The organism is Amycolatopsis sp. cg9, from assembly GCF_041346945.1.
Lineage (GTDB): Bacteria > Actinomycetota > Actinomycetes > Mycobacteriales > Pseudonocardiaceae > Amycolatopsis.
On the sequence record NZ_CP166850.1, the window covers coordinates 10,038,707 to 10,153,486 of the forward strand.

General features: G+C 71.7%; 96 protein-coding genes (2 of these 96 only partly in view). 32 read left to right on the plus strand and 64 right to left on the minus strand.

Going from position 1 to position 114,780, the window contains the following annotated elements; all coding sequences use genetic code 11:
- Nucleotides 1-214, minus strand: the 5' end (the start) of a protein-coding gene (locus AB5J73_RS46250; protein WP_370966248.1) for a TetR/AcrR family transcriptional regulator. 386 nt of this gene lie to the left of the window's left edge; the window shows 214 of its 600 coding nt (coding positions 1-214); it begins with the start codon at nt 212-214; its stop codon lies beyond the left edge, outside the window.
- 62 nt (nt 215-276) lie between these two features.
- Here AB5J73_RS46250 and AB5J73_RS46255 point away from each other — a divergent pair, with 62 nt between their 5' ends.
- Entirely contained in the window at nt 277-990 is a 714-nt protein-coding gene (locus AB5J73_RS46255; RefSeq protein WP_370966251.1) for an SDR family oxidoreductase, read from the plus strand.
- Between the two features lie 135 nt (nt 991-1,125).
- Here the strand turns inward: AB5J73_RS46255 and proB are convergent, their stop codons facing one another.
- The 5 genes from proB to AB5J73_RS46280 form a co-directional block, all read right to left on the minus strand.
- Nucleotides 1,126-2,235, minus strand: coding sequence for a glutamate 5-kinase (gene proB / locus AB5J73_RS46260; RefSeq protein ID WP_370966254.1), 1,110 nt, complete (start codon nt 2,233-2,235; stop codon nt 1,126-1,128).
- Nucleotides 2,232-3,689, minus strand: coding sequence for a GTPase ObgE (gene obgE / locus AB5J73_RS46265; protein ID WP_370966257.1), 1,458 nt, complete (start codon nt 3,687-3,689; stop codon nt 2,232-2,234). Before obgE ends, proB begins: the two co-directional genes overlap by 4 nt.
- 158 nt (nt 3,690-3,847) lie before the next feature.
- Complete coding sequence (rpmA, locus tag AB5J73_RS46270) at nt 3,848-4,108, minus strand: 50S ribosomal protein L27 (RefSeq protein ID WP_020645663.1); 261 nt, start codon at nt 4,106-4,108, stop codon at nt 3,848-3,850.
- 39 nt (nt 4,109-4,147) lie between these two features.
- Complete coding sequence (rplU, locus tag AB5J73_RS46275; RefSeq protein WP_086858022.1) at nt 4,148-4,462, minus strand: 50S ribosomal protein L21; 315 nt, start codon at nt 4,460-4,462, stop codon at nt 4,148-4,150.
- 164 nt (nt 4,463-4,626) lie between these two features.
- Nucleotides 4,627-7,812, minus strand: coding sequence for a translation initiation factor IF-2 N-terminal domain-containing protein (locus AB5J73_RS46280; protein WP_370966260.1), 3,186 nt, complete (start codon nt 7,810-7,812; stop codon nt 4,627-4,629).
- A gap of 541 nt (nt 7,813-8,353) precedes the next feature.
- On the opposite strand from AB5J73_RS46280, the gene AB5J73_RS46285 reads away from it, so the two are divergent.
- A complete protein-coding gene (locus tag AB5J73_RS46285) occupies nt 8,354-9,781 on the plus strand; it encodes a S8 family serine peptidase (protein ID WP_370966263.1) in 1,428 nt (475 codons plus the stop codon).
- A 116-nt stretch (nt 9,782-9,897) separates the two neighbouring features.
- Here AB5J73_RS46285 and AB5J73_RS46290 read toward each other — a convergent pair whose 3' ends face one another.
- The 7 genes from AB5J73_RS46290 to AB5J73_RS46320 form a co-directional block, all read right to left on the minus strand.
- On the minus strand, nt 9,898-10,728 hold the full coding sequence (locus AB5J73_RS46290) for an ABC transporter permease (protein WP_370966265.1): 831 nt from the start codon (nt 10,726-10,728) through the stop codon (nt 9,898-9,900).
- The gene (locus AB5J73_RS46295) at nt 10,728-11,534 is read right to left on the minus strand and encodes an ABC transporter permease (RefSeq protein WP_370966267.1); all 807 of its coding nucleotides are present in this window, start codon (nt 11,532-11,534) and stop codon (nt 10,728-10,730) included. Before AB5J73_RS46295 ends, AB5J73_RS46290 begins: the two co-directional genes overlap by 1 nt.
- A 73-nt stretch (nt 11,535-11,607) precedes the next feature.
- Nucleotides 11,608-12,552 carry an ABC transporter ATP-binding protein gene (locus AB5J73_RS46300; RefSeq protein WP_370966270.1) on the minus strand — a complete coding sequence of 315 codons (945 nt, stop codon included), beginning with the start codon at nt 12,550-12,552 and terminating at the stop codon, nt 11,608-11,610.
- A gap of 41 nt (nt 12,553-12,593) precedes the next feature.
- Nucleotides 12,594-15,893: a phosphodiester glycosidase family protein gene (locus AB5J73_RS46305; RefSeq protein ID WP_370966272.1), complete on the minus strand. Its 3,300-nt coding sequence runs from the start codon at nt 15,891-15,893 to the stop codon at nt 12,594-12,596.
- A 105-nt stretch (nt 15,894-15,998) separates the two neighbouring features.
- Complete coding sequence (locus AB5J73_RS46310) at nt 15,999-16,712, minus strand: maleylpyruvate isomerase family mycothiol-dependent enzyme (RefSeq protein ID WP_370966275.1); 714 nt, start codon at nt 16,710-16,712, stop codon at nt 15,999-16,001.
- Between the two features lie 52 nt (nt 16,713-16,764).
- The gene (gene ndk / locus AB5J73_RS46315) at nt 16,765-17,175 is read right to left on the minus strand and encodes a nucleoside-diphosphate kinase (protein WP_086858017.1); all 411 of its coding nucleotides are present in this window, start codon (nt 17,173-17,175) and stop codon (nt 16,765-16,767) included.
- Between the two features lie 58 nt (nt 17,176-17,233).
- Nucleotides 17,234-18,781, minus strand: coding sequence for an alkaline phosphatase (locus AB5J73_RS46320; RefSeq protein ID WP_370966280.1), 1,548 nt, complete (start codon nt 18,779-18,781; stop codon nt 17,234-17,236).
- Nucleotides 18,782-18,904: 123 nt separating this feature from the next.
- Between AB5J73_RS46320 and AB5J73_RS46325 the strand changes: the two genes are divergently transcribed.
- Entirely contained in the window at nt 18,905-21,256 is a 2,352-nt protein-coding gene (locus AB5J73_RS46325) for a penicillin acylase family protein (protein WP_370966283.1), read from the plus strand.
- A gap of 21 nt (nt 21,257-21,277) precedes the next feature.
- Here the strand turns inward: AB5J73_RS46325 and AB5J73_RS46330 are convergent, their stop codons facing one another.
- On the minus strand, nt 21,278-21,847 hold the full coding sequence (locus AB5J73_RS46330; protein WP_370966285.1) for a TetR family transcriptional regulator: 570 nt from the start codon (nt 21,845-21,847) through the stop codon (nt 21,278-21,280).
- Nucleotides 21,848-21,935: 88 nt separating this feature from the next.
- Here AB5J73_RS46330 and AB5J73_RS46335 point away from each other — a divergent pair, with 88 nt between their 5' ends.
- Nucleotides 21,936-22,829, plus strand: coding sequence for an SDR family oxidoreductase (locus tag AB5J73_RS46335; protein ID WP_370966287.1), 894 nt, complete (start codon nt 21,936-21,938; stop codon nt 22,827-22,829).
- A 4-nt stretch (nt 22,830-22,833) separates the two neighbouring features.
- On the opposite strand, the gene AB5J73_RS46340 is transcribed toward AB5J73_RS46335, so the two are convergent.
- Nucleotides 22,834-23,193, minus strand: a complete 360-nt coding sequence (locus AB5J73_RS46340; RefSeq protein ID WP_370973548.1) for a DUF4233 domain-containing protein — start codon at nt 23,191-23,193, stop codon at nt 22,834-22,836.
- A 35-nt stretch (nt 23,194-23,228) separates the two neighbouring features.
- Entirely contained in the window at nt 23,229-24,884 is a 1,656-nt protein-coding gene (locus AB5J73_RS46345; RefSeq protein ID WP_370966289.1) for a folylpolyglutamate synthase/dihydrofolate synthase family protein, read from the minus strand.
- 73 nt (nt 24,885-24,957) lie between these two features.
- On the opposite strand from AB5J73_RS46345, the gene AB5J73_RS46350 reads away from it, so the two are divergent.
- The gene (locus AB5J73_RS46350) at nt 24,958-25,593 is read left to right on the plus strand and encodes a class I SAM-dependent methyltransferase (RefSeq protein WP_370966292.1); all 636 of its coding nucleotides are present in this window, start codon (nt 24,958-24,960) and stop codon (nt 25,591-25,593) included.
- Nucleotides 25,594-25,665: 72 nt separating this feature from the next.
- Nucleotides 25,666-26,526 carry an SGNH/GDSL hydrolase family protein gene (locus tag AB5J73_RS46355; RefSeq protein WP_370966295.1) on the plus strand — a complete coding sequence of 287 codons (861 nt, stop codon included), beginning with the start codon at nt 25,666-25,668 and terminating at the stop codon, nt 26,524-26,526.
- Here the strand turns inward: AB5J73_RS46355 and AB5J73_RS46360 are convergent.
- Together AB5J73_RS46360 and AB5J73_RS46365 are read right to left on the minus strand one after the other, a co-directional pair.
- On the minus strand, nt 26,510-27,286 hold the full coding sequence (locus tag AB5J73_RS46360; RefSeq protein WP_370966299.1) for an alpha/beta fold hydrolase: 777 nt from the start codon (nt 27,284-27,286) through the stop codon (nt 26,510-26,512). The genes AB5J73_RS46355 and AB5J73_RS46360 overlap by 17 nt on opposite strands.
- A 13-nt stretch (nt 27,287-27,299) precedes the next feature.
- Nucleotides 27,300-28,058 (minus strand): alpha/beta fold hydrolase, encoded by a 759-nt coding sequence (locus tag AB5J73_RS46365; RefSeq protein WP_370966302.1) that lies wholly within the window; start codon nt 28,056-28,058, stop codon nt 27,300-27,302.
- Nucleotides 28,059-28,144: 86 nt separating this feature from the next.
- Between AB5J73_RS46365 and AB5J73_RS46370 the strand changes: the two genes are divergently transcribed.
- Nucleotides 28,145-29,026: a LysR family transcriptional regulator gene (locus AB5J73_RS46370; RefSeq protein ID WP_370966304.1), complete on the plus strand. Its 882-nt coding sequence runs from the start codon at nt 28,145-28,147 to the stop codon at nt 29,024-29,026.
- Nucleotides 29,027-29,033: 7 nt separating this feature from the next.
- Here AB5J73_RS46370 and AB5J73_RS46375 read toward each other — a convergent pair whose 3' ends face one another.
- Complete coding sequence (locus tag AB5J73_RS46375; RefSeq protein ID WP_370966306.1) at nt 29,034-33,293, minus strand: HEAT repeat domain-containing protein; 4,260 nt, start codon at nt 33,291-33,293, stop codon at nt 29,034-29,036.
- A gap of 81 nt (nt 33,294-33,374) precedes the next feature.
- Here AB5J73_RS46375 and AB5J73_RS46380 point away from each other — a divergent pair, with 81 nt between their 5' ends.
- Nucleotides 33,375-33,962, plus strand: a complete 588-nt coding sequence (locus tag AB5J73_RS46380; RefSeq protein ID WP_370966308.1) for a hypothetical protein — start codon at nt 33,375-33,377, stop codon at nt 33,960-33,962.
- Nucleotides 33,963-34,036: 74 nt separating this feature from the next.
- Here the strand turns inward: AB5J73_RS46380 and AB5J73_RS46385 are convergent, their stop codons facing one another.
- The gene (locus tag AB5J73_RS46385) at nt 34,037-36,658 is read right to left on the minus strand and encodes a valine--tRNA ligase (RefSeq protein WP_370966310.1); all 2,622 of its coding nucleotides are present in this window, start codon (nt 36,656-36,658) and stop codon (nt 34,037-34,039) included.
- A 56-nt stretch (nt 36,659-36,714) separates the two neighbouring features.
- On the opposite strand from AB5J73_RS46385, the gene AB5J73_RS46390 reads away from it, so the two are divergent.
- The 4 genes from AB5J73_RS46390 (at nt 36,715) to AB5J73_RS46405 (ending at nt 41,240) form a co-directional block, all read left to right on the plus strand.
- Nucleotides 36,715-37,023: a hypothetical protein gene (locus tag AB5J73_RS46390; protein WP_370966312.1), complete on the plus strand. Its 309-nt coding sequence runs from the start codon at nt 36,715-36,717 to the stop codon at nt 37,021-37,023.
- 74 nt (nt 37,024-37,097) lie between these two features.
- Nucleotides 37,098-37,535 carry a MarR family winged helix-turn-helix transcriptional regulator gene (locus AB5J73_RS46395; RefSeq protein ID WP_370966314.1) on the plus strand — a complete coding sequence of 146 codons (438 nt, stop codon included), beginning with the start codon at nt 37,098-37,100 and terminating at the stop codon, nt 37,533-37,535.
- Between the two features lie 64 nt (nt 37,536-37,599).
- Entirely contained in the window at nt 37,600-38,901 is a 1,302-nt protein-coding gene (locus AB5J73_RS46400; RefSeq protein ID WP_370966317.1) for an MFS transporter, read from the plus strand.
- A 32-nt stretch (nt 38,902-38,933) separates the two neighbouring features.
- Nucleotides 38,934-41,240, plus strand: coding sequence for an FdhF/YdeP family oxidoreductase (locus tag AB5J73_RS46405; RefSeq protein WP_370966321.1), 2,307 nt, complete (start codon nt 38,934-38,936; stop codon nt 41,238-41,240).
- A gap of 266 nt (nt 41,241-41,506) precedes the next feature.
- On the opposite strand, the gene AB5J73_RS46410 is transcribed toward AB5J73_RS46405, so the two are convergent.
- From AB5J73_RS46410 to AB5J73_RS46430, 5 genes are all read right to left on the minus strand, one after another.
- Nucleotides 41,507-42,121: a hypothetical protein gene (locus AB5J73_RS46410; RefSeq protein ID WP_370966323.1), complete on the minus strand. Its 615-nt coding sequence runs from the start codon at nt 42,119-42,121 to the stop codon at nt 41,507-41,509.
- A 241-nt stretch (nt 42,122-42,362) separates the two neighbouring features.
- The gene (locus AB5J73_RS46415; protein WP_370966326.1) at nt 42,363-43,775 is read right to left on the minus strand and encodes an LCP family protein; all 1,413 of its coding nucleotides are present in this window, start codon (nt 43,773-43,775) and stop codon (nt 42,363-42,365) included.
- A gap of 48 nt (nt 43,776-43,823) precedes the next feature.
- Nucleotides 43,824-44,576 (minus strand): SDR family NAD(P)-dependent oxidoreductase, encoded by a 753-nt coding sequence (locus AB5J73_RS46420; RefSeq protein ID WP_370966328.1) that lies wholly within the window; start codon nt 44,574-44,576, stop codon nt 43,824-43,826.
- On the minus strand, nt 44,573-44,701 hold the full coding sequence (locus AB5J73_RS46425; protein WP_370966331.1) for a hypothetical protein: 129 nt from the start codon (nt 44,699-44,701) through the stop codon (nt 44,573-44,575). The genes AB5J73_RS46420 and AB5J73_RS46425 overlap by 4 nt, the downstream gene beginning before the upstream one ends.
- Nucleotides 44,698-46,050, minus strand: a complete 1,353-nt coding sequence (locus tag AB5J73_RS46430; protein ID WP_370966334.1) for an OFA family MFS transporter — start codon at nt 46,048-46,050, stop codon at nt 44,698-44,700. The genes AB5J73_RS46425 and AB5J73_RS46430 overlap by 4 nt, the downstream gene beginning before the upstream one ends.
- A gap of 102 nt (nt 46,051-46,152) precedes the next feature.
- Here AB5J73_RS46430 and fdhD point away from each other — a divergent pair, with 102 nt between their 5' ends.
- Nucleotides 46,153-46,977, plus strand: a complete 825-nt coding sequence (fdhD, locus tag AB5J73_RS46435) for a formate dehydrogenase accessory sulfurtransferase FdhD (RefSeq protein WP_370966336.1) — start codon at nt 46,153-46,155, stop codon at nt 46,975-46,977.
- 11 nt (nt 46,978-46,988) lie between these two features.
- Here the strand turns inward: fdhD and AB5J73_RS46440 are convergent, their stop codons facing one another.
- Nucleotides 46,989-48,428: a carotenoid oxygenase family protein gene (locus AB5J73_RS46440; RefSeq protein ID WP_370966338.1), complete on the minus strand. Its 1,440-nt coding sequence runs from the start codon at nt 48,426-48,428 to the stop codon at nt 46,989-46,991.
- 74 nt (nt 48,429-48,502) lie between these two features.
- Here AB5J73_RS46440 and AB5J73_RS46445 point away from each other — a divergent pair, with 74 nt between their 5' ends.
- On the plus strand, nt 48,503-49,210 hold the full coding sequence (locus AB5J73_RS46445) for a TetR/AcrR family transcriptional regulator (protein ID WP_370966340.1): 708 nt from the start codon (nt 48,503-48,505) through the stop codon (nt 49,208-49,210).
- Between the two features lie 178 nt (nt 49,211-49,388).
- Entirely contained in the window at nt 49,389-50,270 is an 882-nt protein-coding gene (locus AB5J73_RS46450) for an alpha/beta hydrolase (protein ID WP_370973550.1), read from the plus strand.
- 18 nt (nt 50,271-50,288) lie between these two features.
- Here the strand turns inward: AB5J73_RS46450 and AB5J73_RS46455 are convergent, their stop codons facing one another.
- The 7 genes from AB5J73_RS46455 to AB5J73_RS46485 all read right to left on the minus strand — a co-directional run bounded on the left by AB5J73_RS46455 (nt 50,289) and on the right by AB5J73_RS46485 (nt 56,778).
- Nucleotides 50,289-51,203 carry an anti-sigma factor RsbA family regulatory protein gene (locus AB5J73_RS46455; RefSeq protein ID WP_370966342.1) on the minus strand — a complete coding sequence of 305 codons (915 nt, stop codon included), beginning with the start codon at nt 51,201-51,203 and terminating at the stop codon, nt 50,289-50,291.
- A gap of 54 nt (nt 51,204-51,257) precedes the next feature.
- A complete protein-coding gene (locus AB5J73_RS46460) occupies nt 51,258-51,668 on the minus strand; it encodes a hypothetical protein (protein WP_370966344.1) in 411 nt (136 codons plus the stop codon).
- A 52-nt stretch (nt 51,669-51,720) separates the two neighbouring features.
- A complete protein-coding gene (gene clpX / locus AB5J73_RS46465; protein ID WP_004562779.1) occupies nt 51,721-53,016 on the minus strand; it encodes an ATP-dependent Clp protease ATP-binding subunit ClpX in 1,296 nt (431 codons plus the stop codon).
- 230 nt (nt 53,017-53,246) lie between these two features.
- On the minus strand, nt 53,247-53,900 hold the full coding sequence (locus AB5J73_RS46470) for an ATP-dependent Clp protease proteolytic subunit (RefSeq protein ID WP_370966348.1): 654 nt from the start codon (nt 53,898-53,900) through the stop codon (nt 53,247-53,249).
- A 23-nt stretch (nt 53,901-53,923) separates the two neighbouring features.
- A complete protein-coding gene (locus tag AB5J73_RS46475; protein ID WP_206795316.1) occupies nt 53,924-54,529 on the minus strand; it encodes a ClpP family protease in 606 nt (201 codons plus the stop codon).
- A 138-nt stretch (nt 54,530-54,667) separates the two neighbouring features.
- On the minus strand, nt 54,668-56,059 hold the full coding sequence (gene tig / locus AB5J73_RS46480; protein WP_370966350.1) for a trigger factor: 1,392 nt from the start codon (nt 56,057-56,059) through the stop codon (nt 54,668-54,670).
- Between the two features lie 128 nt (nt 56,060-56,187).
- Nucleotides 56,188-56,778, minus strand: a complete 591-nt coding sequence (locus AB5J73_RS46485; RefSeq protein WP_370966353.1) for a TetR family transcriptional regulator — start codon at nt 56,776-56,778, stop codon at nt 56,188-56,190.
- A 138-nt stretch (nt 56,779-56,916) separates the two neighbouring features.
- On the opposite strand from AB5J73_RS46485, the gene AB5J73_RS46490 reads away from it, so the two are divergent.
- On the plus strand, nt 56,917-58,998 hold the full coding sequence (locus tag AB5J73_RS46490) for a fatty acid desaturase (protein WP_370966355.1): 2,082 nt from the start codon (nt 56,917-56,919) through the stop codon (nt 58,996-58,998).
- A 110-nt stretch (nt 58,999-59,108) separates the two neighbouring features.
- Here the strand turns inward: AB5J73_RS46490 and AB5J73_RS46495 are convergent, their stop codons facing one another.
- Nucleotides 59,109-59,663, minus strand: coding sequence for a hypothetical protein (locus AB5J73_RS46495; protein ID WP_370966357.1), 555 nt, complete (start codon nt 59,661-59,663; stop codon nt 59,109-59,111).
- Between the two features lie 177 nt (nt 59,664-59,840).
- Between AB5J73_RS46495 and AB5J73_RS46500 the strand changes: the two genes are divergently transcribed.
- From AB5J73_RS46500 to AB5J73_RS46510, 3 genes are all read left to right on the plus strand, one after another.
- Complete coding sequence (locus AB5J73_RS46500) at nt 59,841-61,379, plus strand: sensor histidine kinase (protein WP_370966359.1); 1,539 nt, start codon at nt 59,841-59,843, stop codon at nt 61,377-61,379.
- 100 nt (nt 61,380-61,479) lie between these two features.
- Complete coding sequence (locus AB5J73_RS46505) at nt 61,480-63,321, plus strand: ArnT family glycosyltransferase (RefSeq protein WP_370966361.1); 1,842 nt, start codon at nt 61,480-61,482, stop codon at nt 63,319-63,321.
- A gap of 15 nt (nt 63,322-63,336) precedes the next feature.
- Nucleotides 63,337-63,987, plus strand: coding sequence for a GNAT family N-acetyltransferase (locus AB5J73_RS46510; RefSeq protein WP_370966363.1), 651 nt, complete (start codon nt 63,337-63,339; stop codon nt 63,985-63,987).
- Here AB5J73_RS46510 and AB5J73_RS46515 read toward each other — a convergent pair.
- Together AB5J73_RS46515 and AB5J73_RS46520 are read right to left on the minus strand one after the other, a co-directional pair.
- Nucleotides 63,974-65,152: a hypothetical protein gene (locus tag AB5J73_RS46515; RefSeq protein WP_370966365.1), complete on the minus strand. Its 1,179-nt coding sequence runs from the start codon at nt 65,150-65,152 to the stop codon at nt 63,974-63,976. The genes AB5J73_RS46510 and AB5J73_RS46515 overlap by 14 nt on opposite strands.
- Entirely contained in the window at nt 65,149-66,207 is a 1,059-nt protein-coding gene (locus AB5J73_RS46520; protein WP_370966367.1) for a helix-turn-helix domain-containing protein, read from the minus strand. The genes AB5J73_RS46515 and AB5J73_RS46520 overlap by 4 nt, the downstream gene beginning before the upstream one ends.
- Before the next feature lie 235 nt (nt 66,208-66,442).
- Here AB5J73_RS46520 and AB5J73_RS46525 point away from each other — a divergent pair, with 235 nt between their 5' ends.
- The 4 genes from AB5J73_RS46525 to AB5J73_RS46540 all read left to right on the plus strand — a co-directional run bounded on the left by AB5J73_RS46525 (nt 66,443) and on the right by AB5J73_RS46540 (nt 68,711).
- A complete protein-coding gene (locus AB5J73_RS46525; RefSeq protein ID WP_370966369.1) occupies nt 66,443-67,060 on the plus strand; it encodes a hypothetical protein in 618 nt (205 codons plus the stop codon).
- A gap of 19 nt (nt 67,061-67,079) precedes the next feature.
- Complete coding sequence (locus tag AB5J73_RS46530) at nt 67,080-67,745, plus strand: Crp/Fnr family transcriptional regulator (RefSeq protein WP_370966371.1); 666 nt, start codon at nt 67,080-67,082, stop codon at nt 67,743-67,745.
- A 79-nt stretch (nt 67,746-67,824) separates the two neighbouring features.
- Nucleotides 67,825-68,094: a hypothetical protein gene (locus tag AB5J73_RS46535; protein WP_370966373.1), complete on the plus strand. Its 270-nt coding sequence runs from the start codon at nt 67,825-67,827 to the stop codon at nt 68,092-68,094.
- Nucleotides 68,091-68,711: a hypothetical protein gene (locus tag AB5J73_RS46540; RefSeq protein WP_370966375.1), complete on the plus strand. Its 621-nt coding sequence runs from the start codon at nt 68,091-68,093 to the stop codon at nt 68,709-68,711. The genes AB5J73_RS46535 and AB5J73_RS46540 overlap by 4 nt, the downstream gene beginning before the upstream one ends.
- A 9-nt stretch (nt 68,712-68,720) precedes the next feature.
- Here AB5J73_RS46540 and AB5J73_RS46545 read toward each other — a convergent pair whose 3' ends face one another.
- From AB5J73_RS46545 to AB5J73_RS46560, 4 genes are all read right to left on the minus strand, one after another.
- Nucleotides 68,721-69,782, minus strand: a complete 1,062-nt coding sequence (locus AB5J73_RS46545) for a thiamine-monophosphate kinase (protein ID WP_370966377.1) — start codon at nt 69,780-69,782, stop codon at nt 68,721-68,723.
- Nucleotides 69,766-70,377: a dCTP deaminase gene (gene dcd, locus AB5J73_RS46550; protein ID WP_370966379.1), complete on the minus strand. Its 612-nt coding sequence runs from the start codon at nt 70,375-70,377 to the stop codon at nt 69,766-69,768. Before dcd ends, AB5J73_RS46545 begins: the two co-directional genes overlap by 17 nt.
- Nucleotides 70,359-71,102 carry a hypothetical protein gene (locus tag AB5J73_RS46555; protein ID WP_370966381.1) on the minus strand — a complete coding sequence of 248 codons (744 nt, stop codon included), beginning with the start codon at nt 71,100-71,102 and terminating at the stop codon, nt 70,359-70,361. The genes dcd and AB5J73_RS46555 overlap by 19 nt, the downstream gene beginning before the upstream one ends.
- Before the next feature lie 622 nt (nt 71,103-71,724).
- Entirely contained in the window at nt 71,725-73,794 is a 2,070-nt protein-coding gene (locus tag AB5J73_RS46560) for a helix-turn-helix domain-containing protein (RefSeq protein ID WP_370966383.1), read from the minus strand.
- A 246-nt stretch (nt 73,795-74,040) separates the two neighbouring features.
- Between AB5J73_RS46560 and AB5J73_RS46565 the strand changes: the two genes are divergently transcribed.
- Nucleotides 74,041-75,297 (plus strand): glycosyltransferase, encoded by a 1,257-nt coding sequence (locus AB5J73_RS46565; RefSeq protein ID WP_370966385.1) that lies wholly within the window; start codon nt 74,041-74,043, stop codon nt 75,295-75,297.
- Nucleotides 75,297-77,138, plus strand: a complete 1,842-nt coding sequence (locus tag AB5J73_RS46570) for an ArnT family glycosyltransferase (RefSeq protein ID WP_370966387.1) — start codon at nt 75,297-75,299, stop codon at nt 77,136-77,138. Before AB5J73_RS46565 ends, AB5J73_RS46570 begins: the two co-directional genes overlap by 1 nt.
- A 59-nt stretch (nt 77,139-77,197) precedes the next feature.
- Here AB5J73_RS46570 and AB5J73_RS46575 read toward each other — a convergent pair whose 3' ends face one another.
- The gene (locus AB5J73_RS46575) at nt 77,198-77,971 is read right to left on the minus strand and encodes a hypothetical protein (protein ID WP_370966389.1); all 774 of its coding nucleotides are present in this window, start codon (nt 77,969-77,971) and stop codon (nt 77,198-77,200) included.
- Between the two features lie 133 nt (nt 77,972-78,104).
- Nucleotides 78,105-78,530 (minus strand): nuclear transport factor 2 family protein, encoded by a 426-nt coding sequence (locus AB5J73_RS46580; RefSeq protein WP_370966391.1) that lies wholly within the window; start codon nt 78,528-78,530, stop codon nt 78,105-78,107.
- A gap of 86 nt (nt 78,531-78,616) precedes the next feature.
- Between AB5J73_RS46580 and AB5J73_RS46585 the strand changes: the two genes are divergently transcribed.
- Entirely contained in the window at nt 78,617-79,348 is a 732-nt protein-coding gene (locus AB5J73_RS46585) for a hypothetical protein (protein WP_370966393.1), read from the plus strand.
- On the opposite strand, the gene AB5J73_RS46590 is transcribed toward AB5J73_RS46585, so the two are convergent.
- Complete coding sequence (locus AB5J73_RS46590) at nt 79,336-80,070, minus strand: BTAD domain-containing putative transcriptional regulator (protein ID WP_370966395.1); 735 nt, start codon at nt 80,068-80,070, stop codon at nt 79,336-79,338. The genes AB5J73_RS46585 and AB5J73_RS46590 overlap by 13 nt on opposite strands.
- Before the next feature lie 102 nt (nt 80,071-80,172).
- Here AB5J73_RS46590 and AB5J73_RS46595 point away from each other — a divergent pair, with 102 nt between their 5' ends.
- Nucleotides 80,173-80,883 carry a PP2C family serine/threonine-protein phosphatase gene (locus AB5J73_RS46595; RefSeq protein ID WP_370966397.1) on the plus strand — a complete coding sequence of 237 codons (711 nt, stop codon included), beginning with the start codon at nt 80,173-80,175 and terminating at the stop codon, nt 80,881-80,883.
- 28 nt (nt 80,884-80,911) lie between these two features.
- Here AB5J73_RS46595 and AB5J73_RS46600 read toward each other — a convergent pair.
- The 8 genes from AB5J73_RS46600 to AB5J73_RS46635 form a co-directional block, all read right to left on the minus strand.
- Nucleotides 80,912-81,789, minus strand: a protein-coding gene (locus AB5J73_RS46600; RefSeq protein WP_370973552.1) for an IS5 family transposase whose coding sequence is annotated in 2 segments (ribosomal slippage) — nt 80,912-81,396 and nt 81,396-81,789 — 879 coding nt in all. Because the reading frame shifts where the segments join, the coding sequence is not laid out codon by codon here.
- A 145-nt stretch (nt 81,790-81,934) separates the two neighbouring features.
- Complete coding sequence (locus AB5J73_RS46605; protein ID WP_370966399.1) at nt 81,935-82,411, minus strand: DUF2127 domain-containing protein; 477 nt, start codon at nt 82,409-82,411, stop codon at nt 81,935-81,937.
- Between the two features lie 26 nt (nt 82,412-82,437).
- Nucleotides 82,438-84,783 (minus strand): GH92 family glycosyl hydrolase, encoded by a 2,346-nt coding sequence (locus tag AB5J73_RS46610; RefSeq protein WP_370966401.1) that lies wholly within the window; start codon nt 84,781-84,783, stop codon nt 82,438-82,440.
- An 84-nt stretch (nt 84,784-84,867) separates the two neighbouring features.
- Nucleotides 84,868-85,578, minus strand: a complete 711-nt coding sequence (locus AB5J73_RS46615; protein WP_370966403.1) for a hypothetical protein — start codon at nt 85,576-85,578, stop codon at nt 84,868-84,870.
- A gap of 193 nt (nt 85,579-85,771) precedes the next feature.
- A complete protein-coding gene (locus AB5J73_RS46620) occupies nt 85,772-87,220 on the minus strand; it encodes an amidohydrolase (protein WP_370966406.1) in 1,449 nt (482 codons plus the stop codon).
- A 190-nt stretch (nt 87,221-87,410) separates the two neighbouring features.
- A complete protein-coding gene (locus AB5J73_RS46625) occupies nt 87,411-88,973 on the minus strand; it encodes an ABC transporter permease (RefSeq protein ID WP_370966408.1) in 1,563 nt (520 codons plus the stop codon).
- Nucleotides 88,970-89,869: an ATP-binding cassette domain-containing protein gene (locus tag AB5J73_RS46630; protein WP_370966410.1), complete on the minus strand. Its 900-nt coding sequence runs from the start codon at nt 89,867-89,869 to the stop codon at nt 88,970-88,972. Before AB5J73_RS46630 ends, AB5J73_RS46625 begins: the two co-directional genes overlap by 4 nt.
- A gap of 2 nt (nt 89,870-89,871) precedes the next feature.
- The gene (locus AB5J73_RS46635) at nt 89,872-90,486 is read right to left on the minus strand and encodes a TetR/AcrR family transcriptional regulator (RefSeq protein WP_370966412.1); all 615 of its coding nucleotides are present in this window, start codon (nt 90,484-90,486) and stop codon (nt 89,872-89,874) included.
- Nucleotides 90,487-90,721: 235 nt separating this feature from the next.
- Between AB5J73_RS46635 and AB5J73_RS46640 the strand changes: the two genes are divergently transcribed.
- Together AB5J73_RS46640 and AB5J73_RS46645 are read left to right on the plus strand one after the other, a co-directional pair.
- Entirely contained in the window at nt 90,722-93,955 is a 3,234-nt protein-coding gene (locus AB5J73_RS46640) for a S8 family serine peptidase (RefSeq protein WP_370966414.1), read from the plus strand.
- A 158-nt stretch (nt 93,956-94,113) separates the two neighbouring features.
- Nucleotides 94,114-95,508, plus strand: a complete 1,395-nt coding sequence (locus tag AB5J73_RS46645) for a discoidin domain-containing protein (RefSeq protein ID WP_370966416.1) — start codon at nt 94,114-94,116, stop codon at nt 95,506-95,508.
- Here AB5J73_RS46645 and AB5J73_RS46650 read toward each other — a convergent pair.
- Complete coding sequence (locus AB5J73_RS46650; protein WP_370966418.1) at nt 95,496-96,659, minus strand: ROK family protein; 1,164 nt, start codon at nt 96,657-96,659, stop codon at nt 95,496-95,498. The genes AB5J73_RS46645 and AB5J73_RS46650 overlap by 13 nt on opposite strands.
- Before the next feature lie 100 nt (nt 96,660-96,759).
- Between AB5J73_RS46650 and xylA the strand changes: the two genes are divergently transcribed.
- The gene (xylA, locus tag AB5J73_RS46655) at nt 96,760-97,908 is read left to right on the plus strand and encodes a xylose isomerase (RefSeq protein ID WP_370966420.1); all 1,149 of its coding nucleotides are present in this window, start codon (nt 96,760-96,762) and stop codon (nt 97,906-97,908) included.
- 58 nt (nt 97,909-97,966) lie between these two features.
- Here the strand turns inward: xylA and AB5J73_RS46660 are convergent, their stop codons facing one another.
- From AB5J73_RS46660 to AB5J73_RS46710, 11 genes are all read right to left on the minus strand, one after another.
- The gene (locus AB5J73_RS46660) at nt 97,967-101,839 is read right to left on the minus strand and encodes a carbohydrate-binding protein (RefSeq protein WP_370966422.1); all 3,873 of its coding nucleotides are present in this window, start codon (nt 101,837-101,839) and stop codon (nt 97,967-97,969) included.
- 103 nt (nt 101,840-101,942) lie between these two features.
- The gene (locus AB5J73_RS46665) at nt 101,943-102,944 is read right to left on the minus strand and encodes a sugar phosphate isomerase/epimerase family protein (RefSeq protein ID WP_370966424.1); all 1,002 of its coding nucleotides are present in this window, start codon (nt 102,942-102,944) and stop codon (nt 101,943-101,945) included.
- Nucleotides 102,945-102,964: 20 nt separating this feature from the next.
- Nucleotides 102,965-104,332: an alkaline phosphatase family protein gene (locus AB5J73_RS46670; protein WP_370966426.1), complete on the minus strand. Its 1,368-nt coding sequence runs from the start codon at nt 104,330-104,332 to the stop codon at nt 102,965-102,967.
- Entirely contained in the window at nt 104,329-105,456 is a 1,128-nt protein-coding gene (gene eboE, locus AB5J73_RS46675; RefSeq protein ID WP_370966428.1) for a metabolite traffic protein EboE, read from the minus strand. The genes AB5J73_RS46670 and eboE overlap by 4 nt, the downstream gene beginning before the upstream one ends.
- Nucleotides 105,453-106,304: a TatD family hydrolase gene (locus AB5J73_RS46680; protein WP_370966430.1), complete on the minus strand. Its 852-nt coding sequence runs from the start codon at nt 106,302-106,304 to the stop codon at nt 105,453-105,455. The genes eboE and AB5J73_RS46680 overlap by 4 nt, the downstream gene beginning before the upstream one ends.
- Nucleotides 106,304-106,858 (minus strand): EboA domain-containing protein, encoded by a 555-nt coding sequence (locus AB5J73_RS46685; RefSeq protein ID WP_370966432.1) that lies wholly within the window; start codon nt 106,856-106,858, stop codon nt 106,304-106,306. Before AB5J73_RS46685 ends, AB5J73_RS46680 begins: the two co-directional genes overlap by 1 nt.
- Nucleotides 106,855-107,676, minus strand: a complete 822-nt coding sequence (locus AB5J73_RS46690; RefSeq protein ID WP_370966434.1) for a sugar phosphate isomerase/epimerase family protein — start codon at nt 107,674-107,676, stop codon at nt 106,855-106,857. The genes AB5J73_RS46685 and AB5J73_RS46690 overlap by 4 nt, the downstream gene beginning before the upstream one ends.
- Complete coding sequence (locus AB5J73_RS46695) at nt 107,673-108,512, minus strand: SCO3242 family prenyltransferase (RefSeq protein ID WP_370966436.1); 840 nt, start codon at nt 108,510-108,512, stop codon at nt 107,673-107,675. The genes AB5J73_RS46690 and AB5J73_RS46695 overlap by 4 nt, the downstream gene beginning before the upstream one ends.
- Complete coding sequence (locus AB5J73_RS46700; RefSeq protein ID WP_370966438.1) at nt 108,497-109,606, minus strand: inositol-3-phosphate synthase; 1,110 nt, start codon at nt 109,604-109,606, stop codon at nt 108,497-108,499. Before AB5J73_RS46700 ends, AB5J73_RS46695 begins: the two co-directional genes overlap by 16 nt.
- 126 nt (nt 109,607-109,732) lie before the next feature.
- Entirely contained in the window at nt 109,733-111,004 is a 1,272-nt protein-coding gene (locus AB5J73_RS46705; RefSeq protein ID WP_370966440.1) for an ROK family protein, read from the minus strand.
- Between the two features lie 244 nt (nt 111,005-111,248).
- The gene (locus AB5J73_RS46710) at nt 111,249-111,710 is read right to left on the minus strand and encodes a MarR family winged helix-turn-helix transcriptional regulator (RefSeq protein WP_370966442.1); all 462 of its coding nucleotides are present in this window, start codon (nt 111,708-111,710) and stop codon (nt 111,249-111,251) included.
- 140 nt (nt 111,711-111,850) lie between these two features.
- Between AB5J73_RS46710 and AB5J73_RS46715 the strand changes: the two genes are divergently transcribed.
- Together AB5J73_RS46715 and AB5J73_RS46720 are read left to right on the plus strand one after the other, a co-directional pair.
- A complete protein-coding gene (locus AB5J73_RS46715) occupies nt 111,851-113,035 on the plus strand; it encodes an MFS transporter (RefSeq protein ID WP_370966444.1) in 1,185 nt (394 codons plus the stop codon).
- 23 nt (nt 113,036-113,058) lie between these two features.
- Nucleotides 113,059-113,892: an aldo/keto reductase gene (locus tag AB5J73_RS46720; protein WP_370966446.1), complete on the plus strand. Its 834-nt coding sequence runs from the start codon at nt 113,059-113,061 to the stop codon at nt 113,890-113,892.
- A gap of 52 nt (nt 113,893-113,944) precedes the next feature.
- On the opposite strand, the gene AB5J73_RS46725 is transcribed toward AB5J73_RS46720, so the two are convergent.
- Nucleotides 113,945-114,780, minus strand: the 3' portion of a protein-coding gene (locus AB5J73_RS46725) for an SAM-dependent methyltransferase (RefSeq protein WP_370966448.1). The gene runs 4 nt beyond the window's last position; only the last 836 of its 840 coding nucleotides appear in the window; its start codon lies beyond the right edge, outside the window — the gene reads right to left on this strand; the stop codon is at nt 113,945-113,947.

Sequence of the window (114,780 nt, forward strand, 5' to 3'; positions counted from 1 at the left end):
GGTCGGCCTTCGTCGCGAGCGCGTCGAGCAGGACGTCGGCCTTCGACGGCCACCAGCGGTAGATCGTCTGCTTGCCGACGCCCGAGCGCGCGGCGATGCCCTCGATGGTCAGCGTGCCGTAGCCCGCTTCGGCGACCAGGTCGAGCGTGGCGGCGAGGATCGCGAGCCGGCTCTGCTCGCTGCGCTTGCGGCCGGGACGGGACTGGTCGGTCATGGGATCCGATGGTACCGTCGATTTCGAAACGAGACGTACCGGTTCGAAATGAGGAACAACGCATGAGCATCGCTCTCGTCGCCGGCGGCACCTCGGGCATCGGCCTGGCGACCGCGCGGCGGCTGCACCGGCAGGGCTACGAAGTCCACCTCACCGGCCGCGGCAAGGAACGCCTGGACGACGTCGCGGCGAGCGACCCGCAGCTGACCGGCCACCAAGCCGACGGCGGCGACGCCACGGCGATGGCCGCGCTGGCGTCGTCGCTGGGGACGGTCGACGTGCTGGTGGTGAGCCTCTCCGGCGCCGAAGGCATGGGGCCGATCGATTCACTGGACCTCGACGTGCTGCGGCGGGCGTTCGACGCGAAGTTCTGGGCGCACCTGACGACGATCCAGGCCGTCCTGCCGCACCTGGCCGCGGACGGCTCGATCACGCTGCTCAGCGCGATCACGGCCCGGGCCGCGATGCCGGGGACGGCGGGGATCGGCGCCCTGAACGCGGCCATCGAAGCACTGGTCAAGCCGCTGGCGGTGGAGCTGGCGCCCCGACGGGTCAACGCGGTCTCGCCGGGCGTCGTCGACACGGCCTGGTGGAGCGGCTTCCCGGCGGAGGTGCGGGAGGGGTTCTTCGCCCAGACAGCGGCTTCGATCCCGGCACGGCGAGTCGCTACGGCCGACGACGTGGCCGAGGTGGTGGCTTTGGCGGCGACGAACGCCAACCTGACAGGCACGGTCCTGGAGGCCGACGGCGGCGCACGGCTGGTGTCGATGGGGTGAAGACCGGCACTTTCACGTGAAAGTGCCGGTCGGCGGCCGGGGGTTGGCGGCGCTCGGCGCGGGCCGGCGACGAGGCCGGGCGCGCCGACCGGGCCGGGGCTGGTGAGAGCGGCCTGTGTGGGTGGTGGAGCGGGGTCAGCGGCGCAGTGGGACCAGGTCGTCCGCGTGGACCACCTCGCGGCGCTGTTCCTCCGGCAGTTCCGGGGTGGAGCGGCCGATCAGGTCCGGGAGTTCCGTCGCGTCGAACGCCACCACTCCGCGGGCCACCGCGCGGTCCTTCGCGTCCACCAGGTCGACCACGTCGCCGGCCTGGAAGTCGCCCTCCACGCCGGTTATGCCTGCTGCCAGCAAGGACCTGCGGCGGCGGACCACCGCTGTCACCGCGCCGTCGTCCAGGCGGAGTTTGCCCGTGGTGTCGGCCGCGTAGCCCAGCCAGAAACGGCGGGCCGACAGGCGGGTGTCCGCCGGGGCGAACGCGGTGCCCGGGGAAGCCGTGGTCAGGGCGGCGGACGCTTCCGAGGCCGCGGCCAGGAGGACCGGGATGCCCGCGCCCGCCGCGGTTCGGGCGGCCGCCAGTTTCGAGACCATGCCGCCGGTGCCCAGGCCGGAGCTGGACATGCCGACCGAGATTCCGTCCACATCGGACTCCGACAGGACTTCGGTCAGCTTGCGGGTCGCGCCCTCGCGGGGGTCGCCGTCGTACAGACCGTCCACATCGGACAGCAGGAGGAGTGCATCGGCGCCGATCAGGTGGGCCACCAGTGCCGCCAGGCGGTCGTTGTCGCCGAAGCGGATTTCCTCCGTTGCCACCGTGTCGTTCTCGTTGACCACCGGGACCGCGCCGAGGGCCAGCAGCCGCGAGAACGTTCGCTGCGCGTTGCGGTAGTGGGACCGGCGGACGACGTCGTCGGACGTCAGCAGCACCTGCCCGACCGTCAGCGCGTACCTCCCGAACGATTCGGCGTACGCGTGCGCCAGCGCCAGCTGGCCGACGCTCGCCGCCGCCTGCTGGGTCGCCAGGTCGCGGGGGCGCTTGCCGAGGGAGAGCGGGGCCAGGCCGGCGCCGATCGCGCCCGAGGACACCAGGACGATCTGGGTGTCGCGGGCGACGCGCTCGGCGATCGCGTCGACCAGCGCGTCCAGCCGGGCCACGTCGAGGCCGCTGCCCGCGGTGGTCAGCGCCGACGAACCGACCTTCACCACCACGCGGCGCGCGGCCGCGATGGCCTGCCGGGTGCCACTCACTCGCCGGCGTCCTGGTCGTCGTCGAACTCGCCCGTGCCTTCACGGCGGATGCGGCGGGCCTCCTTGCGCTCGGACGCGCCGACCCGGTCGCTGCGCTCCAGCCGGACGTCGGTGCCGCGCCCGGACAGGTGGACCGCGACGCTCGGCGTCGACGGCTCCCACTCGAACTGGACGTCGCCGATCGTGACGGGGCTGCCGGGCTTCGCGCCGAGCTTCGCCAGCTGCTCCTCGACGCCCAGGCGGTCCAGGCGGTCGGCGAGGTAGCCGACGGCCTCGTCGTTGGCGAAGTCGGTCTGGCGGATCCAGCGCTCCGGCCGGGCGCCGCGCACGATGAACGCGCCCTCTTCCTCCGGGTCGACCTCGACGGTGAACCCGGAGTCGTCGACCGCGAGCGGCCGCAGGACGATCTTCTCCGGCTCCAGCACCGGCTGCGCCTCGCGGTACTGCTCGACGATCGCCGCGAGCGCGAACGTCAGCTCCCGCAGGCCCTTGCGGGACGCGGTCGAGACCTCGAAGACCTGCAGGCCACGGGCTTCCAGGTCCGGCCGGACGAACTCGGCGAGCTCGGCGGCCTCCGGGACGTCGATCTTGTTGAGCACGACCACCCGCGGGCGCTCTTCGAGCTTCCCGCCCAGGCTCGGCGTGTACTTCGCGAGCTCGGCTTCGAGCGCGTCCACATCGGACAGCGGGTCGCGGCCGGGCTCGAGCGTCGCGCAGTCGACGACGTGCACCAGCACCGCGCACCGCTCGATGTGGCGGAGGAAGTCGAGGCCCAGGCCCTTGCCCTCGGACGCGCCGGGGATCAGGCCGGGCACGTCGGCCATCGTGAAGACCGTGTCGCCGCCGGTGATGACGCCGAGGTTCGGCACGAGCGTGGTGAACGGGTAGTCGGCGATCTTCGGCTTGGCCGCGGACAGCACCGAGATCAGCGACGACTTGCCCGCGGACGGGAAGCCGAGCAGGCCGACGTCGGCGACCGAGCGCAGCTCCAGCGTCAGGTCACGGCTCTCGCCCGGCTCGCCGAGCAACGCGAACCCGGGTGCCTTGCGGGCCTTCGACGCGAGCGCCGCGTTGCCGAGGCCGCCGCGGCCGCCCTGGGCGGCGACGAACGTGGTGCCCGGGCCGATCAGGTCGGCGACCAGCTCGCCGTCTTCGGTGAACACGACGGTGCCGGACGGCACCTTCATCACCAGCGACTCCCCCGCCGCGCCCGCGCGGTTGCCGCCCTGGCCCATCTTGCCGCTGCCGGCCTTGGCGTGCGGGCGGAAGTGGAAGTCGAGCAGGGTGTGCACGTTCGGGTCGACGACCAGCAGGACGTCGCCGCCGTTGCCGCCGTTGCCGCCGTCCGGGCCGCCGAGGGGCTTGAACTTCTCGCGGTGCACCGAGGCGCAGCCGTTCCCACCGTCACCGGCGGTCAGGTGGATGACCGCGCGGTCCACGAACCGGGACGCCATATTCAGCCTCTTTCACGCAAAAAACGGTGCGAGCCACGCTGGGTCTGCCAGCGGCCGCACCGTGGGGGTCCGGGGGCTCGGGCCCCCGGGTTGACACATGGAACGGGCGACGTGTGTCCGCGTATTCCGCGGACACACGTCGCCCCAAAGATCGCCCGTTACGCCTCGGCCGGCACGACGATGTTGACCGTCTTGCGGCCACGCTTCTCGCCGAACTGGACCGCACCGGCGGCCAGGGCGAACAGCGTGTCGTCGCCGCCGCGGCCGACGTTCACGCCCGGGTGGAACTTGGTGCCGCGCTGGCGGATCAGGATCTCGCCCGCGTTGACTTCCTGGCCGCCGTAGCGCTTGACGCCGAGGCGCTGCGCGTTCGAGTCACGACCGTTGCGGGAGCTGGAAGCACCCTTCTTGTGAGCCATAGCTCAGTCCTCTTTCTTACCGAAGATCCGGAGAAGTTCTTACTTGGAGATGGCGGTGACCTCGACGCGGGTCAGCTTCTGCCGGTGACCCTGGCGCTTGTGGTAGCCCGTCTTGTTCTTGAACTTGTGGATCCGGATCTTCGGACCCTTGGTCTGCTCGACGACCTTGCCGGTGACCGAGACCTTCGCCAACGCGTCGGCGTCCGTGGTGACCTCGCCACCGTCCACGAACAGCACGGCGGGAAGGATGTGCTCGGTGCCCGGCTCGCCCTCGAGCTTCTCGACCTCGACGACGTCGCCGACGGCCACCTTGTACTGCTTGCCGCCGGTCTTGACGATCGCGTACGCCGACACGGAAGTCTCCTGCATTACTCGACAATGGGTGGGGGCCCGCGCGACCGGCCCACCCGAATGGAGCGGCGGTCCTGGACTCGCGCAGCGACCTGCTCTGGTGGCAGGCCGTACTACAGGTTACGTGGGGTGCCCCGGTGCGTTACCACCGGGGTCCCCCTAAGCAATCACTGACTCTGGTCCGAGGCGTGCACCGGCGGACCCGCCGGCCGCGACGCCGCCCGGCGCGGACGGCGCCGGGTGGAGCGCACGGCCGGTTCGGGCACGCTGACCTCGGGTTCGGCGACCGGCTGAGCGGCCTCCGAAGACTCGTTGACCGGCTCTTCGGCCGCCACCGGCGTCTCGTCCGCCTCCGTGGTGGCCGGGACGTCCGCGACCTCCTTGGCGGGCTCCGGGACGTGCCCGTTGCCGTTCACGGCGCCGTGGTCGTGCTCCTTGGCGGCCTTCGAGGCGTTCGCCATCGCCGCCACCGCCGACGCGATCGACTCGCGCTGCTCCGGCGTCGGCACGGCGTGCACCTCGGCCTTGGCGGGTTCGGCCGGCTCCTTGGCGGCCTCCTCGCCCTTGCCGCGGCCACGCGACCGGCGGGAGGTCTTCTCCCCGCCGCCACCGCCGCCGTTGCCACCGCCGTTGCCGTTCCCCCCGTGGGAGTGCCCGGAACCGCCGCCGGTGCGCTGCACCTCGGTCGAGACGAGCACGCCCCGGCCCTTGCAGTGCTCGCACGGCGTCGAGAACGCCTCCAGCAGGCCGGTGCCGATCTTCTTGCGGGTCATCTGGACCAGGCCGAGCGAGGTGACCTCGGCGACCTGGTGGCGCGTGCGGTCGCGGCCGAGGCACTCGGTGAGGCGGCGCAGCACCAGCTCGCGGTTCGACTCGAGCACCATGTCGATGAAGTCGATGACGATGATGCCGCCGATGTCCCGCAGCCGGAGCTGGCGGACGATCTCCTCCGCCGACTCCAGGTTGTTGCGGGTCACCGTCTCCTCGAGGTTGCCACCCGATCCGGTGAACTTGCCGGTGTTGACGTCGATGACCGTCATCGCCTCGGTGCGGTCGATGACCAGGTAACCGCCGCTCGGCAGCCAGACCTTGCGGTCGAGGGCCTTGGTGATCTGCTCGTCGATCCGGTGGTCGGCGAACGCGTCACCGGTGCCGGTGTAGCGCTTGAGCCGCTCGGTCAGCTCCGGGGCGACGTGCCGGACGTAGTCGTTGATCGTCTCCCACGACCGGTTGCCCTGGATCTCCAGCTTGGTGAAGTCCTCGGTGAAGAGGTCACGCACGACCTTGACCAGCAGGTCCGGCTCTTCGTAGAGCATGGTCGGCGCGCCGCCCTTCTTGCCGGAACCGGCGGCGGCCTTCTCCTTGATGACGTCCCACTGCGCCTTCAGGCGGTCGACGTCGCGGCCCAGCTCCTCCTCGCCGATGCCCTCGGAGGCGGTGCGGATGATGACGCCCGCGTCCTCCGGGACGATCCGCTTGAGGATGTCCTTGAGCCGGCGGCGCTCGTTCTCCGGCAGCTTGCGGGAGATGCCGGTGGCGCCGCCCGCGGGTACGTAGACGAGGAAGCGGCCGGGCAGCGAGATCTGCGTGGTCAGCCGGGCGCCCTTGTGCCCGACCGGGTCCTTGGTGACCTGGACCAGCACGGAGTCGCCGGTGGACAGCGCCTGCTCGATCTTGCGGGCCTTGCCCTCCAGGCCGGCGGCGTCCCAGTCGACCTCGCCGGCGTAGAGCACGGCGTTGCGGCCGCGGCCGATGTCGATGAACGCGGCTTCCATGCTCGGCAGCACGTTCTGGACGCGGCCGAGGTAGACGTTGCCGACGATCGAGCCGGAGCCCGACTGCGTCACGAAGTGCTCGACCAGCACACCGTCTTCGAGCACGCCGATCTGCGTCGAGTCGCCCTTCTCGGCGACGACCATCGTGCGCTCGACCGACTCGCGGCGGGCGAGGAACTCGGCCTCGGACAGGATCGGGGCGCGGCGGCGGCCGGCCTCGCGGCCGTCGCGCCGGCGCTGGCGCTTGGCCTCCAGGCGGGTCGACCCGCGGACGCTGCGCACCTCGTCGCGCGCCGGGCGTTCGCGCTCGGCCTGCTCGGCCTTGGCCTGGCGGACGTGCGTGACGGTGTTGGGCGGGTCGTCGGTCGTCTCGGCGTCGTCGCCGTCCGAGCCCTTGCGGCGACGGCGGCGACGACGGCGCTTGCTGCCGCCTTCGCCCTCGTCGTCGCTGTCGGACTCCGAAGCGGGGCCGGCGGCTTCCTCGGCCTCTTCGGTGTCCGCTTCGGGCTTTTCGTCACCGGCGCGGGACCGGCGGCGCGGCTGCTCTTCGGCCTGGTCGTCGTCGTTTTCGGTGCCTTCGTCGCCGCCCTCGGCGCCCTTGCCACGGCCACGGCCGCGACGGCCACGGCGGCGGCGACGGCGGCTGCCGCCGTCCTCGTCGTCACCGTCGGCGCCGTTGTCGGCGGGGGTGGTGTCTTCGGCTTCGTCCGCGGCGGGCTCGGGCTCCGGGCGGGGCTCCGGCTCCGCGAACGGGTCGGCCGGCTTGCGGGCCGGCTTGACCGCGCGCTCGGACGGCTCCGGCGGCAGGAAGACCGGCGACGGCGCGGCGAACACCGGCAGGTGGGCGCGGGTCTTCTGGCGCGGGCGCGGCTTCTCGGCCTCGGCGGCCGGCACCTCGGGCACCGGCGGGACCGCGGGGGCGGACTGGCGGGTGGCCTGCTCCTGGGCGGCGTCCTGACCGGCGCCGCCGCGGGTGCGGCCGCGGCCCTGGTCGGCGTTGCCCCGGCCACGGCCCGCGGACTGGCCCTGGTCGGCGGCGTCCCGGCCGCCGCCCGCGGGCTGCCCCTGGTCGGCGGCGTCCCGGGTCGGACCGGCGTTGCCCCGGCCCTGGCCCTGGGCAGCGCCCTGGTCCTGGGCAGCGTCGGCCTGGCCGCGACCGGCGAGCCGGCCCTGGTCCTGATCGGCGTCGGCCTGGCCGCGACCGGAGCGGCCGCCCTGGTCGGCGTCGGCCTGGCCACGACCGGCGGCGGCCTCGTCCTGGGTGGCGCCGGCCGGGGTGTCGCTCCGGTCCTGGCCGGTGCCGGCCGGGGCTCCTTCCGGCGCGGTGGGCTGTCCGCCCTCGGCCGGGGTGAAGGCCTCGGCGACCTTGAGCGCCACTTCCCTGGTCACGCTCGACTGTGCGCTGCGCACGCTTTCGCCCAGCTCGGTGAGCTTGACGAGGATGTCCCGGCTGTGCGACTCGAGCAGCTTGGCCAGCGCGTGCACCCGGATCCGGGCGGGCAGGTCGGCCAGCGGGCCGGTCGTGGGTGTGGCGGGATTCCCGCCGGTGTGCTCGGCGGGTGTTTCCGCGTTCGACATGTGTCTCCTCCGCCCCCGGGCGCGTCTGCCGGTTGCACCGGCAGGGACGCGGCCGCGCAGGGGCCCCTTTCTGTTCGTTCCGCCGTGGTGGTCACCAGCGGCGGGAATCCTTGCCCGACGACCGGGCGCCGCACCACCGCTTCCGGTGGGGCGCAACCCGGTCAAAGGTCTGCTCGGCGGCGTGCGTGGCCAGGCTCTCGCGGCCCCCGGGCCGCCCGCCACGTCGTCCAGCCGCCCGGTTCGCGAGCGGCGACGCGCGTCGTGCTGTACATGCACATCACCGGGCCACAACACCGCAGGCAGCACCTCTCACGTGCGCCCCGCGGCCCAGCGGCCACCCCGAGTATCCCACACCGGGTGACCACTCCGGTGTACTCGGTACCTCCCGCAGGCGTCCGGGCGCGCCGCGGGGGCCACCGGCCGGGCGAACTTGGCCGCAGCGCTTGTCCGCCGGGCACGGGGTGGCTACCGTGCGGCTCGGGGTGGCCGGATCGATCGCGCGCGCCGGCACCCGCGGTACCTGCATCCGGTGGGAGGTCCGGTGTCCCTGCTGGCGCGGCCGCTGCGGGCGGCCGTGTGCACCGTCTTGGTGCTTTCGGGATGCGTCACCGCCGGTCCGGCGGTGGCGGACGAGCCCGCCTGTGCCCACGGACGGTCCCTCCGCTACGTCGTCACCTTCGACCGCGGTACCACCGAGTCTTCGGCCCGCGGGCGGATCACCGGCGCGTGCGGCGCCACCACCGTCTACTACCCGCAGATCGCCGTGGCGATCGCGACCTCCGGCGACCCGGGCTTCGGCGAGCGGATCGGGCTCGACCGGGCGTTCAGCGCCCAGGCCGAGCGGCTGGCCGCGCAGCGCGCCACGGACCCGGTGAAGCCCCAGCCGGCGCGGGCGGCGCTGCCCCGTACCGACCCCGCGAAGGTGCCGGCCACCGACTTGAGCGCGCAGCAGTGGGACATGCGGATGATCAACGCGGGCCGGGCGCGCGGCTTCACCGGCGGCAGCCGCGACGTCGTCGTCGGCGTGCTCGACTCGGGCGTCGACCCGGACCACCCGGACCTCGCCGGCGCGCTCGACGCGGACGACTCCGCCGGCTGCCTGAGCGGTGCCCCCGACCGCGCGCCCGCGGCTTGGGCGCCGACGACGTCGGTGCACGGGACGCACGTGGCGGGCATCATCGCCGCGGCCGACGACGGGCGGGGTGTGACCGGTGTGGCACCCGGGGTGCGGGTGGCGTCGGTGAAGGTGATCGACGACCGCGGCTACGCCGACCCCGAAGCCGCGGTGTGCGGCCTGATGTGGGCGGCGTCACGGCACATGCGGCTGACGAACAGCAGCTTCTTCGTGAACCCGTGGACGCTCTCGTGCATCCGCGGCAACGACCGCGGCGTGGTCCACGAGGCCCTGGCGCGCGCGGTCGAATACAGCACGTCGGCGGGCACGCTGAACGTCGCGGCGGCGACCAACGAAGCCGTGGACCTGACACCGTCGGCCCGCTCCGGCTCGCCCGGGGCGGGCGACGGCTGCGAGGCCCTGCCGGCCGGGCTGCGGGACGTCGTCGCGGTGTCGGCCGTGGGTTCGGACCGGGTGAAGGCGGGCTACAGCTCGTACGGGCTGGGCGTGATCGATGTCACCGCGCCGGGCGGCGAGACGGGCGAGTGCGTCCTTTCGACCGTGCCGGGCGGGTACGCGCCGCTGTGCGGGACGTCGATGGCCGCGCCGCACGTCACCGGGGTGCTGGCGCTGCTGGCCTCCCGCGACCCCGGCGCCCGCCCGCGGCAGCTGCGCCGGACGCTCGAGACGCAGGCGACACCGATGGCCTGCCCGGCCGACTACGACCTGACCGGGGACGGGACGCAGGACGCGTACTGCGCCGGGTACGAGGGCTACAACGGGTTCTACGGGCACGGGATGGCGGACGCGCTGGCGGCCGTGGCGCCGGCGGGACGGCCGGACCCGGCTCGCTGATCCGCGTGTGGCGCGGAGATGTCGTGAAAGGGTCGTTCATGGCGTCCGGCGAGGTGAACGACCCTTTCACGACGTGCGGGCGGTGGAGCGGCAGGGACGCGAGCGCTCGCTGATCCTCACGTCAGGAGCAGCTTGGCGATGCGGCGGGTCGACGCCCAGAGGCCCACTCCTCCCAGGATCAGCAGGTACGCCAGGTTGACCAGCATCGACCCCGACAGCAGGCCCGTCGCCAAGCCGCGCATCAGCTCGATCGCGTGGTAGAGCGGGAGGCAGCGGACCACCCACTGCAGCGGCTCCGGGTACACCGACAGCGGGAAGAACGTCGTCGCGAACAGGAACATCGGGGTCAGGCCCAGCTGGATGTAGTCGAACTGGGAGGTCGAGCGCAGGAACGTCACCAGTGCCATGCCGATCGCCGAGAAGGCCAGGCCGACCAGGAGCGCCGCCGGGACCATCAGGAGGGCCCACCACGACGCCAGCAGGCCCATCGCCGCCGCGATGGCCAGGAACGCCACCGCGTACAGGCCGCCGCGGGTGATCGCCCAGCCGATTTCGCCGAGGGCCACGTCGAGGGGGCCGATCGGGGTGGCGAGCATCGCGTCGTACAGCTTCGCGTAGCGCAGCTTGAAGAACAGGTTGTACGTCGATTCGAAGACCGCGCCGTTCATCGCCGAGGTCGCCAGCAGGGCCGGGGCCACGAACGCGACGTAGCTCATCGGGTGCCCGTCCGGGCCGGGCACCTCGGTGACCAGCCGGCCGAAGCCGAGCTGGAACGCCAGCAGGTACAGGAACGGCTCGGCGGCGCCGGACAGGAAGATCAGCCAGTTGCCGCGGTACACCATGACCGAGCGCTCGACGAGCATGCGCGCGCGGCCGGCGTACAGCCCGGGTGGCAGCACCCGCAGCAGCAGTCCCGCGCGCCGCGGTGGGGCCTGGACGCTCACCATCAGACCACCAGCCTCCGGTAGAAGGCCCGGTGCGCGAACGCCCACCCGGCCGCGAACAACGCCGCCAGCACCGCGAAGTGGCCGAGCATCGCCCAGCCGCCGACCCCGCCGACGCTCACGCCGCGGGCCAGCTGCGTGCCGTGCCACAGCGGGGAAAGCCAGGCCAGCCAGCGGATCGCGGCCGGCAGCTGGGTGATCGGGAAGAAGGTGCCGGAGAACAACGTCATCGGCATCACGACGAAGCGGAAGATCAGCCCGAACCGCTGGCCCTCGTCGAACGTCCGCGCCGCCAGCGCGGCCATCGGCGTGGTGCAGGCGAGGCCGGTGACGGTGCCCGCCAGGATCACCAGCAGCACCCCCGGCCCGGTCCAGGCGCCGAAGAACAGCGCGACGAACGCGTAGATCGCGCCCGCCAGCGTCAGCCGCAGCGCCGACCAGATCAGGTGCCCGCCGAACACCTGGCCCGGCGACACCGGGGTGGCCGTGACGGCCAGGTAGTCCTTCTGCCACTTGAACCCCGACAGCACGGGATAGCTCGATTCGCCGACGGCCTGCTGCGCCGCACCGGCGGCGAGCAGGGCCGGCGCGATGTACTGGAGGTAGGTCAGGCCGCCGGTGACCGCGCCCGGGCGCACCTGCGAGCCGAACCCGAGGCCCATCGCGGCCAGGAACAGCACCGGTTGCAGCCCGGTGGAGTACAAAGTGGACAGCCAGTGCCTGCGGTACCAGGTCCAGTGTCCCTCGACGCGCAGCCACGCGCCGTGCCACTTGCCGACGACGCGGCCGGTGGATTCGATGGTGGTCACGGGCGCCGCCGGGTGGTTCCGGGGCGCCCGCCGGCGCGGCTCGCGGCCGGGTGAGTCGGCGAAGGGGTTCCCATCAGTCCACCAGCGTCCGGCCGGTCAGCCGCAGGAAGACGTCCTCCAGCGAACTCCGGCGCACCAGGCTCGAGAGCGGGCGCACCCCGCGGGCGTGCGCGTGTTCCAGCGCGACCTCGCCGTCGTCGCTGTAGAGCAGGACCCGGTCCGGCAGGATCTCCACGCGCTCCGCCAGCCCTTCGACCTGCTGGGCCGCCGCGGCCTGCTCCCCCGACGCGAACCGCAGCTCGACGACTTCGCGCGTCGAGTAGCGCTTGATCAGGTCCGCCGGCGAGCCCTCCGCCGCGATGCGGCCGTGGTCCATCACCACCAGCCTGTCGCAGAGCTGCTCGGCCTCGTCCATGTAGTGCGTCGTGACGATCAGCGTCGTGCCCTGGGCCTTGAGGCGGAACAGCCGGTCCCACAACAGGTGCCGGGCCTGCGGGTCGAGGCCCGTCGTCGGCTCGTCGAGCAGCAGCAGCTCCGGGTCGTTGACCAGCGACCGCGCGATCGTCAGCCGCCGCTTCATGCCGCCGGAGAGCGGGTCGACCTTGTCGTCGGCCCGGTCGGTCAGCTGCGCGAACTCCAGCAATTCCTCGGCCTTGCGCCGGGCCGCTGCCCGCGACAGGCCGAAGTAGCGGCCGTAGATCAGCAGGTTCTCCCGGACCGTCAGCTCGACGTCCAGGTTGTCCTGCTGCGGCACCACGCCCAGGCGCGCGCGGATCCGCGGGCCGGCGGTCTCCGGGTCGGCGCCGAGCACGCGCAGATCGCCGTCCGTGCGTGGTGACACGCACGCGATCATCCGCATGGTCGACGACTTCCCGGCGCCGTTGGGCCCGAGGAAGCCGAACGCCTCCCCGCGCCGCACCTCGACGTCGATCCCGCGCACGGCCTCGAACCCGCCGAAGCGCTTCACGAGCGCCTTGGCCTGCACCAGTGCCGGTTCCCGGTCCTCCGATTCGTCCACACCCCGACCATACGAGCGGGCACCGACAAAAACCGAACGGTTTAGCCGCGCACGGTCACGACCAGGGTGCGCGTCACCCCGTTGACCGTCACCGACAGCCGCGCGACACCCGGCCGCAACGCCGTCAGCACGCCCGTGGCGGGATCGAACGAAACGACGCCCCAGCCGACCGACCAGTCCGCGCTCACCGGGTAGGACACCGGCACGTCCCGCGGGCCCTGCCGGACCGAAGCGCGCACGACCGCGCGTTCGCCGCGAGCCAGCGAAGCCGGCCCGGACAGCGTCAGCGAGTCGACGTTCGGCCGCGTCTCGAAGCGCACCGGCTGGGCGCGGTCGGCCGGGTCGACGCGCAGCAGCGTCCAGCCGACGAACCCGCCGTCGCCCGGAGCGGCCGCGGGTGCCTTGCCCGAGTTGCCGTTGACCAGGTACGGCACGCCGTCCAGCCGGGACAGCGAGAACACGCCGGCGTGCGAAGCCACCGAAGCGGCCGGCTTGCCGGACGCCCGCTCGAACCCGGTCAGCCACTGGGTCAGCAGCGTGGCTTCCTTCCGGTCGCCGAGCTGGGAGTTCCCGGTCGGGCTGGGGTCCTGCACCGGGTGGTGCATGGCGACGACGACCCCGCGCACGGACCGGTCCGCCGCCGCCGAATCGAGCGCCGAGCGCAGCATCCGGACCTGGTCGAAGCCGCCTGCCCGCAGCGAGCCGCGCGAGGAGTCCATCAGCACCAGCCGGATGCCGTGCACGTCGACGACGCGGTGGGTCTCCCCGAAGACGGCCTGGAAGTTGGCGAGCCCGTTGCCCGCCTCGGCCTCGTGGTTGCCCGGCACGTAGTACCAGAGCACCTTGCCGTCGAGCTCGTCCGCGATCACCTGGCGCGCCCGCGCGAGGTCGGGCGGTGTCCCCCGGTCGACGAAGTCGCCGTTGATCAGTACCAGGTCCGGCTTCGCGGCGACGGCTTCGCGCAGCGCCCGCCGGGCCTGGGCGACCAGCGGGCCCGCCGGGTCGTCCGCGGTGAACTGGGCGTCGCTGACCACCGCGACGCGCAGGCCGCCGGTCAGCACGCCGTCGGTGACCAGCGCGGGATCGCGCGGGGCCGCGTCGGCGGGCACCGAAGTCGTCGGCGCCACCTCGAAGGTCAGGTCGTCGAACACCAGCCGGCCCTCGTACTGCTGGTCCGGCACGTTTTCGACGGCGTAGAAGCGCGCGAGGCGCTGGCCGCCGGGCAGCCCGGCCGGGACCGCGGCGGTGACGTACCGCCAGCCCGTCCAGTCCACGCTCAGCGAAAGGTCCACGACGGACGCCACGTTCGCGGCGTCGCGCAGTTCGGCCCGCAGCCACGCGCCCTTGCCGTCGCCGTTCACCCACAGCCCGATCTTCTGGGTACCCGCCGGGACGGCGAGCGGCGCGGACGGTGTCACGTAGGCCGCGCGCGTGGCGTTCGTGCCGGTCAGCCGGTAGTCCAGCGCGAGCCCGGCGCCGCCGTCGCGCCCGGGTGCCGCCGACAGCGCCGCGCCGACGACCGCCGGGAACACCGTCGCCGTCCAGCCCGCCGGGCCGTCCAGCGGCGCGGCGACCTGGGGCACGGTGCCCACCGAAGCGGCCAGGTGCGTGGTGAACCCGGCGGCGGACGCGGTGATCGAGGTGGCCCCGGACGCGGTCACCGCGGTCACCGCGTAGCCGTCGCCCGAGGGCTCGACGCGGACGACGGAGTGGTCGTAGTCGAGCTTGACGTCGTCGGGTTCCAGCCAGGTGCCGTAGCCGTCGGCGTCGTAGCCGTAGACCTTGAACGTGCTCTTGGCCCCGGCGGCCGACAGCGCGACCTGCTCGGTGCTGGTGCCCAGCCGGACCGGCTCGCCCAGCACGGAAAGCGTCGTCTTCCCGGTCGCGCGCCCGGCGCGCGCGACGACGTCGACACCGCCCGCGCCGTGGCCGGTGACGACTCCGCGCGTGACGGTCGCCCGCCGGGGGTCCGACGTCGTCCAGCGCGGCTCGGCGGCCACCGCGGCGCCGGTCTCGTCGTGGCCGTCGGCGACGAGGTGGCGCGTCAGGCCGGTCAGGACGCGGTCCGCGCCGTCCGCCGCCACGGCGGGGGCGGGCGCGAAGCCGGTGAGCTTGCCGCTGCCCGGCACGGTCGCGAAGCCGATCCCGTTGGGCACCAGGCGTTCCCCGCCGTCGGACGGCGAGTTCCGGACGCTCGGCGCGGCTTCGCCCTCGTTGCGCGCCAGGAGCGTCGACGAGCCGCCGCCGTCGAGGTTGATCGCGTCGTCGGCGCCGAGGCTCTTCATGTGCCGCGCCAGTTCCAGCTCGGTCAGGCCGCGGCTGTCGGCCTGCCGACCGTCCACAGTGGCCAGCCACAGCCGCTTGCCGTCAGCGGAGAAGCCGACCGCGGTCCGCGGGTGCATGGCGACGTTGTCGACCGGCTGCACGACGCCGTCGCGGAGCAGGACTTCGTTGCCGCCCACCGCGACCGCGACCTTCCCGGCGTCCGAGCGGGGCGCGTACGTGACCCCGACCGGGTCGCCCGGCTTGAGCGCGGCGAGCGCGTCCGCCCCGGCTTCGCGGGCCAGCAGCAGCGTGGTGCCCGCCGCGATCGGGCCGCTCGCGGGTTGTTCGCGCACGGCGGTGACGACGCCGTCGCGGAGCTCGACCTCGCGCACGCGCGACGCCCCGGCCACCGAGGTCGCCCGCCCGGAAGCGCCCCACAACGGCGTGTAGACGCCGATCGCGTCCGCGCCGAGGACCGGGCTGTTGAAGTTCGTGGCCCTCGCCGCGCCGCCCGGCAGCGTCACGGTGGCTTCGAGGAAGATCGACGCCAGCCGCGCCTTGCCGTCGTCGGTGATCGACGCGGTGAGGTTGTGGCCGGCGGCGGGCGCGGTCTGCAGCTGCCCGCCGTCGATCCCGACGCCGATCGGCGCGCCGGTGGCGTTGATGTCGAAGAAGTCGCCGTTGACGCCGGCGACCGCACCCGCGCGCGCGACCTGCTGCGAGAGCGGCGTGCGCGCGGACACCGTGCCGGGGCTGAGGTACGTGGGCTTCAGGACCTTGCTGCCCAGGTCGACGGCGAGGGTGTCGCCGCGGATCCAGCCGGCCGGGTCGAACCGGTCGAACTGGGTGAGGTTCAGCCCGGGCGCGACCTCGGTGGTCGCGCTGCCGGTGACGAGCCCGTCGTCGGGGTCCGCGGCGGCGAAGGCGGCCGGGCCCTGGTGGTCCGACGACGCGGCGGGCGCGGCCTCGACCGGTGGCGTACCGAGCGGCGCGCGGAGCGGGTCGGCGTGGGCGGGAGCGACGAACACCGTCGCGAACAGGGCGACGAACGGCAACGCGACGCGTGACTTCTTCACCAGGTACCCCAGTATCGAGTGAGCGTGAGCCGGACCAGCACAGCGCAGCGGCACGGCGGGGGGAAGACTTCCCGGTGAACGCCGCCTGAATGGTCTAGAACACCATCACGGTGTGAGGGGCGCGGCGAGCAGCGCGGCCGCGGCGTCGCCGGTGACCCGCGGGGCGGGCCCGGTGCGCTTCCACAGCCGCAGCAGGAGATCGCGAGCGGGCGCTTCGACGGACGCGGCGCCGTCGGCGGCCGGGCCGAGCGCGGGCGGCTCGCCGGGGTGCACGGTCCAGACGTCCCCGGTGTCGCTGGCGCGCAGGGAAACCGGGCCCGGCAGCTCGGGAACGGCGTGCCAGCGCGTGACGCGGGGCAGCATCGCGCCGAGGACTTCGTCGACGCCGTCCGCGGCCACGGCCGGGTCGAGCGCGTGGTCGCTGCCGGAGTCGGCGAGGTGGACGGCGGTTTCGTGGACCTGGCGCCGGAACCAGAACGCCTTGGTCTTTCCGGTGCCGCCGAAGTGCCAGCACCCGTCTTCGGGGGTGGCCCGCTCGAGGGCGTCGAGGAGCAGCCCGGCGCTTTCGGCGTACCAGGACGGCAGGTCGGCGCCGGGACCCGCTTCGAAGTCCTGGGACTCCGGCTCCCCGGTGGTGACGACGGTGGCCGCCCAGCGGTGGACGTTGCCCAGGTGCGTGCCGAGGTCGGCCAGCGTCCAGTCGCCGCAGTCGGGCACCCTCGCGGCCGGGTCGCCGGTGCGCAGGGCGACGGCGAACGCGCCCGTCAGCTCCCGCAGCACGGGCAGGTAGTCGCGGGCGGGGAACGGCATCGTGGTCATCGGCGCTCCGGGTGCGAACCGGGGCCACGCGCGGGCGTGGCCCCGGTGTCGATCACAGGTCGGGGAACCAGAGCTTCAGCTCGCGCTCGGCCGACTCCGGCGAGTCCGAGCCGTGCACCAGGTTGTACTGGGTCTCCAGCGCGAAGTCGCCGCGGATGGTGCCCGGGGTGGCCTTCTCGACCGGGTCGGTGCCGCCGGCCAGCTGGCGGAACGCGGCGATCGCGCGCGGGCCCTCGACGGCGAGCGCGACCAGCGGACCCGACGTGATGAACTCCAGCAGCTCGCCGAAGAACGAACGCTCCTTGTGCTCGGCGTAGTGCTCCTCGGCCAGCGCCTGCGGCACGGTCCGCAGTTCGACGGCGGCGAGCTTGAGGCCCTTGCGCTCGATCCGCGAGATGACCTCGCCGACGAGGCCGCGCGCGACGCCATCGGGCTTGACCAGGACCAGCGTGCGTTCAGTCACGACGGTGTTTCTCCTTGTTGCGGTTGCGTGTCGGTGCGCGTGAGCGTAGCCGACCCTTTCAGCGGCCCTGCGGGTGCAGCTTCTTCGACCACAGCGAAGCCCCCGTGGCGTCGCGCAGGTCCACGGTCAGATCTCCGGTGAAGCCGTCGACGTTCAGCTCGCCGAAGTGCTGGAAGCCGTCGATCGGGGCCGTGTTCGCCGCCGGCGGGGCGTGCACGAACACCGCTTCCGGGCCGAACGTCGGGTCCAGTGCGTTCGGTCCGAACGCGCCCGCGTTCAGCGGCCCGGACACGAACTCCCAGAACGGGTCGAAGTCCTGGAAGGCCGCGCGGTCGGGCGAATAGTGGTGCGCCGCGGTGTAGTGGACGTCCGCGGTCAGCCAGACGACGTTGCGGACGCGGCGGCGCTGGATCTCCCGCAGCACCCACGCCAGCTCGGTCTCCCGCCCGCCCGGCGCGCCCGGCAGGTTGTTCGCCACCGCTTCGATGTCCTTGCCGTCCGGGACGACCAGCCCGAGCGGCATGTCCGCCTGGACGATCTTCCACGTCGCCGTGCTGCGGCCGAGCGCGTCGGCCAGCCAGCGGGCCTGCCGGTCGCCGAGGATGTAGCCCGGCTTGGTCTGGTCCGCGGTGTTGGCGTTGCGGTAGGTCCGCATGTCCAGCACGAAGACCTCGACGCGCGAGCCGTAGCTGAAGCTGCGGTAGACGCGGCCGTCGACGGCCCGGCGGGAGTCGATCGGGTGCCACTCGTGGAAGGCCTGGTACGCCCGCGGCGCGAGGACGTCGGTGCGCTTCTCGGTGTAGGCCGGGTTGTCGAGGACTTCGCCCGGGTACCAGTTGTTCGAGACCTCGTGGTCGTCCCACTGGACGTACGACGGGACCTGCGCGGCGAACCGGCGGAAGTTCTCGTCGAGGCGGTTGTACGCGTGCTGGCCGCGGAACTCGTCCAGCGTTTCCGCGACCTTCGACTTCTCCGCCGTGACGACGTTGCGCCAGGTCCGGCCGCCGGGCAGGGCCACGGTTTCGGTCAGCGGGCCGTCGGAGTACACCGTGTCGCCGCTGTGCAGGAACAGGTCCGGGTTCCGCGCGGCCATCGCCGAGAAGATCGTCATCCCGCCCAGGTCGGGGTTGATGCCCCAGTTCTGGCCGACGACGTCGCCGGACCAGACGATCCGGGTGTCGCGGCGGCCCACCGGCGCCGTGGCGAACCGGCCGGTCAGCGGCTCGCTCGTGGCGCGCCCGTCCACCGACTCCGCCGTCACGCGGTAGTGGTACTCCGTGCCCGGCCGGAGGGCGGCGACGCGGACCTGCCCGGTTCCCCCGGTGGCGGGCCCGGCGAGGGGGCCGGGCACCCGGCGGGCGTGCCGGAACGACGGGTCGCGCGCGATCTCGACGACGAGCCGCGACGGGCGGTCCGCCCGCGACCAGACGATCGCCGAGCCGGGGGTGACGTCGCCGGAGGAGACGCCGTGGGTCAGCACGGGCCGGTCGCGGCGGACGAGCGGGACCGCCGCGAAGGCCGTCGACGGCAGCACGAGCGTGGCGGCGGCGCCGGTGAGGCCGGCCTTGAACAGGGTGCGGCGGGAGTGGCGGGTCGGTTCGGTCATGCGCGGTTTCTATCCCGTCCCGGCCAACGCGGGTTTGCGCGCGGGTGAACGGATATCGGGGGTTTCCCCCATCCCCGGCGCCGCTCGCCGTCGGTAGCGTGGCGATCACGACAAGGGGGTCAGATGAGTCCATTCCGGAAAACCCTGGCGGTTCTGACAGCGGCACTCACCATCACCACACTGGGGACAGCCGTCGCGGAAGCGGGCCAGGAAAGCAAGGCCGTCCTCCGCTACACCGAGCACGGCATCCCGCACATCGTCGCGAAGGACTTCGGCGGCCTCGGCTACGGGTACGGCTACGCGGCGGCGACCGACAACGTCTGCGAGCTCGCGAACATCTACCTGACGGTGAGCGCGCAGCGGTCGAAGTACCTCGGCCCGGGCGGCGACGGCTACCCGTCGTTGTCCGAGGCGGCGAACAACCTGCACAGCGACCTGTTCTTCCAGCGGATCAACGATTCGGGGATCGTCGACCGGCTGGCCGCGCAGCCCGCGCCGCAGGGACCGCGGCCCGAGGTCCGGCAGATCGTTTCGGGTTACGTCAAGGGCTTCAACGCCTACCTGGCGCGCACCGGCCGGTCCGGGATCTCCGACCCGGCCTGCCGCGGCGCGGACTGGGTCCGGCCCATCACCGAGCAGGACTTCTACCGGCACTTCCACGCCATCGCGATCACCGGCGGCCAGGGTGTGGTCACCGAAAGCCTGTTCACCGCGCCGCCGTCGGGTGCGACACCGGCGCCGGGCACGGCCGGGCAGCTCTCCGACCAGGTCCGGAAGGCGCTCGGCGGCAGCGGGCTGGGCAGCAACGGCATCGCGATCGGCGCGGACTCGACCGCTTCGGGCCGGGGCAGCGTGCTGCTCGGCAACCCGCACTACCCGTGGCAGGCCGGGCGGCGGTTCTGGCAGAGCCAGCTCACCATCCCGGGCCGGTTCGACGTCGCCGGCGCGAGCCTGCTCGGCATGCCGTTCGTCCAGATCGGGCACACCGCCGACGCGGCCTGGACGCACACGGTGTCCACGCCGGTCACGTTCGGCCTCTTCGAGGTGCCGCTGCAGGCCGGCGATCCGACGACCTACCTCGTCGACGGCAAGCCCGAGAAGATGACGACAGCCGACGTCACGGTCCAGGTGCGCCAGGCCGACGGCTCGGTGAAGCCGGTCCGGCAGACGTTCTGGTCGACGCGCTACGGCCCGGTGCTGGCCGACTTCCAGGGCATTCCGCTGCCGTGGACGACGAAATCGGCGTACGCGGTGCGCGACGCCAACGCGACGAACCTGCGCGGGCTCAACACGTGGTTCGAGCTCGACCAGTCCCGCAGCACGGCCGACGTCGTCCGCGCGCTGAGCCGCACGCAGGGCGTCCCATGGGTCAACACCATCGCCACCGACCGGGCCGGCAATGCGCTCTACGCCGACATCCAGGTGGTCCCGCACGTCACCGACGAACAGGCGAAGGCGTGCAACACCCCGTTGGGGCAGGGGACGTTCGAGCAGGTCGGACTGGCCATTTTGGACGGTTCGAGGTCGTCGTGCCAGTGGGGTTCGGACCCGGGCGCGCTCGAACCGGGCATCTTCGCGCCGTCGCGGCTGCCGCAGCAGCAGCGCCGGGACTACGAGCTGAACGCCAACGACAGCGCTTGGCTCGCGAACGCCAAGGCGCCGATCACGGGTTACCCGCACATCGTCGGCGACTCCGGCACCGAACGTTCACCGCGCACGCGGGAAGCCTTGCTGACCGCCGAAAAGGGCGGCTTCACGACCGAGTCGATGAAGCGGATGCTCTTCGCCGACCACAGCCTGTTCGCCGACCTGACGGCGGCGGACCTGGCGAAGCTGTGCGCGTCCTTCCCGGGCGGGCAGGCACCGTCGTCGTCCGGCCCGGTGCCGGTCGGGCCGGCCTGCGCCGCACTGGCGAACTGGGACCACACCTACACCCTGGACACCCGCGGTTCGCTGCTGTTCCAGCGGTTCGCCGCCCGGCTCGGGAACGTGGCCCGGTTCGCGGTGCCGTTCGACCCGAAGGCGCCGCTGACCACGCCGAACACGCTCAACGTCGGCAACGCGGACGTCCAGGAGGCGTTCGGGGACGCGCTCGTGGAGCTGCGCACGGCCGGGCTCCCGCCGGACGCGAAGCTGCGGGACGGCCAGGCGGTCACCCGCAACGGCGAGCGCATCCCCGTCCACGGCGCTCAGGGCTTCCTGGGCGTGCTCAACGTGATGACGCCGGTGTGGGACCCGGCGCGCGGCAACGTCGAGGTGGCGCACGGGTCGAGCTACGTCCAGGTGGTCGGGTTCAGCGGGCACGGGTGCCCGGACTCGTCGACGCTGCTCACGTACTCGCAGTCGTCGAACCCGGAGTCGCCGTACTTCAGCGACCAGACGAAGCTCTACAGCCGCGGCGAGTGGGTGAAGGGACGCTTCTGCGAAGCGGACATCCTGCGCTCCCCCGCGCTGCGGATCGTCGTGCTGCGCTGAGCTCCCGGCGGAGGCGGGCGCTCAGCCGTCCGTCTCCGCCGCCAGCGCGCGCAGCTCGGCGAAGGCCTCGTCGAGGTGCTCGTCCAGACCGCGCGCGGGTTCCCCGATCCACGCTCCGGCCGCGTGGTGGAAGGTGAGCCAGCCGACGTCGGCGGCCAGCGCGGCCGGCCGGCCGGCGACTCCCCGCGCGCGCAGCGCCGCCGCCAGGGCGTCGCTCATCGCCGCGGCCTTGGCCAGGTCGCGCTCCCGCAACGCCGGGGTCGCCGCGATGACCGCGAGCCGCGGTTCGGCGAACGGCCGGTTGCTCTCGAGGATCCGCCCGGACTTCCGGAAGGCGCGGATCAGGACTTCGAGCGGCGGCAGCCCGTCGGGCGCCTCGGCGACCGCCGCGACGAGTTCGGCGCGCAACGTGGCTTCGCCGTCGAAGAGCACTTCGCGCTTGTCCGGGAAGTGCCGGAAGAACGTGCGCTCGGTGACGCCGGCCCTGGCGGCGATCTCGGCCGTGGTGGTCCGGTCGAAACCGCGTTCCCGGTACAGCTCGAGCGCCGCCTGCTGAAGGCGGCGACGCGCTTCTTCCCCGCTGCGTGGCACGGTGACAGCCTACCGGTAGCGACAGCGACTGACGCTACGCGGTACAGTTCGTAGCGTCAGTCACTGTCACTACCCGGGAGTTGCCCCCATGCACGTCTTCGTCACCGGCGGTTCCGGCCTCACCGGACCCGCCGTCGTCACCGAGCTGATCGCGGCCGGCCACACGGTCACCGGCCTCGCGCGCTCGGATGCGTCCGCCGCCCGGCTCGAGTCGCTGGGCGCCACCCCGCACCGGGGTTCGCTGGACGACCTCGACAGCCTCCGCACCGGCGCCGAAGCCGCCGACGGCGTGCTGCACATGGCCTTCGGCGGCGACTTCACCGACCCCGACGACATGATGCGGCGCGACCGCACGGCGATCGAGGTGCTCGGCAAAGCACTGGCCCACTCGGGCAAGCCGTTCGTCAGCACGTCCGGCACGCTCGTCATGCCCGCCGGCCGGGAGAGCACCGAGCGGGACGAGCCCGACACCGCCGGGATCGCCGCCTTCCGGATCGCCGGCGAGCGGGCTTGCCTGGCCTTCGCCGAGCAGGACGTGCGCGCGAGCGTCGTCCGGCTCGCGCCGACCGTCCACGGCCCCGGCGACCGCGGATTCATCGCCTGGCTCGTGGACACCGCGCGCCGGACCGGGAAGTCGGCCTACGTCGGCGACGGCGCCAACCGCTGGCCCGCGGTGCACCGGCTCGACGCGGCGGTCGTCTTCCGGCTGGCTCTGGAGGGCGCCCCGGCCGGTAGCGTGCTGCACGCCACCGCCGAGAACGTCCCGTTCCGGAGCATCGCCGGGACGATCGCCGACGGCCTGGGGCTGCCCGCCGTCTCGCTGACCCCCGAAGCGGCCTCGACACACTTCCCGAGCCCGTTCATCGCCACGGCCTACGGCTTCGACGCGCCGGTTTCGAGCGCGCTCACGCGGGAGCTGCTCGGCTGGTCGCCCCGCCACGCGTCGCTGCTCGACGACGTCGCGAACGGCGACTACCTGTAGGCGGTCAGGGCTGGGGCTGCTGCTGGCTCGCCAGGGTGCCGGCCGCCATCCGGCGGGCGACGTCCTTGCGCAGCCACAGCAGCCACAGCCAGATCGCCAGGAAGATGACGCCCAGCACGGTGATCGCGGGCAGCCAGAACACCAGCGCGATCAGCACCACCTGCAGCGCCAGGATCAGCGGCACCGCCCACGGGCGCTTGACGAACCCGCACGTCACGACCAGCAGGACGGCCACCGCGATGACCGTCCAGCCGGTGCCGCTGCTGATCCCGCCACCGAGCTTGTTCACCACCGGGAGCGCGAGGGCGACCGTGATGCCCTCCATGATCAGGGTCCCCGACATCACGCCGCGGAAGCCCTTCATCGGGTCCTTCGGCTTGGGGGCTTCGGTCGGCTCGCTCACGCCGGCTCCTTCCCGAACAGGGTGCGCGCCTCGCCCACGGTGACCACCGAGCCGGTGACCAGCACGCCACCGCCCGCCAGCGGCTCCTCGGGGTCGTCGCTCGTCTCCACCAGCGCGATCGCCGTCTCGATCGCCGTCTCCAGGTCGGTCTCGGCGACCACCCGGTCCTCGCCGAACACCGAGATGGCCAGCTGGTTGAGCTCGTCCAGCGGCATCGAGCGCGGCGACGAGTTGCGCGTCACGACGATGTCGGACACCACCGGTTCGAGCGCGTCGAGGATGCCGTGGGCGTCCTTTTCGGCCATCACGCCGACCACCGCGACCAGGCGGCGGAAGGCGAACTCCTCGGCCACGGTCGTCGCCAGCGCGCGGGCGCCGTGCGGGTTGTGGGCCGCGTCGATCATGACCGCGGGGGCGGCGCGGACCCGCTCCAGCCGCCCGGGTGTCTCGACCTCGGCGAACGCCTCGCGCACGGCCTCGACGACCAGCTGCTTGTCCTTGCCCGCGCCGAAGAACGCCTCGACCGCGGCCAGCGCGAGCGCGGCGTTCGCGGCCTGGTGGGCGCCGTGCAGCGGCAGGAAGACGTCGTCGTACACCCCGCCGAGGCCCTGCAGCTTGAGCAGCTGCCCGCCGACGGCGACTTCGCGCTCCAGGACGCCGAACTCGCTGCCGGCGCGCGCGACCGCGGCGTCGACCTCGACGGCGCGTTCCAGCAGCACCTTCTGCACCTCGGGGTCCTGCTCGGCGATGACGGCGACCGAGCCGGCCTTGATGATGCCCGCCTTCTCGCGCGCCGCGCTCACCGCGTCGGGCCCCAGGTACTCGACGTGGTCGAGGCCGATCGGGGTGATGACGGCGACGTCGGCGTCGGCGACGTTCGTGGCGTCCCAGGCCCCGCCCAGGCCAGCTTCGAGCACGGCGGCCTCGACCGGCGCGTCGGCGAACGCCGCGAACGCCATCCCGGTGAGGATTTCGAACTTGCTCATCGCCACGCCGTCCGCGGCCGCACCGTCCACCATGGACACGTACGGCGCGATGTCGTGCCACAGCTCGGCGTAGCGGGCGGCCGAGATCGGCCGGCCGTCGAGCGCGATCCGCTCGGTGACCAGCTGCAGGTGCGGACTCGTGTAGCGGCCGACGCGCAGGCCCATCCGGGTCAGCAGCGCGTCGATCATCCGGGCCGTGGAGCCCTTGCCGTTCGTGCCGGCCACGTGCAGCACCGGGTAGCCGCGGTTCGGTTCGCCCAGCAGCTGCGTCAGCGCGGAGATCCGGGTCAGCGACGGCTCGATCTTCGTCTCCGGCCAGCGCTGGTTCAGCTCGGCCTCGACGGCCATCAGCTCGCGGCGGGCCTCGGGCCCGTCCGGGTTGCCGTAGACCACGGGTTCGCCCTGGTCGTCGAGCTCGTGCAGCTCGGTGTCCTCGGGCACGGTGAAGTCGGGCACCGGGCCGGTGGCGAGGTTGTCGCCCAGCTGGCCGACGCCGCCGATACCGCCGCGCGAGCCGCCGCCGGCGTCGAACGCGGTGTCGCGCGCGTCCAGCTCCGGGTCGTGGTCGTCGGAGTCCTCGTACCCTCCGGCACCCAGTTCGTCGACGCCCGCGAAGCTGTCGAGATCCGACAGGTCCGGCTTGCGACCTGTCTCATCCTGCGGCACTGAATCTCCTCCGGCCTGGGGTTTTGGGCTTGCCTTCCGAGTCTACGTGCGTCGCCGGTGGCACTCTCGACGCATGCCGTTCAACCACAACGACCACTACCACCCGCTGCTGCTGGACCTGCTGCCGCCGGGACCGGGCCTCGCGCTGGACGTCGGGTGCGGCACCGGCCGGTTCGCGCGGCGGCTGGCCGCGACCGGGATGGCGGTGGAGGCGGTCGACGTGTCGGCGGCGATGGTCGAAGCGGCGGCGGGGCTCGGTTCGCCCGGACCGGGCGAGATCGTCCACCGGCGGGCCGACGTCACCACCGACCCCCTGCCCGAGGCGCACTACGACTACATCTCGTGCCTGGCGTCCCTGCACCACATGCCGTTCGAGACGCTCGCCAAGCTGCGCCGCGCGCTGGTGCCCGGCGGGGTGCTCGTGGTGCTCGCCCTGGCGCGCCCGAGCACGCCGGTGGACTGGGCGCGGGCGATCGCGGCGGTGCCGGTCGACGCGCTCGCCCGGCTGGTCGTCTACGCGGGCGAGCGGCTGAACGGTGGTGCCGAGGACGGCCCGAAAGCCCCCGTCGTCGACGACTACCCGACGCTGGCCGAGGTGCGCCGGGAGTCGGCCCGGCTGCTGCCCGGGAGCACCGTCCGGCCGCTGTTCTTCTGGCGCACGCTGATCACTTACCGTGAGCACGGCGACGGTGACCCGACTGGCGGGTGAAGTCCCCACCCCGGCCGCCCGGCGCTCGCTAGATGTGGGAGGGAGCGTTCCGCAGAACAGAACGGGGTCTTCATGCGCATCACCCGGCTGCTCGCCGTCGTCTTTTCGGCAGCCATCCTCCTGCCGGTGTCGGCCACCGCCGCCTCGGCGGCGACCATCGGCAGCTACGTCGCCCTCGGCGACTCGTACACCTCCGGGCCGTTCGTCCCGGTCCAGCGGGTCGACCCGCTGGGCTGCGGGCGGTCCACCGCGAACTACCCGTCGGTGCTGGCCGCGGCCCTGCACGCCGGGCGGTTCACCGACGTCAGCTGCGCCGGGGCGGACACCACGAACATGACGCGGCCGCAGAGCGTGCCGTTCAACGGCACCAACCCGCCGCAGCTGGGCGCGCTGCGGATCGACACCGACCTGGTCACGCTCGGCATCGGCGGCAACGACTACGGCGTGTTCGGCAGCCTGACCTCGACGTGCCCGGGCCTGCGCGCGAGCGACCCGACGGGCAACCCCTGCGAAGCGCACTTCGACGGCTCGGTGACGTCGGCGATCGACAACATCGGGCCGCGGGTGGAGGCGGTGCTCGCCGCGATCCACGAGCGTTCGCCGCGCGCGCGGGTCCTGCTGGTCGGCTACCCGCGGATCGCGCCGGAGCGGGGCTACTGCCCGGACGTGCTGCCGTTCGCCGACGGTGACTACGCGTGGCTGAACAGCGTCGAGGAAGCCCTGAACCGGACCCTGGCCGACGCCGCGGACGCGGACGGGCGGACGGAGTTCGTCGACACCTTCGGCCCGTCGCGCGGCCACGACGCCTGCGCGCGCGGCGGTTCGGCGTGGATCAACGGCAAGGACCAGAACATCTTCGAGGCCGCCGCCTACCACCCGCTCAAGGCCGGGATGGCCGGCGTGGCCGCGGTGGTGCTCAAGGCGCTGCGCTGACGTACTCCAGCACGATCCGGGCGAACTCGTCCGGCAGTTCGGCCGGGGCACCGTGCCCCGCGTCGATCTCGGCGGCGCGCGCGTCGGGGATCGCGGCGACCAGCTCCCGCTGCTGGTCCGCCGTGATCAGCCGGTCGTGCGCGCTGCCGAGCACCAGCACCGGCGCGGTGATCCGCCCGAGCACCGGCCGGAGGTCGACCGTCCGGTCGGTCTCGATCTGCCGGTCCGCACCGGGCTGGATCACCGCGTCGAGCGTCTTGACGAGCTGCTCGTTGCTCTCGGCGGTGGCCTGGTCCCAGTAGCGCGGCCCGAAGGCCATCAGCGGGAGCAGGCGGGCGAAGGACCCGCTTCGGAGCAGGTCCAGCCAGAAGCGGAACTCGGCGTCCTGCCGGGTGTCGGTGACCGGCCAGGCGGCGTGCAGCACCGCCGAGCGCACGCGGTCCGGGCGGGTCCCGGCCAGGTGCGCCGCCACCACCCCGCCCAGCGAGTGCCCGACGACGTGGGCGGTCCCGACGCCCGCGTGGTCCAGCACGGCTTCGGCCTGCGCGGCGAGGTCTTCGACGCCGATCGGGCCGCCGTGGTCGGTGGTCAGCCCGGAGCCGGGGAAGTCGGGGGCCAGGACGGTGAAGGTTTTCGCTTGCGCCGTCAGGGGTCCCCACTGCTCGCGGGAGGCGGCGGTGCCGTGCAGCAGGAGCAGCGCGGGCCCGTCGCCGGTGCGGTCGTAGTGGACGACGGCGTCGCCCAGCGGCACTTTCGGCATTCGCCGGGCTCCTTCAGGCGATCGAGCGGAGGGCGGCGGTGAACGCACGCGGGTCCTCCTGGTGCGGGAGGTGCCCGCAGCCGGCGAGGACGTGCACCCGGGCTCCGGGCGTCTCGGCCGCGCAGGCGCGCGGGACTTCGAGCGGGATCTCGGCGTCCAGCTCCCCGTGCAGGTAGGTGATCGGGACCTTCAGGTCCTTCAGCCGCGGCCGCGGGTCGTAGGTGGTGACCTCGGTGAACAGCGCGTCGATGTAGACGCCGGAGTCGAGCAGCTGCCGGATCGTCCAGGCGACGAGCCCGGGCGAGGTGCGCGCGACCCAGTTGGGCACCCAGTCCTCGAAGGTGCCGACGCGGTCGTCGACGAGCCGTTTCCGCAGGTCGTGCACCTTGTCGAGCATGCCGGTGCTCGGCCAGTGGCCCGGGCTGTCGACGGCGACGACCTGCTCGACCAGTTCGGGGCGCGCGAGCGCGAGTTCGGTGGCGAAGACCCCGCCGATGCTGGACCCGACGACGGTGGGCACGATCCCGAGCGCCTCGACCACCGCGGCGAGGTCGGCGGTGATGCCGGCGACGGTGTTGCCCTCGGCCGGGTGGTCCGAGCGGCCGCACCCGCGCCAGTCGAGGGTGACGACGCGGTGGTCCCGCACGAGACCGGGCAGGCACGACTGCCAGACGCGGCCGCTGGTCCCCCAGCCGTGCAGGAACAGCAGAGCGGGGCCGGTGCCGGCGTCTTCGTAGTGCAGCCGGGTGTGGTTCACGGTTGTGTAGGGCATGGCCCGAGCCTGGTCACCGGGCCGGCGCTTTTCGATGGGCAGTCCGCTCCTACACTCATCACGAACGCTGATGAATGGGGTCCGCGGTGGAGCTTCGCCAACTGAGGTACTTCGTGGCGGTCGCGGAGGAGCTGCACTTCGGGCGCGCGGCGGAGCGGCTGCACATCGTCCAGCCCGCGGTGAGCCAGCAGGTGCGCCGGTTGGAGCGCGAGCTGGGCGTACCGCTGTTCGAGCGCACGACGCGCGCGGTGTCGCTGACCGAGGCGGGCGGCCGGTTCCTGCCGCACGCGCGAGCGGTGCTGGCGGCGGCGGACCGGGCGGCGGACTCGGTGGCGGAGTTCCGTTCCGCCGGGCCGCTGGTGCGGCTGGGGACGAGCGAAGGACTGGGCGACCGGCTGGACGTCCTGCTGACCGAGTTCACGCGGCGGGCCCCCGAAGTGCCGGTGGAGCTGGTCCACGCACCGACGGCGCAGCGGCTTCAGCGGGTCCGCGACGGCTCCCTGGACGCGACCATCGTCCGCGGCGACCGGCCCGCGCCGGGACTCGACTTCAGTCTGCTGTGGACGGACGAGGTGCTGGTGGCGCTGCCGGCCACGCACCCGCTGGCCGAGTCGGCGGTGGTGCCGTTCGCCTCGCTGGCTTCCCTCCCGGCGCGGCTGAGCCCACCGGAGCGCAACCGGCCGCTGTACGAGCTGGTGGTGTCGTGCTGCCGCGAGGCGGGCTTCGAACCGTTGCTGGGCAAGGAGTTCACGACGGCCCAGGACACGTTGGGCACGCTGCGGTTCGGCCGGCCGCACTGGACGGTGTTCTACCGTGCGCACGCCAACCTGCTGCCGGTGCCGGGAGTGGTGTTCCGGCCGCTGCGCGACCCGGCCCCGGCGATGCCGACCTACCTGGCGACGCCGTCGGACCGGCGGCTGGCCCCGGCGGTGGTGGCCCTGATCGAAGCCGCACGGGCGACCGGCTGAGCCGGGGTCACCCGTCCGCCCGGTGGAACGCTCCCGCCAGGTCCAGCGCCACCCGCGCCGCGCGGCAGGCCGCCTCCGCCTGCTTGGCTTCCTTGTCCACGGCCATCTCCTCGTCGCCGAGGTCGCTGACGCACTTGAGCATGGCGCCACCCACGGCTTCCCGGCCCTTGAACGTCTCCCAGACCGTGTGCAGCACGCCGTGCGCCTCGGTTTCCACGCCCCCGATGTCGACGGACAGGCCGAGCAGCCGGGCCCGGAGGTCCGACTCCCGCCAGGCGATCACCTTCTCGCCACTCGCGAAGTCCTTCATCAGGAGCTTGCGGCCCGCCAGCGACGCGTCCAGCCGGCCCTTGCTGTCGAGGGTCGCGGCGAGCCGCAGCAGCTGCCCGTCCGCCCGGTACACCTGGGGCCGGTCCCCACCGCCCCCGGGGCGGACCTTCTCCGGGCCGTAGTCGAACACTTCCCGCGCGAGCAGCACGTCGCCCAGCGCGACCCCGCGTTCGCCGAACCCGCCGCACACGCCCACCAGCAGCACCAGGTCCGGCCGGAACACCGACAGCAGCTCGCGCGTCGAGGCGGCCGCCGCCTGGCCGCCCTGGTCGGTGGCCTGCGAGGTGACCACCCGCACCGGCGGGCGGCCGGGCGCGGTCAGCTCGAACACGTCGTAGTAGCGGCCGTCGCGCTGGACCTCCTTCGTCGGCGTACCCCGTTCGGCCAGGACCCGCAGCAACGCCTTGGTTTCCACCGGGACGGCCGTGAGCAGGGCGACGTGGCGCTTGTCGCCCGACGCGGGTGCGGTCACTTCGAACCTCGACTTCCGGTCTTCGCGGAACCCGGCGAGCACCGCTTCGGGACAGGTGGTGAGCGACTCCAGATCGGCCAGCACCCGCTTGCGTTCCGCCAGGATCTCCCGCTCGGCGGCCAGCGCCGACTCCAGGTGCGGGTTTTCCGGCGTCGTGTCCCCCAAGAGCTCCACGATCCGGGCGACGACCGTGCCGGCGACGGGCAACGGCAGCAGCCGCAGCTGGGCGAGTGGGGGGAGCACGGTCGTCCAGTGGCAGTTCTTCTGCGCCAGCAGGTTCACGACGCCGGGCAGCAGCGACTCGGTGTAGGCGGGGCGCTCGGCGGCCGCGCGTACGACGGCCGCCGCGGCGACGCCCAGCACGCCGGCGTCGCTGTCGCGAAGCCGCTTGTCCGGCCGCGACGGTGCCGGCCCGATGACGAACTCGATCAGCCCGGCGTCGGCCTTGCCGGCCCGGGCCAGCCCTTCGATCGCCGCCGTGCGGTTCATCGGGTCGTTGTCCTTGTGGATCACGCCGACCAGCCACTTCTTGGTCCCCGGCGTGATCTCGCGGCGCGCCACCAGATCCACGATGGCCCCGCGCAGTGCGCGTCCCTCCGGGGTGCGGGCGGTGAACTTGAGGCGGTCGGCGACCACCGTGATCCACTCCTCGTCCCCGGTGTCCAGGTGGGCCAAGGCGCTCGTGGCGGCGCGGCGGGTCAGGTAGGTCCGCCCGGGATCGCGGATGGTGGCCCGCAGGGTGTCCGCCGCCGCGTTGTCGCCGAGGTGCCCGAGCGCGTGGGCCGCCGACCCGCGCACGCCGTCGTCGGGGTCGCGGCGGACGGCGTCGACGAGCGGTGCCAGGGCACCGGGTGCCTTGATGCGGCCGAGCGCCTCGGCCGCCGCTCCCCTGGTGTGTTCGTCGCAGTCGCCGGCGAGGACGCGGGTCAGGCCGTCGAGGGCGCGGGGATCGCCGATGCGGCCCAAGGCGTTCGACGCCGAACTGCGGACGACGGTGTCGGAGTCCTCGAGCTTCGCCAGCAAACCGTCGAAGGCGGCGGGATCACCGATGCGGCCCAAGGCGTTCGCGGCCGAACCCCGCACGGCGGCATCCGGGTGGGCGAGCGCCCCGACGAGCGCGTCGAGGGCGCCGGCATCACCGATCAGGCCCAGCGCGTGCGCCGCCGATCCGACGACGCCCGCCTCTTCGTCCTTGTCGTGAAGCACTTCGACGAGGGCTTCGAGCGCGCCGCGGTCTCCGATCCGCCCCAGCGCCTCCGCCGCCGAACCCCGGACGCGGCCGCCCGGGTCGCCGCGGAGCACCTCGACCAGACCGTCGTGCGCGGCGACGTGACCGATCCGCCCCAGCGCCTTCGCCGTCAGGCCCCGCACCTCGTCGTCCGGATCGCCGAACCTCGCCAGCAGCGCGCCGATGGCGTCGGGGTGCCGGACCAGCCCCAGGGCGTTCGCCGCCGAGCGGCGGACCACGGCGTCCGGATCGGCGAGCACCTCGACCAGCGCGGGCACCGACCGCGGGTGGGCGATGGCGCCGAGCGCACTCGCCGCCGAACCCCGGACGTTCGACTCCTCGTCGCCCAGCCGTCCGAGGAGACCGTCGAGCGCATCGAGGTGACCGATCAGCCCCAGCGCGTTCGCCGCCGAGCCGCGGACCGCGGCCTCGGGATCGGCGAGTGCCTCGCCCAGAGCGGGCAAGGCGCCCGCGAAGCCGATCCGCCCGAGCGCGGTCGCGCAGGCCCCGCGGACCGCGGCGTCCTGGTCGCCGGCCATGGCGTCCTGCAGCGCGTCCACGTCCTGCTTCCCGCCGTGGCTCCCGAGCCAGTTGGCGCTGCGGCGGCGCGCCAGCGGGCTCTTCTTGAGCCGCAGCCATTCCCGCCGCAGCTCGGCGGCGGCCTCGTCGCGGTCGGGCCGCTGCTGGGCCGGCGCTTCCCGGCTCCGCCGGTGCGTCTGGCGGAGCCGCTGCAGCGTCTGGGCGTCCAGCGAGCCGTTCCACAGCGCGGCACTGACGCTTTCGGCGAAGTCCGGGTCCTTGGTGTTGAGCGTCCGGAGCAGGCCGTGCTGGACCCCATCGCGCAGCACGCTCGGCGGCAGGCTGGCCAGCGCCCCGGCCAGGCGGTCGCGCGTCTGCCGCCCGTCGGTGAAGCACTTGCCGAGCTGCCGCCACAGCGTCGCGCGGACAGCGTCGCCGAGGACGCTGCGGTTGGCGAGCAGGACGTCCACCAGCAGCTCGGGCGGCAGCGGCCGCGAGCGCGTGGCGAGCAGGCCGAGCACGGCGCCGTCCGGGTCGGCCTGCAGCCCCACCCAGTCGCCGAGGCACCGGTCCAGGAACTCGGGTGCCGTGGCGAGCGGCGGCGGGGTGGTCCCCTGCCACGCGAGGGCCAGGCCGAAGTCCACGAAGGCCGGGTGGATGAGGCTGTACCGGCCGTCGCCCGCGTCCCCGTCGGGCGCGACCATCTGCGTGTCCAGGAACGCCTTGACCGTGCGGGCGACGTCGCCGGCGTCGTCCCACACCCGGCCGAGCAGTGCGGTGACGTCCCGGGCGAGGAAGTCGGCGCTGCCCGTCCGGCCGGTGATCACGGCCAGCGCGGCCGCGCACAGCGCCGCCTCCATGCCGAGCCCGCGCTCGGCCGCGTCCTGTTCCGCCGCGGCGAAACGACCTTCGCTGCCGGGCCGGACCACGGTCGCGCGCAGCAGTTCCGCACGGCTGCGGGGGATCTTCCGGTGCTCGGTCGAGCGCGTGCCGACCAGCCAGTCGGTCAGCAGCGACAGCATGAACGGGTTCGACGCCACGCCCAGCAGGTCGCTCGACCTGATCTCGGCCAGCGTTTCGGCCGCCGCCCCGACGCGCATCCCGAGGTAGGCCTCGATGTCCCGCTCGCCGAGGGGCTCGATAGACAACGTCTGGAATTCGCGCAGGCCGATCCGCGCCGGGTCGATCTCGGTGCGGGAGGTCGCCAGCACCGTGAAGCCGTGCGAGCCCGTCAGCAGGTGCCAGAGGAACTTCCACTCGGCGGTGCCGGCGAATTCGCGTTCCAGTTCGTTCACCGCGTCGACCAGGAAAACCACGCGGTTCTGCTTGACGCGTGCCTTCCACAGCTTCTCCTCGACCTCCGCCGGGCGCCGTCCCCTGGCGAAGTCGGCCACGGTCGCGTCGGTCTCGCGGTGTTCCCTGAGCGTCTGGTTGTCGACGACGACGCACGGCCGGTCGCGGTCCAGCAGCGCCATCGCGTACCGCAGCACCGCGGTGCTCTTGCCGCTGCCCGCGCCGCCGGTCACCAGCCAGGTCTTGGGCCGGGGCCGGCCGCCGCCGGGCGTCGGAGCCGGCAACTGGTCCAGGAGCGCGCCGAAGCGGAGTCGTTCACCGGAGTCGTCGCCGGAGGTGTGCACGCGGAAGACGGGACGGAGGTACTGCTTGACGGTCCGGGCCGCCAGCCGGGCCCGCATCGCCTGGTACGGCGAGCCGTTCATTCATCCCCCGTGTGCATCGCGCCCCGTCCCGGCGACGGTGGCTACGCTGTCCGGGTTCGGCCCGGCGGGGAAAGGGGAGCCATGGCGGACGGCGACATCACCGTAGCGAAGCTGCTGACACTCGAGTACGAGCGGCTGAAGGACGAGCAGAAGACCCGCATCACGTTCCGCGACAACCTCGTCTACGCGACCCTGGCGTCGATGGCCGCGGTGATCGCCGCGACGTTGAGCGCGCGCGGGAACCTGGTCCTGCTGCTGCCGCCGGTCGCGCTCCTGCTCGGCTGGACCCACCTGGTCAACGACGAGAAGATCTCCGCGGCCAGCCGCTACATCCGTACGGAGCTGGCGCCGCGCCTGGCCGCCGATCTGCCGCCGGGGACGCCGGTGTTCGGCTGGGAATCGTTCCACCGCGCCGACGGGCGCCGCCGCCCGCGCAAGGCGTTGCAGCTGGCGATGGACCTGAGCCTGTTCTGCGGCGCCCCGGCGGCGGCGCTGGTGGTGTTCTGGTGCTCGGGACACCCGGGCCCGGTCACCCTGACGATCTCGGTGGTCGAAGCGCTGGCGGTGCTGGGACTGGCTACGCACCTGGTGACGTACGCGGACCTGGCAGCGGAACACCCGGCCGTTCCGGAACCGGCCCTCGAAGGGCGTGACGTGATCCACGACTAGTGGTCGCCACGCGCACGACCGCTGTTACGAGCGAACCGGGCCCGGCACCCCACCGGAGTGCCGGGCCGTCGGGCTCAGGAAGCCGGCAGGGCGGCCAGCCGCGCGGTGATCCGGTCGATGTCCGACGCCGCCGTCTCCTTGCGGGTCTTGATCTTGTCGATCACCGGGGCCGGGGCCTTCGCGATGAACGCCTCGTTGCCCAGCTTCGCTTCCGTCTGCGTCAGCTCCTTCCGAGCCGCCGCGAGGTCCTTCTCCAGGCGCTTGCGCTCCGCCGCCACGTCGACCGTGCCCGACAGGTCCAGTTCCACGGTCACCACGCCGTCGGCCAGTGCGACCTCCAGGGACGCGCTGGCCGCGAACTCGTCGGCCGGCGGGGTCAGGCGGACCAGGGAACGGATCGCCTCTTCGTGGCCGCCCGTGTAGCCCGCCAGGCGCGCGGCCACCTTCTGGCCCGGCTTCAGGCCCTGGTCGGCGCGGAAGCGGCGGATCTCCGTCACCAGCTTCTGGACGTCCGCCACGCGGGCGTCGGCCACCGCGTCCGCGTAGCCCGCCGGAGCCGCCGGCCACGCCGCGACGACCAGCGACTCGCCGCCCGTCAGCGCCGTCCAGAGCTTCTCCGTGATGAACGGGATGAACGGGTGCAGCAGGCGCAGGACCGTGTCCAGCACGTGGCCGAGCACCGACCTGGTCGCCGCGACCCGGGCGTCGTCGCCTTGGTACAGCTGGACCTTCGCCAGTTCCAGGTACCAGTCGCACAGCTCGTTCCAGGTGAACTGGTAGAGCGCGCCGGCCACCTTCGCGAACTGGAAGTCCTCGAACAGTCCGTCCACTTCGGACACCAGCGCGCCGAGGCGGCCCAGGATCCAGCGGTCGGCTTCGGTCAGCGCAGCAGCGTCGGGCAGCGGCGCCGCGACCGAAGCGCCGTTCATCATCGCGAACTTCGTGGCGTTCCACAGCTTCGTGCAGAAGTTGCGGGAGCCCGCCGCCCACTCGTCGGCCAACGCCATGTCCGCGCCCGGGTTCGCGCCGCGGGCCAGGGTGAAGCGGGTGGCGTCCGCGCCGTACGCGTCCATCCACTCCAGCGGGTCGATCACGTTCCCGCGCGACTTCGACATCTTCTTGCCGTTCGCGTCGCGGATCAGGCCGTGCAGGTACACGTGGTCGAACGGCTGCTTGCCGTCCATCTGGTGCACGCCGAACATCATCATCCGGACGACCCAGAAGAAGAGGATGTCGTAGCCGGTCGACAGCACGCTGGTCGGGTAGAACTTCGCGAGGTCGTCCGAAGCGGACGGCCAGCCCAGCGTCGACATCGGCCACAGGCCCGACGAGAACCACGTGTCCAGCACGTCCGGGTCCTGCGTCCAGCCGTCACCGGACGGCGGCTGCTCGTCCGGGCCGACGCACACGACTTCGCCGTCCGGGCCGTAGTACACCGGGATGCGGTGGCCCCACCACAGCTGGCGCGAGATCGTCCAGTCGTGCATGTTGTCGACCCAGTCGAAGTACCGCTTGCCCAGCTCCGGCGGGTGGATCTTCGTGCGGCCGTCGCGGACCGCGTCGCCGGCCAGCTTGGCCAGCTCCTCGACCTTGACCCACCACTGCAGCGACAGCCGCGGCTCGACCACCGTGTCGCACCGGGAGCAGTGCCCGACCGCGTGCACGTACGGCCGCTTCTCCGCGACGATCCGGCCCAGCTCCCGCAGGGCCGCGACCACCGCGGGCCGCGCCTCGAAGCGGTCGAGGCCCTGGAACGGACCGGGGACGGTGATCTCGGCGCGCTCGTTCATCACCGTGAGCATCGGCAGGTCGTGGCGGCGGCCGATCTCGAAGTCGTTCGGGTCGTGCGCCGGGGTCACCTTGACCGCGCCGGTGCCGAACTCGGGGTCGACGTGCTTGTCGGCCACGATCGGGATGCGGCGGCCGGTCAGCGGGAGCTCGACCTCGGTGCCGACCAGGTGCGCGTACCGCTCGTCGTCCGGGTGGACGGCGACCGCGGTGTCGCCCAGCATCGTCTCGGCGCGGGTGGTTGCCACCACGATGGCGTCGTCGCCGTCGCCGTAGCGGATCGAGACGAGTTCGCCGTCGTCGTCGTTGTGGTCGACCTCGATGTCCGACAGCGCCGTCTGGCAGCGCGGGCACCAGTTGATGATCCGCTCGGCGCGGTAGATCAGGCCCTCGTCGAAGAAGTTCTTGAACACCGTCTGGACGGCCTTGGAGAGGTTCTCGTCCATGGTGAAGCGCTCACGCGACCAGTCGACACCGTCGCCGAGGCGCTTCATCTGGCCCAGGATCTTGCCGCCGTACTCGGCCTTCCACTCCCAGACGCGCTCGACGAACTTCTCGCGGCCCAGGTCGTGGCGCGAAAGCCCCTCGCCGGCCAGCTGGCGCTCGACGACGTTCTGCGTCGCGATGCCCGCGTGGTCCATGCCCGGCAGCCACAGCACCTCGTAGCCCTGCATGCGACGGCGGCGGCTCATCGCGTCCATCAGGGTGTGGTTGAGGGCGTGGCCCATGTGCAGGGAACCGGTTACGTTCGGCGGCGGCAGTACGATCGAGAACGGCGGCTTCTCCGACGAGGCGTCGGCCGTGAAGTACCCGGCCGCTACCCAGCGGTCGTACATCGGTGCTTCCTCGGCGGCCGGGTCCCAGGCACCCGGAAGGTCGGTGGTCTGCTGCGGAGCGTTCTCGGTCACAATGGACAAGTCTACGAACCCGTCACGGCGGGTCACCCAGGGGGAAGGCACTCGGGATGGCACAGCCTCAGCAGCCGCAGGATCCGGACGACCGGCGCCTCGAGACGCACCCGGACCTGATGAACCCGGACTGGCAGAAGTTCGCCGAGCGGGACGCCTGGCTGGGCGCCAAGAAGGACCTCAAGAAGCGCCGCAAGCGGGAGCAGCGCGCGGGCGGCCACCAGCGGCCGGGAGAGAGCCGCTGGCCGGGCGTGCTGGCCCTGCTCATCGTGGTCGGCCTGGTCGCCGCCGCGATCATCGTGCACCAGATCCAGGGCGTCGGTGTCAACGAGGACCCGTTCGTCTTCTTCGGCGTCAGCGCGTAGCTCCCTGATCCACCCCGGAGCGGGGTGTGTCACACCCAGATACACAGTCTGAACTGAACAGTTAAACTGTGTGCATGGGCGAAGTACCTCCGCACGTGGCCGAGAGCGCCGGCTGGATCCGCGGGGTCGTCGGGCAGCTGCACCGGCGGCTGCGCCAGGTCGACAACGCCGGGATCCTCACGCCGTCGCAGTCCGCCGTGCTCAACCGGCTGCACCGCGAGGGCCCGGCCACCCAGGGTGAGCTGGCCGCGGCCGAGCACGTGCGGCAGCAGTCCATGGCCGCCACCCTCGGTGTGCTCGACGAGCTCGGCTACCTCGCCCGCACGCCCGATCCCGCCGACCGGCGGCGCGTGGTGATCAGCCTTTCCGACGCGGGGAGCGACACCGTGCGCGGCATCCTCCAGCACCGCGAAGAGTGGCTGGCCCAGGCACTGCTGGACGAGCTGTCCCCCGCCGAACTCGACGCCGTCACGCGCGCGCTGCCGTTGCTCCAGCGCGTCGCCCAGCACTGAAGGAGTCCTCACGGCCACCGTCACCGCCCCCGCCAAGTTCGGCGCCCGCCTGGTCACCCCGCTGGTGGCCGGCGCGGTGCTCAACCCGATCAACTCCACCCTGATCGCCGTGGCGCTCGTGCCGATCGGGCAGAGCTTCGGCGCCGGTCCTGGCCAGACCGCCTGGCTGATTTCGGCGCTGTACCTCGCCACCGCGGTCGGGCAGCCGGTGGTCGGGCTGCTGGTGGACCGCTACGGCGCCCGCCGCGTCCTGCTGGGCGGCGCGACGCTGGTGATCATCGCCGGGATCGCGGGCATGATCCCGCTCTCGGTGGGCTGGCTGACCGGCGTGCGGGTCGTGCTCGGCCTGGGTACGTGCGCCGGCTTCCCGGCCGCGATGGCCGTGCTGCGCCACCACGCCGAAGCGAGCGGCCAGGGCGTGCCCGCCCGCGTGCTTTCGGTGCTGTCGATGTCCGCGCAGACGGTGATGGTGATCGGCCCGACGCTGGGCGGCGTGCTGATCGGCCTGTTCGGCTGGCCCGCGATCTTCGCCGTCAACATCCCGCTCGCCGGGCTGTCGCTGGTGCTGGCATGGGCGTGGGTGCCGAAGGACGACCGCGGCGCGCGCACCGCCACCCGGATCGACGTGCTCGGCATCGCGCTGTTCTCGGCGACGCTGCTGGCACTGCTGTTCTTCCTGATGGACCCGGGTGCCGAAGTCTGGCTGCTCGCGGTCGTCGCGGCCTTCGGAACCGCCTTCACGCTCGTCGAGCTGCGGCGCGACACGCCGTTCCTCGACCTGCGGATGCTCGCGGCCAACCGGGCGATCCTGCGCACCTACCTGCGGCAGGCGCTGAGCTTCATGGCCATCTACGCGATCATGTTCGGCTACGTCCAATGGCTCGAGACCGCGAGGCAGCTCTCCGAAGAGGCCGCCGGGCTGATGCTGCTGCCGATGTCGGGCACGGCGGTCTGCGCGGCGGCCTTCTCCGGGCGCGCGTCCGGGATCAAGGCGCGGCTGCTCACCGTCGCCCTCGCCCTGGCCGGTGGCTCGGCGCTGCTGCTGCTCGTCCACGACGGCACCTGGACCGGCGCGCTGCTCGCCCTGGCCGCGTTGTTCGGCCTGGCGCAGGGCCTGACCAGCGTCGCGAACCAGACGACGCTCTACCGCGAGGCGCCCGCCGAGCAGATGGGCACCGCGAGCGGCCTCTTCCGCACGGCCCAGTACCTGGGCGCGATCGTGGCCTCGACGCTCATCGCCCTCTGCTACGGCCCGCACGCCGACTCGGCGGGGCTGCACCGGCTGGCGATCGCCCTGGTCGTGATCAGCGCGCTGCTGCTCGTCGTCACCGTCGCCGACAAGGGACTCGAGCGCGACCCCCGTTAGCGCGCACGTTCATCGAAGCGCACGATGAACGCATGACCCGTGAAGCGCCGGCACAGGACGTGGACGAGACCCGCCTCGAGGTGGGCAAGCCGAAGGGCTGGGCGGCCGGGATACCCGGGGTCGCCGTGTCGCTCGCGCGCAGCGTGGAGCAGATGGGCACCGGCCGGACGATCAAGGCGCTGCGGCTACTCAACCAGCGCGAAGGCTTCGACTGCCCGGGCTGCGCGTGGCCGGAACCGCGCGAGGTCGACGGCGAGAAGCGCAAGCTGGCCGAGTTCTGCGAAAACGGCGCCAAGGCCGTCGCCGAGGAGGCCACGAAACGCCGGGTGGACCGCGGCTTCTTCGCGAAGCACCCGATCGAGGACCTCCGCGCCAAGACCGACTACTGGCTCGGCCAGCAGGGCCGGATCACCGAGCCCTTCGTGCTCCGCGAAGGTGCGACGCACTACGAGCCGATCTCCTGGGAAGACGCGTTCGAGCTGGTCGCGAGCGAGCTGAAGGCGCTGACCGACCCGAACGAGGCGTTCTTCTACACCTCGGGCCGCACCAGCAACGAGGCCGCGTTCCTCTACCAGCTGATGGTGCGTTCCTTCGGCACCAACAACCTGCCGGACTGCTCCAACATGTGCCACGAGTCCTCGGGCGCGGCGCTGTCGGCCACCACCGGCGTCGGCAAGGGCTCGGTGAGCCTGGCCGACATCCACAAGGCGGACCTGATCGTCGTCGTCGGGCAGAACCCGGGCACCAACCACCCGCGGATGCTCTCGGCGCTGGAGGTCGCCAAGGGCAACGGCGCGAAGGTCATCGCCGTGAACCCGCTGCCCGAAGCCGGGCTGATGCGGTTCAAGAACCCGCAGAACGTCCGCGGCGTCGTCGGCAAGGGGACGCCGCTGGCCGACGAGTTCGCCCAGATCCGCCTCGGCGGCGACCTGGCGCTGTTCCAGGCCGTCGGGCACCTGCTGCTCAAGTGGGAGGAGGAGGCGCCGGGCGCGATCATCGACCGCGAGTTCGTCGCCCACGCCACCGACGGCTTCGACGACTACGCGAAGCACCTGCGGGAGATCGACTGGCCGGAGGTCGAGCGCGCCACCGGGCTGCCGCGCGAGCAGATCGAGCGCGTCGCGCGGCTGATCGCCTCCTCCGAGCGCACGATCTACTGCTGGGCGATGGGCCTGACGCAGCACAAGCACGCCGTGCCGACGATCTCGGAGATCGCGAACCTGGCGCTGGTGCGCGGGATGATCGGCAAGCCGGGCGCGGGCCTGTGCCCGGTGCGCGGGCACTCGAACGTGCAGGGCGACCGCACGATGGGCATCTGGGAGAAGATGCCGCAGTCGTTCCTGGACGCCCTCGCCGCCGAGTTCGGCATCGACGTCCCCCGCGAGCACGGCCTGGACACCGTCGACTCGATCCGCGCGATGCGCGACGGCCGCGGCAAGGTCTTCTTCGCCGTCGGCGGCAACTTCGCGTCGGCGACCCCGGACACCGACGCCACCGAGAAGGCGCTCGAGTCGTGCTCGCTGACCGTCCACGTCTCGACGAAGCTGAACCGGTCGCACGTCGTGCACGGCCGCACCGCGCTGGTCCTGCCGACGCTCGGGCGCACCGAGCGGGACGTCCAGGCGGGCGGCGAGCAGTTCGTCACGGTCGAGGACTCGATGTCGCAGGTGCACACCTCGCGCGGCCGCCTCGAGCCGGCGAGCGAGCACCTGCTCTCGGAGGTCGCGATCGTCAGCCGGCTCGCCGAGCGGCTCTTCGGCGCGGGCCACGCGGTGCCGTGGCGGACGTTCGAGACCGACTACGACCTGATCCGCGACCACATCGCGCGGGTCGTGCCGGGCTGCCAGGACTACAACCGCCGCGTCCGCGAGCCGGACGGGTTCGTGCTGCCGCACGCGCCGCGCGACTCCCGCGAGTTCACCGGCACCGCCACCGGCAAGGGCAACTTCACGGTCTCGGAGCTGGAGTACCCGCAGGCGCCCGAAGGCCGGCTGCTGCTGCAGACGATGCGCAGCCACGACCAGTACAACACCACGATCTACGGTCTGTCCGACCGCTACCGCGGGATCGAGAACGCCCGCCGGGTCGTGCTGGTCAACCCCGGCGACATCGCGGCGCTCGGCCTGACCGACGGCGGCCTGGTGGACCTCGTCTCCGAGTGGCGCGACGGCGACCGCCGGGCACCCGCGTTCCGGGTCGTGGCCTACCCGACGGCCCGCGGCTGCGCGGCGGCGTACTTCCCGGAGGCGAACGCGCTGGTCCCGCTGGACTCGGTGGCGGACAAGTCGAACACGCCGGTGTCCAAGGCGATCGTGGTGCGGCTCGAGCCCCGGTCCTGACGCGCCGGGGCGGCGGGGAAGCCGCGGCCGCACCGAGCGCCCCCGGGTGCAGCGCGCCACCGCAGGCGCCGTTGGCCGGCGGGCCGCCGGAGGCGATGATCCCGGCCGCGCGCCGACGGCGGCGGGTCGCTCCGGCGGAAGCCCGCGGCGAGCACGTTCGCCGCCACCACCCACCCCGCGTTCCGGCCACGGGTCCCTTCCCGGTCCTTCGGGAGGATGCCGGAAGCGCGCGCCACCGTCCGCGGGTTTCGCCGCGGGCGCACCGCTCAGCCGCGGTAGTCGCGCTGCAGGGTGTCGGTCATCCCGGTGACCACGGCCTGGACGTCGTCGAGGGTCGCCGGCGGGATCAGTGCCGCCTCGGTGCCGCCGTCGGCGATGGCCAGGCCCAGGACGACGTTGCCGGAGCGGACGGCGGCCCACTGCTCGGAGAACCCGGCCTCGTCGCCGACACCGGTGGCGAGCCGGACGCCCGAGTGGTCGCCGAGCGCGTCGGTCATCAGCTGGGTGGCCTGGGAAGCGGCGGTGGCGGTGTCGGAGTCGGTGAACCGCACGACGGCGATCGTGACGACCCGGTAGTCCTGCATGTTGGGCTTCCCGCCGCCGAGGTCGCGGGCGAACAGGCGCTTGCAGCCGGTGAGGTCGTTGCCCTCGGTCGAGCGGTCCTGCGGCACCACCTTGGCGTCGGCCGTCTTGACCGAATCGGGCGGGACTTCGACGGTCCCCGGGGCCAGCCGGGTGCGGGTGTCGGCGCCGGGCAGCTTGCAGGCGTCGATCGGCTCGGGGTAGTGCGCCGTGCCGGACGCCGACTGGCACCCGGCGCACAGAACGGCGGAAGCGAGGACCGGAAGGAACCACCCTCCGCGGGCAACGCTGATGCGCATGAGTCCCGGACTTTCCTTATTTCCTGAAATCGACTTTCCGGTTCGCCACCGGTCCGGTGATCTTTTCCGGTCCGCCGCGCGGTGCTGCCGCCGACGGTCATCGCACCCTGCCTCACCAGGCAGGCAGCGTCAAGACCAGTCACCCCGGCGGTCCGCCGTGGTCCGGTCGGCGGAAAACCACATTGCGCGGCTTCGCGGAAAAACTTCGCGCGATTTCACGAAATCCGGCGCCGGGCGCCGATCAATTCACGCAGACGACCCCGCCCGACGTGATCGGCTCGTCGCCGGCGGCCGGGGCACCCCCGCCGCCCGCCGCGCCGGGGCCCGCGTACACCGTGCCGAGCACGACCTCGATGTGCCCGGCGGGCACCGCCGCGGACTCCTGGGTGGTCAGCCCGCCCAGCAGCCGCGCCACCTCGGCGCCCCGGTCCTTCAGCTCGGCGCCGAACCGGACCACCGACGTCCGCCGCGCGGCCGTGTTGCCGGTCGTGCCGGGGGTGAACCCCTTGTCGCGCAGCAGGCCGGACACGCGCGCCGCGAGCCCTTCCCGCGGCCCCGCGTTCGAGACGTCGACGGTGGGCCCCTGCCCCGGCCCCGGCGACGGCGGTGGCGCGACCGGCCCGATCAGGCTCGCCGCGAACGCCTTGACCGCGGCCGGGTCGACCTGCACCGCCGTCAGCCGGTGGTCGGCGGGGTCGTAGCGGTAGTCCGGGTTGACGATCGGGATCGTCTCGAACTGGATGCCACCGCCGCTGACCCCGCGCAGCTGGGCGACGAAGTCGAGCAGGTTCCACGAGGCGTCGAGCACCACCGAGCGCTTCACCGCCTCGATCAGGTCCGAAAGCTTGCCGGGGTCGCCCAGCGTGCCCGCTGACAGCACCTGCCGCGCCAGCCCGGCGAGGAAGACCTGCTGGCGGCGGACGCGGTCGAAGTCGCCGCCCCGGAGGTTGTCCCGCTGCCGGACGAAGGCGAGCGCGTCGGCGCCCGAAACCCGCTGCGGCCCGGCCGGGAAGTCCGCGCCCGAGTTCCGGTCCTGGGTGGCCGCGTTGAGGCAGACGTCGACGCCGCCGACCGCCTTGCTGATCTCGGCGAAGCTGAGCAGGTTGACTTCGGCGAAGTGGTCGATCTTGACGCCGGTGAGGTCCTCGACGGCCTGCCGCGTCGCGCGTCGCCCGGCGGTGAGGGCGCTCTGGTCGATCTTCGCCTTGTCGGTCTCGCCCGCGGTGCGCAGCCGGCGCGCCTCGGCGGCCTTCGCGCGCCCGAACGCGGCGTTGATCTTGCCCCGGCCGCCGGGCATCGACACGTAGCTGTCACGCGGGACGGAAAACGCTTTCACCTGCTTGGTCCCGTTCGGGATCCGCAGCACGATCAGGGTGTCGGTGAGGTCGTCGCCGTTGGCACCGACCCGCAGTTCGCGGAGCATCTCCGGCGACAGCGGGTTGCCCTGGGGGTCGGTGCGGGCGTCCCGGCCGACGAGCAGGACGTCGAGCGAGCCGTCGGCGGGCTGCTCCCCCGGGCTGGTCTCGCCGTCCGCGTCGATCACGCTGTCGCGCGTGACTTCGTCGAGGGCCTTCAGGTTCGCGTAGCCGTACGCCGTGCCGCAGAAGACGACCAGCGCCAGCCCGGAGACGACGATCTTGCCCAGTGGGTGCACGCCCTACCGACGTCTCCCGCGCGCCGGCTGCTGCACGGGTGAGGCAGGTCACATCCGCAGGTGCGAGGCGCCGTTGAGGTCGAGGATCGCGCCGGACGCCCAGGTCGCTTCGGCGGACGCCAGGTAGACGACGGCCGCGGCGACCTCCTCGGGGGTGCCGACCCGGCCGAACGGGCTCTGCGCGCGCAGGGCGTCGTCGATCCGGTCCGCCACCCGCTCGGTGGCCGTGAAGCCGGGCGCGACCGACGTCACGGAGATGCCGTGCGGCGCGAGGGAAACGGCGAGCGACTGGCCGAGCGCGTGCAGCGCCGCCTTGCTCGCGCCGTACGCCGGGTGGTCGGGCTCGCCCTTGAACGCCCCGCGCGACCCGATGTTGACGATCCGGCCCGGTGCGCCGCGCCCGATGAGGTGCCGGGCGACGCAGTAGCTCAGGTTCGCGGCGCCCACGAGGTTGACGTCGAGGGTGCGCCGCCAGATCCGCTGCCAGTCCGCGTAGGACACCGCGCCGACCGGGTGCGCGGTCTCGGCCGAAGTCGCGACGGCGGCGTTGTTGACCAGCACGTCGACCCCGCCGAGCCCGGCTTCGGCGGCGTCGGCGATCTTCCGCGCCGCCTCCGGGTCGGCGAGGTCGCCGCTGATCAGCAGGTGCCCGGCGCCGGGCAGCTGCGAAAGCGTTTCCTCGGCGTCCGCGGCGCGGTGTCCGTAGTGGACGGCCACCCGGTCACCCCGCGCCGCGAACGCCGTGGCCACCGCGCGCCCGATGCCGCGGGACGCGCCGGTGACGAGAACTCCGTTGCTCATCCGAAAAGCTGTACCAGCTTCAGGAACAGCTGGTACACGCCGTACCCGAACGGGAGCACGACCCACGCCCAGGTCAGCACGATCAGCGGCACCCGGCCGGGCTTCGACGTCGAAGGCTCGCTCATCGGGCTTCACTCCTCGCGGCCGCCGGGGCGGGTTCGTGGTACTTCTCCTTGACCGGCCGGACCAGCTCGTTGGCCACGAAGCCGACCACCAGCAGGCCGATCATGATGTAGAACGACAGCTCGTACAGCGCCGGGCCGGACTTGCCCGCCGCCTTCTGGCTGTCGGCGATCCGGTTGACGATCAGCGGGCCGAGCACACCGGCCACCGACCACGCGGTGAGCAGCCGGCCGTGGATCGCGCCGACCTGGTAGGTGCCGAAGAGGTCCTTCAGGTACGCCGGGATCGTCGCGAACCCGCCGCCGTAGAAGGACAGGATCACCATCGCGCACAGGATGAACACGAGCTTCGACGAGTTCTCCGTGAGCGCGATCACCAGGTACAGCAGCGCGCCGGCGCCGAGGTAGGTGCGGTAGATGTTCTTGCGCCCGACCAGGTCCGAAGTGGACGACCAGACGAACCGGCCGAGCATGTTGCACAGCGACAGCAACGCGACGAAACCCGCCGCCGCGGCCGTGCCGACCGGGGTCGAGGTGCTCTTGAAGAAGTCGACGATCATCGGGGACGCCTTCTCCAGGATCCCGATGCCCGCGGTGACGTTGAAGCACAGCACGACCCACAGGCACCAGAACTGCGGCGTCTTGATCGCGTTGGCGGCCGAGACGTTCGCCGTGCTGATCATCGCCTTGCCGTGGTCGGTCTTCGGCTCCCAGCCCGCCGGCTTCCAGTCGTCGGCAGGCACCCGCACGAGCAGCCAGCCCATCGACATGAACACCGCGTAGACGACGCCGTGCACCAGGAACGCCGTCGCGATGGTGCCCGTGGTCGGCGTGGTGCCGAGCATCGACGACGACCACGGCGAGGCGATCAGCGCGCCGCCGCCGAAGCCCATGATCGCGATGCCGGTGGCCATGCCCGGCCGGTCCGGGAACCACTTGATCAGCGTCGACACCGGCGAGATGTAGCCGATGCCGAGCCCGACGCCGCCGATCCCGCCGTAGCCGAGGACGACCAGCCAGAACTGCCCGGTCGCCACGCCCAGCGCGGAGACCAGGAAGCCGCTGGCGAAGCAGCACATCGAGACGAACATCGCCCAGCGCGGGCCGTTCTTCTCCACGAGCGTGCCGCCGAAGGCCGCGGACAGGCCGAGCATGACGATGCCGAGCTGGAACGGCAGCGAGCTCTGCGTACCGTTGAGGTGCAGCGTCTTCTCGAGCGGGGTCTTGAACACGCTCCACGCGTAGGCCTGCCCGATCGACAGGTGTACCGAAAGGGCCGCCGGCGGCACCAGCCAGCGCGTCCAGCCTGGGGGTGCCACGATCCGGGATCGGTCCAGGAAGCCGAGAGCCATCGGTTCCCTCCGTAGAGTGGGGATGATGGAGGGAATGTATTACTAAATACCCGGTGTTGCACCAGTGGAGTGTCAAACTTCCGGGCGGAGAAGGGTGAACGGATGGGCAGGGTGACCGTGCGCAGGCCGGTGCGGCGGATTTCCGCGACCGGGGACCGGCGCCGTCCCGACGCGCTCGCCGCCGAAGAGCCCCTGGAGCTGCGGGTCGGCGGCAAGGCGCTCGCCGTCACCATGCGCACCCCCGGCCACGACGTCGAGCTGGCGCACGGCTTCCTGCTGTCCGAAGGCGTGATCGGCGGCCGCGAGGACGTCGCGGTCGCGCGCTACTGCGACGGCGTCGACGACCAGGGCCGCAACACCTACAACGTCCTCGACATCGCGCTGGCCGCCGGGGTGGCCCCGCCGGACACCGGCGTCGAGCGCAACTTCTACACCACCTCTTCGTGTGGTGTCTGCGGCAAGGCCGCGCTCGACGCGGTCAAGCTCAAGACCCGCTTCTCCCCCGCCGAAGCACCCTTCGCCGTGAAGACCGAAACCCTGGCCGGGCTGCCGGACGCGCTGCGCGCCCGGCAGAAGGTGTTCGCCAGCACCGGCGGCCTGCACGCGGCGGCGCTGTTCGCCCCGGACGGCGAGCTCGCGGTCGTCCGCGAAGACGTCGGGCGGCACAACGCGGTCGACAAGGTGCTCGGCTGGGCCGTCCTCGACGGGCGGGTGCCCGCGCCCGGGTACGGCCTCCTGGTGTCCGGGCGCGCGTCGTTCGAACTGGTGCAGAAGGCCGCGATGGCCGGCATCGGCCTGCTGGCCGCGGTGTCCGCGCCGTCGTCGCTGGCCGTCGAGCTGGCCGAGGAGAACGGCATGACGCTCATCGGGTTCCTGCGCGGCGACTCGATGAACCTCTACACCGGCGACCACCGCGTCTTGGTCTAACGCTGCCTGGTCTAGGCGGACGCGACCCAGTTGCCGTGGAAGCCGTTGGGCACGCGGTCGGGCAGGTGGATCGCCGCCACGGTCTCCAGCGTGCCCGCGTCGAGCACCGTGAGGTCGCTGCGCTGCGAGGCCGGGTCGTAGACGAAGCCCATCAGGACGCCGTCGTCTTCGGCCGCGTCGTCGTGGCGCGGCACGAACACGAACTCGCCCGGCTGCCGGCCGCCGCCGAACGCGCGCTCCTCGCGGGCGCCGGTGCGGAAGTCGTGCTTGAACAGGGAGCTGCCCGGGTTCGCGTCGCCGTCGGTCGAGACCGCGTAGCCGTAGCGGTGGTGCCGGCCGACGAGCCGCTCGTCGACGCGCGGGAACTCCTGGCCCCGGTCGTCGAGCCGCTCCTCGATGACCTTGCCCGCGTTGAGGTCGACGGTCCAGCGGTCCAGCGTCGGGCCGCCCTCGCCCGGGCCGTGCAGCTGCCGGTCGAACATCTTCGGGTGGCGCACGACGTCGAGCACGACGCTGTCGCCGTCGTCGTAGGCGTTGAGCGGGTGGAAGACGTAGCAGGGCTCGACGTCGAACCAGCGGACGTCGCGGCTCTGGCCGTCCCGCGGCATGACGCCGATCCGCGCGGGGTACTTCTCGTTCCAGCGGTAGGGCAGGCCGCCGTTGGCGCCGATCTTGTTCGCCATCATCGCGGACACCGGGTCCGGCACGCGGACCTTGCCGACCATCGCCGACACGACGAGCTTCGCGGGCGTCCGCAGCGCGCTCGGCACGGAGGCCGAGACCGCCATCTCCGCGTTGAACGTCACCGGCAGGTCGTAGAACACGACGTACTTCTCGGTCAGCGAGAAGTCGTGCATCATCGGTGACCCGGTGACTTCGACGTCGACGACGCGGCGGGCGCGGCCGGCCGCGTCGATCACCGAGTACTGGACCTTGTTGCCCATGCCGAAGAAGTACGAGACGGCGTGCAGCTCGCCGGTGCGGGGGTCGCGCTTGGGGTGGGCGGTGTAGCCGCCCGGGAGCGTGCCGTCGAAGTCGCAGCGGCCGGCGGTGTCGAGCTCGTCGGTCAGCTCGTAGATCGGCGCGCCCGCCTCGACCAGTGCGAGCGTCTTGCCGGCGTGGCCGATGACGTTGGTGTTGGCGCCGAGCGCGTCCAGGCCGCAGAACCGGCTCGCGTCCTCGCCGTTCAGCGTCGCCGTCACCGACTGGTTGCGCACCCAGCGGTTGCGGTACCACTCGGCCTTGCCGTCGCGCAGGCGCACGCCGTGGACCATGCCGTCGCCCATGAACCAGTGGTAGGCCGCCGGGTCCACTTCGGACAGCGGGTTGGGGCCGTTGCGCAGGTAGCGGCCGTCGAGGAACTCGGGGATCCGCCCGGTGACGGCGAGCTCGGTGATCGTGTGCTCCCGGCTGACCGGGGCGAAGTTTCCTTCGAGGAACTTGTTGCCCATTGCGTGACCCCTCCGCGCCTTCCATAACTCGGTTATGGATACAGGTATAACAGGGTTATGGGATACTGGCAAGCATGAGCCCGAAACCGCGCGCGACCGACGTCAAGGCCCGGCTCGTCGAGGCCGCCATCCGGCTGCTCGACGAAGGCGGCCCGGAAACCCTGCAGGCCCGCAAGCTGGCCGCGGAGGTCGGCGTCTCGACGATGGCGGTGTACACGCACTTCGGCGGCATGGCCGCGCTGGTCGACGAGGTGGCCCGCGCCGGCTTCCTGCGGCTTTCGGAGTGGCTGGCCGAGGTCGGCGAGACCGGCGACCCGGTCGCGGACATCTTCAGCCTCGCCCGCACCTACCGGCAGGCGGTCGCCGAGCAGCCCCAGCTGTTCGCGGTCACGTTCGGCCAGTCCGCACCCGGCGGCAAGCGCGCGACGCTGTCCGACCTCACCACCGAGGAGGGCCGCGAGGCCGCTCCGGAGGGCCTGGAGGCGTTCGAGCACATCGTCCGGGCCACCGAACGGGCCATCGAGGCCGGCCGCTTCCGGCCCGCGGACAAGTACCAGGCGGCCGCCCAGCTGTGGAGCGCGCTGCACGGCTTCGTCACCCTGGAGGCGTCCGGGCACTTCGGGCCCGGTGAACAGGGCATAGACCACATTTTGATACCCCTCGGCATCACGCTCGCCGTGGGTCTCGGGGACACTGTGGACCGGGCCGAACGCTCCACCGACGCCGCGAAGGCGGCTTGGCGCGCGAGGACCCGAAACGCCGGGCAGGGTGGGAACGACTAACCCGGCGAGCGGGACGCGAGGGGAACGCGGAGCGGGTGCGCGGCGTCCTATGGGAGCAGGCGGGGGACGGAGACAGGTGAACGAGGAAAACGGGGACGCGGAGCACGCGGGCGGTGGGGACCAGCCGCAGCCCGCGAAGGCGGTCGCGGAGGCGGCGGTCCAGGGCGCGCGGCGCTGGCTGAGCCGCCGCTCGGTGCTGATCGCGGGCGCGTCGGGGCTGGCCGTGACCGGGCTGGCCGTGGGCACGGCGACCGGCAAGCTGCCGTTCAGCCAGGCCCTGCAGCGCACGCTGGGCGTGACGTCGTCGAACCCGACGACCCAGCTGGGCAGCACCCGCGTGGAGCGCGTCTACTCCGCCGCGCGCGGCCGGATGGTCGACCTGGTGTTCATCCTGCCGTCGAAAACCCCGCCGAAGGGGCTGCCGATGTCGCTCGTGCTGCACGGCCTGCACGGCAACGCCCGCAGCGCGGCCCCGACCGGCACGCTCAAGCAGCTCGCCAGCGACGTCGCCCGCAAGGCGGTCCCGGCGTTCGGCTTCGTGGCCGTCGACGGCGGCGACAACTACTGGCACCAGGTCCACCCGGGCGACGACCCGATGGCGATGCTGCTGGAGGAGGTCCCGCAGTGGCTGCGGGCCCGCGGCTTCGCCGGCCCGACCGGCCTGCCGTTCGCGTGCACGGGCATCTCGATGGGCGGCTTCGGCGCCCTGGTCTACACCCGCCGCCGCGTCGAGCGGCGCCAGCCGCCGTCCGCCGTGGCGACGCTGGCCCCGGCGCTGATCACGTCGTGGCCGGAGATGGCCAAGCGCCACATCTTCCCCGACATCCAGGACTGGACGGCCCTGGACCCGCTGCGCCACGTCGACGAGACCAAGGGCGTCCCGAACGGCATCTGGTGCGGCACGGAGGACTCGTTCATCACCGGCGTCCGCCGCTACATCGACGCGGCCCGCCCGGCGGTGGCCCACACCGCGCACGGCAAGCACGGCGACCCGTTCAACCGGACGGTGGTCCCGAGCCTGATCAGCTTCCTCGGCAAGCACGTCCCCCGCACCGACTGAGCCGGGTCGGACGCGAGCTCAACCGCAGCGGAAGTGGACCCGCGTCGTCGTCCGGCCCGGGATCCAGTACGTCCGGACCAGGTCGGCCAGCCGGTTCACCAGCAGCAGGCCGCGCCCGCCCGGCGTCGACGCGGGCGGCGGGATGCGACCGGCCAGCGGGTCGGTGATGGTGCCGGCGTCGGTCACCTCGCCGACCACCTCGTCCGGCGGCGCCCAGAGCCGCAGGACGCCGGTGCCGCCGCCGTAGAGCACGCTGTTCGTCGTCAGCTCGGCGATCGCCAGGGCGAAGTCGTCTCGCCGCGGCCGGCGCAGGCCGTGCCGGGCCGCCCAGATCTCCGCGTAGCCGCGCAGCGACGCCAGCTGGGCGATGTCGAACGAGTGCTCCACCGCGCCCGGCGGGGGCTCCAGCGGGCGCCTCAGCTCCGCGCGGACGCCTTCGGGGTCGAAGCGCGGGCTTTCGAACGGGCCCGCCGGTCCCCACAGCTCGGCGTGGGTGCGCTCGGCGTCGGCCAGCATCGACGGGGCCAGCGCCGCGACGTCGTACGGGCACAGCACCGCCAGGTCGCGGTCCGCGAACGCGCGGTTGAGCAGGGCCTCGTGCTCCACGCACGCCAGGTATTCGGCGTCGGTGCGGCCGGCCCAGACGGGCTCGCCGACGATCCGCACCGGGCCGGCGTGCTCGGCGGGCAACATCGACGGCAGGATGGCGGCGGGGTTGCGGCCCGCTCGGCTCAAGTCGATCAGCCGGACTTCGCCGGCCCGGCGGTCCAGGGCCTTCTCGACGAGCAGGAGGTTGCGCCCGGGAACGGCGACGACCACCGGCTCACCGCGGTCGAGGCCTTCGAGCAAGAACGGAACGACACCGTCGAGGTACTCAGCGTCACCACGGTAGAAAAGTGCGCGATGCCGGAGCGGTCCGAGGGCATCTGCCACGCGGGAGCAATACCCACCCGGTCACCCCGTCAAACGCCCCCGGACGACGGGTCTTCACTCCACCCAACGGCCGACGACCGAGATCAGCCAGAAGCCGACCAGGGTCGCGAGCGCGAACAGGACCACCCAGTTGACCAGCTGACGTCGCTCGGTCGCACCACGAGCCTGCCACAGCCCGTAACCGCCCACGAGGAACAGCGGCACCGGGATCAGCGGCAACGGCGACAGCCGGGACACCACGGCCACGACGCACGTACCGGTGCACACCGCCAGCACGCCCATCAGAACGCGGTTGAGCCACGGGTACCGCTCGAAGACCGACGCGATCACGCGTTCGCTCAGCTCGCGGAACCCGAGGACCGGCCCCGCGGCCACCGGTTCGGTGGCCGGGGCCGGTGGCGGCGGCGCTTGCACGCCACCACCGGGGGTGGTGCCCCCGGTACCCGGGAAAGAGTCAGCAGTCATTCAGCTTTTCCTGTCGGTCTCCGGGCCCGGAGTGGCCCGGAGACGGCCGGCGTCAGGCCGACTTTTCGCCGCGCTCGCTGCGCGCGCGCCGAGTCGGCTGCCGGGCGACGATCGTCGGGTTCACGTTCTCCCGGACGGTCTGCTCGGTGATGACGACCTTCGCCACGTCGTCGCGGCTCGGGATGTCGTACATGACCGGCTGCAGCACCTCTTCCATGATGGCGCGCAGCCCGCGGGCACCCGTACCCCGCAGGACCGCCTGGTCGGCGATGGCCTCGAGCGCGGTCTTGGTGAACTCGAGCTCGACGTTGTCCATCTCGAAGAGCTTCTTGTACTGCTTCACCAGTGCGTTGCGCGGCTGGGTCAGGATGTTGACCAGCGAGTCCTTGTCCAGGTGGTTCACCGTCGCCACGACCGGGAGGCGGCCGATGAACTCCGGGATCAGCCCGAACTTGATCAGGTCCTCGGGCATGGTGTCGGAGAAGACGTCGCTCTCCTCGATCTCGGACTTGGTGCGGATCTCCGCGCCGAAGCCGAGGCCGCGCTTGCCGACCCGCTCGTTGATGATCTTCTCCAGCCCGGCGAACGCGCCGGCCACGATGAACAGCACGTTCGTCGTGTCGATCTGGATGAACTCCTGGTGCGGGTGCTTGCGGCCGCCCTGCGGCGGGACCGAAGCGGTGGTGCCCTCGAGGATCTTCAGCAGCGCCTGCTGGACGCCCTCGCCGGACACGTCCCGGGTGATCGACGGGTTCTCGCTCTTCCGGGCGATCTTGTCGACCTCGTCGATGTAGATGATCCCGGTCTCGGCCCGCTTGACGTCGTAGTCCGCCGCCTGGATGAGCTTGAGCAGGATGTTTTCGACGTCCTCGCCGACGTACCCGGCCTCGGTGAGCGCCGTGGCGTCCGCGATGGCGAACGGCACGTTCAGCAGCTTCGCCAGGGTCTGCGCGAGGTAGGTCTTGCCGCACCCGGTGGGGCCGAGCATCAGGATGTTCGACTTCGCGAGCTCGACCGACTCCTCCTTGGAGTCCTTCGGGCCGGCCTTGTCGTCCGCCTGGATCCGCTTGTAGTGGTTGTAGACCGCTACCGCGAGCGTCCGCTTGGCGTCTTCCTGACCGATGATGTACTGCTCGAGGAACTCGTGGATGTCGGCGGGCTTGGGCAGCTCGTCGAGCTTGACGTCGCCGGCCTCGGCCAGCTCCTCCTCGATGATCTCATTGCAGAGGTCGATGCACTCATCGCAGATGTAGACCCCGGGGCCGGCAATGAGCTTCTTCACCTGCTTCTGGCTCTTCCCGCAGAAAGAACACTTCAGCAGGTCTCCGCCGTCACCGATCCGTGCCATGGCCGTTGACCTCGTCCCCTCCGGCGCGGGTTTCCGCGCCTGACGTGTGTTGCGACGGTGCGACCCCCCGGCCACGGACGACCGGGCGGAGCCTCACGCATTGCCACTGACGGTACCCGTCCGATGCCGTGAGCGGGAACACCCACAGCAGCCGGGAGCACGTCAGAGGACGACCCTAAACCAGGATGCCGGTGTGTGTCGTCTTCTCGACACACACCGGCCTGGCGGATCTACAGCGCCGACGCCTTCCGGTACGGCAGCACCTCGTCGATGATGCCGTACGCCTTGGCTTCGTCGGCGGTCAGGATCTTGTCCCGCTCGATGTCGGTCCGGATCTGGTCCGGGTCCTTGTTCGTGTGCTTCGCCAGGATGACCTCCATCTGGCGCCGCACCCGCTGGATCTCATTCGCCTGGATCTCCAGGTCCGAGACCTGCCCGTACGTGCCCTCGGTGGCCGGCTGGTGGATCAGCACGCGCGAGTTCGGCAGCGCGTAGCGCTTGCCCGGCGTACCGGCCGCCAGCAGCACCGCGGCGGCCGACGCGGCCTGGCCGAGGCAGTACGTCTGGATGTCCGGGCGGACGAACTGCATGGTGTCGTAGATCGCCATCAGCGAGGTGAACGAGCCACCCGGCGAGTTGATGTAGACCAGGATGTCGCGGTCCGGGTCCTCGTGCTCGAGGTGCAGCAGCTGGGCCATCACGTCGTTGGCCGACGCGTCGTCCACCTGCACGCCGAGGAAGATGACGCGCTCTTCGTACAGCTTGTTGTACGGGTTCGACTCCTTGACGCCGTAGCTGGTGCGCTCGACGTACGACGGGAGGATGTACCGCGACTGGGGGACGCTCGGGGCCCGGAAGTCACCCGGGAGCCTGAAGTTGCTCATGTGAGTCTCCTTGGTGCTTCGGCTCAGTTCGAGCCCGGACGGGCGATGTCGGCGGTGAGGACGTGGTCCACGAACCCGTAGTCCTTCGCCTCCTGCGCCGTGAACCAGCGGTCGCGGTCGCCGTCCTTGATGATCTGCTCGACCGTCTGGCCGGTCTGGTCCGCGGTGATCCGGGCCAGCTCCTGCTTCCACTTGTTGAACAGGTCCGCCTGGATCGCGATGTCCGACGCCGTGCCGCCGACCCCTGCCGACGGCTGGTGCATCAGGATGCGCGCGTGGGGCAGCGCGTAGCGCTTGCCCGGCGTGCCCGAGGAGAGCAGGAACTGCCCCATCGAGGCCGCCATGCCCATCGCGTAGGTCGCGACGTCGGGGCGGATCAGCTGCATGGTGTCGTAGATCGCGAACCCGGCGGTGACCGAACCGCCCGGCGAGTTGATGTAGAAGCGGATGTCGGACTCGGCGTCGTCGGCGTCGAGCAGCAACAGCTGCGCGGTGATCCGGTTGGCGATCTCGTCGTTGACCTCGGAACCGAGGACGACGATGCGCTCCTGGAGCAACCGCTCGAACACCGAGTCGGTGAGGGTGAGCCCTGCGGTGCCGGTCCGCGCCTCGGGCGTGTGCTGCGTCACGTCTGCCTGCCTTTTCGCCGGCGGTGGCCCGGTGCTGACGGCCACCGCTGTCGTTTCAGATGCTTGAGATCTTGTATCCGACCCTAACGAACTTGGGCGGTGCAGAATGCCTGACACCGCCCAAGTTCGCTCACAGCTTCACTCCGCCGGAGTCTTCGCCGTTTCGTCGGTGACCTGCGTCTCCTGGGTTGCCTCGTCGGCGGCCGGCTCGTCCGAGCCGAACAGCTCCGAGAGGTCGACCGCGGCGCCGGAGCCGTCGGTCACGGTGGCCTTGCGGACCACCGAGGCCAGGGCCTTGCCGCGCCGGACGTCGGCGTAGATCGCGGTCAGCTGACCCGACTGCTGGGCACGCTGGACGTACTCGTCCGGGCTGATGCCGAAGCGCTGGGCCTGGTAGATGATCCGCTCGGTGAGCTCCCCGTCGTTGACCGAGACCTCTTCCTTGTCGGCGATGGTGTCCAGCAGCAGCTGCGTGCGGACGGCCTTCTCCGACTCGGTGCGGGTCTCGGTGTCGAACTCTTCGAGGGTGCGGCCCTCGGCCTCGAGGGCCTGGGCGAACTGGGCCTCGTCGTGGTCGAACGGGTGGATCGCGTCGTGCTTGCGGTTCTCGATCTCGGCGTCGAGGACCTTCTCCGGGATCGGCACCTCGGTGCGCTCCAGGAGCTCGTCGAGCACCTTGTCGCGGGCCTGGACGCCCTGCTGCATCTTCTTGACGCGGCTCAGGCGCTCGCGGAGGTCGCCCTTGAGCTCCTCGATGGTGTCGAACTCGCTCGCCATCTGGGCGAACTCGTCGTCCGCCTCGGGCAGCTCGCGCTGCTTGACCGTCTGGACCGTCACGGTCACCTCGGCGTCCTTGCCGGCGTGCTCCCCGGCGACGAGCTGGGTGGTGAACGTCTTGGTCTCGCCGGCGTTCGCGCCCACGATGGCCTCGTCGATGCCGTCGACGAGCTGGCCGGAGCCGATCTCGTAGGACAGCCCCGTGGTGCTCGCCTCCTCGACGGTCTCGCCGTCGACGGTCGCGGACAGGTCGATCGAGACGAAGTCGCCGGTCTCGGCCGGGCGCTCGACGCCGGTCAGCGTGCCGAAGCGGGCGCGCAGCTCGTCGAGCTGCTCGTCGACCTCGGCGTCGGTCAGCTCGACGTCGTCGACGGTGACCGCGAAGCCTTCGAGGTCGGGCAGCTCGATCTCCGGGCGCACGTCGACCTCGGCGGTGAACTCCAGGACGTCGCGGTCCTCGAGCTTGGTCACGTCGAACTCGGGGTTGCCGAGCGTGCGGACCTCGTTCTCGCGGACGGCCTCGATGTACTTGGCCGGGATGGCCTCGTTGACGACCTCGTCGAGCACCGGGCCGCGCCCGATCCGGCTTTCCAGGACGCGAGCGGGCGCCTTGCCGGGCCGGAAGCCCGGGATGCGCACCTGCTGGGCGATCTTGCGGTAGGCGCGGTCGAAGTTCGGCTTGAGCTCGTCGAACGGCACCTCGACATTGATCTTGACTCGCGTCGGGCTCAGCTGCTCGACGGTGCTCTTCAAGGTCTTCTCCTCGAGCGGTAACGATTGTGTAGGACAATCCTGCGGAAATGGCCCCGGTCACCTGCAGACCGGGACGTCCGAGTCTAGGCCAGTGGCCCGCGCCGCCGGGCCGGGGGCCACCTGCGGCGTCAGGACCCGAGCATCCGGCCGATCACCCAGCGCATCTGGCCGCTCGCGTGCTCGGCCGAGCCGCTGGGCTGCACCAGGTGGGACAGCAGCAACCGGACGAACGCTTCGACCGCGACCGCCCACTCCGACGGGGTCAGCCGGACCTGGGGGTAGGCGCGCGCGAACAGCGCGGCGACGGTGTCGACGGCCCGGCCGAGCACCGCTTCGGGCTGCGAGGTGAGCAGCGGGAGGAAGTCGTCGCGACCGCCCTGCGCGCCCCCGAGCGCGATCTCGACCAGCGGGTTGGCGCGGGCGGCTTCGAGGGTGTGCCGGAAGGCCGCGGTGACGCCGTCGACCGGGTCGTCCGGGTGCGCGGCGACGTCGGCGTTCACGCGGGCGACGAAGCGGTCGGTCTCGGCGAGCATCAGCGCCTCGGCGAGCTCGGCCTTGGAACCGAGTTCGTTGTAGACGGTCTGCCTGCTGACGCCGACGTGCGCGGCCAGCTTCCCCATCGTCACGGCGGCCCAGCCGTCCGCGGCGATGACGTCCGCGGCCGCGGCCAGCAGCCGTTCCCGGGTGCGTGCCGGGGCGGGGTGGGTGACGGCCTTCACAGCGCGAGCTTACCCACCGCTAACGTTCTGCTGGCGGGCACCTTTTTTCGGAGCCTGCCAGAACGTTTACAAACCACTCCGGGTTGTCTACGGTGACTCCCGCCTCGCCAGGAGCTTCTCGACCGAGGAGACCGTTCGATGCCCGTCGTCGACACCCCGCCGCGCGGCACCGGGACGTCGTCGCCGGTGCCGTCCCGCGCGGTGCCGTCGCCCCGCATCCCGCTCCCCCGCGCGTCGGTGCCGACGCTCCTGCTGTTCGTCGGCGGCGCCGCGCTGTGGGTCACCGCGACCTGGCTGCTGCTGGGCGGGATCGCGCCGCCGGTGTTCACCGTGCCGCTGCACGCGATCGTCACGTTCACGATGTTCACCGTGGTGCACGAGTCGGCGCACCACGCGGCCGGGAAGCTGACGTGGGTCAACGAGGTGCTCGGCCGGCTCGCGATGCCGTTCGTCGCCGCCTACGCGTCGTTCCCGCTGCTGCGCTTCATCCACAGCGAACACCACCGCAACACCAACGCGGACTCGCGCACCGACCCGGACGCGTGGACGTCGCAGGGTGCCTGGTGGTCGCTGCCGTTCCGGTGGCTGACCATCGACTTCTGGTACGCGCGGTTCTACACCGCCCGCGCCCGGACCCGGCCGCCGCAGGAGCGCGCGGAGACGGTCGTCGCGCTGGCGCTCGCGTTCGCCGCGGCCGCGGCGCTGATCGCCTGCGGCCACGGCGTCGAGCTGCTGCTGGGTTACGTGCTGCCGCAGCGGCTCGGGCTGGCCGTGCTGGCGTGGTGGTTCGACTGGCTGCCGCACCACGGGCTGCCCGCCGCGAAGCCCCGCGACAAGTTCGGCACCACGCGGGTGCGGGTGGGGCTGGAGTGGCTGATGACGCCGATGATGCTGTACCAGAACTACCACCTGGTGCACCACCTGCACCCCGCCGTGCCGTTCTACCGCTACCTGCGCGCGTGGAAGGACAACCGCGAGGCGTACCTGGCCCGCGACGTCCCGATCACCACGGCGTGGGGCCGCGAGCTGACCGCGGCGGAGTACCGCGCGTGGCGGCGGCTGGCGTGCGACCTCGGCGGTGAACCGGCCCCGGCGCCACCGCCGCTCGGGCCGAGCCGCTTCCACCGGCTGCGGGTGCGCGAGGTCCGGCCGCTGACCGCGGACGCCGTCGCGATCACCTTCTACGTCCCCCCGCAGCTCCGGGAGGAGTTCCGCTTCACCCCCGGCCAGCACGTGGCGGTCCGCGCGGTGCTCGACGGGCAGCCGGTCCGGCGGACGTACTCGATCTGCGCGCCGGCGGAGTCCGGGGAGCTGCGGATCGCGGTGAAGCGGCGCCCGGGCGGCGCGTTCTCGAGCCACGCGACCACGGCACTGGCCGAGGGCGACTTCCTCGACGTCCTGCCGCCGTCGGGTGGGTTCACGCACACCCCGGATCCGTCGCGGGCCGCGCACTACGTGGCGCTGGCGGCGGGCAGCGGGATCACGCCGGTGCTGTCCATCCTGGTCAGCACCCTGTCGGCGGAGCCGCACAGCAAGGCGACGCTGCTGTACGTGAACACGTCGGGTGCGACGACGCTGTTCGCGCGGGAGCTGAGCGCGCTGGCCGAGGGCTTCGGCGGCCGCCTGCACGTCGTCCACTACCGCACCGACGAGCGCGACCCGGACCTGCACGCGCACCGGCCGCGCCAGTTCGACGTGATCGGCGAAGCACTGGCCATTTCGCACGAGCGCTACCAGCGCGGCCGCCTCGACGCCACCCGGCTGCGCGCCCTCCTGCAGAACCGCCTCCACCCGGCGAAGGTCGACGAGTGGTTCCTGTGCGGCCCGCGGGGTCTCACGGACCTGGCCCGCCGCACGCTGGCGGACGCGGACGTCCCGGAGGAGAACGTCCACTTCGAACTGTTCCGCGGCGCGGCACCGCTGCGCGACCCGGCGGGCGCGGCGGCGACGGTGGCGGTGACCCTGGGCGGCACGACCACGCCGGTCCCGGCCGCCGCCGGCGAGACGGTCCTGGACGCGGCCCTGCGCGCCGGGTTCGAGGTCCCGTACTCCTGCCAGGGCGGCGCGTGCGGCACGTGCCAGGCGACGCTCCTGCACGGGCAGGTGGACATGGACGTCCGGTACGCGCTGACGGTGAGCGACGTGGCAGCAGGCCGGATCCTGACCTGCCGGGCCCGGGCGACGACCCCGGAGGTCGCGGTCGACTACGACCGCCGCTGACCCGCCCCCCAAGCGCCCCAATGTGGCGTTGGGTGCGCTGGACGCACCCAATGTGGCGTTCGGTGCGCTGGACGCAACCAACGCCACATTGGGGTGCTCGGGTCCTGCGGTCAGCCGGTCTGGGCGGGCGCGCCGGTCGGCGGTGTTCCCTGGCCGCCGCCCGGCTGGGCGCCCGTCTGGCCTTCCGTCACCGACGTGGCCGTGGCCGTGTCGCCCGACTCCGTCGCCACCACCGTGATCGTGTCGCCCGTCGCCAGGCCGGTCGCCTGCGCCGACGTGATCGTGTAGGTCTTCGAGAACCCGTCGTCGCTCTTCGCCGTCAGCGACGTCGCGCTCAGCTCCGTCACCTCGCCCGTCTGCATGATCTTCGTGACGTAGCCGCCGTTCCCGTCGGAGGACACGTACTCGCCGTGCAGGGCCGAACCGAGGCCGCCGCTGCCGCCCGGGCCGCCGTTCATGCCACCGGGGCTCGTGGCCGTGCCGGTCGACGCCGAGGACGACGAAGCGGCCCAGACCGCCGCTCCCCCGCCGGCCACGATCACCGCCGCGACGGCGCCCGCCGCGATCTTCTTGCCCGGGGACCAGCTCGCCCGCGGCGGCGTGCCCGGTGCGGGCGCGGCGCCCCACGTCTGGTCCGGTGTGGACGGTGCCTGCGGTGTGGTCATGGTGTTGCTCCTTAACGAGATCCTTCGGTGCGGTCCACGGTGGGGCCCGTCGCTGTGCGCGGACTGTGCCCGCCGTCAGCCGTTCCTGTGACCGGAGGAATCGGGCACCCGCCACCGCACAGCCGCCTCACAGGCAGCACACAACCCGCACACACGGCCCGGCCGGACGCTGAACCCATGGCCGCGCGAACCGTCTCGTCACGCCCCCACCGGGGGCGGCTTTCGCTGCGCGCGAAGCTGACCGGGTCGATGGTCGTGCTGCTCACCGTGGTGTGCCTGATCGTCGGCGTCGTCAGCGAGTTCGCGCTCGACCTCTTCCTCACCCGCCAGATCGACCAGCAGCTGTCCGCCGCGGCGGCCCGTTCCCTCGCCTTCGCGAGCGACACGCGCCCGCAGGACGCCGGCCCGCGGCCCGACGACCAGGGCCAGCACCCGCTCGGGCAGAACGTCGGCACGGTGAGCGGCACCTTCGACGGGCAGCTGCTCGTCCACGACGACAGCATCTCCGAACACGGCGAGCGCCTGGAGCTCACGGCGGCCCAGCAGGCCGTCATGCTCTCGGTGCCCGCCGACGGCAAGCCGCACACGGTGTCCTTCGCCGACCTCGGCGAGTACCGGCTGATGGCGCTGAAGGTCACCGGGACCGGCGAGGTCGTGGTCACCGGCCTGCCGCTGGCGCCGGTCACCGCCACGCTGGTCACCGTCGGGCTGATCCTGTTCGGCGTCGCCGCCGCCGGTGTGCTCGGCGCGGCGTTCCTCGGCGCGTTCGCGGTCCGCCGCACGCTGCGCCCGCTCGAGCGCGTCGCGGCCACCGCCGGGCGCGTCACCGAGCTGCCGCTCGACCGCGGCCAGGTGGCGCTGTCCATCCGCGTTCCCGAGTCCGACACCGACCCGCGCACCGAGGTCGGGCAGGTCGGCTCGGCGCTCAACCTCATGCTCGGCCACGTCGCGCAGGCCCTCGAAGCCCGGCACGACAGCGAGATCCGCGTCCGGCAGTTCGTCGCGGACGCCAGCCACGAGCTGCGGACGCCACTGGCCGCCATCCGCGGGTACGCCGAGCTGGCCGCCCGCGGCAGCGCGCTGGTGCCGCCCGACGTGGCGCACTCGATGGGCCGGATCCAGTCCGAAGCCGTCCGGATGTCGGCGCTCGTCGAGGACCTGCTCCTGCTCGCGCGGCTCGACGCGGGCCGCCCGCTCGACGTCCGAGAGGTCGACCTCACCCGCCTGGTCGCCGACGCGGTCGGCGATGCCCGGGTCGCCGGCCGCGGCCACCGCTGGCTCCTGGAGCTGCCGCCGGACCCCGTCCTCGTGCACGGCGACGTCCAGCGCCTGCACCAGGTGCTGGCGAACCTGCTGGCCAACGCGCGCACGCACACGCCACCCGGCACCACGGTGGTGACGGCGCTGGCCCGCACGAAGGGCACCCACGACGCCGTGCTCACGGTGACCGACGACGGCCCCGGCATCGACCGGGACCTGCTCCCGGAGGTCTTCGAGCGGTTCGCGCGCGGCGACTCGTCGCGCTCCCGCACGGCCGGCAGCACCGGGCTCGGCCTGGCTATCGCGTCCGCCGTCGTGGTCGCCCACCACGGCACCATCGAGGTGCACAGCCGTCCCGGGCGGACCGAGTTCGCGGTGCGGCTGCCCGTGGCCGTGCCCGCACAGCGAGCGCACAGCATCGGCACAACCCGGCCCCAGCTCGGCACCGGAAGCTGATCCCATGACCGCTGTGACATCCGGGGCTTCGCCCCGGGCCGGGGGCTCCGCCTCCCGGAGCCCCCGAAAAGGCGCCGATGTGGCGTCACGCGAAACCGTCGTGGCCCCTCCCGTACCCGCCCGCTCCACCTGGCACCGGCCCGCCCTGGCCGTCCTCCTGCTCGGCACGGCCGTGCTGTACCTGTGGGGCCTGGGCGCGTCCGGCTGGGCCAACGCCTTCTACTCGGCGGCCGCCCAGGCGGGTTCGCAGAGCTGGAAGGCGCTGTTCTTCGGCTCCAGCGACGCGGCGAACGCGATCACGGTCGACAAGACCCCGGCCGCGCTGTGGGTGCTGGGCCTGTCGGTCCGGCTGTTCGGCGTCAACGCGTGGAGCGTCCTGGTGCCGCAGGCGCTGATGGGCGTCGGCTCGGTCTGGCTGCTGCACGCGACGGTCCGCCGGACGTCCGGCCCGGCCGCGGGCCTGGTCGCCGGGCTCGTGCTGGCCCTGACCCCGGCCGCCGCGCTGATGTTCCGCTTCAACAACCCGGACGCGCTGCTGGTGCTGCTCCTGGTCGCGGCCGCGTACTGCGTGGTCCGCGCGCTCGAACGGGCGAACCCGCGCTGGCTCGCGCTGGCGGGCGTGGCGGTCGGGTTCGGGTTCCTGGCGAAGATGCTGCAGGCGTTCCTGGTGCTCCCGGCGTTCGCGCTGGCGTACCTGATCGCGGCGCCGGTGCCGCTCGGCAAGCGGCTGCTGCACCTGCTGGGCGCCCTCGTCTCGACGGTGGCCGCCGCGGGCTGGTACCTCCTGGTGGTCGCCCTGTGGCCGGCGGCCGACCGCCCGTTCATCGGCGGCTCCCAGACCAACTCGTTGTGGGAACTGGTCTTCGGCTACAACGGCTTCGGCCGCATCACGGGCGACGAGGTCGGCAGCGTCGGCGGCGGCGCCGGCCGCGGCTGGGGTTCGACCGGCCTGACCAGGCTGTTCGGCAGCGAGATGGCGGGCGGCATCGCGTGGCTGCTGCCGGCGGCGCTGCTGGCGTTGGGTGCGGGTCTGTGGTTCACCCGCCGCGCCCCGCGCACGGACCGCTCCCGCGCGGCGCTGGTTCTCTGGGGCGGCTGGCTCCTGGTGACGGCCCTGGTGTTCAGCTACATGGGCGGCATCATCCACCCGTACTACACGGTGGCGCTGGCCCCGCCGATCGCGGCACTGGTCGGCACGGCGGCGGTCCAGCTGTGGCGCCTGCGTTCGAACCCGGCGGCATCGGGCCTGTTGAGCGGCGGCGTAGCCCTGACGGCGTTGACGGCGTACTTGGTGCTGTCTGGCTCGACGTGGCAGCCGTGGCTGGCCCCGGCGATCCTGGTGGGCGGCCTGCTGGCAGCGGTGGCCCTGTTCTTCGCGGCCCACTTGACCCGCCGGGCGGCTTCGGCGGTCGCCGTCTTGGCCCTCGTCGTGACGTTGTCGGGCACCGGCGCGTACACGCTCGCGACGGCATCGGTGACGCACAGCGGCGCAATCCCGTCCGCAGGCCCATCCTCGGGCTTCGGCGGCCGAGGCCCCGGCGGCGCCTTCGCCGGCGGCGGTCGTGGCGGCGGCCCGGGATCGCTGCTGAGCACGACCATGCCGGGCGCTTCCCTGACGGCGTTGCTGCAGAAGGACGCCTCCCGGTACACGTGGACAGCGGCAACGGTGCTGTCCAACGCGGCAGCGGGCTACCAGCTGGCGAGCGGAGCGCCGGTGATGGCGGTGGGCGGGTTCAACGGGACGGACCCGTATCCGACGCTGGCGCAGTTCCAGCAGTACGTGGCCGCGGGACGGATCCACTACTTCCTGGGCGAAGGCATGACGATGCAGGGCAGCAGCGGCTCGGACGCGGCCGAGCAGATCGCCGAGTGGGTGGCCGAGAACTACACAGCGTCCACCGTGGATGGGGTCACCGTCTACGACCTGATCTCGATCGGCTGAACAATCCGGTAACCGATGCCCCGCAGACTGGATATCTCCGATCGTTCGTGCCAAACTCCGGCCTTCTCCGCGACCAGCGGAGAACGCCAGACTCTCGACCGGGCCGGGACCCGTTCTTCGGGCGCATGGCTGGCGCCCGAACGACAGGAGTCCTCAACGGTGAGTCGATACTTCGTGCGACCGGTCCGGCGCGACGACATCGAGCTGCTCAGCGAAAAGTTCGGCGACCGGCACTTCCTCGAGGACCGGCTGATCCGGCAGACGAACGGTCTCGGCGTGCTGTTCACAGCGTGGTCCGGCGACGTCCCGGCCGGGCTGCTCTACCTCTGGCTCGAACCAGCCGAGGAGCCGGAGATCGCTGCCGCGCTGCCGGAGGTGGCACTGCTCACCCATCTGGAAGTTCTGCCGTCGCTGCGCAGTCAAGGTATCGGCAGCGAGTTGATGGACCACGCCGAGCGCTATCTCGAGGCCCGTGGCCACGAACAGGTCGCGCTGGCGGTCCACGAAGACAACACCCGCGCGGCCGCGCTGTATTACAGGCTCGGCTACCGGGACTGGAACGCCGGCAAGATCGTTTGCTACACCTACGAGGTCCAACCGGACGGCAGCGTCGTCCGCGAGCCGGAGAAGTGCTACGTGCTCGTGAAGTACCTCAACCCCGCATAGCCGCACGAGGCCGCGACGGGCGGCGCTTCGGCGGGGTGCCGATCCGGCCGTCGACACCGGGCTGAGCGAGGTGGGCGACACCCAGCGCGGCCAAGGCGTGATCGACGCCGAAACCCGAGCGGCGGTCCCGGCGGAGGTCACCGACGTGCCGGCGCCAGCGCACGGTGTCCTTCTGCCAAGCACGCAGGTACCGCACGCACAACTCCGGCGTGATGTGGTGGTTGCGGCCGATCGCGGCTTTGAGCGAGGCGATCATCCGCGCCTTCTGCGCGGGTTCGATCTCCGCCGCTTGGACCCGTTTGATGGTCGTCATGATGACGTCGCGCCGAGCGGGGAGGAACTCGCGCCAATAACCTTCACCGGCGTCAGGTAGTCCCAAACCGTTGTCCAGCAGCGCGTAGACGCCTTCGGCGAGCGTGTCGCCCAGTTCCTCGCCACGGGCTCGCGAAGCGTCGCGGTACGGGTCATAAGGGTGCTGGATCGCCGACCCCACAACCGCCGTCGACCGCAGTGTCAGGCCGTCCAGGAGGAAAAACCAGTCCTCGTTGTAGATGTTGGGGAAGAACGACTCGAACGCGGCCTCGCCGACGACGAGCGCACCCCCGCCGATGAACGTGTCCTGAGCGACACCCACGTCGCGAAGTGCGTGACAGACGACTGAGTTGTCCGGCATACCGGCGTTGGCGAGACCGACGACCGGGTGGCTGGTGAGCAATCCGGCCGCGGCTTTGAGGTCGCCCGGGTCGGGCAGGACGATGTCGTCATCGAGGAAGAGGACCTGACGCCATCCGGCGACGATCGCGATGAGCAGGCCGAGGTTCCGTTTGAGGCTGGTGTCGACCGGACGGTGGAACCGGCCGGCGCGGAGCAGCTTGTCGGTACTGAACGTCGGGACGAGCGGTTCGGGAAGCAGGTCCACATCGATGGCCCGCACCCGGGCGCCGGACCGCTTCGCCTCCAGAGCCGCGCTCGAAGCACTGGCCCTCTTGCTGCACAACAACAGCAACGGTACATCGAGCTTCCGCGCCGCCACGATCGCCTCGGCGAGATACGCCGGCGGCCGTCCATTGGGCACGATGATCGCGTCCAGCGCGGCGGAGGGTGCCTCGACCGTTTCGATGTGGGTCAGCAGATCTTGGTGCGACTGATGCTGCCGGGCGTTCATCCAGCTTCGGGCCATTCGTGTAGGCGGTACTCGTCGATGCTCCAGTCGGGCGTCAGTCCCTTGCCGTCCACGACGAGGACGCGGCTGATGATGCTGAACAGCTCGTCGTCGCCGAACCGTCCTCGGACGTACGACTCGTTGCGGTCCCGGAACCGTTCGTCGGTGAGTGCTCTGACCGCACCCAGCGTGCCTCGCCCGTACATCCCATTGCACACGGTCACAGTGCGCTTCCGGTTGAACGGACTCACCCCTCGGTAGAAGTGCGCGACGTCTTCCAGCAGGTGACCGTTCTCATCGAGCTGGGGCTCGATGAGCCTCTCCCGGCCGTTCTCCTTGACCAGGAACCCGCCGTGTTCGGCGTCCGCCTGCCGACCGACTTGAGCTACCGGCAACTCGACCCGTTCGATCACATCGCGTGTCACGGAGTTCCAGTCGACACCCCCGAGCAGGATCAAGTGAGTGGTGTAGTGATCCGTGGTCAGCTCGTCGGCGGTGTGGAACGTGACCTTGTTACCGGGGTTCCGCGCTCGGATGTGGCCGAACAGCTCGATCAAGGCATCCGGGTCGGCGTACGTGTACAGGGAGACGAAGTCAGCGCTTTCCGGGTCCGTGTAGGGGAGGGACTTCCGGAACTTTTCCGGGAACGGCGCGCAAACTATGGTGACGTCCTGGTCCTTGGGGAAGGTCCAGAGGTCGGCCACGGTCTCGGCTTCGGTCTCGGTGCCGTCACGAAGCCACAGCAGCTCGGCGAGCAACTCCTTCCGCTGGACGCGCTCTTCGTCCGTCAGCTCTTCGAGAGACAGGACCTGAACACGCCCACCGTCGAGGGAGCGCCGTGTCGCGAAGAGCGTCGCGTACGCCTCGAGCCGTCGAGCGGGCGGGCGGACGGGTTTGTCGGCGTTTTCCCACGACGAAATGAGGGAGATGCTGAGCGGCCTGTCGACGCCGAGCGCGTCGGCAAGCTGCGCCTGGGTGATGCCGGCTTCCGGCCAGTGCGTCTCCCGCAGCGCCCTCAATCGACGGGCGAGCGCGGGTCGGGGCGCGATCGGGGACACAACCTCGCCACCCTTCAGTAAATTTCAGCACTGCAAACGGGTGCGCTGATACTACTCCCCCTCGACGGGAAGGGCTGCGCCGCCTCGCCGAGTTGGCCTACAGCCACGTTACGGCTCACCAAAATGGCTGACATCAAACAAGTAACGGCAATCAACCCCGGTTGATCCAGGCTACCTCAGGTCCTACAGTGAAGTTGACTGAACTTCAGTTCATACCTGAAGGCAGGAGCCGGCCATGGACAGCTCAGGCGACATACCCCGGTACCGGACCATCGTGGCGGTCGACATCGAAGGCTCGACGACGCGGACGAACCCGGCCCGAGCCCAGCTCCGCACCGCCCTCTTCGAGCTGCTCGACGAGGCCTTCCTGACCGGCGGGATCACCAAGAAGTGCCGGGACGGCTTCGTCGACCGCGGCGACGGTGCGCTCTGCCTGATCCGCCCGGTCGACCAGGCACCCAAGCCCGTCCTGCTCGCCACCGTGGTGCCCGCGCTGTCCGAACTCGTCGAGAAGCACGCCGAGAGCCGGCCGGAACTGGCCTTCCGGCTGCGCGTCGCCGTACACGCCGGAGAGGTCCATTACGACTCTCGCGGACCCTACGGAGAGGACATCGACATCGCCTGCCGGTTGGTCGACGCCCCCGAGCTCAAGCGGCGGCTGCGTATCAGCGCCCGGCCCATCGCGCTCGTCGTTTCGGCGGAGATGCACCGGTCGGTCGTCCGGCACAGCTACCCGGGCATCCATCAGAACGACTTCATCCAAGTGGTGCACGTCAAAGTCGGTGCTCAACGGCTCCGCGGGTGGTTCCACACCCCAGAAGCGACCCAGGACGGAGAAGGTCTGACCGCTTAGGACCGCGAAGGAGGTGGGGATGATGGAACCGACGAGCTTCTGGGCCGGGCTGACCCCGGCGGACCAGCGGGCGCTGGCGGAGGCGGCCACACGGCGCTCCTACCGGCATGGCGAAATTGTGTGCCGCGAAGGCGACAGGTCGAGCGTCGTGCTGATTCTCCTCTCCGGGCAGGTGCGGATCCTCTACGGGACTCCGGAGGGGCGCGAGGTCGTGGTCGGAGTGCGCGGCGCTGGGGACGTCATCGGCGAGCTCGCCGCGATCGACGAACTGCCGCGGTCGGCGACAGTCCAGGCCCTCGAAGACCTCGATGTCCTCGAATTCACCGGAGGCCGGTTCGCCGGCCTGTGCCGGACGCGACCGAGGATCTCCTGGGCGCTGCTGCAGGTCCTGTCGGCCCGCCTGCGGTCCGTCGGCAGGCAATGGCTGGACGTCGGGGGCGGGGCCGCCGCGCGGCGGGTCGCCGCTCAGCTCGTGCAACTGGCGATCCAGCACGGCGTGGCACGTGGACGCGACATCGAGATCATTGTTCCGGCGACGCAGGCCGAGCTGGCGATGACCGCCGCGATCTCCCGCGAGTCCTGGGCGCGCGCGACGCGCGACCTACGGCGGCAAGGGGTGATCAGCACCGGCCGGAGACAAGTGACGATCCACCGCCTGGCCGAACTTCGACGTCTTGCGAGCTGAATCCCGCCTTCTGAGTCACCTGACACACAAGGCGCGGCATTTCGGAGGTTTCCTGGATCCACCGAGGAGGAGGGCACTCATGGACCCCAACACCACCGCCGCACCGCGCGGCAGCCGCTGGCGCCGCGGCGTCTACGCCGCCGGGCTCGTCATCCCCTTCACCGCGTCCCAGCTCTGGGCGCTGCTGGTGCTGCTGCGGCTCGCGCCGCTCGACGGTCTCGTCGGCCAGGCCATCGTGCTCGTCCTGCTCGGATCCGTCGCCGCGATCTGGGCGGGCTGGCGGTGGACCTGGCGACTCGGCAAGGACAAGGACCTCCAGCCCGCCCCCAAGACCCGGATCCCGACATGACGTCCGCGCCGGCGATCGTCGCGGCGATCGTGGCCGCCACCTGCGCCGGACGTCTCCTCAAGCACCTCGGCGGCGTCTTCCGCCGCCGCCCGACCGAAAGGAACACGGAGATGACCAGCAGGCAGCCCTCGTTCCCGCTGCGGGTTTACCACTGGCGGTGGGAGATCCTGGCCGTCACGCTGCTCCCCTACTGCGTCGTGACCTTCGCGCTGTGGGCGGGCCCGCTGTGGGCATCGCTGCTCCTGGCCGGCGCGCTCGGCTGGGCGGTGCTGCGCCGGCGCCAGGTCCGCGCGCGGTTCAAGGCGGTGGCGCTGCAGCACCGGCTGCGGGCGGTGTTCCCGCACCTGCGCCTCCCCGGCGGCCGGCCCACGATCCTGTGGAGCCGTCCCCGCGGCGGTGACATCGTCGTTTCGCTGTACGGACGCGAGGCCTTCGACCACCTGCACCGCCACCGCGCGGTCCTGGCGGCGGCGTGCTCGGTGCCGGAGGTCTACGTCGACCGCCACCCGCGGTACGCGAGCCTGGTGACGCTCACGATCAGCGCGGACGCGCCGAAGCGGGAGCCGGGCCGGGGTTCCTTGCCGAGCAACGTGGTGCCGCTGCGCGTCCACAGCTGAGGTGCGGGTTCACCCCCGGGGAGCTCCCAGCATGGCGGTGATCAAATGCTTGAGATTGTCGCCGTGCCAGGAGTTTTCCGAGAAGCGTTCTTGCGCTATCCCGCGCCACGGACGCGCGGCGGGGCCGACCGTGATCCTCCGGTCGGCCGTGAACACGCCGATCTCCTGCGCCACGATCCCCTCCGCCCGCAGCGCCTTCGTGGCCAAGTCGACATCCTCGGCCCGGGCCACGGCAACGAGGCTCCAGTCGCCCCAGGTCTGAGCGAGGTCGAAAGGCAGGAACCCGCTCTGCCGCGCCACTTCGGCCACCGGCTCGTCCAGTTCGTACTCCCCGGTGACCGCGGCCCCCAGGCCATTGGCCTCGCAAAGGGCTCGCACGGTGGCGAACAGACCGTCCGAGACGTCCATCGCCGCCTGGGCGAGCCCGGCCGCGGCCAGCACTTGCCCCGCCTTGAGCTGAGCTGTCGGCCGGCAAGCGCGGCGTCGAACCTCGTCCCGGGCTGGTCCCGGGAGCGTCGCACGACCGGCATGCAGCAAAGCCGCGGCCCAAAGGTAGCCGGGGGAACCCACCAGCAGCAGGCGGTCCCCGGCGCAGGCCCCTGACCGCCGGAGCCTGCTGCCCGGCGCGCACCGCCCGATCGCCGTCGCCGTCAGCTGCATGGGTTTGCCGTCGCGGGTGTCACCGCCGGCGATCCTGGTGCCGTGCTCCGCACAGCAGTCGTCTACACCATCGAGGAGCCGTTCGAACTCGCGCACCGTGGTTGTCTTGGGCAGGGTGTAGGCGGCAACGAGGCCGAGCGGCTCGGCACCCGTCGCGGCCAGGTCGGACAAGTTGATCGTCGCCAGCAGCCAGCCCGCGTGGTAGCGGTCGACCTCACCCAGGAGGTCGACGACCACGGGGGTCGGGCAGCTGTCGGTGGTCGCCACGAGTTCGCTCGGCGAGCAAAGCGCGGCGAGCAAAGCGCTGTCGTCCCCGAAGCCCTCGACACCGCCGTAGCGTGGTCGTAGGACGTGCTCCTGTATCCCGCGTTCACCCAGGTCGCCCAGACATGGCTCAGTGGTGCCGGACATGCTCCGCCAATCGCGACGCGACGACAGTTTGGTCGCTCGAGTAGTTGTGTGGCATCGCCCCGTAGGGTTGCTCACTCCCTGCCGAAGCGAACAGCATCAGGTTGCAGATCCGCGCACCGGGGTACAGCAGCACCGGATGTCGCAGGTGGTTCACGATCTCCAAGGTCAGCACCGCCCCACGGTCCAGACCGAAACCCGGGCTCACCTGGCCGCAGAGCACGACGCTAACCCCGAGCCGCGCGTAATCGCTGGTTCCGTCCACCAGGCCGGCGAGGTTCTTGGACAACCCGATTCGTTCCCGCGTCGGAGCGAGCACCAGCTCACCCGGCTCGACCACGAGCCTCCCGCCGGGGTCGAGGCCCTTGGCCACCAGGTCCGGGTGGGTCGCAGGATTCGCCACGTCGACCGGCCCCTTGCTGCGCAGGCTGAACGCCTCTGCGCCCAGGCGGAGGCTGATCGAAGCGGGTCGGACCAGACCGGGGTCGAACGGATCGACGAACAGTTCGCCGCTCGCGAGCGAGCGGCGGATGGCGCGATCGGTCAGCACTCCCCGCTGCTTGGCACGCGAACGCCAGGTCAACAGCGGGACGAGCATTCGCGGACCTCGGTGACGACCGCGCTCACCAGCTGCCGGAAGTCTTCTGGCGACAGCGGGCGGTTGGGCTGGTCTCCGGTCTCCCCCGGCGGACGGAACACGGTGGTGGTCGACGTGCGGTGCGGGCCTTGGACGACGACCGTTGCGGTCAAACGCTCGCCCAACGGCTCGGCGGTGTGGACGATGTCCGTGCCGCAGACGTAGACCCCACCCCGCGACAGCTCCGGCGACGTCGCATCGACCAGCCGGGTGGTGCCGTCGGCGACGAGAAGCGCGGGGTCGGCCGGGTTCGTGCCGTAGAGGTGGCGGGTGAACAGCTCTCCCCCTTCCGTGACTTCGAGGTATTCGGACATGAGGAGGCCTTGTCCCGCGATCAGCGTGGACGCGAACTCCCAGCGATGGCTGTGCGGGTTGGTCTCACCTCGTCTCGGCGCCTCCGACGTCGGCCACACGTGCATGCGGACCTTGAACTCCGGATCGACCGAGGTGTGCAAGACCAGTTTGGCGAAGCCGTTCGGGTGCCAATACGAGCGCGCCACGATTTCCCGGACCGCTTCGGTATCGCACGACGTCTCCACCAGCCAACGCACGAAGGCACCTGGGTCGTCGCCCACCATTCCGACCGCCGCAGTCAGGCCACTGAGGCCGATCTCACCCCTGCTCACCGAAGTGGCGAGCTTGGCGATGAACCCGGAGCCACCGGCGCCGGGCGAGAACGCACTCATGGGCGATGCTCCGTCTCCAGTTTTCGCCTCCCGCACACTCCGGCGGCGACCGGTACCGGAGCGGAGGCAACCGACCGGCCTGCGATCAGCGTGATCAGCCCATGAGAGCGCAGCATGGGACATCACCACCCGAACGGAGTATCGCAGCAGTCGTCATACCACTTCCCCATGGTCACTCTCTCAACGCGACGAGTCGCAGATGTCCGCCCATGGTAACCGGCTTGGTTCGGTCACCCCCGCATTCCTCAGCCCAAACACAGCGACCATTAATTCGTCAAGCAGCCATCAGAGTGGACATCGGCCACCCTCGAAAACGGATGGCCGGCAACGACGGCGAGAGGCCGAAATGACGACACGCCGACAGAACACCCGGGCCGGATCAGAGACTCCTCCCGACCGCAGGTCCGCGCGTCTGCTCCGAGGGCTGCGCCGCGATCCCGAGCAACTCATCATCCTCGTCGCGGCCGCGACAGTAGCGGTACTCGGCGCGACCGACACCGTGAACGACGTCAAGACGCTCCTCGCCGCCACCCTGGCAACACTGGCCATACTGGGCTTCTCGCTGTTCAAGCAAGCCATGCGCCAAGAGGACAACGACCGGCGAGTCGTTGAATTGGCCCGGTCAGTGGATCTGGTCGAAAAGGGCGTCGGCGAAGTCGGACACGCGCTGACGTTCAGCCCATCCGTCGGCGAACTGACCACACTCGCCTCCAGGCAGAAGGCTTTCGAAGCTGCCATGGCCACCGCGGACATGTGGCAATTCCGCGGAGGCACCGGAACGTTCACCCGCGCTTGGACGTTGCCGCAACTCGCCGCACGGGCCCGCGAAAGCAGCACCGGCACCCACTGGCGGATCCAGCTGCAGATCCTCGATCCGCAGAACACAACGCGTTGCCGGGAGTACGCGGAGTACCGCGCCAAGCTGTCCCGCCGACCGGAGAACAAGGGATCGGCCATGTGGACCACCGAATTCGTGCAGACGAGCTGCCTCGCCACCATATTCGCCGCCGAGTGGCACCAGCAACACGAGTTCCTGGCTGTCGAAATACGATTGAGGTCGGAATTTTCGACACTTCGGCACGACATCTCGCCCGACTCGGTCATCATCACGAACGAGGACAGCCAGTTCCCCGCTCTGCACATCCGCCGGCAGGGCGGCGCCTCTGCCCTCTACCACGCTTACCGCGCGGACTTCGACCTCAGCTTCTCGTCCCTCAAGCCGGAACTGAAAGTGAAGAGCGACGTGCGGGTTCCCGCGGACAAGGGCCAGGTCACCGAGGACGACGTCTTCCGGGTACTCCGTGACGTGGGCATCGCAGAGCAGTCCCTCGACCGGCTTCCGCTCGCATCGATCCGCGAGCTCGCGTTGAACCCGACCAACCCCTACCACTGAGACCCGGCCACACACGGCACCCGCCCCGAACTGTCCGGTTCCGATTCCGGAGCGAAACCGCGCGATAATGCGAGGCTCCCTATTCTGCCGCAGGCGGGAGAAAGGTGGTGCGGTGAACGCCAGGGTGACCGTCCGCAGGGCAGTCACGGCCTCGACGGTCATCCAGATGGGGAGGTCGCCGCTGCCCCAGGCCCAGAGGCCGACACCGGGTTCGTAGCGTTCCCAGAGCGAATGGAGCGCGCGGTTCAGCCGGACGGCCGGAACCTGGGGCGCCTCGGCCAGCGCTTGTATGACCCATGCGGAAGTGAAGTGCTTGATGGTGACCCGGACGGCTTCCCGGCCGGATTGCGGGAGCGCGAGGTCTTCCATGATGCCGTCGTCCGGGTGCGTCCGGTCGACGAGCCACTGCGTCGCCACCTCGACCGCGTCCCGGACGTCGGCGCGGTCTTCGCCGGTCCGCAGCAGTTCCTGCAGCGCCACGACGGCGCGCGCGGTGTGCGCTGTGGACGGTTCCGGCGCCACTACGCTGGGTTCTTTCTTTTCCCCCCACAGAGGAAAGCCGTCGAAGTCCAGCCGGGCGGCGAGGAGGTCGTCCGTCAGCCGGCGGGTCAGCGGAGCGCCGGGGCCGATCCGGGCCGACGTGCGCAACGCGGTGGCCAGCAGGAAGGGCCGGGTCCGGCTGTAGTCGTCGAGGGAGTGCTCGAGGTGCTGCAGACCTTCTTCGGCGGACAGGACGGTGCTGGCCCGGCACAGCGCGTCCACCACCGCCGCGGTGACTTCGGGGCGGCGCCCCGCGGAACGACCTTGCCACCCGAATTCGGACCGCTTGGCGTAGAGGTGCTCGACGACCGGACGTAGGTCGATGGAGGCGGAGCCCAACACGGCCAACGCGCTGATCCCGTACGCGGTGGCGAGCGTGGTCTGCTCGCCGCCTTGCTGGAGGTTGTGCCGCCAGCCGACCGCGCGACCGCTCTCGTCGCGGATCAGGTGCCCGACGAGGCTGCTTTCCGCCCGCCGGAAGACCTCGAGCAGCGAGCCGCGCGCCGACAGGAGCGCGCCGCCCGCGGGAGCGGGTGACCGAGCTGCTTCGACCATCTGGACCAGGGCGTTCGCCGCCCGGAAGTGATCGTCGAGCAGCCTGGCGTTCTCCACCGAGGGGAGGTAGCGCCCGGCTTCCCACTGCGTCAGGTTCGCCCGGCCCACGCCGATGATCCGGGCGACGTCGGCCTGGGTCAGGCCGGCTGCCTTGCGCAACCGGCGCAACTCGGTGCCCACCTCTTCGACAGCCAGCGTGACCACATCAGTACCTGTCGGTGGCCCGGCCGCCGACATCGAATGTAGGTAGGCGCCTGCCATGGTCTACCTACGTCGGCAGGGACTCGGGCGGGCGGCACATGACGGCACGACGTCGAGCATATCGGACTCTCCGGCGTTCGAACCTTTGGTTCGGCGGCGATGGTTCGAGGACACGCCCCAGCTTCAGCGCACAGCAACCCCACAGAGAGATCACACGATCACCAAAGCGGCGCCCGCGACCGTGGGGGCATGACAGCCACCGCCCCCGCACCGCGGCCCGGGACCGTCCCGGTCGACCTGGCCGGCCCCCAGCCCGTTCTCGACGTCGTCATCCCGGTCTACAACGAAGAGGCCGACCTCGAACCGTGCATCCGACGGCTGCACGCGCACCTGGCCGAACACGTCTCCTACCCGTACCGGATCACCGTCGCCGACAACGCGAGCACCGACGCGACGCTGCAGGTGGCGGAAAGACTGGCCCGCGAGTTCCCCGAGGTGGCCGTCCACCACCTCGACGAGAAGGGCCGCGGCCGCGCGCTCAACGCCGTCTGGCGGGCCTCCGACGCCGCTGTCCTCGCCTACATGGACGTCGACCTCTCCACCGACCTCGCCGCGCTCGGGCCGCTCGTCGCGCCCCTGCTCTCCGGGCACTCGGACCTCGCCATCGGCAGCAGGCTCGCCCGGGGGGCGCGAGTGGTGCGCGGGCCGAAGCGCGAGTTCATTTCCCGCTGCTACAACCTGATCCTCCGCTCGACGCTGGCCGCGAAGTTCAGCGACGCGCAGTGCGGGTTCAAGGCGATCCGCGCCGACGTCGCCCGCGAGCTGCTGCCGCACGTCGTCGACACCGGCTGGTTCTTCGACACCGAGCTGCTCGTACTGGCGCAGCGCGCCGGGCTGCGGATCCACGAGGTGCCGGTCGACTGGGTCGACGACCCGGACTCGTCGGTCAACATCGTCAAGACCGCGACCGAAGACCTCAAGGGCATCGCCCGCGTCACGAAAGCCACCTTCACCGGCGAGATCCCGATCAGCAAGCTGCGCGAACAGCTCGGCCGCCAGCCGATCGGGGTCGACGCGCCCGGCGTGCCGCCGCGGCTGGTGACGCAGCTGGTGCGGTTCGCCGCGATCGGCGTCAGCAGCACGCTCGCCTACCTCGTGCTGTTCCTGCTGCTGCGCACGGTCGTCGGCGCGCAGGCGGCGAACTTCACGTCGCTGCTGGTGACGGCGATCGGGAACACCGCGCTGAACCGGCGGCTCACGTTCGGCATCCGCGGCCGCACCGGCGCCGGGCGGCACCAGTTCGAAGGGCTGATCGTGTTCGGCCTCGGCCTGGCGCTGACGAGCGGGTCGCTGGCCCTGCTCAACGGGTCCACCACACCCGGCCTCGTCCTGGAGATCACCGTGCTCGTGCTGGCGAACCTCGCCGCCACGGTGCTCCGCTTCCTGCTCCTGCGCGGCTGGGTGTTCAACCCGCGCCGCCAGGCCGCGACCCAGAAGGAGTCCTGATGACCGCCGTCCTGTCCGACCCCGTGACGCGGGAACCGCGCCACCGCCGGGATTCCGTGGCGCACGCGCCACCGCGCTGGGTGCGCCCGGCCGTGTTCGGGCTGCTGGCCGCGACCGCGGTGCTCTACTTCTGGAACCTGACCGCGTCCGGCTACGGCAACTCGTTCTACGCGGCGGCCGTGCAGTCCGGGACGCAGAGCTGGAAGGCGTGGCTGTTCGGGTCGCTCGACTCGGGCAACGTCCTGACCGTCGACAAGCCGCCGGCCGCGTTGTGGGTCGGCACGGCCTTCGCGCGGATCTTCGGGTTCTCGAGCTTCACCGTGCTGGCGCCGCAAGCGCTGATGGGCGTCGCGTCGGTCGGGATCCTTTACCTCGCGGTGAAGCGGACCGCGGGCCCGGTCGCCGGGCTGCTGGCGGGGGCGATGCTGGCGGTGACGCCGGTGGCGGCGCTGATGTTCCGGTTCAACAACCCGGACGCGCTGCTGGTGCTGCTCATGGTCGCGGGTGCCTACTTCGTCGTGCGCGCCACGGAAAAGGCCAGCCCGATGTGGCTCGCGCTGGCCGGTACCGCGATCGGGTTCGGCTTCCTGACCAAGATGATGCAGGCGTTCCTGGTGCTGCCGGCGTTCGGGCTGGTGTACCTGCTCGCGGCGCCGACGTCGCTGGGCAAGCGCTTGCTGCACCTCGGCGGCGCGGTCGTCGCACTCGTCGTCTCGGCGGGCTGGTACATCGCGCTGGTCGAGCTGTGGCCGGCGTCGTCGCGGCCGTACATCGGCGGGTCCGAAGGGGACAGTCTGCTCGAACTCGCGTTGGGCTACAACGGTTTGGGCCGCATCTTCGGCGGCGAGGGCAACGGCGGCGGCATGGGTGGCGGCGGCATGGGCGGCAACACCGGGTTCGGCGGGTCGACCGGCCTGTTCCGGATGTTCGGCGCCAGCTTCGGCACGGAGATCTCGTGGCTGCTGCCCGCCGCGCTGATCGGGCTGGTCGCCGGGCTGTGGTTCACCCGGCGCGCGCCGCGCACCGACCGGACCCGGCTGGCGCTGATCCTGTGGGGCGGCTGGCTGGTCGTGACGGCGCTGGTGTTCAGCTTCATGAGCGGCACGGTCCACCCGTACTACTCGGTGGCGCTCGCGCCGGCGATCGCCGGGCTGGTCGCGATTTCGGGCCGCGCGCTGTGGCACGGCCGGGCGAACCTCGCGCCGCGGGCGACGCTGGCCGGGATGGTCGTGGCGACGGCGGTGTGGTCGTTCATCCTGCTCGACCGGACGCCGGACTGGTTCCCGGCGCTGAAGTGGATCGTCGCGGTGCTGGGCGTGCTGGTCGGCACGGTGCTGGTGATGGGCGCGCCGGCGTCGCGCCGGCTGGGCGCCGTCTTGGCGGCGGCGTTGGTCCTGACCATCGGCGCCTCGACCGCGGCGTACGGCGTCGAGACGGCGTCGGTGGCCCACACCGGTTCGATCCCGACGTCCGGCCCGACGTCGAGCGGATTCGGCGGCGGGATGGGCGGGGAGGACTCGTCGTCGAGCGCGATCGGTTCGCTGCTTTCCCGGACGACCACCAGGTGGGCGGCCGCGACGACCGGCTCGCAGAGCGCGGCGTCCCTGGAGCTGGCCAGCGGCAAGGCGGTGATCGGGATCGGCGGCTGGAGCGGCTCGGACCCGGCCCCGACGCTCGACGAGTTCAAGGCGTACGTGGCGGCCGGTGAGATCAAGTACTACATCGAAGGCGGCCGGGGCGGTGGTCCCGGTGGTGGTTCGTCGGAGATCACGGACTGGGTGACGGCGAACTTCACCGCCACCACGGTCGACGGCCAGACGGTGTACGACCTGCAGAGCTGAGGGGTGCGAGGCCCGGGTTCCCGCGAGGGGCCCGGGCTCCTCGCGCCCAGGTACTTTGCTCAAGGGATCTCCCGCACCTCCTGCACCTCGGTCTTGCAGTAGACACCCCGGACAACACTGGTCTTGACAACGGCCTCGAACCTTCCGGAGCGCGGCCGCCGGCTGAGCAACCTCGACTCGTCGAGCATTTCCGCCGCGGCGGCAGTACCGTATCCCCAGCATCCGGCCAGGATGACGATCTCCGCGGATCCGGACGCCAAAGGATTCGCCGCTCGCACGATCAGACCATAGTCTTCGACCGGGTCGCCGGTATCCGGGTCAGGAGCCGGAGAGAACTCTTTGCCCGCGCGGTTGTCACGGAGCGGGGTCGCTTGATCCGGCCGAGCCTCGCCAAATCCGAAAGAAAGACCGTCGCCGAGGGCTTTCAGCATGGTGGCGGTGACCGTGTTCCCGTCCGGGCCGCCGATCAGGACGAGGTCGGACTTCAGATCCCGCGGCGGTAGCTCCTTCGCCTCTCTGATCCGTCCGGTGAACCCCAGTCGCCGGAGCTGTGATTCGACCTCGACCAGAGCCAGCATGTCACCCTTGCCGACCATTCCCGTTTTTTCCCACCGGCGGAGAGCTTCCTCATCGGGCGCCCCCAGGACGATGAACGGCTGGCGGCTGCCCATCGCCCGCCAAAACCGGCGAGCGCGGAACAGTTTCACTCTTTTGACCACTCTCGTGACCACCCACACAAGTGCCCCACCGATCGCGGCGGCGATAAGATTGCTCGAAATGTCGGGGAAGGCCGTGGTCAACCAGCCGGCCACGCTGGATTCAGCCAGTACCATTCGGGGACATCCTCACCTTGGTGAGCTCGGTCTCCCCCGAAGGGTCGCGGCCCGCTGACCACTTGTTACCCGTGTGTCATCGCGTCCGGCCACCTGCGGCGGATTCCCGCCGAATGGGTCATCCCGAGGCGGCTCAACGCCGGGGCCGCAAGTGGCGGCTGACGTCACCGACGAGGTCCACCGTCGCGCGGCGCTCGGTGAATTGCCAGCCGGTCTCGGTCTTCGTGAACCGGTCCGCGTAGCGGCCCGCCGCGATCGTCTGCAGCGGCAGCCCCGGGACCGCCTGCACCACCGTGAAGTACGCACTCCCCGCAGCCGCCGGCCCGGTCACCTCGATCGCCACGTTCGTCGTCACGTGCTTCGTGCGCGGGGTCCCGTCCTCGTACACGATCACCGTGTCGCGCAGCATCCGCTCCACCGCCGCCGCGCCGTGCAGCGATCCGCCGCTGCCCGTGAACGCGCCCGCGGCGAACAGCTCGCCCACCGCGGCGAAATCGCCCGCGTCGACCAGGGACGCGTACGAAAAGATCAAGTTCGAAAGCGCCCGGTAGTCGTCCACCGGAACGATCTTACAGAGAAAGTATGGAAACTTTCCGTAGCTTGGCGGCGAACGGCGGCAGGGGGCCGCCGGTCAGGGGGTGCACCATGGATCGACGGAACCTGCTCAAGATCGGCGTCGCCACCGTCGCCGGGGCTGTGCTGCTCGAAGGGACCGCCGCCGGCACCGGGCTGCCGCCGGTGGAGGGGATGCGAGGGGACCGCCGGGCCAACGAACTCTGGTACCAGCTCGACGAAATCGCGCTGTACCACCCTTCGCAAGAAGTCCGGGACGCCTACGCCGTCCTCTTTCCCTTCATCCAGCAGAACGCGCCCGAAGGCCTGTACGAAAAGTGGCGGGCGCTGAGCCTGGCCCCGGGCTACCCCGGCAACTACGCCGAGTTCGTCAAGCCCGTCGAACAGCCGCTGCGGACGCTCTCGGCCCTGCAGCTGGGCAACTTCGACCGCTTCTACCGCGGGGACGAAGCCGGCCTCGCCGGTGCCTTCGCCGCGTTCGGGCAGGGTGTCCTCTTCGACCCGCGGCGGGCGCCCGTCGAGTCGGAGGTGCACACCATGGACGGCGATCCGCCGAACGGGTACCACTTCTGGCACGCCGTCCAGCGTGCGCAGATGCTCCTGGACATCGACCGGCGGCGGTGGGCCGCGATCAACCCGCTGCTCGGGTTCGCCTGGGCGCTGCAGTCGATCGCGAAACCCGACCACCGGCACGTCAACCCCGGCCTGCCCCGGGAGCAGGTCCGCGCGCAGGCCCGCTACTGGCTGCCGCGGTCGCCCCGGCAGCTGGACCGGGACTTCCGGTCGGCGCCCTACCCCGGCTGAACGCCCAGCACCCGCTGGAACGCCGCGCGCAGCGCCGGGCCCGGCTCGATGCCCAGCCGCTCGGCGAGCAGCACCCGGCCGCGGTGGTAGACCTCGATCGCGTCCGCCCGGCGGCCGCTCGCGCAGAGCCCGGCCATGAGCAGGGCCCTCGCGCGTTCGCGCAGCGGGTGTTCGAGGACGAGCGCGGTGGCGTCGGGGACCGCGCGCAGGTGGTCGCCCGACGCCACCTCCGCCTCGATCCGGCCTTCCAGTACCGCCAGCCGCAGCTCCTCGAAGCGCGCCGACTCACCCGCGCGCAACGGCTCCGCGACGTCGGCGAGCACCGGGCCGCGCCACAGCCCCAGTGCGGCGCGAAACGCCTTCGCCGCGGGGACCGGCCGTCCCGCGCGCAGGTCGTCGTGGCCGGCCTCGGCCAGGCGCTCGAACTCCTCGGCGTCGACCGTGCCGCACGGGTCCAGCACGTAGCCGCCACCCGATCGGGTGAGCTGTGCGGGCCGGCCGAGCGCGTTCCGCAGGCGGGAGACGTACGTGCACACCTGCGCGTCCACCGTCGAAGGCCGCTCGGCGTCCCACAGCAGCGAAATCAGCCGTTCGTCGGGCACCACCCGGCCGCGGGCCAGGAGCAACGCCGCCAGCAGCGTCCGCGGCTTGCGCCCGCCGAGCACGGCCGGGCGGCCGTCGGCACGCGACACCGCCAGCGGCCCGAGCATCCGGAACTCCATGCCCCACCCCGTTCCCACAGTACGCGGAACAGCACAGGAAAGTCTCAGACCGCCCACAGGTTCGGCGCGGATCATGGAGCTCAGAGGGATGAGGAGGCCGCGATGATCACCACACGTCCGGGGTACCCGCGCTGGCACACCGCGAGCGCGCAGGGCCCCCGCTCACTCAACGCCGACGCCGTCGGGGCCTACGCCGCCGCCGGTGGGCTCGGCGTCGTCTTCGCGCTCGCCGACGGGGTCGGTGACGATCCCGCCGCCGCCCGGGCCGCCCGCGCCGCCGCCGCGGCCGCGGCGCGGACTCCCGTCCACAAAGGACCGGTGGCAGCGGTGCTCGCCGCGCAGCGCGCCGTGCGCGAGCAGACCGGCGGGGACGCCGTGCTCGTCGTCGCGATGCCTGCCGGACACGGCGGTTACCGCATCGCCTGGGTCGGCGACGCCCGCGCGTATTCCTGGGACGGCACCACGCTCACCCGGCTGACCACCGACCACACGCTCGCCGAGTACTTCCGCGCCCGCCACCAGCCGGTGACGCCCCGGATGGAGCACGTCGTCACGACCAGCGTCCGCACCACCGAGCCGCACGAAATCGGCACGGCCGAGACCACGAGCGCCGGCCTGCTGCTGACCAGCGACGGCATCCACAAGCCGCTCGCCGGCAGCGGCATCCGGGCCGTGCTGGCCCAGCCGGGCACGGGCGCCGCGGAGCTCGTCGAGGCGGCGCTGGCCCGCGGCGGCTCGGACAACGCGACCGCGATCTACGTCGAGCCCCTGGAGGCCGACGTCACGACGGTGCGATTTCCCGTCGCCGCGTGAAGCCGGTTAGGGCCTGTATCGAAGTGGGTCAGAGCCATTCGTTGATGGCGGCGATGTGGACTGTGGCTTCGTAGCGGACGGCGAGTTTGTCGTAGCGGGTGGCCACCCCGCGGTGGCGTTTGAGCCGGTTGATGCCGCATTCCACGGCGTGCCGCTGTTTGTAGATTTCGGGGTCGAAGGCCGGTGGCCGGCCGCCCTTCGATCCCTTGGCCTTGCGGTGCGCGTCCTGATCAGACTTGCTCGGGATAGTCGCTTTGATCCCACGATCGCGCAGGTGAGCCCGGTTGGCCTTCGAGGTGTATGCCTTGTCCGCCAGCACCCGATCAGGACGCGTCCGCGGCCGGCCAACGCCCGGACGGGGCACCCGGATCCCGGCCAGGACCGGAATGAACTGCGGGCTATCGCCACGCTGCCCGGCGGTCAGCACGATCGACAACGGCTTCTGCCCCTGCTCACACCCCAGATGCAGCTTCGTGGTCCACCCGCCCCGCGACCGGCCCAACGCGTGATCTTCCGGCTCGACGGTGGTCCCGCCGGGCGGCTCAGCTTGCAGATCGCCCTTTTCCGCGCACCCGCGGCATGCTGATGCGCCCGCGCGATCGTGGAGTCCACGCTGACATCCCAGGTGATCCGCCCGGCCGCCTCGGCCAGGGCCTGCAACGCGGTCAGGATCTGCTGCCAGACACCCGCGCGTTGCCAGCGGCGGAACAGTCCATAAGCCGCTGCCCAGGATCCATACCCGACCGGCATGTCCCGCCACGGCGCACCGGTGCGCACCCGCCACCGGATCCCATCGACCAACTGCCGCTTACTCCACAACGACGGCCGACCCGGCCGCGACGGCTCAGGCAGCAATGGCTCCAGTGCCGCCCACTGCTCGTCGGTCAGGTCAAACCGCCCCGCCACCGCTAAGGTGTCCACGAGGTCTCCGGTGTTCAGGTTCTTCTTGGTCGACGAACCACCTACCGGAGACCTCACCTGTTTCGACCACCGACACGCCCAGCAGCACCAACTCCAGCTCAACCAGCTCGAGACGACTTCGATACAGGCCCTAGCCGCGTTTCAGCTGCCGGTACTCGCGCAGCACGAGGACGATGATCACGACGTCGAGCGCGGCGAAGAACGGGAGCGCGATCGAGTGGGTGCGCACGGCCCGGAAGATCTCGTAGACCACGAAGGCGGCGAGGATGACCGCGGCCACCGGGTAGGCGCGGACGATCTTGCGGGCCAGCGCCCACACCAGGCCGAGCTTGATGAGCCCGTGGGCGAGCAGGTAGGCGACGGCGAACGTCTTGGTGTCGCCGTCGAGGAAGTTCTCCGTCGCCGTCTCGAGGTGCCGGGCCAAGGTCCCCGAGGGGTCGCCGAGCAGGTCGCGGGTGATCACGGCGTGGGTGAACCCGCTGACGGCCGAGGCCGGGATGAAGGCGAGGACCAGGGCCCCGACGACCTGCAGAGCGCCGTCGAGGCCCTTGATCGCGATGGCGACGCGGAAGAACTTCTCGGTCGCCGTGGTCTTCGCTTCCGTCATACCCTCAGCTCAGCACAAACCGCAGGTCAGCGCACCTGGGACAGAGCGGGCGGAACGGACGTCGTGCCCCAGTTCGTGGGGGTGTCGCTCAGCGAGAACCGGATCTTGCCCGCGCGGAGCAGGTCAGCGTGGGAGATCCAGCTGCGGTCGTAGCCGCGCTGTCCGATCCGGATGTCCTTTGTGTACTGCAGCTTCGCCGCGCTCGCGCCGGGCGCCTCGATCTCGATCTTGCGGCCACCGGCCGGGCGGATCTCGACCTTCTCGAACATCGGCGTGCTGAGCAGGTACGTCCCGGAGCCGGGCTGGGCTTCGAAGACGCCGGCCATGCCGAAGACGAGCCACGACGAGATGGTGCCGAGGTCGTCGTTGCCGGGCATGCCGTACGGCGTGTCGGTGAAGAGCGTGCGAGCCGCGCGCAGCACGGCCGACGTCTTCCACGGCGCGCCCGTCCAGCTGTACATCCAGGGGGCGTGCAGGTCGGGCTCGTTGTTCGGGTTGAAGGCGAAGTTGTTGTGGTAGTCGTACGCGCCGTGGACCCAGGAGTCCGTGGCGGCCTTCGCCGGGTCGCTGAGCAGCAGCGGCAGGTCGAAGAAGGTGTCGAGCCGCTTCTCCGCCTGGCCCGCGCCGCCCATCAGGCCGAACAGCTTCGCGGTGTCCTGCTGGGCGAGCCACTGGTACTGCCACGGCGTGCCCTCGTGGAAGCCGGTCGACTGGGCCGGATCCGGGTCGCCCACGCCGGTGCCGTCCGCCGCGCGAGTGCGCGGGAACCCGGTGAAGCCGTGGGATTCGACGCCGGTGTCCCACAGCTTCGCGAAGTTGCCGCAGCGAGCGGAAAGCGTCGCGGCCTTGTCGCGGTAGCCCAGCCCGGACGCCATGGTCGACAGCGCGCAGTCGGCGAGGGCGTACTCGAGGGTCGCCGAGCCGGCCTGGCGGGTGTCGCCGTAGGTGTAGCCCGGGAGGTCCTGGTAACCGATCCAGCCGTTCTTCACGTAGGACGGGTTGCCGTCGCGGCCGCGGAAGATCGTTTGGTCGGCCGGCACCTCGTTGGCGTTGCGCCACAACGCGTCGAACAGCTGGCGCGCGGTCTTGTCGTCCAGGATGCCGCGCCGGTAGTTGTCGACCACCCACGGGGTGACGGGGTCGCCGCTCATCACGTTCGTCTCGCCGCCGCCCAGCGCCCAGCGCGGGACCCAGCCGCCGTCCTGGTAGATCTTGAGGACGGATTTGGTCATGTCCGCGGCCTTGTCCGGGTGCAGCAGCGCGACGAGCTGGTTCTGCGAACGGTAGGTGTCCCACAGCGAGAACATCTGGTAGTAGGTGTCCCGGCTGCGGTGCACGGCGTCGTCGAAGCCGCGGTAGGAACCGTCCACATCGGACCCGACCGACGGGTGCAGCAGCGACCGGTACAGCGCGCTGTAGTAGGTGCGCTGGTCGGCGGTCGTCCCGCCGGCGACGCGCAGCCGGTTCAGCTCGGCTTCCCAGGTGTCGTGCGCCGCGTTCGCCGCCTTGTCGAACGACTTGGGCTGCTCGGTGGCGCGGTTCAGCCGGGCGCCGCCGATCGAGGTGTAGGAGAGGCCGACGGAGGCGCCGACCTGCTTCTGGTCGGTGCCGAAGGTAAGCCAGGCGCCGGTGCGCTGGGAGCCGAGCTTCGCGTCGCGCTGGTTCGGGGTGAGCTTCGAGTCGGTCCAGGTGCCGAAGCCGGTGAACTTCCGGTCGAACTTGGCGCTGAAGAAGACCTTGTAGCGCTCCTTCTGCGTCTCCCAGCAGAAGTTGCCGCCCTGCAGCCAGCCTTCGACGGTGTCGTCGCCGACGACGTGGACGTCACCGGCGTAGGTGTAGCCGTTGCTCTCGCCGACCTCGATGAGGACGTTCTGGCTCGCGCCGTCCGGGAAGGTGTAGCGGTGCTGGCCGGTGCGCTGGGTGGCGGTCAGCTCGGCTTCGACGCCGTTGCCGAGCTTGACGCCGTAGTACCCGGGCCGCCGCGTCTCGTCGGCGTGACTGAACTTCGCCCCGTACTGCGCGGGATCGCTGCTGGTCACGGCGCCGGTGGTGGGCATGAAGCGGAAGTTGCCCATCGTCTGGCAGCCGACGCCGGAGAGGTGGGTGTGGCTGAAGCCGAGGGTCGTGTCCTGCGCGTAGTCGTAGGACGCGTACTTCTTGAGCTGGGTGTCCGGGCTGAGCTGCACCATCCCGAAGGGGGTGGTGGCACCCGGGAAGGTGGTGCCGTCCCCGTTGTTGCCGATCGAGGTGTCGACGAGCGTGGTCGGGTCGTCGGCGAACCTCGGCCCGCTCTGGGCGCCGGCGGGGGTCGCCAGCGCCATTGTCGTGGCTCCGGCGAGCAGGGTGGCAAGGACGCGCGTCCGCGTTCTCATCCGTGTCCTCCTGACAACGTTGTCACATTCACGGTGTGATCTTTTCCGTTGTCCGGTGGACAAATCAAGCCCCGGGCGTCGGGATCAGTGCCCGACGACCGCGGAACTGCTCGACACGGTCGGCGAGTACGTGAACTTCGTCTTGTCGGTCCGCTCGGAGGTCCCCGCCGCCGTTTCGGCCACGACGTGGACGAGCAGGGGGTAGCCCGCCGGCCAGACCGGCACGGCCACGACGGCCTGCGTCTTTCCCGGCGGGCCGATGGGGGTCGCCGGGAGCGTCCCGAAAAGGATGGTCGCGTCCGCGAGCCCGGTCCCCGTCACGGTCACGGCACCACTGGACGCCGAGTCGGGATCGACACCGGTGACGACCGGCGGCACCCCACCCGGGCCCGCCGGCCCGGCGCCCGGCGTGTTCTGGGCTTCGATGGCGGTCTGGGCCGTCCGTGACCCGAAGTAGAACCCGATGACCAGGCTGAGCACGGTCAGCACGGACGCGACGATCGTCTTCCGCAGGTCGGGCGCGTCGTCGGCGGCCGAGAAGACGGTGACGCCGAGCGCGGCGGCGACCAGCGCGACGATGAGGTAGGCGATCGTCGTGCGGGCGGCGTTCACGGTGCCGCGCGGGCGGGCGATCAACCGCAGGACGGCCAACAGGTCCTCACGGCGGAGGATCTTCCCGCTCGTCAGCCAGTCGGTGAGCTCCTTGCGCCACTTGACCGCCTTGATGAGGTCGTAGAACAGGGGAACGAAAGCCGCGACGAGGATGACGACGACGAGCACTCCGACCAGCCACACCGCGGTTGTGCCGGAAATCCGGCCACCTGCTTTCGCGGAACTGGACACAAAGCGTGCGCCGAAAAGCACCGGCGCACACCAGGCAGGCCGAATCGGATCGATTTCTTTACGGGACCGGAATTTCGGCCGGTATTTGCCAGCGGCGCGGTGCGCCGGTCCGGAAATTCCCGCCGCACGTCCTATTCGTGGCCGGTCAGACCAGGTGCGTCACGTGCCCGCCGAGGATGGTTGCCGTCACCGGGAGGGCTCGCAGGTCCGCCGGGGACAGCCCCGACGGGTCCGCTGCCGTCACCATCAGGTCGGCCACGTCACCCACCGACACCCCGCGGCGGCCACCCGAGGACGCCGCCAGCGCGTCGGGCAACGAGATCGCCTGCTCCGGGTGCCACGGCGGGCGGTCGTCGTCGGTGCGGGAGATCGCCGAGGCGATTCCGTCCCACGGGTCCAGCGGTGCCACCGGTGCGTCCGATCCGAATTCGAGCCGGGCACCCGATTCCAGCAGCGAGCGGTACGGGAACGCGCGGGACGTCCGGCCGTGCCAATGGCGGTCGGCGACGTCGCGGTCGTCCGGCTGGTGGGCCGGCTGGACCGCCGCGATCACGCCCAGCTCGGCGAACCGCGGGACGTCCGCGGGCGAAAGCAGTTGCGCGTGCTCGATCCGGCCGGGGCAGTCGACCTCTTCGAACGCGTCCAGCGCGATCGTGTTCGCCTGGTCGCCGATCGCGTGGACCGCCGGGATCAGCCCGTGCGCGAAAGCGCGGTCCAGCAGCGGAACCAGCTCGGCCGGCGGGAGTTCGAGCAGGCCGGGGGAATCCCCGCCCGGGTAGGGGTCGTGGCAGTAAGCCGTGCGCGTGTTGAGGGATCCGTCCACGAAGAGCTTGAACGGGCCCACCGTCAGCAGCCCGCCCGAATCCGGGAGGACGTCGCCCGTCCGGTGGCCGCGCTCGATGGTCTGGTCCAGCAGGTGCCGGGCGATCACGCACGAAATCCGGGCCGCCGGGGCGCCGCGGCGCGTCCAGTCCGCGACGGTGTCCGCGTACTCGTAGTCGACGATCTGCGTCACCCCGCGCGCGGCCGCCGCGGCCACCGCTTCCGCCACCCACTCGTCCTGGACGTCGATCGCGGCCGTCGGGAGCTGGGCCGTCGCGCTCATGCAGTCGTTCTCCAGGAGCACGCCGGTCGGGTGGTCGCGGCCGATCAGCTTCAGCGCCGCCGGGCTGAGCCACAGCGTGTGCAGGTCCGCGCTGAACAACGCGACCGCGCGCCCGGGCAGCGCCCGCTGCAGCAGGTCCTTGTGCGGCAGGTCCGGCCACAGCCCGTCGCGGAAGCCCGCGCCCACCACCAGCTCCGACTGCGGGGCCGGCGTCGCCAGCAGGTGCGCCAGCAGCAGCTCGATCGCCTCGCCCGCCGACCGCGCCGCGTCCAGGGGGATCCGGCGGCGGGACGTCGCCCACTGCACGACGTGGACGTGCGCGTCCACCAAGCCCGGCAGCAGCGTCCCGCCGTGGCCGTCGACGACCCGCGCGGCGAACCCGGGCGCCCCCGGCTCGGTGATCGCCGTGACGCGGCCGTCGTTCACCCGGACGTCCGCGAGCTCGCCGCCGAGCCCGGGGCGCACGCGGCGCAGCAGGAGATCATCCATGCCGCTTACCTTGCCAGCCCGGACCCATCCGGGTGAAGCACGGCTTGAGATGGGAATGAGACGGGTAATAGCTACTGTTGGACACACTGGCAGCCGTCGCCCGCCGAAGGGTCAGGGCCGGTCCATGGGCGCCGCCTTCACAAGCCGCGCAGGGTTCGACTCCCTCGGTTGCCGCTCGACGTCACGGCTTTCAGCCGACCGGGATGTCCCGGCGCCGCAACGCGATCAAGCCGAAAGCGCCGGCCGCCGCCGCGATCAGGACCAGCCACAGGACCGGGGCCAGCGAGAACGTCCCGCCCGGGAGGCGCGGCAGGTGGGCGAACGGCGAGATCCCCAGCACCGCCTCGTTCCACTGCAACGCCGACCCCACCAGGGACAGCAGCAGGAACGCGCCCAGCAGCCCCCACGCCGCCGCCGCGAAGCGCGGCAAGAAACCGATCAGCGCCGCGGCCAGGCCCGCCGGCACCCACACCGCCGGTACCTGGGCCAGCGCCGCCGGGACCAGGGAAGCGCCGCTCCCGTAGGCCAAGCCGGTCGCCAGTCCCGTGACCGCCAGCACGAACGCCGAGCCGGCCAGCGCGAAGACCAGGTGCCCGAGTCCCCAGCCGAGCCGGCCGGCCGCCGTCGCCAGCACCGGTTCCGCGCGCCCGGCCGCTTCCTCCGCACGCAGCTTCAGCGTCGCCTGCACCGCGTACCCCGCCGCCGCCAAGCCGAACAACGTCATCGTGCCGGCCAGGTACGCGTCCACCACCCCGCCCCCGCCGCCCATCCGGGCGAGGACGTCCGCGACGGCCTGGTTCTCGCGCATCATCTCCGCGACGTTCTGCGCGACCCCGCCCATCAGCAGCCCGACCAGCGCCAGGCAGACGGTCCAGACCACGAGCGTCCCCCGCTGCAGCCGCCACGCCAGCGCCCACGGCGAGCGCAGGGACGCCTTGGCCGTCGCCCGCCCCGGCCGGGCCGGCAGCAGCGCCGCGCCGAGGTCACGGCGTGCCGACAGCAGGACCGCCACCCCGAAGAGCGACGCGGTCGCGACCACACCCAACGCGAGCACCCACCACCGCTCCCCCGCGAACGGCCGCAGCCGGTGCGCCCAGCCGATCGGCGACAGCCACGAGAGCCAGCCCGCCGAGCCGCTGCTGTCGCCCGCCGCGCGCAGCAGGAACGCCAGGACCAGCACGCCGATCCCGATGCCCCGCGCGCCGCTCGCCCCCCACGTCAGCTGCGCCGCGACCGCGCCGGCCCCGGCGAACACCCAGCCGGACAAGGAAAACCCCAGACCCAGCGCCAGCGCACCGGCGACGGGGGCGCCCTCCGCGGCCAGGCCGGCCCCGACCACCAGGCCGTAGAGCAGGCACGCGCCGCAGGCCGCGAGCACCGCCGCCGCGAGTCCGGCGTGCCGCCCGACGACGGTCGCGCCGGTCAGCTCCCGGCGGCCCGCCTCCTCCTCGGCCCGGGTGTGCCGGACGACGGTGAGCAGCGCGATCAGCCCGGCGACGACCGGGACGAACCCGCACTGCCAAGCCAGCAGGTTCCCCACCGAAGAGCCGTAGAGCGGGCCGTTGCGGACCACGAACGTCGCGCTGGAAGCGTTGAGGTCGTAGAAGTGCTGCCGTGACGCCGCATCCGGGTACGCCGCTTCGATCGACGACAGGTAGCCCATCGGCGCGGCCGCGAGGCACACGATCCACAGCGGCATGAGCAGCCGGTCGCGGCGCAGCACCACCCGCAGCAGCGCGAAGGTCCCGGTCATCGCGCCGCTCCGGCCGGCTCGTAGTGGCGGAGGAACAGCTCCTCGAGCGTCGGCGGCCGGCTGACCAGGTTCCGCAGCCCGGCGTCGGCCAGGTGCCGCATCACGTCCGCGAGCGCGGGCTGGTCGACGGACAGGTGGACGTGCGAGCCGTACGAGCTCAGGTCGTGGACGCCCGGCAGCGCCCACAGGCCGGCCGGCACGTGCGCGAGCGACGCGTCGATCGTGATCCGGCCGAGGTGCCGCAGCTCGTCCAGGGTGCCCGACTCGACGGTGCGGCCGGCCCGGATGATCGTGACGCGGTCGCACAGCGCCTCGACCTCGGACAGGATGTGCGAGGACAGCAGCACGGTCCGGTCGCCGCGGTCCCGCTCCTCGTCGACGACCTGCCGGAACACCTCTTCCATCAGCGGGTCGAGCCCGGACGTCGGCTCGTCGAAGACCAGCAGCTCCACATCGGACGCCAGCGCCGCGACGAGCGCGACCTTCTGCCGGTTGCCCTTCGAGTACGTCCGGCCCTTCTTGCGCGGGTCGAGGTCGAACCGCTCGACCAGTTCCGCGCGCCGCTTGACGTCGAGGCCGCCGCGCAGCCGGCCGAGCAGGTCGATGACCTCGCCGCCGGTGAGGTTGGGCCAGAGGGTGACGTCGCCCGGCACGTACGCGAGCCGCCGGTGCAGCTCGGTCGCGTCGGTCCAGGGGTCGCCCCCGAGCAGGGTGGCGCGGCCGCCGTCGGCCCGCATCAGCCCCAGCAGGACGCGGATCGTGGTGGTCTTGCCGGCGCCGTTGGGTCCGAGGAACCCGTGCACCTCGCCGGTGTGGACGGTCAGGTCGAGCCCGTCGAGGGCCCTCGTCCGGCCGAACGCCTTGGTGAGGCCGTCGGCGGTGATCGCGTCGGCCATCGTCATCCCTTCCGTTCGTAGGCGGCCAGCGCTTCGCGGGCCTTTTCGAGGATTTCGCCGTCGCCGAGCGGGTTCAGGAACAGGTGCCCGGCGGCCAGGGACATGCGCAGCATCGCCTCGTTCGTGCCCGGCTCCTCGCCGAGCGCGCGGGCGACGTGGTCCTGCAGGATCATCAGCCCGCCGGTCATCGCGGCGAGCGCGGCGGCGACGCCCCGCGGGTCGGGCAGGTCCATGCCCTGCTCGCGGAAGTAGCGCTCGGTGCCGTCGACGATCTCCACGAACTGGGCGGCCGCGGCTTCGGAGCCGTCGATCATCGCGCGGCCCAGGTACCGGCGGTACAGCAGCTGGCGGGCGTCGAACGTCGGGAGGAAACCCGGGTTCGCGGCCCCCTTCGCCAGCACCTCCTCCTTGAACTTGAGCAGCTCGTCGAAGACGTGGGCGTCGCAGGCCTCGCGCAGGCCGTCCTTCGAGCCGAAGTGGTGGCGGATGAGCCCGCCCGACACCCCGGCGTCCTCGGCGATGTCCAGGATCGACGTCTTGTCCATGCCGCGTTCGGTGAACAGCCGGATGGCGGCGTCGCGGATCCGGGCCCGCGCGGTGAGGTCTTCGGTGCTCATGCCCGTACTATACGTGCGTGTAGTCGACTACACGAGAATGTAGCCCCCTATACGCATGTATAGCAAGGCCGCACTTTCACGTGAAAGTGCGGCTTCCGGTTGCCGCCTAACCGGTCAGCCGGTTAGGCCATTCGGCTCGCAACCAATTGCGGTCTTTGGGCTAACTGTCTTATTGCTGACGAAGATCCCACACGGTGTACTGCACGGACGCACATCTTCACGAAGGGTCGTTTCAGTGACACAGCACAGATCGCGCTGGAGACGGCGGGCCGGGATCACCGTCCTCGCCACCGCACTCGGCGCCTCCGTCCTCGGCGTCGCCGTTCCCGTGGCGTCCGCCCAGCAAGCGCCGCCCTCGACCGGCGCGGCCGACGGCAAGACCCTCGACGAGCACGACCGCGCTCTCGTCGCCGAAGCCGAAAAGGCCGGGAAACCGGACGTCACGCTGCTGATCGCGGCGGAAAAGGGCCAGACCGGTGCCGCCGTGAACGAGCTCAAGGCGCTCGGCGGCGTCGTCCAGTCCACCGACACCAAGCTCGACTACGTCAAGGTCACCGTCCCCACGGACAAGGCCGAAAAGGCCGCCAAGCTCAAGTCCGTCAACGCCGTCGACGTCGACGGTCTCATCCAGCGCGACGACCCGAAGCCCGACGGCGCGACCACCCCGCTGCCGCAGCCGGCCCCGGGCAAGGACACCCCGCGCGTCAACCCGTACCTGCCGACCGGGGACACCTACGCGGCGCAGTTCGGCCAGGTCCTGCCCAACTGGGACGGCAAGGACACCACGGTCGCCGTGCTCGACTCCGGCGTCGACCTCGACTCCCCCGCGCTGGCCACCACCAGCCACGGCGAACGCAAGATCGTCGACTGGTACAACGCCAACGCCACCAACTCCGGCGACGGCACCTGGGTCAAGCAGTCCACACAGACCTACACCGGCACCTTCACCGCGAACGGCAAGACCTGGACGGCGCCCGCCACCGGCGGCCCGTACACGTTCGGCGTGTTCGGCGAGACCGCCGGCGACCTGGGCGCCGCGGACAGCGAGACCGGCGGTGACGTCAACCGCGACGGCGACCGCGCCGACTCGTGGGGCGTGCTGCTCGACCCGGCGACCAAGGAGGTCCGGGTCGACCTCAACGGCAACGGCGACTTCACCGACGAGAAGCCGATGACCGACTACGCCAAGAAGTACGACTACGGCTTCTTCGGCACGGACAACCCGGCGACCGACGTCGCCGAGCGGATGGCCTTCGTGGTCCAGACCGACAAGCCGGGCTACGTCGGCATCGGCATCGCCGGCGCCGAGCACGGCTCGCACGTCGCGGGCATCGCCGCCGCGAACGACCTCTTCGGCGGCAAGATGGACGGCGCGGCCCCGGGCGCGAAGCTCCTGGCCGTCAAGGTCTGCCTCACCGGCACCGCCTGCACGTCGTCGGGCCTGCTCGACGGTGTCGTCTACGCGGCCAGCCACGGCGCCGACGTCATCAACATCTCGATCGGCGGCCTGCCGGCGCTCAACGACGGCAACAACGCCCGCGCGGAGCTCTACAACCGCACGATCGCCGAGTACAACGTCCAGATCTTCATCTCGGCCGGCAACAGCGGTGCCGGGGCGAACACCGTCGGCGACCCGTCGGTGGCCACGGACGCGATCTCGGTCGGCTCGTACATCACCAAGGAGACCTGGCTGTCGAACTACGGCTCGGTCACCAAGAACGCCGAGTCGCTGCACCCGTTCTCCTCGCGCGGCCCGCGTGAGGACGGCGGCTTCAAGCCGGACATCATCGCGCCCGGCGCGGCGATCGCCACCATCCCGCGCTGGGAAGCGGGGGGCCCGGTGGCCGGCACGTACGGCCTGCCCGCGGGCTACGCGATGCTGCAGGGCACGTCGATGGCGTCGCCGCAGGCGACCGGCGCGGCGGCACTGCTGGTGAGCGCGTACAAGGCGACGCACAAGGGCCAGCGGCCGCCGGTGGCGCAGCTGCGGGCCGCGATCAAGTCGACCGCGCGGTTCGTGCCGGGCATCGGCGCGTACGCCCAGGGCGCGGGCCTGTTCAACGTCCCGGCCGCGTTCGTCGCGCTGTCGCTGAACCCTAAGCCGGACGCCGTTTCGACGTCGGTCGAGGTGCACACCGCGCTGTCGGGCCTGCTGGCCACCCCGAACACGGGCGTGGGCATCCACGACCGCGAAGGCGTGACCACGGGCAAGGCCTACACCCGCACGTACACGATCACCCGCACCACGGGTTCGGCGCAGCCGGTGCCGTACTTCGCGCGGTGGACGGGCAACGACGGCACGTTCTCGTCGAAGTCCACAGTGGTCCTGCCGCTCAACACGCCGGTGAAGTTCGACGTCAAGGTCGAGCCGAAGGCCGCGGGCGCCCACTCGGCGCTGCTGTACCTGGACAACCCGCTGACCGTCGGCGTCGACGTGCAGACCCTCAACACGGTCTTCGCGCCGCAGGAGTTCACCGCGGCCAAGGGCTACCAGGTCGACGTCTCCGGCAAGATCGCCCGCAACCAGGCGACCAGCTACTTCGTGCGGGTGCCGCAGGGTGCCAGCGCGCTGAAGGTGGACCTGGACGCCGGTGCCGGTGCCCCGGGCAAGGGCCAGGTGCGGTTCCTGCGCTACGACCCGACCGGTGTCCCGGCCGAGGCCAGCACGTCCACGACGTACTGCTACCTCCCCGACGCGGGTGCCGGCTGCCCCGGTGGCACGCCGACCAGCCGCACGATCGCCAACCCGCTCCCGGGCGTGTGGGAGATCGTCGTCGAGGCGCGCCGGACGTCCGATGTGGCCGATGCGGCGTACAAGCTGTCGGCTTCGGTGCTGGGCACGGCGATCTCGCCGAACCCGGACACCATCGCCTCGGCCACGCTGAACACGCCGATCGCGCGGTCCTACACCGTGCAGAACACGCTCGGCGCGTTCACCGGCAAGCTGAACGGCGCCACGCTGGGCAGCGCGAAGGTCGCGCGGCCCTCGATCGCCGAAGGCGCGCAGCAGCAGTACCAGATCGCGGTGGCGCCGGGCTCGACGTCGCTGACGGCCACGATCGGCAAGACGTCCGACACCGGCGCCGACCTCGACCTGGTGCTGTACAACTGCACGACCGGCTCCTGCGTGCAGGCGGCGGTCAGCGCGGACGGTGACTCCGAGGAGTCGGTGACCGTGGCCAACCCGGCCGCGGGCGTCTGGGTCGCGCTGGTCGACGGGTACGCGGTGCCCACCGGCACGACCGAGTACGACTACCTCGACGTGTTCACCAACCCGGCCTTCGGGTCGGTCGCGGTGACCGACGCCACCGCGGCGCACGCGTCGGGCAGCTCGTGGACGGTGCCGGCGACGGTGACGGTCACGGCCGCCCCCGCCGCGGGCCGGACCCTGCGCGGTCAGCTGACCGTGCAGACCGACACCGGTGTCACGGTCGGCTCCTCGCTGGTGCTGATCAACGCCGTCGGCTAGTCCCGCTCAACGGAAACCGCCCCGGGTCCCGCCCGGGGCGGTTTTCGCTTTCCTGGTGGCTTTCCGACGCAATTTTGCGCATGTCCGGTGAAGTGTTGCCCTCTTCCGGCGGGTGTCCGTATGGTCTGGAACACTCCGAATCCACCGAGGGGTTGGCGATGCGACGGATTTCGACGCTGCTCTCCGTGCTTCTCCTGCTGGCGGCCACTTTGCCGGGTGTCGCGCACGCGGCGGCGCTCTCGAGCCGGACGCACCTGTTCTACTACCCTTGGTACGGCGGCGCTTCCACCGGCTACCGGCACTGGGTGCAGGGCGGGCACACGCCACCGGCCGACATCGGCGCGAACTTCTACCCCGTGCTGGGCGCGTACGACTCCGGTGATTTCTCCGGCGCCGTCGAGCAGCACATGCGCTGGATCGAGCAGTCCGGTGCCGGCGTGATCGTGTACAGCTGGTGGGGTCAGGGGTCCGATGAGGACGGTCTGGCGGCCGGCGTGCTGGAAGCCGCCGCCCGGCACGGGATCCGGGTCGCGTGGCACCTCGAGCCCTACAGCGGGCGGACCGCGGCGTCCACGGTGGCGGACGTGAACTACCTCCTCGGGCGGTACGGCTCGAGCCCCGCGTTCTACCGCGAGGGCGGCCGCGGTGCGTTCTACGTCTTCGAAAGCCTGCGGATCACCGACTGGACGGCGCTGGACCAGGTGCGCTCGTCGGCGATCGTGCTGGCGCAGACGACCGACACGAGCAAGGTCGCGCACTTCGGCGGGATGTACACCTACGACGCGATCGCCGGGGCCACCGCGCCGGGCTGGCGCGAGGCGGGTGCGTACTGCGAAGCGAACGGGCTCGTGTGGGCGCCTTCGGTGGGTCCGGGGTACGTCGACGACCGCGCGGTCCCTGGCAACACGACCCCGACCCTGTCGCGGGACAACGGCGCGACCTACGACCGCGAGTGGCAGAACGCGCTTTCCTCGCAGGCCGACTGGGTTTCGGTGACGTCGTTCAACGAATGGCACGAAGGGTCGGTCATCGAGCCCGCGCGGTCTTCGCCACCCGCCGCGGGGTACGAGACGTTCGCCGGGGCCTACGGGACGTCCGGCGCGGCCTCGGAAACCGCTTACCTGGACCGGACCCGCCACTGGGCCGCCCAGCTCGGCGGGCCGCCGCCCGCGGCGGTCGACCTGGCGCGGGGGCGGCCGGTCTCCGCGAGCGGGTCGCAGGCCGGGTACCCGCCGGGGAACGCCGTCGACGGGAACGCCTCGAGTTATTGGGAGAGCGCGAACAACGCGTTCCCGCAGACGTTGACCGTGGATCTGGGGGCACCGGCCGCGGTCGGCCGCGTGGTGGTGAAGCTCCCGCCGTCGTGGGGTTCCCGGACGCAGACCATCGCGGTGAACGGCGGGACCCCGGCCGGGTACGTGTTCGACCCGGCGACCGGGAACACCGTGACCATCCCGGTTTCGAGCACGGACCGGTACCTGCGGCTGACGTTCACCGGCAACACCGGGTGGCCCGCGGGTCAGGTGTCCGAAGTGGAGGCTTACGCTTCCTGAGCCCGGTTGACGAACGGCGCCGGCTCGGCGAGCACGCGGTGCACGACCCGGCCCGCCGCCCCGAGCGTCGCGGCGTCGCCGCCGAGGCGTGAAGCCGTCAGCACCGGCGGCTCGCCGCGGAGGCCGCCGAGGCGGGTGGCCAGCACCTCCGACACCGGTTCGGACAGCCACGGGTACAGCTGCGTGAACACTCCGCCCAGCACGATGCGGTCGAGGTCCAGGAGGTTCACCGCCGACGTCAGGGCGAGGCCGAGGGCCTCCCCGGCGGCCGCGCACGCGTCCCGCGCCGCCCGGTCGCCGGCTTCGAGGGCGGCCACGAAGGCCGGCAACGTCGGCGTGTTCCCGGCCGCCAGCAACGCTTCCTGGCCCGCGAAGGTCTCCAGGCAGCCGCTTCCGCCGCACCGGCAGAGCGGGCCCCGGGGCGCGACCACGACGTGGCCCAGCTCGCCGGCCAGGCCGCGGGCACCGGAGAACAGCGCGCCGTTCACGACCAGGCCGGCCCCGATGCCGACTTCGCCGGAGACGTAGAGGAAGTCGCGTTCGCCGTCGCCGTACCAGAGCTCGCCGAGGGCGGCGAGGTTCGCTTCGTTGTCCAGCTCGACCGGGACCGGCAGGCGCAGCAGGTCGGCCGGGCGGACGTCCTGCCAGCCGAGGTTGGGGGCGCTGAAGAGCACGCCGTCGCCGACCGGGCCGGACACCGCGAGCACCGCGCCCGCGACCTCGAGGCCGAGCCGGTGGGTTTCGGTGAGCGCCTCGGTGGCCAGCGCCTGCAGCTCCCCCAGGACCTTCTTCGGCCGCGAGCCGCGGTTGTCGCGCTCGCGGCGGGCGGCGAACCGGACGCCGCCGGTGAGGTCGAGCACGCGCACGGCGAGGTAGTCGACGTTGATTTCGAGCCCGAGCGACGCCACGCGGGCCCCGCTGAGCACGACTTCCACCCCCGGCCGGCCGCGTTCCCCCGCCCGCGCCGGCCCGGTCTCGGCGAGCAGTCCCGCGTCGACCAGGTCGCCGACGAGCTTGCTCACCGTGGACTTGGTCAGACCGGTGACCTCGGCGAGCGCGGCGCGGGTGAGCGCGCCGCCGCGGTGGACCGCGCCCAGCACGACCTCGAGGTTGCGGGCGCGCATCTCCTCATGCCGGACGGCCTGGGTCATCGTGTCCCCTCCTGCCGTGCACTTTAACCGGGCCCCTTGACGCCCGGGAGCCCCACGGCGCATATTTAGTCTACAACGTGAACTAAATGAAGGGACAGTCATGGACGACTACGCCCCCCGGCCGGCCGACAAGTTCACCTTCGGCCTCTGGACCGTGGGCTGGCCCGCGAACGACCCGTTCGGGATCGCGACGCGGCCGCCGCTCGACCCGGTGGAGAGCGTCCACCGGCTGGCTGAGCTGGGCGCGTACGGCGTGACCTTCCACGACGACGACCTGCTGGCCACCGAGCCGGACCGTGACAAGGCGATCGAGGCGTTCAAGAAGGCGCTGGCCGAGACCGGCCTCCGCGTGCCGATGGCGACTACGAACCTGTTCACCCACCCGGTGTTCAAGGACGGCGGCCTGACCAGCAACGACCGCGACGTCCGCCGCTATGCGCTGCGCAAGGTCCGCCGCAACATCGACCTGGCGGCCGAGCTCGGCGCGGAGACGTACGTGGTGTGGGGCGGCCGCGAGGGCGCGGAGTCCGACGGCGCGAAGGACGTCCGCGCGGCGCTGGCCCGCTACAAGGAGGGCCTCGACCTGCTGGCGGACTACGTCGTGGAGAAGGGCTACTCGCTGCGGTTCGCGCTGGAGCCGAAGCCGAACGAGCCCCGCGGCGACATCCTGCTCCCGACGATCGGGCACGCGCTGGGCTTCATCTCCCAGCTGGAGCGGTCCGAGATGTTCGGCCTCAACCCGGAGGTCGGGCACGAGCAGATGGCCGGCCTCAACTTCGTGCACGGCATCTCGCAGGCGCTGTGGCAGGGCAAGCTGTTCCACATCGACCTGAACGGCCAGCACGGCCCGAAGTACGACCAGGACCTGATCTTCGGCCACGGCGACGTGAAGAGCGCGTTCTTCCTGGTGGACCTGCTGGAGAACGGCGGGTACGAAGGCCCGCGCCACTTCGACTACAAGCCGCTCCGCACGGAGGACCCGTCCGACGTCTGGGTCTCCGCGGCGGCGAACATGCGCACCTACCTGATCCTGAAGGAGAAGGCGGCCAAGTTCCGCTCGGACCCGGAGGTGGCGGAGGCCCTGGCGGCTTCGCGGGTGCCGGACCTTTCGACGCCGACGCTGGCCCCGGGCGAGACGTTCGACGACGTGTTGAAGGACGACTTCGACCTCGAGGCGGCCGCCGCGCGCGGCTACCACTTCACGCGGCTGAACCAGCTGGCCCTCGAGCACCTGCTCGGCGTCCGCTGACGTGCCACGAGGGGCACCTTCATGGCTCTTGTGTCCATGAAGGTGCCCCTCGTGACTTCTACGACACCGTCAGGGTGTCGATGTCGAACAGGGAACCCGCGCCACCCCGGAAGGTCAGGTGGAGGGGGCCTGAGCCGGCCGTCATCGTCGTCGAGACCGTCTGGAACGTCTCCCAGCCGCCCGTGTTCGGCACCGCTACCGTGCCCAGCACGGGTCCGGTCGCCGAGCCGTCGCGGATCTCGATCGTGCCGCCCGCTCCCGCCGACGACACGACCGCGCTGAAGTGCGTGCGGCCGGTCGTGCTCACCGATGCGTAGCCGGCCCAATCGCCGTTCTCGATGTAGCCCAGGGTCTGACCACCGCTCGCCGGGGCGTGGGACGCGATCTGGACGCCCGACCCCGACGTGAACGATTCACCCTCCACTGTGGATGAAGACGTGCCGCACGAAGCCGGAGCCACACCGGCGGCGTACCGGACCGCGCCCAGGAGCGAGGTGCGGAACACCGGGTCCGAATAGGACTCGATCGTGTGGCCGAGGCCGGTGTAGAACGCCCGGCCGCTCCCCTGCGGGTGGCACCAGGTGATCGGGTGATCCGCACCCATCTCGCCACCGGTGTAGCTCGACTCGTCCAGCGTCTGGAGCACGTGGACGCTGCCGCGCGGGTTCGTGCGGTAGTTGTACAGCTCGTCCGTGCGGGTCCACACCGCCGGCAGGTTCGCGGTGGCGGGGTGGGTACCGTCCTCCGTCACGAACCGGGCCTGCTGGATCGCCGGGTGGCTCTTGAACCACGCCCCGACCAGCTGCCCGTACCACGGCCAGTCGTACTCCGTGTCGGCCGCCGCGTGGATGCCGAGGTAGCCGCCACCTCCCTCCACATAGGACTCGAACACCGTCTGCTGCGTCGCGTCCAGGACGTCGCCGGTGGTCGAAAGGAACACCACCGCCTCGTAGGAACCCAGCGAAGCGGCGGTGAACACCGACGCGTCCTCGGTCGCCGTCACGGTGAAGCCGTTCGCCTGACCCAGTTCACGGAGGGCTTGGCTGCCCGCCGGGATCGAGTCGTGGCGGAAGCCCGCCGTCTTGGAGAACACCAGTACGTCGTACGACGGATCCACCTGGGTCGGCATACCGCTCAGCGTAAAGGAATCGACGTCGAAGAGGGAACCGGAACCACCCCGGAACACCAGGAACAGCGGGCCCGAGCCACTAGACACCGACGCCGTCACGTTCTGGAACGTCTCCCAGTCCCCGGTCGAGGGCACCGAAACCGTGCCCAGCAGCGTCCCGGTGGCCGAACCGGAGCGGATCTCGATCGTCCCGCCCGCGCCGGCCGACGAGATCCGCGCCGTGAAGGACCGCGCGCCCGCCGTGCTCACCGACGCGTACCCGGCCCAGTCGCCGTTCTCGATGTAGCCCAGGGTGTTGCCGCCGCTCGCGCCGGCGTGCGGCGCGATCTGGACACCGGAACCGGAGGTGAACGACTCGCCCTCGATCGCCGAAGCCGCGGTGGTGAACGTGAACGCGTCCAGGTCGAACAGGTTGCCCTGCCCGGTCACGCCCTTGAACACGAGGTACAGCGTCGTCGGACCGGCCGGCCGGTTGGCCAGGTTCGCCGTGACGTCGGCGAACGTGTCCCAGTTCCCGGTGTTGGCGACGGCCGCCGAGCCGAGCAGGGTGCCGGTCGGCGAACCCGCGCGTACCTCCAGCGTCCCGCCCGGGCCGCCCGAAGACACCCGCGCGCTGATCGAAGTGGCGTTGCCCAGAGCGTACGGTGTGAACGAGATCCAGTCGCCGTCGTCGGTGTACCCGACCGTCCGGCCGCCCTCCGCGGCGCCGTGGTCGGCGAGCTGGATCCCCGACTGCGCCGAGAAGTGCTCGCCCTGGCGGTGCCGCGGCTGCAGCTTACGGACGCTGTGCGACGTCAGCCCGCCCTTGTCGGTGTACTGCGCGTCGAAGACGCCGTAGATGTTCGCCGCGGCGTCGTGCTCCCCGTCGACCGGGACCGCGATCGAGCCGGAGCACCCGGTCGCTTGCGTGATCTGGTGCTCGTGGCTGTCGTGGCCGAGGAAGTACGTCACCTTGACCTTCGAGCAGTCCAGCGGCCCGTCCTCCGGATCGCTGCCGGTCACCTGGAACGGCACGGTGTCACCGAAGGAGAACAGCTGCCCGTCCGCCGGCGTGCCCAAGGAGACCGTGGGCGCCGTGTTCCCGACCGTCACGACCAGGCTCGCCGTGCCGGTCAGCCCTTCCGGATCGGAGACCGTCAACGTCGGCGAGTACGTGCCGTTGGTCGTGTAGGTGTGCGCCGGGTTCGCCGACGTCGACGACGAGCCGTCGCCGAAGTCCCACCGGTAGCTCAGCGCCCCGCCTTCGGGATCGGTGCTCCCCGCGGACGAGAAGGTGACCGTCAAGGGATTCGGTCCGGACGTCTTGTCGGCCACGGCCTTCGCGACCGGGTTGCGGTTCGTGCCCGCGAGGTACTCGATCCGGTACAGCGCCTGGTTGTCGCTGCCGGTGCCGTAGTCGAGGACGTAGAGAGCGCCGTCCGGGCCGAACGCCATGTCCATCACCTGCGTGCCGGTCCACGGGAAGTCCTCGATCGGGCCGCGGGTCCCGTCGGCGTTGACGGTGACCGCCTTGATCCACTTGCGACCGTACTCCCCCGCGAAGTACCTGCCGTCCAGGGATTGCGGGAACTTGACCGTGGACGTCGAAGCGGCGTCGTACCGGTAGACCGGCCCGCCCATCGGCGACTCCGAGCCGCTGCCGAACTCCGGCGGCGAACCCTCGTCACCCGCGTACTTGATCCACGCGGCCTTCGGCACCGGCAGCTTGGCGAGCCCGGTGTTGCGGAACGACGAGTTCGTCGGGCCGCCCGCGCAGTCGTACTTCGCGCCGGACGGGCCGCTCGGGAACGTGTAGTGGTTGTACGTCTCGGTCGTCGTGTTGGAGCCGGTGCAGTACGGCCAGCCGAAGTTGCCCGGCCCGGTGATCCGGTCGAACTCGACCTGCCCTTGCGGTCCGCGATCGGGGTTGGTGACGCCGGCGTCCGGGCCGTAGTCGCCGAGGTAGACGACGCCCGTCGGCTTGTCGACACTCATCCGGAACGGGTTGCGGAAGCCCATCGCGTAGATCTCCGGCCGCGTGTTCGCGGTTCCCGGCGCGAAGAGGTTGCCGGACGGCACCGTGTACGTCCCGTCCGCCTGCGGGTGGATCCGCAGCAGCTTGCCGCGCAGGTCGTTCGTGTTGCCCGACGAGCGCTGCGCGTCGAACTGCGGGTTGCGCGTGGTCCGCTCGTCGATCGGCGAGTAGCTGTCGGACGAGAACGGGTTGGTGTCGTCGCCGGTGGTGAGGTAGAGGTTGCCGGCGGCGTCGAAGTCGATGTCCCCGCCGACGTGGCAGCACTGGCCGCGGTCGTTGGCCACCTTGAGGACGACCTTCTCGCTGGCCAGGTCGAGCGTGTTGTCGGTCTTCAGGACGAACCGGGACAGGTGCAGCTCGCCCTTGAACGGCGCGAAGTCCGCCTCGGTGCCGTCGGTCGGCGCGTCACCGTCCGGTGTGGACAGCCGCGGCGAGTAGTACAGCCAGACGTACCGGTTCGTCGCGAAACCGGGGTCGGCGGCGACGCCCTGGAGACCTTCCTCGTCGTGGGTGTAGACGTTCAGCTTGGCCGCGACGGACGTCGCACCGGCCGCGGTGGTGACGCGGACGGTGCCGTCGCGGGAGGTGTGCACGACCGACCGGTCGGGCAGGACCGCCAGGGACATCGCCTCGCCGCCCAGCTCGGCCGCGCCGGTGGCGAGGGCGACCTGCTGGTAGTCCGCGGGCGGGATGTCCGCGCGAGCCGGGGTGTCGACGGTGAGCAGGAGACCGGCACCCAACAACGCGGTGCCGAACAGCCTCGCCCACTTCGGTGGGGACGGAGACATGCCGGTTCCTTCCTGATTTTGAGCGTGCTTCGCCCCGGAGTGGCGCGAAGCCGGTTTCGATCACCTTCCGACGGGGCTGGCGGTCACCCGTTGAACAGAAGCGCTACTTCGAAGAGAAAGCGGCGTCGAAGGCCGCGGTGGGCGGGGCGAAGTTGAGCTTGCGGACGAACTCGAGCGCTTCGGGAGCGCCGATGAGCCGGTCCATGCCCGCGTCCTCCCACTCGATGGAGATCGGGCCGTCGTAGCCGATGGCGTTGAGCATGCGGAAGACGTCCTCCCAGGGGACGTCGCCGTGGCCGGTGGAGACGAAGTCCCAGCCGCGGCGGGGATCCGCCCACGGCAGGTGCGAACCCAGCCGCCCGTTGCGGCCGTTGAGCTGCTTGCGGGCCTCCTTGCAGTCGACGTGGTAGATGCGGTCCTTGAAGTCCCACAGGAACCCCGCCGGGTCGAGGTCCTGCCAGACGAAGTGCGACGGGTCGAAGTTGAGCCCGAACGCCGGGCGGTGCCCGATCGCCTCCAGGGTCCGGACGGTGCTCCAGTAGTCGTAGGCGATCTCGCTCGGGTGCACCTCGTGGGCGAAGCGGACGCCGACCTCGTCGAACACGTCCAGGATCGGGTTCCAGCGCGTGGCGAAGTCGGCGTACCCGCGGTCGATCATCGACGGCGGCACCGGCGGGAACATCGCCACGGTGTGCCAGATCAACGAACCGGTGAAGCCGACCACAGTGGACACCCCGAGCTTCGCCGCGGCGCGGGCGGTGGCCTGCATTTCGGCCGCCGCCCGCTGCCGGACACCCTCGGGTTCGCCGTCGCCCCAGATGCGGGCGGGCAGGATGGCTTCGTGCCGCTCGTCGATCGGGTGATCGCAGACGGCCTGGCCCACCAGGTGGTTCGAGATGGCCCACACCTTGAGGTCGTACTTGGCCAGCGTTTCGAGCTTCGCCGGTACGTAGGCGTCGTCGGCGAGTGCCTTGTCCACTTCGAAGTGGTCGCCCCAGCAGGCGATCTCGAGGCCTTCGTAGCCCCAGCCGCTCGCCAGCTCGCACACCTCCTCGAACGGCAGATCGGCCCACTGCCCGGTGAACAACGTCAGCGGTCGTGCCATGTCTGACCTCCTGGTGGGTCCTACTCGGTCCGGATAGCCGTCAGCAACAGGTCCTTGACTTCGGTGGCGTGGATCTTTTCGCGCGCGAGCGACGGATCCGAGCACAGCAGCACGGGGCCGTCTTCGGGGGCGTCCGGCAGCCGCCCGTGGCTGCCGCGCACCGGCGCCGGGTCGAGCGGGACGACCTGCATCGAGTACCGCAGGCCGAGCTTCTTGCGGGCCAGCGCGGACGCCGCCTTCAGCTTCACCGCCGGGTCGTTCGGGTCGAAGAACAGCTCGGCCGGGTCGTAGCCGGGCTTGCGGTGGATCTCGACGGTCTTCGCGAAGTCCGGCGCGCGGTCGTCGCTCAGCCAGTAGTAGTACGTGAACCAGGCGTCCGGCTCGGCGATCGCGACGAGCTCACCGGCCCGTTCGTGGTTGATGCCGACGGATGCCTGCCCCTCGCGATCCAGCACGACGTCCACACCGGACAGTCCGGCCACGATGTCCCGCACGCGCGGGACGTCGGCGGGGTCGGCGACGTAGACGTGCGCGACCTGGTGGTCGGCCACCGCGAACGCCCGCGACGTCCACGGGTCCAGGTACTCCATCCCGGCCTGGACGTACACGTTGAGCAGGCCCTCTCGGCGCAACGCCCGGTTGATGTCGACCGGCCGGCTCGCGTTGGTGATGCCGTACTCCGAGAGCGCGACGACGGTGTGCCCGCCCGCGGCCGCCTGGTCCAGCAGCGGCTTCACCGCGGCGTCGATCTCCCGCGCGGCCGCCGCGGCCTGCGGGGCGTCCGGGCCGAAGCGCTGCAGGTCGTAGTCCAGGTGCGGGAGGTACACCAGCGTCGTGTCCGGCTTGTCCTCCGCCATGATCTTCTGCGCCGCCGCGATGATCCACTTCGACGACGTGATCGCGGCCGTCGGGCCCCAGTAGGTGAACAGCGGGAACTCGCCGAGCGCGCCGACCAGGCGGTCGTGCAGCTGCGGCGGGTGGGTGTAGGCGTCCGGGGACTTCTTGCCGTCGGCGTGGTAGATCGGCCGCGGGGTCACCGTCAGGTCGACGTCCATGCCCATCGCGTACCACCAGCACACGTTCGCGACGCGATGCCCGTTCTGCGCGCGCCGGGCCGCGTCCCAGAACTTGTCGCCCTGGACGAGCTTGTTGTGCTGGCGCCAGAGGAAGATCTCGCCGAGGTCGCGGAAGTACCAGCCGTTGCCCACGATCCCGTGCTCGGCCGGCTGCAGGCCGGTGAGGAACGTCGACTGCACCGAGCACGTCACGGCGGGGAAGACGGTGTCCAGCTGCGCGGTGAAGCCGGGCTCGGCCATCTTGCGCAGGTTGGGCATGTGCGGCAGCAGCCGCGGGGTCAGCCCGACCACATCGAGCACGAGCAAACTCATTCCGAAACCTCTTCCAAGCCTAGTTCGATCAAGGAACGCCGGGTCCAGTCCAGCTCGGCCGCGATGCCCGCGACCAGCCCGGCGTCGTCGGCGGGTGCGTCCGGGAGCACCTGCCAGGTGTAGGTCTCGACCTCGACGTGGTCGGTGCGCGCGGTGGCGCTGCCGAACAGCTCGGCCAGCGTCCCGGCCAGCACCGGCCGGGTCGACGTCAGCGGCGGTGCCGGGTCGGCGTGCAGCGGCACGTGGAAGTGCACGCGCCACGGAGCCTCGCCCGGGAGCCCGCCGGCCAGCGCGAGATCGAGGTCGTCGGCGCCCGGCGGGGCGCCTTCGTTGCTCTGGTGCAGGAACCGGGGTTCCACGAAGGACTCCAGCGCCCGGCGGGTCGCGGGGTCGTTCGGCGAGGCCGCTTCCAGCGCGGCCGACGCCTGCAGCTTGACGACGGCCAGCCCGGCGGCGTCGAGCCGGGCCAGCGCGGCCGCCGGCTCCTCGAAGCCCACCGCGAGGTGGCACGTGTCGAGGCAGACGCCGAGCCGCTCGGTGTCCACATCGGACAGCAGGGCCGCGGCCTGCGCGGTCGTCTCGATGACGCACCCCGGCTCGGGTTCGAACGCCACCCGCACCGGACGCGCCAGCTCCGCCAGTCCCTTGGCCAGCAGCTCGAGCTGACCGCGGTCGTCCCGCCATTCCGTGCGCCAGCCGAGCGGCAACGTCGAGACGCTGCCCCGGGCCGCGTCGTCCGGCAGCAGCTCGGTGAGCAGTCGCGCGAGGTCCAGGGTGTACTGCGTGCGTTCCGGCGTCGACCAGTCCGGCCGGTACACCTTGTGCTTGACGACCGGGTCGTGGAACCCCTGGTACGGGAACCCGTTGAAGGTGACGACCTCCAGCCCGCGGGCGGCCAGCTCACCACGCAGCCGGGCGACCGCCGCCGGGTTCGCGACCAGCTCCGAAGCCACCGGGCGCGCCAGCCACAGGCCGAGCCCGAGCCGGTCGACGCCGAGGCGGTCGCGAACGGGCTCGCCGAAGCGGGCCAGCTGGGTGAGCACGCCGTCGAGGTCCTCGGCCTGGTGCACGTTGGTGCAGTAGGCGAGGTGGACGAGCGTGCCGTCGCGGTGCCGGAACCTCACTTGCGCGCCCCCCGCAGGATCGAGTTGCCCGCGAATTCGGCGTCCGGCGCTTCGCTCTCCAGCGAAAGGCGGCCGCTCTGACCGTAGAACTCGACCGGGTTCCGCCACAGGACGCGGTCGACGTCGTCCTCGGTGAACCCGGCGGCCAGCATCGCGTCGCCGGTCTTTCGGGTCTTGAGCGGATCGCTCTTGCCCCAGTCGGCCGCGGAGTTCACGAGCACCTTTTCGGTCCCGTATTCGCGAAGGATCGCGACCATCCGCTCTTCGTCCATCTTGGTGTCCGGGTAGATCGAGAACCCCATCCAGGAACCGGATTCCTTGACCTGCCGGACGGTCACCTCGTTGAGGTGGTCGAGCACCACCCGCTCGGGCGCGATGCCGGACTCACGGACGACCGCGATGCTGCGCTCGGTACCGGCGGCCTTGTCCCGGTGCGGGGTGTGCACCATCGCCGGGAGGTCGTGGTCGACCGCCAGCGCGAGCTGCGCCGCGAACGCCTTGTCCTCCTCGGCGGTCATCGAGTCGTAGCCGATCTCGCCGACCGCGACCACGCCGTCCTTCTCCAGGTAGCGCGGCAGCAGGTCGAGCACCGGGGCGCAGCGCGGGTCGTTGGCCTCCTTGGGGTTCAGCGCGATCGTGCAGTGGTGCGCGATGCCGTACTGGCTCGCGCGGAACGGCTCCCAGCCGACGAGGGCGTCGAAGTAGTCGGTGAAGCTGCCGACGTTCGTGCGGGGCTGGCCCAGCCAGAACGCCGGCTCGACGAGCGCGCGGACGCCGGCCGCGTGCATGGCCGCGTAGTCGTCGGTGGTCCGGGAGCTCATGTGGATGTGCGGGTCGAAGATGCGCATCAGGCGTCCTGTTCGGTCAGCAGCGGGAGGAGGTCGGCGGGGACGTCGCGGCCCGCGGCGGTGCGCTCGGCGGCGAAGGACCGCATCATGCGCAGCAGCTCCGCGTCGGTCCGGCGGTCGAGCCCGGCGATGTCGGCGAGCGGAATGCCCATGAACACGCACTTGAGGACGCCGTGGCGGTAGGCGGCGTCGTCGAGGTGCGTGGCGGCGTACTCCCCCATCGCGGCGGTCACCAGGCGGGTGTCGTTGGTGCGCAGGGCGTCCGCGACCAGTTCGACCCCGGCGTCCCCGGCGTCCCCGGTGTCCACGACGGACAGTCCACGCAGGACGGCCCGCTTCTCGGCGGCGTCGCCGTAGCGGTAGAGGTCCGGCAGCTCCGCCGCGGCCCCGGGCGCCGCCTTCAGCAGCTCCACGCGGGCCACGTCGTCGACCGTCCACCCGGGAGTCTCCGACGGGCCGCGGCCGACCCGGCGGCCGACGCCCGGGAACACCGTTCGCAAGACCGTCGCGTCCGCGGCGACGTCGAGCAGTGCCTTTTCCAGCCAGGCGTTCACGCGGCCACCGCCTTCCGCAGGAAGTCGAGGGATTCACGGGCGATCCGCGGGGCGGCGTGGCTGTCCCGCGGCAGTTCGACGGCCACCAGCCCGGCGTACGGCGCCAGTGCGGCCAGCACGGGCGGGAAGTCGATCTCGCCCCGCCCGAACTCCAGGTGCTCGTGCGTGCCGCGGCGCATGTCGTCGATCTGCACGTTGACCAGCCGGGGCAGCGCGCGGCGGACGCAGTCGGGCACGGACGCGGACTCGTTGCACCGGCAGTGCCCGATGTCCAGCGTCAGCCCGAACCGGTCCGGGTCACCGAGCCGCCGCGAAAGCTCGAAGTACCCGTCGAGGTCTTCGACGAGCATCCCGGGCTCCGGTTCGAAGCCGAGCTTGACGTCGTGCTCGTCGGCCGCCTTGAGCACGTCGGCGCACCCGTCGACCAGGTGCGCCCACGCGTCCTCAGTGGACAGCTCGGCCGGCTTGTTCCCGCTCCAGAACGACACCGCTTCGGCGTTGAGGTCCGCGGCGATCGCCACCGCCCGCGTCAGGAACTCGACGCGGCGCTCGCGGCCGGGGTCGAGGAACGTCGGCGAGTGCTTGCGCCACGGGTCCAGCAGGAACCGGGCGCCCGTCTCGATCACGACGGCCAGCCCGAGCCGGTCCAGCTCGGCCGCCAGTGCCGCGACGCGGCGGGCCAGGTCCGGCCCGAACGGGTCGAGGTGCTGGTGGTCGAGGGTCAGCGCGACGCCGTCGTAGCCGAGGTCGGCCAGGACCCGCAGGGCGTCGCCGAGGCGGTGGTTGGCGAAGCCGTTGGTGCCGTACCCGAACCTCATGTCGGCGACACCTTCCGGCTCAGCGCCCGCGCGATCGGGAACGCGGCCGCGACGGCCAGCGCCGAACGCCACGCCCCGGTCCGCGCGATCAGCCCGGCCTGCAACGGGATCATGCCGTGGATCCCGGCCCCGACCGCGCGCCGGATCTTGGGCGCGGCCGGGTCGCGGACGGCGTCGTACTGCGCGCGCCCGGTGGTCAGCGCGTACGTCCCGAGCAGCGCCGAAGCCAGCGGCCCGACGCGGCCGGCGGCGACGCGGACCCCGGCGGTGGCGGCCAGGGTGGCCGCGGGCAGCGCGGGTTTCGCGCCGTGCACCTCCGACCTCGACAGCGTTGTCACGGCGTAGGTGTGCGCCCCGACGGTCAGCGCCGCCGGCAGCGCCGGTTTCGCCCCGCCCGCGCCGAGCAGGACGTCGAGGGCGCGGGCGGCGGCCATCGCGGCCGGGCCGAACGCGGTCTCCTTGAGCACGAAGTCATAGGCCCACACGGTCGCGGCCAGCGGCAGCGCGACGCGCAGCGCCCGTTTGCCCCCGGCGGCGGCCGCGATGCCCAGCCCGCCCGCGGTCAGGCCGGTGGCGACGCCGAGCGCGGCGCCGGGCGACACGCGGCCCGACGGGATCGGCCGCTCGGGCCGTTCCATGGCGTCGAGGTGGCGGTCGGCGTAGTCGTTGAGCGCCATGCCCGCCCAGTAGATGCAGACGGACGCGCCGGTCAGCGCGAGCGTGCGGCGGCCGAAGGGCCAGCCGGCCGCGGCGGCCCCGGCGACGGCGTCCCCGGGCACGGTCAGCGCGGCGGGCGCGCGGACGAGTTCGACGATCGCCTTCACCGGTGCGCCCACTCACGCAGGGCCGCGTACTGCGACGCCAGGTCGTGCGGCCCCTCGCCGGCGGGGTCCTTGAAGAAGAACCCGAACTCGGCCACCGGCCCGGCCACGCCGTCGCGGCAGGCCTTGCCGGTCAGCCGGGCGAGGTCGAGCACCAGCGGCGCGGCCAGCGCCGAGTCGCAGCCCTGCCAGGTGAGCTGCAGCGTCATGCGCGCGCCGAGGAACCCCTCGAACAGCACGTGGTCCCAGGCGGTCTTCCAGTCGCCGAGCGCCGGGACGTAGTCGATGTGCACCTCGCCGTCGACGTCGCGGCCGAGGTTCTGCGCAAGCACCTGCTGCTTGGACGCGTTCTTGCTCGCCGCCGCCCCGGGGTCGGCCAGCGTGGCGCCGTCACCCCCGCCGAGCAGGTTCGTGCCCGACCAGGACAGGACGTTCAGCGCGCGCTGGGCGAACATCGGTGCGAGCACCGACCGCAGCAGCGTCTCGCCGGTCTTGCCGTCGCGTCCGGCGTACGGCTGCCCCGTGACCCGGGCCAGCTCGTCGAGCGCGGGCAAGCGCGCACCGGTCGACGGGGTGAAGTCGACAAAGCCACAGCCCGCGCGGAAAGCCGCGTAGGCGTACAGCGCACTCGGCGGCAGGGTTTCCAGCGCGCCTTCCAGCGCGGCCAGGGAAGCGTGCGCCGGGTGCGGTTCGCACGGCGGTTCGGTGGAGGAGACGTTGACCACGACGACGTGGTCCAGACCCGCCCGGAACTCGGTCAGGTCCGCGACGATCCGATCGGCCGCGGCCCGCCCGCCTTCCGACGGCGCCGGGCGCAGCCGGGCCTCGGCCGCCTCCAGCTCCGCGCTCACCGCGGCGGGCAGCGCCGACGGCAGGACGCCCGCCGCGGCCAGGTGCTCGGCCCGCTTGACCAACGGCGTGTCGACGACGTCGTGCCCCCCGAAGACCAGGTCCCCCAGCCCGGGCAGCTCAGCCCCGGCGAAGTCCGGCAGCTCGGTCACGCAGCCCGTCCGCGCGGCCAGTCCCGCGCGCATGGCGGCGGCCCCGGCGACGGCGGTGGTGGCCACCGACCCCCGGGCACCGATCAGCCAGACACCGATCTTCCCCATAAGTTCCTCCAGCAGTTCGGCACATCAGCCCGCGACCGGCGGTTCCTCGCCCGGCGCGCGGACGCCCACCCGATCTACATCGCGCGAGTCGATCAAGTGTTTCCACCCGGTCGGGGGGCACGAGCGTCATCCACTCTCCCTCTCCGCGCGGACCGGGACCAGTGCCGGGTCGTCGAACACCGCCTGCAGCGCCACGTGCGCGCCGCCCCGCGACGCCGCGGAGAACCCGAGCCAGGACAGCTCGACGCGGCAGCCCCCGATCCCCGGGGCGATCACGCGGGTTTCGAGCTCGGCCAGCATCGGCCCGAGCAGGTACGGGCCCAGCTGGGCGAAGTAGCCGCCCAGCAGCACCACGCGGGGGTTGAAGACGTTGATCAGCACGGCGGCGCCGACGCCGAGCCCGGTGCCGACCTGCGCGAGCGCGTCGAGTGTCCGCTTGTCCTTGAGCTCGGCGCGGCGGCGGATCAGGTCGAGCCGTTGTTCGAGGTCCAGCGACGGGTCGTGCACGGGGTCGCCCGGCGCCGCGGCGAGCCGCAGCAGGCCGGCCAGCCCGACGAGCGTTTCCCAGCAGCCGCGGCGCCCGCAGCCGCAGATCCGGCCCGCCGGGTCGAGCTGGATGTGACCGATCTCGCCGGAGAACCCCTCGGCGCCGCCCAGCAGCCGTCCGCCGGCGATCACGCCACCGCCGACGCCGATCTCGCCGGTCAGGTAGACGAGGTCGGCGGTCCCCGCGACGCTGCCCATGGCGTACTCGCCGAGCGCGCCGAGGTTCGCGTCGTTGGCCGTGCGGATCGGGAACGACGGCGGGCCGAGCCGCCGGGTCAGCCGCTCGGTGATGCCGCGGACCACCCGGACGTCGGTCCAGTGCAGGTTGGGCGCGAAGGCGACGGTGCCGCTCGCGACGTCGACCAGCGCCGGGATGCCGACGGTGACGCCGGCGGGCATGACCCCGAGCCGCCGGCACTCCCGCAGCGCCCGCGCGGTCAGTTCCGCACCGGCGTCGAGAACCTTCTCGACGGGGAGCGCGGCCACGTCCAGCGCGACGCGTTGCTCGAACAGGACGGCACCGGTGAGGTCGAGGGCGAGCGCGGTCAGGTAGTCGACGTTGATCTCCACGCCGATCCCGCCGACCCCGCGGCCGTCGAGCCGGACGATCGTGCCCGGCCGCCCCACCGCACCGGCGCGCTCGCGGTCGCCTTCGCGGACCAGCCCGCGCTCGACGAGTTCGGCGACGAGGCTGGACACGGTTCCCTTGTTCAGCCCGGTGTCCGCGGCGATCCCCGCCCGCGACCGGGGACCCGCGTCCCGCAGGTGCCGCAGCACCAGCGAAAGGTTGCTCCGCCGGACGGCGGCCTGATCGGCCGGGCGCACCGGTTTGAGCGAGAAGGAGGAGTCCACGCCGACACCACCCCAGTTCGTCTGGTGGGACAACAAATTAGGGCGGGCGAAACGATCCGGTCAACGAAGAGGGGGAACGGGCGAAAGCCGGACAAACGGTGCTGACCAGCGAAACTATCGCTCGCGGCAAGCAAAAGTGTCCCACGGATGGAGCAGGGATTAGGGCGGCCGGACGCCGTAATGGCACCGCCGAACGGGAGGTTGCCGCTCAGCGGGAGTTTCGGCGGACTTTCGCAAGTTTGCGTCAAGAGGAGGGCACGGGCGGGAAGGAAAGCGTGCCCAGCGCCCCGACCAGCGGTGAAAGTTCCGGCAAGGCCCCGGCCTCGGCGAGCGCTTCCGCCAGCGCCGTGTCGTGGGTCGGGCGGGCCGCGGTCAGCAGGGCCTGCCCGGCCGGCGTCACCTCCGTGTAGATGCCGCGGCGGTCGTCCGCGCAGAGGTAGCGGGCCAGCAGGCCCCGGCCCTCCAGCCGGGTCACCAGCCTCGTCGTCGCCGACTGGCTGAGCACCACGGCGTTGGCGAGCTGGTTCATCCGCAGGTGGAAGCCGTCCTGGCGGGCCAGCACGTCGAGCACGGTGTACTCGCTCACCGACAGCTCGTGGTCGCGCTCGAGCGCGCGCTGCAACTTGTCCTCGATCCGCGCGTGGAGCGCGGCGAGCGTGCGCCAGCCCTGCGCGCGTGCCTCCACGGCGTCGTCGTCCAGTGACACGGTTCACCTCTCCCGGGCTTGCGCGCAACCGTTTGCACGCTGCACTATCGAGCTCGTGCAATATACGGCGTCTGCAACTATCTCGGACGCTCGTAGTTGCCAACGCCCATAACCAGTCTACCCCGGGAAGAAGGAAGTCCATGCCCGCCGCTCTGCTCGCACTGGCGATCAGCGCTTTCGGGATCGGCACCACCGAGTTCGTGATCATGGGCCTGCTGCCCGAGGTCGCGGCCGACTTCGGCGTCTCGATCCCGTCCGCAGGCCTGCTCATCTCGGGCTACGCGCTCGGCGTCGTCGTCGGTGCGCCCGTGCTCACCGCGCTGGCCTCGCGGGTGCCGCGCAAGACGGTGCTGGTCGCCCTGATGGGCCTGTTCATCGCCGGCAACGTGCTCTCGGCGCTCGCCCCGAGCTACGGCCTGCTGATGACCGGCCGGGTCGTCGCCGCCCTCTCGCACGGCGCGTTCTTCGGCGTCGGCTCGGTCGTCGCCGCATCGCTGGTCGCCCCGGCCAAGCAGGCCAGCGCGATCGCGCTGATGTTCACCGGGCTGACCGTGGCCAACGTCCTCGGCGTGCCCGCCGGCACCGCGCTCGGCCAGGCCTTCGGCTGGCGCTCGACGTTCTGGGTGGTCAGCGCGCTGGGCGTGCTCGGCGCCATCGGCATCCTCGCCCTGGTGCCGCACCAGGAACCCGCCGCGGACGCGGGCCTGCGCGGCGAGCTCGCCGTGTTCCGCCGCCCGCAGGTGTGGCTCGCGCTGGTCATGACGGCGCTCGGCTTCGCCGGGGTGTTCGCGTCCTTCACCTACATCGCACCGATGATGACCGAGGTCGCCGGCTTCTCCAGCGGGGCCGTGACCTGGCTGCTCGTGCTCTTCGGCGCCGGCCTCTTCGCCGGCAACCTGCTCGGCGGGCGGGCCGCGGACCGCAAGCTCATGCCGAGCCTCTACGTGATCCTCGCCGCGCTGGCGATCGTGCTGGTCGCGTTCGTCTTCACCGCGCACGCGAAGGTGCCGGCGGCGATCACCATCGCGCTGTTCGGTGCCGCCGGCTTCGCGACCGTGCCGCCGCTGCAGGCCCGCGTGATGGCCAAGGCCGAGGGCGCCCCGGCGCTGGCCTCGGCGGCGAACATCGCCGCGTTCAACCTCGGCAACGCCGGCGGCGCGTGGCTCGGCGGCCAGGCCATCGAGTCCGGCCTCGGCTACACCGCCCCCAACTGGATCGGCGCCGCGCTCGCCGCGGCGGGCCTCGCCGTGGCGCTCGTCTCCGGCCTGCTCGACCGCAGGACCCCGGCTAGTTTCGAAGCCGGGGAACGGGTACTCGCCCGATGAACCACCCACCGAAAGGAAACCTCGTGACCAGCGTGCCCGTGATCGAACTCAACAACGGCGTGCGGATGCCGCAGCTCGGCTACGGCGTGTTCCAGGTCCCGGACGACGAGACCGCCACCGCCGTGAAGGCCGCCATCGAAGCGGGCTACCGCAGCATCGACACCGCCGCCGTCTACGGCAACGAAAAGGGCGTCGGCCAGGCGATCGCCGAGTCCGGAGTGGCCCGTGACGAGCTGTTCGTCACGACCAAGCTGTGGAACTCGAGCCAGGGCTACGACGCGACGCTCAAGGCGTTCGACGAGAGCATGGCCAAGCTCGGCCTGGAGCAGCTCGACCTGTACCTGATCCACTGGCCGACCCCGCAGCGGGACAAGTACCTGGACACGTGGAAGGCGTTCGAGAAGCTCTACGCCGACGGCCGCGTCCGCGCGATCGGCGTGTCCAACTTCCAGCCCGCGCACCTCGAGCGGCTGATGGACGCCTCCGACGTCGTCCCGGCGGTCAACCAGATCGAGCTGCACCCGTACCTGCAGCAGCCGGAGGTCCGCGAGTTCGACGCGAAGCACGGCATCGCGACGGAGGCGTGGAGCCCGCTCGCCAAGGGCGGCAGCCTGCTGGGCGACCCGGTGGTGGCGGAGCTGGCGGTCAAGCACAGCCGGACGCCCGCGCAGATCGTGCTGCGCTGGCACCTGCAGCTGGGCAACGTCGTCATCCCCAAGTCGGTGACGCCGTCGCGGATCGCGGAGAACTTCGACCTGTTCGGGTTCACCCTCACGGAGGAGGAGGTCGAGTCGCTGCGCCCGCTGGACCGCGGTGAGCGCACCGGCCCGGACCCGGACTCCTTCAACGCCGCCTGATGTGGTGAACGACCCGTTCATGTCGTCAGGCGACATGAACGGGTCGTTCACGTCACTGCTTGCGGGCGACTCCGCCGAGCGTGAGGAAGTTCAGCTCGCTGAGCGGGTGCAGGCGCGGGCCGTCCGGCCACCATTCGTGGAGGTAGACCAGCCCCGGCCGCAGCAGCTCGGTGCCTTCGAAGAACGCCTGGATCTGCTCCCGCGTGCGGTGGACGCTGCCCAGGCCGGTGCCCTGGAAACTCGTTTCCAGCAGCCGCGCGAGTTCCTGCCTCGGCGAGTCCTCTTCCGGGTCGAAGTTGTGCGTGAGCAGCAGGTACGAGCCGGGCGCGAGCGCCTGGACGTACTCCCCGACGATCTTCTTCGCGCGGTCGTAGTCGTCGATGTGGTGGACGATCGACGTCAGGATCAGCGCCACCGGCCGGGTGAAGTCGAGGTACTCCTTGACGACGTCGTCGTCGAGGGTGTCGGCCGGGCGGGTCAGGTCGGCGCCCGTCACGTGGGTCAGGTAGTTCTCTTCCAGCAGGGCGCGGCCGTGCACCTGCACGACCGGGTCGTTGTCGACGTACACCACCTGCGCGTCCGGGTTGTACCGCTGCGCCACCTGGTGGGTGTTTTCCGCGGTCGGCATGCCGGAACCCAGGTCGAGGAACTGGTCGACGCCGCGCTTGCCGGCCAGGAACCGCACCGCGCGCACCAGCCAGTCGCGGTGTTCCTTCGCCATGGTGCGGGCGCCGGGCGCGATCGCCAGCAGGCGCCGCATCGCTTCGCGGTCGACCTCGTAGTGGTCGTGGCCGCCGAGCAGCGCGTCGGACAACCGGGCCAGGCTCGCCTTGCTGAAATCGAGCGCGGCGGCGCCGCCCTCAGTTCCGGGCCGCAGGTCGCCAGGCG

Bases quoted from the DNA above. Each gene is read 5' to 3' on its own strand.
- AB5J73_RS46355 (WP_370966295.1), top strand. From the start codon at position 25,666: ATGCGCATCACCCGGCTGCTCGCCGTCGTCTTTTCGGCAGCCATCCTC.
- AB5J73_RS46595 (WP_370966397.1), top strand. From the start codon at position 80,173: ATGATCACCACACGTCCGGGGTACCCGCGCTGGCACACCGCGAGCGCG.
- AB5J73_RS46630 (WP_370966410.1), bottom strand. From the start codon at position 89,869: ATGGCCGACGCGATCACCGCCGACGGCCTCACCAAGGCGTTCGGCCGG.
- obgE (WP_370966257.1), bottom strand. From the start codon at position 3,689: ATGGCGTCCCGGTTCGTGGACCGCGCGGTCATCCACCTGACCGCCGGT.
- AB5J73_RS46390 (WP_370966312.1), top strand. From the start codon at position 36,715: ATGGCACAGCCTCAGCAGCCGCAGGATCCGGACGACCGGCGCCTCGAG.
- AB5J73_RS46335 (WP_370966287.1), top strand. From the start codon at position 21,936: ATGCACGTCTTCGTCACCGGCGGTTCCGGCCTCACCGGACCCGCCGTC.
- AB5J73_RS46365 (WP_370966302.1), bottom strand. From the start codon at position 28,058: ATGCCCTACACAACCGTGAACCACACCCGGCTGCACTACGAAGACGCC.
- AB5J73_RS46625 (WP_370966408.1), bottom strand. From the start codon at position 88,973: ATGACCGGGACCTTCGCGCTGCTGCGGGTGGTGCTGCGCCGCGACCGG.
- AB5J73_RS46535 (WP_370966373.1), top strand. From the start codon at position 67,825: ATGGACCCCAACACCACCGCCGCACCGCGCGGCAGCCGCTGGCGCCGC.
- AB5J73_RS46515 (WP_370966365.1), bottom strand. From the start codon at position 65,152: ATGAACGCCCGGCAGCATCAGTCGCACCAAGATCTGCTGACCCACATC.
- AB5J73_RS46420 (WP_370966328.1), bottom strand. From the start codon at position 44,576: ATGAGCAACGGAGTTCTCGTCACCGGCGCGTCCCGCGGCATCGGGCGC.
- AB5J73_RS46610 (WP_370966401.1), bottom strand. From the start codon at position 84,783: ATGAGAACGCGGACGCGCGTCCTTGCCACCCTGCTCGCCGGAGCCACG.
- dcd (WP_370966379.1), bottom strand. From the start codon at position 70,377: ATGCTCGTCCCGCTGTTGACCTGGCGTTCGCGTGCCAAGCAGCGGGGA.
- AB5J73_RS46635 (WP_370966412.1), bottom strand. From the start codon at position 90,486: ATGAGCACCGAAGACCTCACCGCGCGGGCCCGGATCCGCGACGCCGCC.
- AB5J73_RS46460 (WP_370966344.1), bottom strand. From the start codon at position 51,668: ATGACTGCTGACTCTTTCCCGGGTACCGGGGGCACCACCCCCGGTGGT.
- xylA (WP_370966420.1), top strand. From the start codon at position 96,760: ATGGACGACTACGCCCCCCGGCCGGCCGACAAGTTCACCTTCGGCCTC.
- AB5J73_RS46440 (WP_370966338.1), bottom strand. From the start codon at position 48,428: ATGGGCAACAAGTTCCTCGAAGGAAACTTCGCCCCGGTCAGCCGGGAG.
- AB5J73_RS46650 (WP_370966418.1), bottom strand. From the start codon at position 96,659: ATGACCCAGGCCGTCCGGCATGAGGAGATGCGCGCCCGCAACCTCGAG.
- AB5J73_RS46555 (WP_370966381.1), bottom strand. From the start codon at position 71,102: ATGAGTGCGTTCTCGCCCGGCGCCGGTGGCTCCGGGTTCATCGCCAAG.
- AB5J73_RS46490 (WP_370966355.1), top strand. From the start codon at position 56,917: ATGCCCGTCGTCGACACCCCGCCGCGCGGCACCGGGACGTCGTCGCCG.
- AB5J73_RS46495 (WP_370966357.1), bottom strand. From the start codon at position 59,663: ATGACCACACCGCAGGCACCGTCCACACCGGACCAGACGTGGGGCGCC.
- AB5J73_RS46605 (WP_370966399.1), bottom strand. From the start codon at position 82,411: ATGACGGAAGCGAAGACCACGGCGACCGAGAAGTTCTTCCGCGTCGCC.
- AB5J73_RS46445 (WP_370966340.1), top strand. From the start codon at position 48,503: ATGAGCCCGAAACCGCGCGCGACCGACGTCAAGGCCCGGCTCGTCGAG.
- AB5J73_RS46545 (WP_370966377.1), bottom strand. From the start codon at position 69,782: ATGTCCGGCACCACTGAGCCATGTCTGGGCGACCTGGGTGAACGCGGG.
- AB5J73_RS46325 (WP_370966283.1), top strand. From the start codon at position 18,905: ATGAGTCCATTCCGGAAAACCCTGGCGGTTCTGACAGCGGCACTCACC.
- AB5J73_RS46395 (WP_370966314.1), top strand. From the start codon at position 37,098: ATGGGCGAAGTACCTCCGCACGTGGCCGAGAGCGCCGGCTGGATCCGC.
- AB5J73_RS46425 (WP_370966331.1), bottom strand. From the start codon at position 44,701: ATGAGCGAGCCTTCGACGTCGAAGCCCGGCCGGGTGCCGCTGATCGTG.
- AB5J73_RS46280 (WP_370966260.1), bottom strand. From the start codon at position 7,812: ATGTCGAACGCGGAAACACCCGCCGAGCACACCGGCGGGAATCCCGCC.
- AB5J73_RS46665 (WP_370966424.1), bottom strand. From the start codon at position 102,944: ATGGCACGACCGCTGACGTTGTTCACCGGGCAGTGGGCCGATCTGCCG.
- AB5J73_RS46350 (WP_370966292.1), top strand. From the start codon at position 24,958: ATGCCGTTCAACCACAACGACCACTACCACCCGCTGCTGCTGGACCTG.
- AB5J73_RS46410 (WP_370966323.1), bottom strand. From the start codon at position 42,121: ATGCGCATCAGCGTTGCCCGCGGAGGGTGGTTCCTTCCGGTCCTCGCT.
- AB5J73_RS46405 (WP_370966321.1), top strand. From the start codon at position 38,934: ATGACCCGTGAAGCGCCGGCACAGGACGTGGACGAGACCCGCCTCGAG.
- AB5J73_RS46590 (WP_370966395.1), bottom strand. From the start codon at position 80,070: ATGGAGTTCCGGATGCTCGGGCCGCTGGCGGTGTCGCGTGCCGACGGC.
- AB5J73_RS46320 (WP_370966280.1), bottom strand. From the start codon at position 18,781: ATGACCGAACCGACCCGCCACTCCCGCCGCACCCTGTTCAAGGCCGGC.
- AB5J73_RS46540 (WP_370966375.1), top strand. From the start codon at position 68,091: ATGACGTCCGCGCCGGCGATCGTCGCGGCGATCGTGGCCGCCACCTGC.
- AB5J73_RS46670 (WP_370966426.1), bottom strand. From the start codon at position 104,332: ATGAGTTTGCTCGTGCTCGATGTGGTCGGGCTGACCCCGCGGCTGCTG.
- AB5J73_RS46290 (WP_370966265.1), bottom strand. From the start codon at position 10,728: ATGGTGAGCGTCCAGGCCCCACCGCGGCGCGCGGGACTGCTGCTGCGG.
- AB5J73_RS46700 (WP_370966438.1), bottom strand. From the start codon at position 109,606: ATGGGGAAGATCGGTGTCTGGCTGATCGGTGCCCGGGGGTCGGTGGCC.
- AB5J73_RS46660 (WP_370966422.1), bottom strand. From the start codon at position 101,839: ATGTCTCCGTCCCCACCGAAGTGGGCGAGGCTGTTCGGCACCGCGTTG.
- clpX (WP_004562779.1), bottom strand. From the start codon at position 53,016: ATGGCACGGATCGGTGACGGCGGAGACCTGCTGAAGTGTTCTTTCTGC.
- AB5J73_RS46575 (WP_370966389.1), bottom strand. From the start codon at position 77,971: ATGGTACTGGCTGAATCCAGCGTGGCCGGCTGGTTGACCACGGCCTTC.
- AB5J73_RS46620 (WP_370966406.1), bottom strand. From the start codon at position 87,220: ATGGATGATCTCCTGCTGCGCCGCGTGCGCCCCGGGCTCGGCGGCGAG.
- AB5J73_RS46715 (WP_370966444.1), top strand. From the start codon at position 111,851: ATGCCCGCCGCTCTGCTCGCACTGGCGATCAGCGCTTTCGGGATCGGC.
- AB5J73_RS46310 (WP_370966275.1), bottom strand. From the start codon at position 16,712: ATGACCACGATGCCGTTCCCCGCCCGCGACTACCTGCCCGTGCTGCGG.
- AB5J73_RS46340 (WP_370973548.1), bottom strand. From the start codon at position 23,193: ATGAAGGGCTTCCGCGGCGTGATGTCGGGGACCCTGATCATGGAGGGC.
- AB5J73_RS46570 (WP_370966387.1), top strand. From the start codon at position 75,297: ATGACCGCCGTCCTGTCCGACCCCGTGACGCGGGAACCGCGCCACCGC.
- AB5J73_RS46565 (WP_370966385.1), top strand. From the start codon at position 74,041: ATGACAGCCACCGCCCCCGCACCGCGGCCCGGGACCGTCCCGGTCGAC.
- AB5J73_RS46470 (WP_370966348.1), bottom strand. From the start codon at position 53,900: ATGAGCAACTTCAGGCTCCCGGGTGACTTCCGGGCCCCGAGCGTCCCC.
- AB5J73_RS46690 (WP_370966434.1), bottom strand. From the start codon at position 107,676: ATGAGGTTCGGGTACGGCACCAACGGCTTCGCCAACCACCGCCTCGGC.
- AB5J73_RS46380 (WP_370966308.1), top strand. From the start codon at position 33,375: ATGGCGGACGGCGACATCACCGTAGCGAAGCTGCTGACACTCGAGTAC.
- rpmA (WP_020645663.1), bottom strand. From the start codon at position 4,108: ATGGCTCACAAGAAGGGTGCTTCCAGCTCCCGCAACGGTCGTGACTCG.
- AB5J73_RS46360 (WP_370966299.1), bottom strand. From the start codon at position 27,286: ATGCCGAAAGTGCCGCTGGGCGACGCCGTCGTCCACTACGACCGCACC.
- AB5J73_RS46430 (WP_370966334.1), bottom strand. From the start codon at position 46,050: ATGGCTCTCGGCTTCCTGGACCGATCCCGGATCGTGGCACCCCCAGGC.
- AB5J73_RS46255 (WP_370966251.1), top strand. From the start codon at position 277: ATGAGCATCGCTCTCGTCGCCGGCGGCACCTCGGGCATCGGCCTGGCG.
- AB5J73_RS46510 (WP_370966363.1), top strand. From the start codon at position 63,337: ATGCCCCGCAGACTGGATATCTCCGATCGTTCGTGCCAAACTCCGGCC.
- AB5J73_RS46525 (WP_370966369.1), top strand. From the start codon at position 66,443: ATGGACAGCTCAGGCGACATACCCCGGTACCGGACCATCGTGGCGGTC.
- AB5J73_RS46530 (WP_370966371.1), top strand. From the start codon at position 67,080: ATGATGGAACCGACGAGCTTCTGGGCCGGGCTGACCCCGGCGGACCAG.
- AB5J73_RS46500 (WP_370966359.1), top strand. From the start codon at position 59,841: ATGGCCGCGCGAACCGTCTCGTCACGCCCCCACCGGGGGCGGCTTTCG.
- AB5J73_RS46680 (WP_370966430.1), bottom strand. From the start codon at position 106,304: ATGCGCATCTTCGACCCGCACATCCACATGAGCTCCCGGACCACCGAC.
- AB5J73_RS46375 (WP_370966306.1), bottom strand. From the start codon at position 33,293: ATGAACGGCTCGCCGTACCAGGCGATGCGGGCCCGGCTGGCGGCCCGG.
- AB5J73_RS46585 (WP_370966393.1), top strand. From the start codon at position 78,617: ATGGATCGACGGAACCTGCTCAAGATCGGCGTCGCCACCGTCGCCGGG.
- fdhD (WP_370966336.1), top strand. From the start codon at position 46,153: ATGGGCAGGGTGACCGTGCGCAGGCCGGTGCGGCGGATTTCCGCGACC.
- AB5J73_RS46645 (WP_370966416.1), top strand. From the start codon at position 94,114: ATGCGACGGATTTCGACGCTGCTCTCCGTGCTTCTCCTGCTGGCGGCC.